Genomic DNA, 92,844 nt, shown 5'->3' with positions numbered 1-92,844 from the left:
ACGATGACGCGCAGGCCACGGCCGGTGAGGTCGCGTTCGAGGAGCCCGAGCTGACCTGGGCGGGGCCGTTGGAGGTCGATGAGGAGGTCACGTTGACCTACTCGGTGACCGTGACGGCCGAGGGTGATCGCCACCTGGTCAACGTGGTGACCACCGACGGGCAGTGTGTCCCGGCCCAGGGTCAGGACGAGGCGTGCACCACCGAGCACCTCAACGGTGCCTACGTGTACTCCAAGACCTCCGACCCGGAGTCCGGGTCGCAGGTCGGTCAGGGTGACGTGGTCACCTACACGGTGGTCGTGGAGCAGGTCGGTACCGCCGGGGTCGAGGACGCCATCGTGGTCGATGACCTCTCCGGGGTGTTCTCGGTGGCGGACTGGAACGGTGACGCGTCCGCGTCCTCCGGCACGCTCGAGCGGGCCGGGGACCAGCTGACCTGGACCGGTGACCTCGAGGTCGACCAGGTCGTGACCCTCACGTACTCGGTGACCGTGGGTGATGAGCCCGACGCCACCATGGACAACGTGGTGACCAGCCCGGACGAGCGTGGCAGCTGTGTCCCGGCCGCGGACGGCAACCCCGGCTGCGCGACCGAGCACCACACGGCCTCCGCCCCGTTGATCCCGGGCCTGCCGAACACCGGTGCCCCGGTCTCGCTGGCCACCGTCCTGGGCGCGATGCTCCTCGTCGGTGTCGGCGGAGGATTCATGGGCCTCAGCCGGCGGCGCCGGCTGGCCGCTGGGACCACCACACCGGGGATGAGGCTCGAGGACCTGCTCTAACCCCACCCCGCACACGGCCCCTCGAGTCCTGACCGGTTCCCCCAGACCGACCAAGACTCGAGGGGCCGACCCACGCCCACGCCCCGGACACCAGGCCCGAGACACCGACGCCCGCGGCACCGACGCCCACAACACCGACGCCGACCGACGGTGACGAGCCGAATAGTCATTGCCGCACCACCGAACGGCTGCCGCACTACACTCCCGGCAGGGGGGAACCTGGATGACGTTGGCGTCAACACGGCAATCGATAGCGCGTCGGCTCGGCGCGCCCACATCCGCTCGGATTCCTCGAACACCAGCACGGGTCGTGGATCGCGAGTGGCTCCTGCGCCGGCTGGACCGGCTGGCGCCGCTCACGGTGATTCGTGGCCTCCCCGGCATGGGCAAGACCACCCTTGCCGCGACCTGGGCGGCACGCCAGCGCGCGCAAGGCGCGCATGTGGTGTGGCTGAATGCCCGATCGGCGCGCGCCTCCAGGGGCGATGTCTTCGCCGAGCTTCTGCGCAACGCGCTGGTCGAGGGCGGCCTGGTCACTGCCGCGGCGCTGCGCCTGGAATCGACCGGTTCCGGCGAATGGGGAGCCCAGCTCGCCGAGGACCTGTCCGACCACGTCCAGCAACTCGTGCTGGTTATCGACGACGCCGACCCCCTCACCGATCCCGCGACCGCCGCCGGGCTGTGCCTTCTGCTGTCCCAGCTGCCCACGGTGCACATCCTGGTGTGCGCACGCACGTTCCACCCGATCGAGGAAGAGGCCGAGGTCCACGAGCTGCCCATGACGGTGCTGACGGGGCGGGACCTGAGCGTCACCGTGGGCGAGCTGCCCACGTTCGCCGCTTCCTGGGGGCACGAGCTCAGCCACGCCCGGGCCCTCGAGCTGCACGGCGCCGTCGGCGGCTGGCTCGCCGCCGCCAAGTTGGTCCTCGATCGCACCCCGCCGACCGCGGCGTCGTTCGCCAGCGACGTCGCGCTGCACCTCTTGCGCGAGGCGGTACTGCCGCAGATCGTCGACGACGGCGTCGCGGAGGTCGCGATGTGTCTGGCAGTCGCCGAGGAGATCACCGAGGACCTCGTTCGCACGTTGTTGGTCGACGATCCCTACACCCAGGGCCTGCTGGGGAACCACACGCCGGCTTCCCTGCTCGTCCGGCTCGAGCGGCACGGTCTGCTCGAGGAGGCCCCGATGCGGCCGGATGCCCGGGCCTGGCGGTTTCCGGTTCTCGTGGGTCGCCTCCTGGCCGACACCCTCGCCGGTCGGCACCCGGAGAGGGTCGCCCACGTGCACCGCGCGATCGCGCGCATGCTCGTGACCGACGCTCGGGCGGGTGCCCAGAAAGCCGTGCTCCGGCACGCCCGGGCGGGCGAGGACTGGCCGCTCCTGGCGCGTCAGTGGACGGCACGAAGCCTCCAGCTGGTCGTCGCCCATCCTGACGCGGCGGTCGCCGCCTACGCCGATCCACCCCGGACCGCCGTCGAGGAGCATCCGATACTCGGCCTGGCCGCCGCCACGATGACAGGCTTACGCCCCCATGTCGACGACAGGACTCGTGCGGGCCACCTCGGGGCCCAGCTGCGCCACCTGGGCGCGATGCACGCGGTGCGGCGGTTCCGGACACATGACGAACAGTCGCTGGCGGTCGCGGCGGCGATGGCCGCGCACCGCGTCGACGGCGATCCGTTCGCTGCGCTGAGGCTCGCGCAGGATTTCACGAACCGCGTCGACGCCGAGGGTTCGATCCTCCCGACGATCAGTGCAGGCAACGCCGCGTTGCTCGACGCGCAGTGGGCGCTCACCGCCTTGCTGGCTGACGACACGCCTACCGCCCTGGAACGAGCGACGCGCAGCTACCACGCCGCCACGGGCGAGGGGATGGACCTCGTGGCCGGCATGGCGACAGCGCACCTGTCTCTGATACACGCCACCTTGGGCAGCACCGGTGACGCGCGGTTCTGGCTCGGTGTGCACGAGGGCCTCGCCACGCAACCCGTGTGGCTCGACCATCTCGTGTCGGTGCCCGCGCACATCGCCCGGGCGTTGCTACACCTCGACGAGCTCGATGACGCGGCAGCTGGTCGCGAGCTCGCCTTGGCCGGGGACGGCACCGACGCCGTCGAGGTGTGGCCCTTCATCGCCTACGCGAGTGCGCGCGAGGCGCTCGTTCTCGACGACCCGGTCCCGGCCCTCGCACGGCTCGAGCACCTCGGCACCGTCCATCCCCGCATCGAGCCGCGAGGGACGGCACGATGGATCCTGGACCGGTGCTCCGCGGAGCTCATGCTCGCGCAAGGCGAGCTCAACAGGGCGCAGCGGCTCATCGCCGGCGCCGTCACCGGTCCCGGCGCGGTGGCATCAGCGGTCCCCCGTGCCCGGCTCGCCCTGATCGCCGGAGAGTACGCCCTCTCGCACAGCATCGTCTCCCAGAACCTGTGGGACCGGCGTTGCGTCCCGCGTGACCGGGCCGAGCTGCTCATGATCCAAGCAGCCGCCGCGGTGGCGATGGACGACAGGTCCGCCGCGGCTGAGGCGTTCACCCGAGGGCACAGGCTCGCCAGGCACATCGGCACACTGGTTCCGTTGACGACCCTCCCGCGCCGTACCCGCGACCGGCTCCTCCAGCTCACCGATATCGACCTGGACGCCGACGTGCGCCGCCGCATCGACGCACGCCCGGACGTATATCCGGAGTCGGGCAAGCTTGTGACGCTCTCCCCGCGCGAGGCGGTCGTGCTCGATCAGATGGTCCACCACGACACCGTCGCCGAGATCGCCAGGGCCCTGACGGTGTCGGTCAACACTGTGAAGAAGCAGACCATCGCGATCTACGCCAAGCTCGGTGTCCACGACCGCGCCTCGGCGCTGCTTCAGGCGTACGGGCTCGGGCTGCTACCCGGGCGCGCCGAGCCCGGCGTCCGCTCGCACGACGCGGTCTGACCCGTCCGCGCCCGCCTGCGGCTGCGCACCGTCCGGGTGTCTGCGGCCCGGCACGACGAAGGGCCCGGCGAGAAAACGCCAGGCCCTTGTCAGTGGAGGTGTCGCGTCAGCTGGTGCTGCCCGGGCCCTTCGTGTCGCTGGAGCCCGCCGTGCCGGTCGTGCCCGTCGTGCCGGTGGAACCCGTCGTGCCGGTGGAGCCGGAGGTGCCAGTACCCGCAGCACCGGGCGCCCTCCTGGCGGCGTCGCCCTCGGCCTCCTCGGCCTTCTCTGCCACCGTCTCGGCGGCATCGGCAGTGGTGTCCGCCGTCTTGGCGGTGGTCTCGGCGGCGTTGTCGCCGGCCTTCGCCTTCGCCTCGCTGGTCTTCTCCCTGACCGTCTCGCTCACCTTGCCGGCGACCTCGGAGGTCCTTTCCTTGGCGGTGGCAGCGGCGGCCGAGAGCTTCGCCGTCGGGCTCGAGCCGGACGTCCCCGGCGCGGGCGCCGTGGAGTCGTCCCAGTACTCCTCGGCCCACGGGTCGTCCACCGGCTGGCTGCGGCGCCACAGCAGGTAACCGGCGCCGGCCGCCACGGTCCCGACGACGACCCAGCCGAACGTCTTGGCGACCGGGCGGCCCTTCTTCGGCGGAGTGGCCAGCGCCTTCTTGGCGGCTGCGCCGGCCTTCCCGGCCTTGGCCCCGACGCCGCTCGCGCCGGACGAGGCCTCGGCGGCGTCCTGCATGGCCTTCTGGATGCGGGGGAGATAGTCGTCGACCAGGCGCTCGTACGCGTCGTCCACTGCCGGGCGAACCCTCTCGGTGGCCTCTTCGATCTTCGGCGCCGTGGCGGACACGGTCTTGCGCCATGCCTTGTCGACGCGGGGAGCAGCCCAGTCGACTGCCGCCTCGACCCGAGGGGTAGCCCAGTCCTTGCCGTGGTCGGCGAACTCGGAAGCCTGATGCCCGAGGTGGCTTGCCTGCTGCGCGGCGACGGCCGCCTGCTGCTGCGCGATCGCTCCGAGCTCGGCCGCTTGCTTGCGCACCCTCTCCGCCTCGATGATCTTGCGCTTGCGCGACATGTGCTCTCCCTGGTCGTCGAAGGACAGTCCGGCAGCGACCGGAGGTGGTACCGCCAGTGCTACAGGGTCCCATCTTGCACGGTTTGCGGCCCGATTGCTTGTGGGTGCCCGGATTTTCTGCCATGAGGATCGTCGTGCGGGGTCTGGGACTGGCTCGCGAGCGGTGCTCCGGGGCCCCGAGGGTCGCCCGGGTGCCACAGTCGTGGACCGTCGTGCGAGGATCGGTCTATGGAAGCCACGCTGCACACGACTGTCGGTGACATCACTGTCGAGCTGTATCCGAACCACGCGCCGAAGACGGTCGCGAACTTCACCGAGCTCGCCACGGGCGCGCGTACCTGGACGGACCCGGCCACCGGGGAGGAGACCGACAGGCCGCTCTACGACGGGGTGATCTTCCACCGCGTCATCCCGAACTTCATGATTCAGGGCGGCGACCCCCTCGGACAGGGCACCGGCGGACCCGGCTACCAGTTCGACGACGAGATCCACCCCGAGCTGGACTTCAGCGAGCCTTACGTGCTCGCCATGGCGAACGCCGGCAAGATCGCGGGCCGGGGCACCAACGGATCTCAGTTCTTCATCACCACGGGTGCCACCACCTGGCTCCAGGGCAAGCACACCATCTTCGGCAAGGTCACCAACCCGGCCTCTCGCGCCGTCGTCGACACGATCAACACCACGCCGACGGACCGACGAGACCGGCCCACCGAGGACATCACCATCACTTCGGTGTCCGTCACCGAGTAAGCGCGGATGACGTACCAGACCGGGGAGTCCGGGTCCCCGCAGATGCCCGTCTGCCCGCGCCACCCGGACCGTATCTCCTACGTCCGGTGCCAGCGCTGCGGGCGACCCGCCTGCCCCGAGTGCCAGCGGCCGGCGGCGGTCGGTGTGCAGTGCGTCGACTGTGTCCGGGAGGCCCAGGCGTCGGTGCGTCCGACCCAGACGGTTCTCGGCGGGCGGTACCGATCCGGCCGGCCAGTCGTGACGATCACGATCATCGCCCTCTGCGTGCTCGTCTACCTCACCCAGCGCTTCACGCCGGACGTGCTGCAGCAGCTGGCGTTCGCACCGAGCAGCGGTGACGAGGAACCGTGGCGGTTTCTCACCGCGGCGTTCCTGCACGCCGGCTGGCTCCACCTGGCGGTCAACATGTACGCCCTGTGGATCGTCGGAAGCGTCCTCGAGCCGGCGCTCGGGCGATGGCGCTTCGTGGCGATGTTTCTGCTGTCCGCCCTCGGCGGCTCGACGGCGGTGCTGCTGCTGGCGGACCCTGCCGGACTCTCGTGGGTAACGTCCGTGGTCGGCGCCTCCGGCGCCGTCTTCGGTCTCTTCGCCGCGATCTTCCTCGTGCTCCGACGCTTCGGTCGGGACGCCACGCAGATCCTGGTTTTGTTCGCCATCAACTTCGCCATCGGGTTCATCTATCCGGGCATCTCCTGGCAGGCACACCTCGGCGGTGCCGTGGTGGGCGCGTTGCTCGGGCTGGCGTACGTCTACGCGCCCAAGGAGCGACGTACCACCCTGAGCGTGGCGGGCACCGCCTCGATGGCAATGTTGCTGCTCGTGCTCGTCGCGCTCCGGTACGCAACCGTCTGACCGCCACTGCCACCGCCAGAAGGCATGGTCACAACGGTGTAACTTTCCACGGCTGTGTACACACCTGTGGAAAAGCCCGCGCGTGGACATCCACAGATGTGGGCAACCATGTGGAGAACTACAGCCTTGTCATTTAGCCCCGGACGACCGAGCGTCAGTTACGAAACCGCAGGTCAGCACGCTGGCCGACGCCGCTCGCGCCTGGCGGGACCGTCCGGCGGGCGCGCTGGCGCGGCGCGCAAAAACCTCTGTCCAGAGATGTGGAAACAGCGCTGCGGTGCCTTCAGCGCCAGCGGAGCGTCATGAAGAAACCGACGAGCATCACGCCGAACCCGATCGCGAGGTTCCAGTTGCCCAGGCCCGGGACCGGGGCGTCCCCCCGCATCAGGTAGGTCAGCACGACGCAGATCAGGCCGATCACCATGAGGGTGACCATCGTCGGGGCCCACCAACGCGGACTCGGCGGCGGGGGCGCGTCCGACCGCTCACGCCTGGCGGCCGGGTCGTCGTTGCCGGACTGGCCGGCCCGGGTCGCGGAAGGGCGGTCCTTGCCCTTCTGGGCCGCATTCTTACGCTTCTTGGACTCGGGCATCCACCTTCTCCTCACACGGGCTCGCGTGCCTGCCGGACCGCCCCGTCGCACACGGAACGGGTCTGACCGGCCGTGCGCTGACCTGCCGGTGACCTAGCGTAGTGTCGCACGCAGGCCGCCACGGCCGGGTCCACGGCCGCGAGCCGGGAGGAGAAACGTGAGCTCGACCGCTCCCGAGACCGGTGAGCGCCGTCGGATGCCGAGACGGATCTCGGTCGGCACCGGCGTGGTCGGACTGCTCGCAGGGCTCCTGTTCGCCACGAACGCCTCCGTCTTCGCGGGTGACAGCTTGCGCCAGCCCCAGAACCTCGAAGGCCTCGCGCGTGCCGAGACCGAACGGCTGGAGGAGATCGAGGCCGAGAACGCCGCGCTGCGCGAGCAGATCGCCGAGCTGACCGCCGGCGAGGAGCCGGTGAGCGACGGGCCGGCGGGTAGCGACGTGCCGGCGGCGGCCGTGGGGCTCGAGGCCGTTCACGGGCCGGGCCTCGAGGTCCAGCTCTGGGACGCCCCGCCCATCCCTGAAGACGACCAGGGTGCGTTCGCGCCCGACGCGCTCGTCGTGCACCAGCAGGACATCGAGGCGGTCATGAACGCGTTGTGGGCCGGCGGGGCCGAGGCCATGTCCATCCAGGGCCACCGGGTGGTGTCCACCACCGGTGTCCGGTGCGTCGGCAACGTGCTGCACATCGCCGGACGCACGTACTCCCCGCCGTACGTCATCCGGGCGATCGGGGACCAGGACTCCCTGCAACGTGGCCTGGATGCCGCCGCCGGTGTTCAGGTCTACCTGCAGTACGTCGAGGCAGTGGGCCTCGGATGGTCCGTGACCGAGGAGGAGGACATCGAGCTGCCCGCCTACACCGGACCGCTCGCCCTCCAGCACGCCGAGGTCCTCGCGGATCGCAACTGAGGGAAGTCCCCGCCGAGCGAGCCCGGCTGCTCGATGGTCCGGGGAGAGAAGGCTGCGACATCCCCGTCGTGCCCGGCGGTGCAAGAATGTCAGGACCGTCCGCCGTCGGCACACACCAGCACCGTGGGAGCACCCTCATGACCCGGATCCTCGTGGTCGACAACTACGACAGCTTCGTCTACACGATCGTCGGCTACCTCCAGCAGCTGGGGGCCGAGACGACCGTGGTGCGCAACGACGCCATCCCGCGCGACCTCGAAGGCTTCGACGGCGTCCTGGTCTCGCCCGGTCCCGGTACGCCGAAGGGTGCGGGCGGAACGATCCGGCTCATCGAGGCGTGTGCGGACCAGTCCAGGCCCATGCTCGGCGTGTGCCTCGGCCACCAGGCGCTCGGCGAGGTCTTCGGCGGTGTCGTCACGCACGCGCCGGAGCTCATGCATGGCAAGACGTCACAGGTCACCCATCGTGGCGCCGGTGTCCTCGCCGGCCTCGACACGCCCTTCACGGCCACCCGGTACCACTCCCTCGCCGTCGTGCGTGACACCGTCCCCGACGAGCTGGCGATCACCGCTGAGACCTCGGAGGGGATCGTCATGGGGCTGCAGCACCGGACCCTGCCGCTCCACGGCGTCCAGTTCCACCCGGAGGCGGTGCTCACCGAGGGCGGTCACCGTCTGCTTGCCAACTGGCTCGCCGCCACGGGCGACGGCGACGCCCTGGCCCGCTCGGAAGGTCTAGCGCCGCTGGTTCGGCGGTGAGCGGCTGAGGCCCGCCCCGCCCGCAGGGAGGGCTACTCGCAACACCGAGGGCTACAGCTCGGCCGGTAGCCCTCGGCGTTTCGAGTAGCCCTCGGTGGGATCTACCGGAAGCGTGGGCGGTCAGCCGCCACCGCCACCGCCACCATCGCCGGTGTTGTCACCGCCTCCATTGTTGTTACCGCCTCCATTGTTGCCACCGCCGCCGTCGTCGGTGGTCTCCGTGTCCGTCGGCTCGTCGGTCGGTTCGTCGGTGGGCTCGTCTGTCGGTTCGTCGGTCGGGTCCTCCGGCGGCGCGACGGCGATGGTGAGCGTGACGGTCGTACCGCGTTCGATGATGCCCGGCGGGTGGGACTGCTCGAGCACCGTCCCGGGCTCGAAGTCGCCCGACTCCTGCTCCTGCGTGCTGGAGTTCAGGTCGAGGCTCTCGAGCTGCGCGAGCGCCTCTTCCTCGGGCATACCGGTGAGGTCGGGAAGCTGGACGGTCTCGCCCACGATCGTCAGGGTGACGTCGGTGCCCGGCTCGACCGCCTCACCGACCGGTGGGCTGGCCGCCATCACCGTTCCCGGCTCGAGGTCGGGGGCCTCGCCCGTCTCCTCACCGCCGAAGTTCAGCCCGGCCTCGTCGAGTGCGGCTCGGGCCTGCTCCTGGCTCATGCCGATCATGTCCGGGACCTGGACGGTCTCGGGACCCGAGGAGAACACGAGCTGCACCGTCGTGCCTTCCTCCACGCGCTGCCCGACCGGCGGGTCGGAGGAGAGGAACAGGCCCTCCTCGACCTCGTCGGAGGGCCGTGGATCCTGGATCGAGGCCTGCAGACCCGCTGAATCGAGTTCCTGGCGGGCGTCCACCTGGTCCATCCCGGTCATGTCCGGGACGGTGACCATCGCGGGCTCGGTCGGCGGCTCCTCCGTCTGGTTGAGCACGAGGTAGGTGATGCCCGCGGCCGCCGCCAGCCCGAGCAGCGCCAGCAGCCAGATCCACCACCGAGAGCGCCGGTCCTCCTCCGCGGGCGCTTCCGCGGCAGCGGCAGCACCCGAGGCGGGCATCGTGCCGGTGGCGGTGGCGCCCTGCCCGCCGGAGAGCACGGTCGTCGGCGCCGCCGCGGCGGCGACCCAGGCCGCGGCGGCCGGGGCCTCGACCTGCCCGCCTCGGACGGCGGCGAGCAGGTCGCTGCGCATGTGGGCGGCGTCGGTGTAGCGGTCGTCGCGGTCCTTGGCGAGCGATTTGAGGACCACCCGGTCGAGGACCTCCGGTACATCGGGGGTGATCATCGACGGCGTCCGCGGCGTCTCGCGCACGTGCTGATAGGCGACGGCGACGGCGGAGTCGCCCGAGAACGGGGGCTGGCCGGTCAACAGCTCGAACAGCAGGCAGCCGGTCGAGTAGAGGTCCGATCGGGCGTCGACCACCTCGCCGCGCGCCTGCTCGGGGGACAGGTACTGCGCGGTGCCGATGACGGCGTGGGTCTGCGTCATCGTCGCCGCCGAGTCGGCCATCGCGCGGGCGATGCCGAAGTCCATCACCTTCACCTGGCCGGTGGGGCTCAGCATGATGTTGCCCGGCTTGATGTCCCGGTGGACGATGCCCTCGCGGTGGGAGTACTCCAGCGCCGAGAGCACGCCGACGACGATCTCCGCCGCCTCGTCGATCGGTACGGGGTCGCCGCCGGCGAGCAGGTCGCGCACCGTGTGGCCCTCGACGTACTCCATGACGATGAAGGGCACGGCGATCTTGTTCCCGTGCGGGTCGGCGACGGCCTCCTCGCCGGTGTCGTACACCGCGACGATCGAGGGGTGGTTCAGGGCTGCCGACGACTGCGCCTCGCGGCGGAACCGGGCCTGGAAGGTGGCGTCGCGCGCGAGGTCCGAACGGAGCACCTTGATGGCGACGGTCCGCGACAGGCGGCTGTCGTAGCCGATGTGCACCTCGGCCATGCCGCCGCGGCCGATGAGCTCGCCGACCTCGTAGCGCCCCCCAAGAACACGGGGTATCTCGTCAGCCACTACTTGTCCTAACGGTGCTGGGAATCATGGGCGAGCTGTGCGCGGGCGGTGGAGGAGGGCTCGCGCTCCGGGCGGCGCTGTCCAGGTTACCCAGGCCCGCTCCGGCGAGGACGGCCGTCAGCACCAGGAGGACGGTGAGGACGACCGCCATCGAGACCAGCCAGACGCGGTCCGCGGACAGCTCCCGCCAGGTGGGGACGCGCCAGCCGGTCACCGATTCCCTGGCCCGCTGAAGGGCGACCGCGGTCGTCGACGGGCCGACGTGCGCCCGGACCGGTCGTGCCGGCCGGACCCGCGCGGGCGTTCGAGCCCCAGCGACGGAGGTGCGCACCGATGCTGGGGTCCTCCGCCGGCCGCTGCTGTGCCGCGAGGTCGTGGTGGGAAGGGCGAGGTGCTGGACCACCGAGCCGGTGCGCTCGATCACTGAACCGGTGAGCCTGGGCGTCGGGCGGGTGGCCAGGTGGCGTCGTCCCGGTGCGGCCGACCGCCGTGTCGTCGTCACGAGTGCCGGCCGGGACGTGCCCGCGGCCTGCGACTCGCCCGCCGACTCGAGCTCGTCCGCCGGCTGGTGCTCGGGTGTGAACTCTTGCTCGGTTCCGGCCAGCGAGTTCTCCAGCTCCCGTGCGCAGGCGAGTGCCGAGGCGGGGCGGTCAGCCGGGTGCTTCTCGAGCATGCGGGTAACGACGGCCGCGAGCCCGGGCGGGACGGCGTCGGGCAGTGCCGGGACCGGCTGGTTGACGTGCGCGACGGCGACATCGACCTGCGTCCGGCCGGTGAAAGGCCGTTCGCCCACCAGGCACTCGTAGGCGAGCACACCGAGGGCGTACACGTCGCCGACGGCGGTGGCCGGGTGGCCCGTGGCCTGCTCCGGCGGCAGGTAGTGCGCGGTCCCCATCACCATGCCGGCCGAGGTCATCGGAGCCTGGTTCGCGGCAAGGGAGATGCCGAAGTCGGTGAGCTTGACCTCGCCGTCGCCGGTGATGATGACGTTGGCCGGCTTGACGTCCCGGTGGACGATCCCGGCCGTGTGGGCAGCGTGGAGCCCGCGGCATGCCTGCACCAGGATCGGCACGAGATCCTCCGCCGGCACGGTCCCCGCGCAGCGCAGACGGTCGGCGAGCGTCTCGCCGCAGACGAGCTCCATCACGAGGTACCCCGAGCCACGCTCCTCACCGTGGTCGAGCAGCCTGGCCAGGTTGGGATGCTGCAGGCCGGCCGTGTTGCGGGCCTCGGTGCGCAACCGTGCGAGGAAGAGCTCGTCGCCGGTCAGCTCGGGACGCAGCACCTTCACCGCCACGGTGCGGCCGAGCCGCCGGTCCAGCGCCTGCCAGACCTCTCCCATTCCTCCGACGGCGATGCGGTCGGTGAGCTCGTAGCGGCTGCCGAGGACCACGCCGGCGCGTGGCCTCGGCGCCGCACCGGCGCCGGTACGAGACCGCCGCGCGGGCCGCGTGGAGGATGGAACGGTCACTGCAGCACCGCCTCCATGACCTCACGGGCGATCGGGCCGGCCGTGGCCCCGCCGTCGCCGCCGTTCTCCACAAGCACCGCGACGGCGACCTCCGGCGTCGACCCCTCGGCGGCATCGGCGAAGCCGAGGAACCACGAGTGCGGCTCCACCTCGGCGGAGATCTCGGCCGTGCCCGTCTTCCCGGCCACCTCTACCCCGGGGATCTGAGCCTCGGTTCCGGTGCCGTTCGCGACCACCTCGCGCATCATCCCGGTCAGCGCGTCAGCGGTCTCGGAGGAGACCGACTGCCGCAGCGCGCGCGGCTGGGTGACCGAGACCTCCTCCAGGTCGGCAGTGAGCTCGCGCGCCACGAGGTGCGGATGCATCTGGACGCCGTCGTTGGCGACGGCGGCGGCGACCATGGCCATCTGCAGCGGCGTGACACGGACGCTCGCCTGGCCGATGCCGCTCATCGCGAGCTCCGGGGGTGTGGGTTCCTCGGGGAACCGCGACGGAGTGACCTCCATCGGGATCTCCAGCTCCTCGCCGAAGCCGAACGCCTGCGCCTGGGCGCGCAGCGCGTCGTCGCCGAGGTCCATGGAGAGCTGGCCGAACGTGGTGTTGCAGGACTGTCGGAAGGCCTGGAGCAGGGTGACCTCGCCGGATCCGTCGCCGCAGGGCAGCTGCCCGGGGTTCTGGATGATGTGGTCGGTCTGCGGCAGGTCGAGCTCTGTGGGGCCCGGCACCATCGTGTCGGGCGAGTAGTCACCGTTCTCGAGGGCCGCCGCCGCAGTGATGACCTTGAACGTCGAGCCCGGCGCGTACTGGTCGCCGGCGATGGCGCGGTTCACCAGCGGTTCTCCGGAGTCCGGGCCGGTGTATGCCTCCCAGGCCTCGTCGGCCTCCTCCCGGCTGTGCGAAGCCAGGGCGTTCGGGTCGAAGCTGGGGCTGGACACCATGCCGAGAATGGCACCGGTGCTGGGGTCGAGCGCGACGACGGCGCCGGACCGGTCGCCCAGCCCCTCGGCGGCGGCCTGCTGCGCCGCCGGGTCGATCGTCAGCTGGACGGCACCGCCCTGTGGCTGCCGGCCGGTCACGAGCGTCTGGATGCGCTCGAGCAGCAGCGAGCTCGAGGTCCCGTTGAGCACGTCGTTCTTGGCCCGTTCCAGACCCGTCAGCCGGTTGTGGGCGGTGGAGAAGTAGCCGGTGACGTGAGCGTAGAGCTCACCTTCGGGGTAGACGCGCTGATAGCCGTAGTTGTCGTCGACCGGGACGGAGCTCGCGACGGCCTCACCGGCCACGATGATGGGTCCCCGGTCGCGGCCGTACTCGCGGTAGATGGTGCGGACATTGCGGGGGTGGGCGTTCAGCGTGTCGGCCTGGAAGAACTGCACGGACGTCGCGGCGATCATGAGCGCGAGGAACATGGCGACGACGACGACGGCGAGGCGGCGGATCGGTGGGTTCACAGCGTCACCACCTGCGTCTCGTCGTCGCTGCCGGCTGCGGGTCCGCGGCCGGGCGGACCGGCCGGGCGGTCGTCCGGCGCACCGTCGTCCACGAGCGGCGGAGCCGGCCGCCGCGCCGAGTCCGAGATACGCAGCAGCAGGGCCACGATGATCCAGTTCGACACCAGCGACGACCCGCCCAGGGCGAGGAACGGCGTCGTCAGGCCCGTGACGGGGATCAGCCGGGTGATGCCGCCGACGACGACGAAGACCTGGAACGCCATCACGAACGCCATCCCGCAGGCGAAGAGCTTGCCGAAGCCGTCACGGACGCCGATGGCCGCCCGCAGGCCGCGCTGAGCCAGGATGAGGTACAGGATCAAGATGGCGAGCAGACCGGTCAGGCCGAGCTCCTCGCCGAGCGCGGCGACGATGAAGTCCGAGTTCGCGTACGGGATCGTCGTCGGGTAGCCGTAGCCCCAGCCCGTACCCGTCAGGCCGCCGGAGGCCAGGCCGAAGAGGCCGCTGACGAGCTGTCCCGAGCCGCCCGGGTCGCGGCCCAGGATCTCGGGGTCGAACGGGGTCAGCCAGGCGTCGAAGCGCGCCGCGACGTGGCCGAACAGAGACGCCGCCAGCACCGCTCCGCCGGCGAAGAGGCCGAGGCCGATGAGGATCCAGCTGAGCCGCTCGGTGGCGACGTAGAGCATGGCCACGAACATGCCGAAGAACAGCAAAGAGGTCCCGAGGTCCCGCTCCCCGACCAGGATCACGATCGAGGCGCCCCAGGCGAGCAGGATCGGGCCGAGGTCACGCACCCTCGGCAGCTGCAGACCGAGGACCTTTCGGCCGGCGAGGGCCAGGGTGTCGCGCTCGGTGACGAGGTAGCCGGCGAAGAAGACCGCCAGGACGATCTTGGCCAGCTCGGCCGGCTGGAAGGACATCGGCCCGATGCTGATCCAGATCCGGGCGCCGTTGACGGACACCCCCAGGAACGGCACCAGCGGCAGCGCGACGAGGGCGAGTCCGGCCACCATGGCCGTGTACGTGTAGCGGCGCAGCACCCGGTGGTCGCTGATCAACCATAGGGTCGCGACGGCGGCCGCCACCCCGACGAAGGTCCACATCAGCTGCTGGTCGGCCTGCCCGGTGTCCCCGCTCGACCCGGTGGCCAGGTCGATGCGGTAGATCATCGTCAGCCCGATGCCGTTGAGCGCGACGACGATCGGCAGGATGGCCGGGTCCGCGTACGGCGCCTTCCACCGCACCAGCAGGTGCGCCACCAGGGCGAGCGCGGCCAGCCCGCCGGCGCGCGTGGCCAGGTTGGCGGGCAGCTCGCCGGTGACGGCCAGGGAGACCTCGGCGTACGCCCCGACGGCGATGAGGAGCGCCAGGGCGAGCAGGCCGAGCTCGGCCGCCCGGCCGGTCCGGGCGCGTGCCTGGGTGACGATGGCCATCAGCTCGGCTCCGTCGTCGGCTCGGCTCCGTCGTCGGCGGGGCCGGTGGTCGCCGTGCCCGAGGGCGCGTCAGGAGTCCGGGTGGGCGTCGGTGTCGGTTCCGGCTCGACGGTCGCGTCGCGCAGCGTGTCCACGACGTCCTCGGCGCCGGCGAGGGAGCGGCGGGTGATGGGGCTCTCCAGCCGGTCCTGGGCGACGGGCGTGAGCGCGTCGACCCGCAGATCGCTCCGCTCGTGCAGCTCGGCGAGCCGGACCGGCCCGAGCTCCTGCGGGATCCCGCGGTAGACGGCGACGTAGTCCCCGTACGGGGCGACGAAGTACTGAGTCTGGGTCCAGCTGTACCCGGCGTACCCGAGTCCGGTCAGCGCACCGAGGACGAGCAGCGCGGCGACCAGGCGACCGATCCACCGCCGCGCCGCGGAGGGCCGCGGCCTGTCGACCTCGTCCTCCTCCGTGCCGCCGGCGGTGGGCGGAGAGGTGGTCAGCGCGGCGGCGCGTGCGGCGGCACTGTTGCCGCCCCGAGACGCCCGGAGACGCGCGTCGGCCGCGGCGCCCACCACCTGAGGCGTGGTGTCGGCGGCGATGGGTCCGTCCTCGTCGTCGACCACGTCGGTGACGACGCAGGTGACGTTGTCGGGTGCGCCGGCCCGCAGGGACAGCTCGATGAGCTCCTCCGCGCACGCGGCGGGGTCCTCGACGGCGGTCAGCGTCTCGGTGATGGTCTCGTGCGAGACGAAGCCGAAGAGACCGTCGGAGGCAAGGAGCCAGCGGTCTCCAGGGACGGCCTCGCGCAGCGACTCGTCGAGCTGCACGTCGCCCTCGTTGTCACCGAGCGCCCGCAGGATGACGTTGCGCTGCGGGTGCCGCTCGGCCTCCTCGGCGGTGAGGCGCCCGGTGGAGACCAGGTACTGCACGAAGGTGTGGTCCTCGGTGACCTGGGTGAGGTCGCCGTCACGCAGCAGGTAGGCGCGGGAGTCGCCGATGTGGACCATGGCGAGCTTGTTGCCGGCCCGCAGGATCGCGATGCAGGTGGTGCCGAGTCCCGCGAGGTCGGGATCGGCGTCGGACCGTGCGACGAGCTCGGCGTGGGCGGCCTCGATGGCGGAGCGCAGGAGGTCCAGCAGGTCGTCGGCGCCATGGGCGTCGTCGAGCTCGGCCAGGTGGGCGACGGCGACGGAGGAGGCGATGTCGCCGCCCGCGGGTCCGCCCATGCCGTCGGCGAGTACGAGGAGGTGCGGACCGGCGTACCCGGAGTCCTGGTTGACCGATCGCACGAGGCCGACGTCGGAGCGGGCCGCGAAGCGCAGCTGGACCGTCACGGGGTCACCGCCGGAGCTCGATGACGGTCTGCCCGATGCGTACCGGTGTGCCGGGCGGGACCTGGACCGGTCCGGCGATACGTTCGGGGCCGACCACGGTGCCGTTCGTCGATCCGAGGTCCTCGACCCACCAGCCGTCGTCCTTGGGGAAGAAGCGGGCGTGCCGGTTCGAGGAGTAGTCGTCGTCGAGGACGAGCGTGCAGCCGGGCGATCGCCCGACCAGCACCGCGGAGGGGCCGAGCGGAATGGTCGTGCCGGCCAGCGGTCCCTGGGTGACGACGAGCCTGGTCGGTTCGTTCCGCGCCGGGCGGGCGTTCTGCGGGGCCCGATTGCCGCGGTTGCGCCGGCCGCGGCCGCGCGCGGTGACTCGTGTCCCGAAGAGATCCTTGCGGAGCACGTTGAGCGCGGCAAGGACGAACAGCCAGAGCAGGACCAGGAATCCGACGCGCAGCAGGGTGACGACGAGCTCGCTCAACGGCTCACCTGCTTCTCGCCTCGTCGCCGGAGGGATCGGTGCCCGTCCAGAACTTGATGCGGGTGCGTCCGAGCGTGATGGTGTTGCCGTCCACGAGGGTCGCGGCGTCGATGCGGTGGCCCTCGACGAACGTGCCGTTCGTGGAGCCGAGGTCGGTGGCGATGACGCCGGCCGGCGTCACCTTGATCTCCAGGTGGCGGCGCGAGACACCAGTGTCGTCGACGACGACGTCCGCCTCGCTGCCGCGGCCGACCACGGTGACGGGCCCGGTGAGGAGATAGCGCTCGCCGTCGATGTCGATGATGGGATGACGGCTGGAGGGATCGGTCGAGGTCGCCGGGGCGACCGCGCCGCGGCGGGTGGCGGATCGGACGTTGAACCGGCCCGTGGACAGGTCCTCGTGCTCGACGAAGCTGACCTCGACACGTCCGACGAAGGAGTAGCGCTGCGAGGAGGCGTGTTCGGTGGCGGCGTCGGACATCTCGTCCGCGAGGGCATCGGCGCCGAACGCGTTGATCTGCTCCAGATCGGCGGTGGAGAGCTCGACGACGAACTCGTTCGGGACGACGGTGCGCTCGCGGGAGACCGCAGCGGCACGGTCATCAATCTCCCGCCGGATGGCGGAGGCGATCTCGACGGGCTTGACCTCGCTGCGGAAGGCTTTGGCGAACGCCGCACTGACGAAGCGCTCCACCCCCTTCTCGAAGCGGTCGAGGACACCCATCGAGTACTCCTTCCCGGGCCGGTGCCCGGATCGTGTCCGACTTGTGCCGGCTCGTGCGCCGGGTGTGCAGTCCGGCCGTCAGCTCCGGACTCGGGGCGTCCGGTCTCGCCACCGGCGTGGGCGTGCCACGGCCCGGCCCCTCGATCGTAACGAGACAGGACCTGTTCGTCCGGATGTACACCCTGATGAGCGCGGCGGAGACCAAGAAATGACGGGATTGTTGCGGGGCGGGGACGGCTCGGTCTCCGCAGCGCGCGCAGTCCGCGCCCTGCTGAGGGTCGACGAGCAACGCATGCCGCGGCGATCGCGCACGCCCATCCCACCGTGGCGCTCGCGCCTGCGGCCGGCCGACCGGACGTCCAGATCACAGTTCGACGTCTCCAGATACTGGACGCGGAGACGTCGTTCACGATACATATTGGCCCGTTAGCGTCATCGCCCCGCCGGACAGCGTGGGCCGAGCAGGGGGTTGTCGTGACGGAAGACGTTCGAAGCACTGCACGCCGCGGTCAGCGCGGAACGTCGAAGCGGCAGGTGGCCCGGTGGCGGCGGGGCGGTACGACAGCACATGGCGCGCGCCGCGGCGTGGCGTCGTTAATGCTGTTCTCGTTGGTCGCGTCCCTGCTCGCGGCCGTCGCCACCGTGGCCGCGCCGGCCCCGGCGGCGGCGGAGGAGACGCCGGGCACGAGCCTCGTGCGCTCGCCGAACACCTTCTACGCCTACGTCGGTGCGGGAGAGAACCTCGACCTGTTGTTCACCAAGGTCATGCGTCCCTCGATCGGTGATCAGGATGTCCTCGTCAGCTACAACGGACCCGGCGGCGAAAGCGACAGCTGCACGATCGCGATGAACACCCTCTTGAGCTGCGGCTTCACCGATCTGACCTCGACCGTCCCGGGCGTGTGGACGATCGACTTCCAGGTGGTGGGTGCGGCAGCGTCGACCAGCTACTTCGACTGGGACATCAGCGTCCAGAACGGCACCGCCGATGTCCCCGGTCGGGTGTGGTCGTCGAACTATCAGATGGCTCAGATGGGCGCGAGGGACGGCGAAAGCACCGACTTCGATCTCTTCTACCTGAGCCGTGAAGGTTTCCTCTACCAGGCCAGCTACACCGAGTACAACGGCGTGGACTCCAGCTTCAACTCCGACGCCGCCGGCAACACCCTCGCCGGCACGTGCACCTCGGCCTACCTGAGCTACCAGGACGGCGGCGACTACGGCCAGGGTGACCAGTACGACACCCCCGGCAACTGCGGCGATCCCTACAAGATCTTCTTCGAGCGGCCGGCGGCGGACATGCCGCCGACCGCAACCTGGCCCGACGGCACGACCCGCTGGCTCAACCCGCCGGTGACGGAGCCGAGCCTGAACGACCTCACCTTCGCGCAGCCCTCGCCGACCGACCGCAGCGGCACCTTCACCGTCGACGTCGCCAACTTCAGCGGTCAGATGGAGGTCCAGATCGACGTCGACGGCAACGGCAGCTATGGCGACCCGGTGGACGTCACGCTCCCGCTCGGCGTCGTCAACGGGGACGGCACCGTCAACTGGAACGGCCTCGACGGCGAGGGCAATCCCGTGCCGTACAGCACCGACCTGACCGCCCGGGCAGTGATCGATCAGGTGGGCGAGATCCACTTCGTCGGCTTCGACGTGGAACGCCGCGGCGGGCTCGAGGTCACCGCTCTCAACGGCCCAGAGACGGGCTCGCAGACCATCTACTGGGACGACACCGAGCTGCGGACCGAGGACCGGGCCTGCGTCACCCCGGACCTCGACGGCACCATGGGCGTGTCCAGCACCGGCGGTGTCCACGGCTGGGACTGCAGCGACAACACCAACGACGGCGTCGGCGGCAGCTGGGGCGACACCCGCCGCATCGACGACTGGACGTACCACGCCATCGACGAGACGCTCGCGCTCGACCTGCCCGGCCTGCCGGAGCTGGAGATCGAGAAGTCGTCGACGGCGACTGCTGAGTCGCGGATCGGTGACACGGTGGAGTACACGGTCGAGGTGACGAACAACGGGCCGGGTGACTACACGGCCGAGGAGCCGGCGCGGATCCAGGACGATCTCTCCGGTGTGCTGGACGACGCGACCTATGGCGGTGACGTGCGGGCCTCGAGCGGGACCGTGGCGTTCGATGAGCCGCGGTTGATGTGGGAGGGCCCGCTGGCCTCGGGTGATTCGGTCACGATCACGTACAGCGTGGAGCTGACCGGTGCCGGGGATCTGGAGGTCGACAACGTGGCCTTCCAGACGTTCTGTGCGGTGGATGACCCGGAGTGCGTGCCGCCGGTTCCGCAGGATTGTGTGGACGGCACGGATCCGGCGACGGGTCTGCCGTGTGACGTGGTGGGCTATGAGCTGCCGCGGCTCGCGGTGACGAAGTCGGCGGATGCGACCGAGATCCCCGCCGTGGGTGAGACGGTGAGTTACACGGTCACGGCGGAGAACACGGGTACGGCTGCCTTCACGGCCACCCGGCCGGCCGTGGTGATTGATGACCTGTCCGAGGTTCTGGACGACGCCACGGTCGACACCGACACGTTGGCCGCGGACCTGGGCGCGGACCCCTCGTTCGCGGAGCCGTTGATCTCCTGGGCCGGAGAGCTCGCCCCTGGTGAGGTGGTCACCATCAGCTATGACGTGACCTACACCGGGGAGGGTGACACGGAGCTGATCAACGTGGCGTTCGGGCCGCAGTGCGGGGTCGATGATCCGGAGTGCACGACGCCTCCGCCGGCTCCGGACTGTGACCCGGCCGACGAGAACGGCGTGGACCCGGTCACGGGTGAGCCGTGCGGGCGGGTGAGCATCCCGGGTGCGCTGCTGGACGTGACCAAGGACGCCGAGCCGGACAAGGGCACCACCGTGCTCGCGGGTGAGGAGGTCACGTACACGCTGACCTTCACCAACTCCGGCACCGCGACGGCTGCGGTCGAGGGTTGGACCGACGACCTCACCGGCGTGGTGGACGACGCCAGAGTCGTCGGCGGGCCGACCGTCTCGGACCCGGCCCTGTCGGTCACGACCGGCGATGGTGGTCTCGGTATCGACGGGACCGTCCCGGCTGGGGAGAGCTACACCGTGACCTACACGGTGCAGGTCCGGCCGGACGGGGAGCGTGGGGATGACATGCTCGCCAACTTCGTCCTGCCTCCGGGGGTGACCGATCCGCCGGCCGAGTGCGCCGACGAGGACCCGCTGTGCACGTACCACCCGGTGCCGGTGATGTCGGACTCGAAGGCGGTCGACCCGGTCACGGGGACCACGGTCCAGGCGGGTCAGGAGCTGACCTACACGCTGTCCTTCACCAACGAGGGCAACGGGCAGGGCCCGGTGGACCGGGTCGATGACCTGACCCACATCCTGGACGACGCCCAGATCGTCGCCGAACCGACCGCCTCGGACGACTCGTTGACGGCCTCGGAGGTCGCGGACGGCAGGTTCTCCATCACCGGCACCGTCGGTGGTGGGGAGACGGTCACGGTCACCTACACCGTGCGGGTCAACGACCCGGGCGAGCTCGGTGATGCGGTCCTGGCGAACTTCCTGCTCGACCCCGAGGAGGAGACTCCCGAGGAGCCGGTCTGTGACGCGGAGCCCGGCCAGGACGCGGACTGCACCGCGAACCCGGTCAGCGACATCGCCGTGGTCAAGTCGGCCGACCCCGAGTCGGGCACCGAGCTCGAGGACGGTCAGGAGGTGACCTACACCGTCTCCTTCACCAACACCGGTGCCGGTGACGGCGAGATCGACTACACCGACCACATGGCCGGAGTCCTCGACGACGCCCGCGTCGTCGAGGAGCCGCAGGCCTCGGACGAGGCCCTGAGCGTCGAGTCCGGTGACGACAGCTACACCGTCACCGGCGCCCTCGCCGGTGGCGCGGCCGTCACGGTGACCTACACCGTCGAGGTTCTCGACTGGGCCGACCAGGGCGACCACCACCTGGGCAACTTCATCACCGTCACCGGTGACGAGGCGCCCGAGGAGTGTGCCGAGGACAGCCCGCTGTGCACCGCGCACCCCGTGGTCGAGCCGCCCGCGGCCGGTGGCGACGACGGCACCGACGACGAGGACGAGGGGCTCGGTCGACTGCCCGACACCGGTACCACCGTCGCGGGCTTGGCCCTGATCGCAGCCCTGCTGATCACCGGCGGCGCGGCGCTGACCGCACGACGCGGCACAGCCCGCCCGCAGCACTGACCCGTGGGCGCACCCGGGACCGGCTCACAGCCGGTCCCGGGAGCGGGTCGGCAACACGCCACAACCACAGTCGGGCTGCGTGTCCGGGATCACGTCCATTCCGCACGACGCCCGTCGATCGGTACGGGGGTGCGTGGTAGCGTTTCATCTGCTGTTTCGGCAGCATGCGCGAGTGGCGGAATAGGCAGACGCGCACGGTTCAGGTCCGTGTGCCCGAAAGGGCGTGGGGGTTCAACTCCCCCCTCGCGCACCACTGAAGAACGGGCGTCATCCTCCGGGATGGCGCCCGTTCTGCGCTCACCCGAGGGCGAAGGCGACCACATCCCAGGGAGACTCGTAAGTTTGGCACGGGTGAGGGAAGCGCGACGTTCGCATGCATGGCAGCCGATCAGCGTGGTGCAGACCATCGCGCATCGGGTGGCGCGCCGTCGGGTCTTCTCGTATGCGTCGGTGTCTGGGCACTCTGGGCGAGAATCCCAATCGGAAGGCCTCGACCCCTATCTGACGACCGACGCGCCGACCGCAACTGTCAGCGACCACACCATGGATTGTGAAGAGCCACATTCCTAGACTGACCGCGTGACGGATCCCGCCGTGGTGTGCGCAGCGCGACGCGTCTCGGGGGTAACCGAAGGGTGCTGTACGACGCGATGACCGGGCACCAGGAGTGGCCGATCCTAGCGCGGCCTGAAGTGGGCGAACGCATGATCGCGACGTTACGCGCGGGCGTCAACGCGCTGATCGTCGGCGACCCTGGCGTTGGCAAGTCCGTCCTCGCCGCCTCCGCGCGTGATGACCTCGACGAGGCACACGAAACGACGGTGGTCCTGCGCACGCCGTCCCCGACCGTGGCGACGCCCTGGCAGGTGTTCGCGCCCCTGATTGGAACTCCCGCCGACCCCGGCGGTGACGCGGTGGGGCGTATCTCTGCGCTCGCCAAGGTAGCCCTGGCCGAGCTCGAGGGTGACCCGACCATTCACATCGAGGACGTGCACGACCTCGACGACCCCAGTGCGGTGATCCTCGCCGAGCTCGTGCAGAACGGTGATGCTCGGCTGATCGCCACCTGCCGTCGGCTTCCCGGCCCGCCAGTGGCCTTCCATGCGCTGTTCCGCGATGACCTGCTCGCCCAGATCGACGTGCGTGGGCTCGACGTGGAGGACGTCGAGAAGCTGCTGATCCGGGTGCTCGGGGGGCCGGTGTCACGCGACACCTCGCAGCACTTGGCGAGCATCACCCAAGGGAACCCCCTTTACCTGCGTGAGTTGGTGCGCTCACTGCGCGATACCGACGCGCTCGCCTTCGTTGACGGCGCGTGGCTGTGGCGGGACCCCGGAATCGTCGGCACACGCATCGGGGACCTGATCCGTGCCGAGCTCTCCGCTCTGGGGGAAGCCGAGCGGGACGTGGTCGATCTACTGGCCTTGGCCGGGCCGACGACGCTCGATGTGCTCGGTGACGTCGTGACCGATGACGCCATCGAAGCGACGAGGCTGCGGGGTCTGGTCGTCATCGAGCCGTCGTTCCGTCAGGGAACACCGGAGGCCCGGCTCGTCCACCCGATCCACACCGAGATGATCCGCGGAACGCTGCTGCCCGGGCGGCGTCGGGAGTTGTTCCATCGTCTTCCCGCGGCCGCTCAGGGCTCCCGGGCCACGGCGCATCCTGCGGCGTTGTTCTCGACGGTGGACTGGGCGCTCACCTGCGGCGTGGAGCCCGCGCGGAGCCACCTCCTGGAGGCGGTGCACGCGGCGACGATGTTGGCCGATCCGAAGTTGGTCGCGCGGCTCGCCGAGGCTGCGCTCGACCAGTTGCCCTGCGACGACCCACGGGTGATCGACGTGTTGCTTGCCAGGGCGGCGTCGCGGCGCTATGCGGGTGACGCCGCGGGTGCGCGTGACGACCTCGATCGAGCCGACGACCTACTCGACCCGCGGGTCGGCGATGATGCCCGTCGGTCGGCGCATGCGCGGATCCGAGCGGACCTCGCGCAGTACGGCGATGACGACCTGGACGGCGCGTTGGAGACCCTCGCGTCCGCGGAGTTCTCGGATCCGGCGTGGGACGAGACCCGTCGGGTGGACGCCCTCACCCGGCTCGCCTACGCAGGGAGGTACGCCGACTGTCTCGATGAGCTCGACGAGCGGGAGCGCACGACTACGGATCCGACGATGCGTGCGGTCATGATGGGTTCGCTGGTCCTCGGGCTCGGTCAGTCCGGACGCCTGGAGCGCGCGGTGGCACTGGCGGACGAGTCATTACGAACCTGGCGGGTGGATGCGCTGACGGCGCCGTGGCTGTTGGGTGAGGTGACGGCGGCCCGCTTCTTCGCGGGGATCTGGTCCGGCGAGGTCGAGCCACCGCGACGTCGACGTATCGCCGAAGTCGATCCGTACGCGCAACTCGACCCGTCGGTCGCTCAACTCGGTGAGGGGCGTTACAGCCTCGCGCGCGGCGAGTGGTCGAATGCCGCCGCCCATTTTCGCGGAGCGCTCGCACGGTACGCGGTGCGAGATCCCTCGGGTTTTACGGCGACGGCATGGGCGGGGCTGGCGGTCGCTGCGGCGGCACTCGGCGAGGTCTCGGACGCGCGCGAAGCCATCGGGCACTTCGAACGCACCCACTCACGGGCGTCGAAGGTGATCGCAACCGACAACGACGTGAACATCGCCCTTGCGACGCTCGCTCTGGGGGAGTCGGACGCCGCCGAACGAGCCGGCGATCTCGCGGCGCGCAGTGAGAAGGAAGGGCTCTGGTGGGGCGTTGCGCGGGCTCGGCACCTGCGGCTCGTGGCGCTCACGCGCCACGGTGCGGACGCCGACGCCCAGGTCGAGTTGGACGGTCTGGAGGCCTCCGTCGGTCACGTGGACGGGCCGGTTCCTGGGTTGCTGGTCGATCACGCGAGGGCGCTCCTCGATGGTGATGCGCTACTCGCTGCGCGGCTGTCCGGACGGCTGATGGAACGCGGTGTGTGGGTGCCTGCCGAAGTGGCCGCTCCGATCGAACTCACCGGCCGTCAACGCGAGATCGTCGGATTGGTCGCGTCCGGTCTGACCAATCGCGAGATCGCTGAGCGTTTGACGGTGTCGCCGCGCACAGTCGATGCGCACGTGCGGCAGATCTTCGAGCGGGTCAGCGTGAACTCGCGGTCTGCGTTGTCGGCGTGGTGGTCCGGCGCCGGGTCTTGACCTCGTTCGACCGCGGGGCACGGCCGCGGATGGGGGTGGATTCCGCGACCGTGCCCCGTGGTTGGTCCTCGTGCTGCTCGCTGGTGCTACTCGGTGGGCTGTCGTTGACGGCGGGCTGCGAGAGTGAGTCCGGTCCCGAGGAGGGTGAGGAGGAGCGCCCCGACGACGAATGTCGTGGTGAGTCCGGTGCCAGTGAGGGGGAGGACTGAAACATGGGCGCCCCCGTTCGAGGCGCCCCCGTTCGAGGCGCCCCCGTTCGAGGCGCCCCCGTTGGCGCCGCCTGACGCGTTCGTCCCGTTCGTGCCGTTCGTCCCGTTCGTCCCGTTCGTGCTGTTCGTGCCGGAGGGGTCGGCGGCGGTTGGTTCGGTCACGGTGATGGTGAGGACCTCCGACTCCGATGCTGTGGTGTTTGGGCCGCCTTGGTAGCGCGCCCGTACCTGGTGGGTGCCAACCTCAAGCTCGGTCGTCGACAAGGTGGCGGTGCCGGAGTCGAGCTCGGTGGGCGACCCGACGTCCTGGCCGTCGAGGACGAACTGAACGTCGCCGGCAGGGTGGAGACGGCTGGTGGGGTCCAGCGCGACCGCCGCTGCGAGTTCGACTTCCTCACCGTGTTCGATGACGTGGGGCGCGGTCAGTGTGGTGGTGGATGCGGCCGGCGTTACCTCGAAGGCGACGGGCGCGGTTTCGCCGCCGTGGATGGTCGGGTCGAGACCGGTGTAGACGGCGCGCAGTTCGTGGGGTCCGGTCTCAAGGTCCTCGACCGTGAGGGTGGCGGTGCCGCTGTCGGCGCCGGCGTTGTCCTGGTTGTTCTCGTCACTCGCGTCGCCGCTGTCGGCGTCACCGCGCGCCGCCTCGGGCGTCGGTTCGACGGCGGCGGTGCCGAGGAGTTCATCGTCGTCGTAGTACTCGACCTCGCCGCCGATCTGGGTGCGAGCGGGACCTTCGATCGACACATCGGTAGTGAGCGTGACGGGTTGGCCGTATGTGCTGCGCCCGTTCTCGGGTGCGACGGTGAAGTCCAGCGTCGCGTCGGCGGGCAGCACCGAGAGAGGGAACTCGTTGCTGGTTGACCCGGTCTGGAACTCGTTCCCGGAGTACTCGGCCGTGAGGACATGGTCGCCGACGTCGAGGTCGGGGAGGGTGAACTCGATGGTTCCGCCGTCGGTGGCGGTGACCGGGTCGCCGCTTTCGACGCCGTCGACGAAGAACTGCACGGTCCCCTCGTCGGGCGCGTCACCGGGCGCGAGGGTGGAAACAGCCGCGGTGATGGTGGCGTCCTGGCCGATCCGGATCGACTGGTCGCCATCGAGCGCCGTCGCGGACGCGGCCTGGGAGACGTTCACCTCGACGATACTGCTCCGCGACGTGAGGAAGTCGATGGTTTCTCTGCGACCATCGCATGTAGGACCACGCTCTCCGGCGCACCGTTCCAGGTCTGAGTACCAGGTCAAGTACGACCAGGTGCCGAGCCGGTCCGCAACAGCGGTTGTCTCCGCAGCACCGCCGGCCAGGGGTAGTTTCGATATCTCATCCACCTCGAAGCCCGACCACCGCATGAACGCGAGGTACCCGTCCACGGTTCCTGCTGCTGGGGCGACGGGCAGCACCGTGCTGGTCAGGGCGAGTTCCTGGCCGTAGACGACTTCCGTCTGATCACTCTCGAGGGCCGGCTCTGTAACGCCCGGATCGATCGTGATCTCCCCCGTGGCCCTCGCCCACGTGTACCTGCTGTCGCCCGGGTAGAACATCATGGTGTACGAGAACTCGGTGCTGCCCATGCCGGACAGATCCTCGAACGTCGCGGTCCCGTCCACCACGGGTTCGGTATAGGTCACTCCGTGACCGCCGGTGTGGGCTTCGAGTTGGACCACGCCGTTGCCACCAGCTGGCGCGACCTGGGCGGCCAGAGAGAACGTCTGGCCCGTCCTCAGTCTGGTGGAGGGCTCGATCACTTCGAGCTCCGTGATGTACGTCGTGTACCGGATCGAGACGTAGCCGTCGCCGCCCGCGGAATTGAAGCTTTTGGCGAACTCGTTCGCGTCGTAGTAGGAGCCTCCGCCTCCGCCGCCTTGCCCGGAGGCGTAGTTCAGGTCGTAGCCGTCTTGGCCTCCGCCGCCGTAGTCACGGTAACCGCCTCCGCCTCCGCCTCCGGCCCCTGCCTCGTAGTTGGAGTTGGGCGACAAGCCTCCCCCTCCCTGGCCGCGGTCCTGCGGCTCTTCGGGCGTGGCGTCGGTGACGTCGTGGCCACGGCCCCCGTGCTCGTCGCCGCCGCCGGAGCCGCTGCCGCCGCGCCCGGGCCAGCCGGCGGGGCCTCCGTGGCCACCGCCCTCGCCAAAGCTGTCTTTGGACCCTTGGCCGCCGCCTCCTCCACCGCCACCCGCGGCGAGGACGACCTTGCCGTTGATGAGGATGGCGCTGGCGCCACCGCCCCCGCCCCCGCCGAAGCCACCGTCTCCTTCCTCGCCGCAGAACTCCATTCCGTAGTCGCTATAGCATTCGTCGCGGAGGCCACCGCTGGTACCGCCCCGGCCGCCAGAACGGAACCCGCCGCCGGCGCTTCCACCGACGGCGCCTTGGGCTGCCTCGCCGGCCTCGCCCGCATAGATCGTCAGCGTGTCACCGGCTTCGACCGGGATGGTGCCGGTGAGTTTCGCGCCGGCGCCGCCCAGTCCGTTGTTGATCTGCGAGACGGAGTCATCCGTCACGTCGTTCACGAGGCCGTACCAGTGCTGTGCATAGCCCCCACCGGCCCCGCCGGCGACCGTCACCTGGATCTCCGTCACTCGTTCGGGAACCGTCCACGTCGCACCGCTGAGTGCCTGGGCGGGGCCGTACCGGAGGCTCTCTTCGACTTCCGCCGCCTGCGCTGGCGACCCGAGCGCGACGGACGAGGCGACCAAGCCGGCGGCTGCGAGGGCGCATGCCGTTGCGGTAGCAGCGACCTTGCCGCCGAACGAGCGCAGGGAACGGGGGGCGTGCGACATCGTGTGATCTCCGGTGGACGCGTGGCGGGCGTGGCGCGGGCGCGCCACATCTGGTCACGCTAGCGAGACGGCGCACTCCCGGCATCGGCAATCGCTACCTACACGGGTCGTTCTTGCAGGCGTGGAGGTAGTGGATCGAGCAGAGAAGACCGCCCGGCCATCGTGCCGGCTTCGTCGGATCGGATGGGAACTGGCTCGCCGCCATGGTCTTTCCAGATCTTCGCGGCGAAGGTATCTTCTCAACCATGTCGCGACGTCTGCAGGAGCCCGCCTTTCTGATCATGTCGGCGCTCACCCGCGAGCCGCTGCACGGATACGGCATCGTCCGAGCGGTCGGCGAGCTGTCCGGCGGCGAGGTCACCCTGCGAATCGGGACGCTCTACGGAGCGTTGGACCGGCTTACCGAACGTGGATGGATCGAGGTCGACCACGAGGAGGTCGTCGACTCTCGACTTCGCCGGTACTACCGACTGACCGATGCGGGAGCTCAGGTCCTCGCCCACGAGGCGCGCGTGCTGGAGCGCCGCGCCGAGCGGGCGCTGGACCTTCTTGGGCGCCACCGGCCGGGAGTTGCGAGGGGGATCGCATGAGCACGGACCGGCTACTGCTCGAATATCGCTACCGACGCCTGGTCCGCACTTTCCCGCCGTCCTATCGCGCGGCGAAGGGCGAGGAGATCGTCTCGGCCCTCATGGACGGGGCCGACCGTGGGCAGCAACGTCCAAGGGTGCGGGACTCGGCCAACATCCTCGCGGCCGCTGCGGGGCGGTGGTCGCGTGACCTCCTCCGCTCGCCGGCAGACGCACGGGCGGACACCGGTGGAGTGCTGGTCTGGATCCTGCCGTTCCTCCTGCTGTATCCCGCCACGAAGGCGGTTGTCCATGCCGTGCTGACTGCTGTCTACGGCGGTTCATTCCCGGCTGAGCAGGTGCTCGTCACGATCGTGTGGGGACTGTGGGCCTTCGGACTGGCCGCGCTGGTCCTCAATCGCCGGCGCGCTGCACTCACCGTCCTCGGCTCCTCGGCCGTGGCGATGGCAGTCGTGCTGGCGAGCCTCGTCGCCTACGGAAGCAGTCTCGACCTGATACAAGAGGCCGGGTGGTTCGTCTGCCAGCTGGTGTCGCTGAGATCGATCGCTGCGCGGCAGGACGAGCCGACTCGCGGATGGCGGTTGCTGGCGTCGGGCGTCGGGACCGTGGCGATGACGGCCTCGTTGGTGTCGATCACAGTCTGGTACAAGGACAATCTGTCGCTCCTATGGAGCGTCGGCGGACTTCTGCTCGTCGTGATCGCCGTCTCTCTTCTTCGTGGCAGGTACCGGTACGCCGTCCCGCCGGTGGCCGCTGTCGTCGCGGCGATCTGGGTGGGGCGGTTCGGAGTCGGCACGGCGCCGAGTCGCTCGCATCTGATGCACACGGCCTTCCCGGAGCTCATCCTCCCGTTCGTCATCGCTCCGCTCGCGGTGTATCTCGGCGCTGCCGTGCTGGCGTCCGTCGGCCGCGAGGACGGACCGTGGGTGCGGGCCAGGTCGTGAGGGGAAGCTGGACCGGTGACAGTCTTCAGGTATGACGTGGAGGTTCTGCACCTGCTCGTCTCGCCCGAGCACGCCTACTTCGGCAGGCCCCGCGACGGTGCCGCCGACGTGCCCACGACGGACGCCGACCACGTCGAGCTGGTCGCCGGCAAGGGGATCGTCGGGGACCGCTTCTTCGGCAAGGCCGCACACTTGGACGCCGCGGTGACCCTGTTCGCCGTGGAGGCCCTCGAGGCCATCGCCGCTGACCTCGGCGCAGGTCCCTTCGACCCGCTCCGCACACGGCGCAACGTGACCCTCAGAGGCGCCCACCTGGCTCCGCTGCTGGGTCACGAGCTCGAGCTGGAGTCGGGCGGCGGTTCCGTACGGCTGCGTGCCGGGCGGCCCGCCAATCCCTGTGCCTGGATGGACCGAGTCCTCGCTCCGGGCGCCCACGTCGCGATGCGGGGGCGAGGGGGCGTGCGATGCCAGGTGCTGTCCGACGGCCTGCTCCATCGCGGCCTGGCTGTGCTGGTCAGCCCGGTGCCGCTCGAGCCCGAGCGTGCCGGTGAGGCCGCGGTGCGACCGCCGTCGCGGCTTCCGTAGCGCCGCTCGGGGGATCCCCAGTCCGTGACGACTCAGTCCGTGACGACGTCGACCGGGTGCCCCTGCTCTGCCGAGGCGTAGGCGGCCGCCACGAGCTTGGTGGTCCGTACGCCCACGGCGCCGTCCGGCTGCGGCGCGCGGCCGGTCCGCAAGGCGTCGACGAACTCGGCGAGGAGCTTGCCGTCCAGGTCCGTGCCGTACGGAAGCCAGAGCGGGGCGCTGCGCGGCTGGGAGAAGCCGTCGACGCGCTGGGCGAAGGCGTCCATGTCCGCGACGCCGTCGGAGCCGACCACCTGGATCGTCAGGCCGCCCCAGGTGGGGAAGTCGTCCGGCTTGGACCAGCTGCAGTCGATGGTCACGACGACTCCGCCGGCGTACTCGATGGAGACGAGTCCGCCGGTCTCGGCGCCGGCACGGTCGGCGTGCAGGATGTGGTTCGTCTGCGCGTAGACGCTGCGGGCCGGGGCGCCGTCGAGCAGGGCATCCATCAGGTCGGCGACGTGCACCGTGTGGTCCGTCATCGCCCCGCCGCCGGCAAGCCCGGGGTCGGCGAACCACGCGCGCCCGCCCGGCAGCTTGCCGTTGTTGGTGCCGGTCACCGCGCACACGGTGCCGAGCGTCCCGCCGTCGACCGCCTCGCGCAGCGCCGCGAACGCGGGGGAGAACCGCACCGGGAACGCCACCATGAGATGGACGCCGGCCGCCTCGCACGCCGCCACCAGCGCCTCGGCGTCGGGCACCGAGGTGGCGAGCGGCTTCTCGCACAGCACATGCGCCCCGGCGGCGGCCACCTGCTCGACGTAGCCGCGGTGCCGAGCGTTCTCCGAGCAGACGACGACACCGTCCGGATGCCAGGTGAGGAGCTCCTCCAATGTCTCGACGTAGTCGGCGCCGAGCTCGCCGGCCAGCGAGGCGCCGCCGCTCTCGCCGGGACGGTCGCCGTGGTCCGGATCCGTGGTGAGCACCTCGATGCCGGGCATGGCGAGGAGGTTGGTGACGTACCCGACCGCGTGCGTGTGCGCGAACGAGGCGACGCCGATCCGCAGCGGCCGGCCGCTCACCGGCGTACCGCGCGGGATGGTGCTCCGGGGCGAAGTGGTCACGAGGCGTGCTCCAGGATCGTTGCCAGCTCGACGGCGTCACCGGTGCCCAGCGACACGTTCGCCGCCTCCGCGATGCGCACCGCCTCGAGGCCGTCGCGTGCACTCACGCGCGAGGTCTGCTCGCCACGCACGGCGGCGAGCAGCTCCCGCAGCTGGGTCAGGTACGGGCTCTCGTCGAACGACGTCCCGGGCAGCAGCCCGCGGCCCTCGCCGGCGGCGCCGCCGTCGAGCCGGAGCGGGGCGTGCTCGGCCGAGTCGTGTCGGACGAACCCGTCGGAGCCGGCGACCTCGAACGTGGTGCGGAACGCGGTGCCCGGCGCCGCCCACGTGCCGGTCACGTAGCTCAGCGCCCCGGAGGCATGCGTGAGCGCGACCTGTGCACTGATCACACCGAGCCGGTCGGCCTGGTCCGGCGTCGAAGCCTGCCGCGCGAAGACCCGCACGACCTCACCGGCGGTCCACCGGGCGAAGTCCAGGTCGTGGATCATCTGGTCCATCACGATCCCGCCGGACAGGTGCGGGTCGGCGAACCACGGCTTGACCGGCCGAGACCCGATCCTGGTGAACCGCTGCACCGCCACGTCACCGACACCGCCGGCCGCCACGTGGTCGCGCATCGCGGCATAAGCGGGGAAGAACCGCACTACGTGGGCGGGATAGAACCCGACGGCGGCCGTCGCGGCCTGGTCCACCAGCTCGGCCGCCTCGGCGGCGGTGACCGCCAGCGGCTTCTCGCAGATGACGTCCAGGCCTGCGGCGAACGCGGCACCCGCCACCTCGCCGTGGGTGTACGTCGGGGTGGTGATGTCGACCAGGTCGGCGCCGTCGAACGCCTCCTCGCGGGTGGTGACCGGGGTGCCGCCGCCGTGCGCGGACACCAGGTTCTCGGCGTCGCCGTGCGAGTACACCCGCACGTCGGCGCCGAGCGCCAGCCACGCGTCGATGTGGACGCTCGCGATCCCACCCGCGCCGATCAACGCGACGCGGGGGACGTCGTCTGTGCTCACTGAGCCGCTCGCTTCCTGGTCGAGGTCCGGCCGGTGGGGGGTGTCGCCGGTCGGAGTCAGGTCGTCCGCTCCGAGCCTCGGCTCCGGGATGCGGACCGGCACGCTGCCCGAGCGGATCGACTCCGTGCCGCACACCCCGGTGGCGACGGCGGCCCGGGCATCCAGGGCCGAGGTGCGTGGCGTCGCCTCACCGCGGAGCGCCGCGCAGAACTCGGCGACGATCAACGCGTCCGCGCCGCCGTGGCCGTCGATGCCGGCGGAGACCGGCACGGTCAGGTGACCGGCGCCGTCATAGTCCGTGCGGCGGTTCCAGACCCGGATCTCGCCACCGTCGAGATCGCCGAAGTTCTCCAGCCGGCCCGCGGTGCCGATCACCGTGTAGTTGCGCCAGTAGTCGGGCGTGAAGTGGCACTGCGTGTAGCTGGCGAGCACCCCGTTGCCCAGGTGCATCTGCAGCATCGAGGTGTCCTCGACGTCGACCACCGGGTTGAGGTCGCGCTGCGAGGTCGGGGGCCAGTTGTCGTAGGAGAACCAGTCGCGCATGCGCCGGTCGGAGTTGTCGCGGCGATCGGTGATGTCGCCGTAGACCTGGAGCGCACCCATGCCGGTGACGAGGTCGGTGTGCCCGCCGCCCAGCCAGTGGATGACGTCGATGTCGTGGGCGCCCTTCTGGAGCAGGAGGCCCGTGGCGCGGGAGGCGTCGGCGTGCCAGTCCTTGAAGTAGTAGTCGCCCCCGTGGCCGACGAAGTGCCGGCACCAGACGGTCTTGACCGTGCCGATCGCGCCGTCGTCGATCAGCCGCTTCATCTCGGTCACGATCGGCATGTGTCGCATGTTGTGGCCCGGGACCAGCAGCGTGCCGGAGCGTGCCTGGGCGGCCAGGATGGCGTCGCAGTCGTTCAGCGTCGTCGCCATCGGCTTCTCGAGGTAGACCGGCACACCGGCCTCGAGGAACGGGACGGCGACGGACGCGTGGGCGTCGTCGGGCGTGAGCACGAAGACCCCGTCCAGGCCGGCATCCAGCAGCTCGCGGTGGTCGGCCACGACGGCGACGCCGTCGCCGTACAGCTCGTGGGCCTGCTCCCGCGCCCGCTCGGCCGGGTCGGCCGCGGCGACGATCCGTGCCCCGGCCGCCGGTGCGTACGTGGCCAGCTGCGCCCGGGCGCCCACGCCGACGACGCCGAGGCGCAGCTCGTCCGCCCTCATCCCGTCACCTCCGGGGACCCGGACGAGCAGGGCGTGGACCACCAGCGGCCACAGCAGTCAGGTGCGCCGGTCAGCAGCGCGCTGAGGGCGGGCGCCGTGCGCAGGAGGGGCAACATGATGGTCCAGTAGATCCGGAAGAGGCCCGTGCCGTCCACCGGCGCTGCGAGCCCTGACCCCCGACGGCGCCACGGGCTCGCCGGGTCGGTGGAAGGATTGTGCGCACTCGCGAGTGTGGCGAGGAGGGAGTGGCGCGTGGACACGGAGGTCGACATCGGCGCCGCCCGGGCGGCTTTCGCCCAGCGCCGGTGGACGGAGGCTCGGGCCGGGTTCCGCCAAGGTGGCGACCTCGGACCCGACGACGCGGCAGCCCTCGCCGAGGCGTCGTGGTGGCTGGGCCTGATGGACGAGAGCCTGCGCCTCCAGGAGGAGCTCCACCGGCGGCATCTCTCGGCGGGCGAGGCCACGTCTGCGGCCTTGGACGCGGTCTTGCTCGGCTTCCACGAGGCGCTGCGCGGTGACGCCGTCGTCGGGTCGGCGTGGTTGGCGCGGGCACGTCGCCTGCTGGCGGACCATCCGCGCGCCCGCGAGCGCGGATACCTGTGCGTGGTCGAGGCCGATGCGTCCCTCGGCGAGGGCGACCTGCAGACGGCAGCCACCCTCGCGACGGAGGCGCAGCAGATCGCCCAGCTCCACGACGACACGACCCTGAGCGCGCTCGGCCGGTTCGCCGAGGGACTGGTCACGGTGCACCGGGGGGACCGCGGACCGGGACTCGCGCTCCTCGACGAGGCGATGCTGCCGGTCATCTCCGGGGACGTCGACGACGGCTGGGCGGGCAAGCTCTACTGCCAGATGATGGACGTCTGCCACGACCTCGCCGACGTGCGGCGGGCACGACGGTGGAGCGACACCACTGAGCGGTGGTGCCGTGAGTTCGACAAGGCCGTGATGTTCTCCGGCATCTGCAGGATCCACCGCGTGCAGCTGCTCGGTGCCCAGGGCCGCTGGGAGGCGGCGCTGGCCCAGGCGAAGCGCGCGTGCGGCGAGCTCACCGGCATCAACGTGGCCGTCGTCGCCGAGGCGCACTACCTCCTCGGCGAGCTGCACCGGCTCCGGGACGAGCATTCCGCAGCGGCCGCGGCCTACGCCGCCGCCCTCGACCTCGGACGCAGCCCGCAGCCCGGCCTGGCTCTGCTGCAGCTGCGGACGGACCGTGCCTCCGTGGCTCGCAAGGGGCTGGACACCGCCCTGTACGCGGCGGCCGGGCAACCGCTGCGGCGGGCTCCGCTCCTGGCCGCGGGCATCGAGGTCGCGCTGACCCGTGCCGACGTGGCGGCCGCGAGCACGTTCGCGGACGAGCTGGAGCAGATCGCGACGACCTACGCCGGCCCGGGTTGGCTGGCCGCTTCCGCGCACTGGCGTGGAGCTGTGCTGCTGGCTCGGGACCGGCCGAGGGAGGCGCTGGTCCTGCTCGACGAGGCCGAGCACCGCTGGCGGGACCTCGAGACACCGCACGAGGTGGCTCGGGCGCGGATCTGCACCGCGCGGGCCTTGGCCACCCTCGGTGACCACGACGGCGCCACGCGGCTCCTCGACCTGGCCGAGGAGACGCTCACGGGTCTGGGTGCACGCGCCGCGCTCGACGACGTCGCCCGCCTGCGGGGCCGGCACCGGGACGTCCTCACCTCCCGGGAGACCGAGGTCCTGGCGGCCGTCGCCACGGGCGCCACCAACCGTGAGATCGCCGACCGGCTCGTCATCAGCGAGCGGACCGTCGGCCGGCATCTCGCGAACATCTACACGAAGACGGACACGGCCACCCGGACCGCCGCGTTGGCCTGGGCGCGTGACCGGGGCCTGCTCTGAGCTGCCGCGCAGGACGGCCCGGGCGAGCGAGGCCGGGACAGGACGGCCTTGCCCGGACGAGATGCATGATTCGGCCCATGTGGGAGGCGCCTTCTCGCTCCTAGCGTCACAGGGGTCCGGCGACCTCCGGACCGACGCGAGAAGATCGGAGATCTTGCCATGACCACCACGACCCCTTCCGCGGCGCCGGCGTCAGCCCCGGATGGCCGCCACGCGAGCCCGCAGGCCCCTCCCGAGGAGATCGAGGCCTTCGCCGGCCGGATGTTCGATGTCCTCAGCCAGGCGTCGACGGCGTTGATGATCAGCATCGGCCACCGGACCGGACTGTTCGACACGCTGACCAGCCTCCCGCCCTCCACCAGCACGCAGATCGCTGAGGCGGCCGGGCTGCAGGAGCGCTACGTGCGCGAGTGGCTGGGTGCGATGACGGTGGCGCGGATCGTCACGCACGAGCACGGCACCGACCGGTTCAGCCTGCCGGACGCGCACGCCGCCGTCCTTGCCCGGGCCGCCGGGCCGGACAACCTCTCGGCGATCATGCAGTTCATCCCGTTGCTCTCCCAGGTCGAGGACGCGGTGATCCACAGCTTTCGCCAGGGCGGGGGAGTGCCGTACTCGGCGTACACGAGGTTCCACGAGCTGATGTCCGAGCTGAGCAGCGCCTCACACGACGCGGCGCTGGTCGAGGCCATCGTGCCCCTGGAGCCCGGGCTGACGCGCCGGCTCACCGATGGGATTCGCGTGGCGGACATCGGGTGCGGTCGCGGTCACTCTCTCAACCTCCTCGCCAGCGCCTTCCCGGGCAGCGCGTTCATCGGCTACGACTTCGCCGACGAGGCGATCGATGCCGCCCGCGCGGAGGCGGCCGAGTGGGGCCTGGAGAACGCGTCCTTCGAGGTGCGGGACGTCACGGACCTGACGGGCACCGGCGCATTCGACCTGATCACCGCCTTCGACGCCATCCACGACCAGGCGCACCCGGCGACGGTGCTCGGTCAGGTCGCGGCGCACCTGGCGCCGGACGGCATCTTCCTCATGGGCGACATGCGAGCTTCCAGCAATCTGGAGGACAACCTGGCGATCCCGTGGTCCCCGTTCCTCTACACCGTCTCGACGATGCATTGCATGACCGTGTCGCTCGGGCTCGACGGCGCCGGGCTGGGAACGGTGTGGGGCGAGCAGCTCGCGCTGCGGATGCTGGCGGATGTCGGCCTCACGGACGTGCGCGTGGAGCAGGTGGAAGGCGACTTCATCAACAGCTACTACGTCGCCCGTCGCTGAGTCGCCGGCACGACACGTGCGGGTCAGCGGAGCAGGCAGAACTCGTTGCCCTCCGGGTCGCCGAGCACGACGAGCTCGCCCCGGTCCGCCTGAACCTGGGCCCCCAGGCTCAGGAGACGTGCCAGCTCGGCGTCGGCGTCATCGGCGGCAAGGTCGAGGTGGACGCGGTTCTTCACGGTCTTCGGCTCCGGCACGCGCTGGAACCACAGGCACGGGCGGCCGCCGTCTACCCGCTCCAGCAGCACCGTCGGGTCGTCCTCGACGTCGGTGACGCCCATGGCCGCGAGGCGCGCGACCTCTTCGTCGTCGTACGGCGCGATGCGGTACCCCTCGAGGACCTCGGTCCAGAAGCGCGCCAGCGCTGCGGGGTGGTGGCAGTCGACGACGATGTCCCTCAGCTGTGCCATGGGACGATCGTGCCGGGACCCGTCCGGAGCGGCACCACCTTTGTGCATTGGCCGCCACGGGCGCCGGCGCGAGAGGCTGTGACCGTGGCGATGAACGAGAGCGGTCCGGGGACCGTCAGGCACTCCCGGCCGGTCCACACCGGCGTCATCCTGCTGCTCGCAGCCACGTTCCTGTCGATCGGGAACTTCGCGTCCCTGATGTCGGTGATCCCGCTGTGGGCCTCGCACGGTGGCGCCGGCAGCAGCGGCGTCGGCGCCACGACCGGCGTCATGCTCGCCGCCACCGTCGTCACCCAGCTCAACATGGTGTGGCTCTTCCGGCTGCTCAGCCTGCGGCAGATGCTGGCGGTCGGTGCCCTTGTCCTCGCCGTCGCCACGCCCGCCTACGTCCTCACGGACGCCCTGGCGCCCCTCGTGGCGATCTCGGCCGTCCGCGGCATCGGTTTCGCCTTCGTCGTGGTCGCCGGGGTGGCGCTGGCCGCCGAGCTCGCCCCGGCGGGCAAGGTCGCCACGGCCGCCGGCTGGTACGGCGTGGCCGCCGGCCTGCCGAACGTGTTCCTGATGCCAGCGGGCGTGTGGCTCGCCCAGACCTGGGGGTTCGCGCCGGTGTTCCTGTGCGCGGCCGGCATGGCACTGCTGGCCGTGCCGCTGCTGCTGTCGCTCCCCGAGCACGGTCGGCAAGCACGCCGGACGGGTCCCCGTGGGTGGGTCGACCGGCGGGCGTTCACCGCCGCCGGCGTCTTCCTCGTCACGGCCGCCACCCTCGGCACCGTGGCGACTTTCCTGCCCGTCGCGCTTCCCGAGTCGCCGATGCCGTCCATCGCCCTGTTCGTGCTGTCGGTCGTCATGGTGGCCACGCGGCTCGGTGCCGGAGCCCTGGCCGACCGGCACGGTCCCGGGAGGCTCGTCGCGCCGTCGGCGATCGTCTGCGCCGTCGGCGCGGCCGGCATGGCGGCCACGGTGTCCGACGGCGGACCGGCGCTGCTTGTCGCCGCGGCCGTCTTCGGGGCCGGTTTCGGCGCCGCGCAGAACGACTCGTTCGTCGTCGTCCTGCGCCACCTCGGGCCCGGGCGCTCCGGCACGGCCAGCACCATCTGGAACATCGCCTACGACGGCGGCATGGGGGTGGGCCCCTTCGCCGTCGGCCTGGCTCTGACCCTCACCGGGTACCCCGGCGCGTTCCTGGCCCTCGCGGTCGCCCTGGCACTCGCGGCCGCCGTCGGGTATGCCGTCGGCGGACCCCGCATGGGCATGGGTGTCCGCGAAACGCCACAGCTGTGACCGGTGTGGGCCTCTTACGTGCCCTTCGCAGCCGATCGATCCTGGCGCGAGCAATCGCTGGCTCCGTTGACGACTCTCCGCGCCTCGACGACCACTGAGCGACGCCAGTACTACCGCTTGCCGTCCTCGTAGCCCTTCAGTGCGAGTCCGAGCCCGAAGAAGGTCGGTGCCCACTGCCCCACAAAGATTCCCCACCGGTCCGCGCGGGCCAACGATGCGTCCTCCTTCTTCCTGCTCGTAACCCATGACAGGAACGACAGACCGATAGAGGCCACAGCGGCGGTGTAGGCGTGCTCACTGCGCACACCCATGTCTGACATCTTCTTGACGAGCATGATGATCCCTTCTCAGTCGGGTCCGGACATCTGATTGTCACCGCGTACGCCCCGAGGCGCATCACGGGCGGTACCAGGTGTCGAGCGGTCCGAGTCGGGCCTACCTTGCGAGATGCTCGCCCGAGCAGCCGTTGCACGAGTCACTTGCGGTGCGGCCGGCTCTGGCGTTGCCCTGGTTCCCGTTGAGTGACTACTCAGGCCACCTCCGTTCACTGGGCCGGTCATCCCGATCGGCTCAGTTCCGGCGCGCGTACCGCCACATCGTCAGGGGCCCGAACACGGCCACGAGCACGGCGGCGGCGATCAGCGCCGTCACGGTCGCGCCGGCGTCCGGGGTGCCCGCCATGAGCCCGCGCACGGCGGTGACGAGGTCCGAGACGGGGTTGACGTCGACGAACGTCTGCAGCCAGGACGGCATCGTGGTGGGGTCCACGAAGATGTTGCTGCCGAACGTCACCGGCATGAGGATCATCATGCTGGCGCCCATCAGGGCGTTGGCCGTGCGCACCAGCAGGCTGAGGAAGGTCCAGATCCAGCCGAGCGCGAAGGCGAAGACCAGCACCAGCGCCACGCCCGCGACCACACCGCTGACGCCGCCGGCCGGACGGAAGCCCAGGACCAGGCCCAGGGTGATCATGATCGTGGCCGCGATGGTGAAGCGGACGGCGTCCCCGAGCAGCATGCCGACCAGCGCCGACGGCTTCCAGATCGGCAGGGAGCGGAAGCGGTCGAACACGCCCTTCTCGATGTCGGTGTTGAGCGTGATGCCCGTGTACATCGTGATCATCAGCAGGCTCTGCACGAGGATCCCCGGCAGCAGGAACTGGATGTAGTCCTCCACCGAGCCGGCCAGCGCGCCCCCGAAGAGGAAGGTGAACAGCAGCGTCATCATGATCGGGAAGATCGTGACGTCGAAGAGCTGCTCGGGCACGTGCTTGATCTTCAGCATCGCCCGCCACCCGAACGTCAGCGAGGTCCGTAGGCCGCTGGGACGCGTGAGATCCGGACGCCTGCCCAGCGCGGACTCCACCGCGCTCCCCGGGACGCTCGCGGCCCGACCGTTGCCCTCGGCGGCGGTCGTGACGGCCGTGTCGCCTGCCGTCTCCGGCGGTGTCTCCGTCGGTGTCCTCCCGAACTCGTCGACGCTCATGCCGCCTCTCCATCCGCTGGGTCGTCCGTGCTCTCCGGGTCCTCGGTCGCCGGCCGGCCCGTCAGCGCGAGGAAGACCTCGTCGAGGCTTGGCTGACCGAGCGAGAACTTCTCCACCTCGATCCCCGCGGCGCCGATCGCCTCGAGCGCCTTCGCGCCCTCTGCCGCGCCGGTGACCCTGGCCGCCAGCGCGAACGGGTCGCTGCCGGTCTCCACCTCGGCGTCCAGCACCCGGGTGAGCAGCTCGCTCGCGCGTCCCACGTCGGCCCGCTCGATGAACCGGACGTGCAGCGTGCCGCTCCCGACCTCGGACTTCAGGCGTCCTGGCGCGCCCTCGGCCACGATGCGCCCGTGGTCGATGACGGAGATCCGGTCCGCGAGCTGGTCCGCCTCCTCGAGGTACTGGGTCGTCAGCATCACGGTGGTGCCGGCGTCGACCATCGCGCGCACGATGTCCCACACCTGGTTCCGGCTGCGCGGGTCCAGCCCGGTCGTCGGTTCGTCGAGGAAGATCAGCTCGGGCGGGTTGAGGATGCTGGCCGCGATGTCGATCCGGCGCCGCATGCCGCCCGAGTACTTCTTCACCTGACGGTCGGCGGCGTCCGATAGCTCGAACGCGGCGAGCAGCTCCTCGGCCCGGCCTCGGGCGCCCGAGCGGGAGAAGCCCAGCAGCCGGGAGAGGAGCACCAGGTTCTCCTCGCCGGTGAGGTCCTCGTCCACGGAGGCGAACTGCCCCGTCAGGGACACCTTGCCGCGGACCTCGTCCGCCTCGCTCACCACGTCGTGCCCGAGCACCCGGGCGGATCCGCCGTCGGGCCGTAGCAGCGTGGCGAGCACCCGGATGGTGGTGGTCTTGCCCGCCCCGTTGGGGCCGAGGAAGCCGTGCACGCCGCCGGGCTCGACCACCAGGTCGATGCCGTCGACGGCGCGGGTACTGCCGAACTTCTTGACGAGACCCGAGGTCTCGATGGCCGGCACAGTCATGCGACGAGCCCTTCCTTCCGTTATGTTCCTAGATGGAACACCGCTGCCGCGGGCGAGTCAAGAGATTTGCCGGCCGGGCCGGAGCGCGGACGGCAGGAAGGAGCGGCCGTGACGAAGGCGCGGCTGACGCCGACCTCGTACGCCCTGCTGGGGCTCATGACCTTCAAGGAGGCCGCGGACGGCGTCACCGGTTACGAGCTCAAGCAGCTCGCCGACCTCACGCTCCGCTTCTACTGGGTGGCGCCCGCCATGAGCCAGGTCTACAGCGAGCTGGACAGGCTGGCCGACGCCGCACTGGTCGCCGCCCGCCCGAACGGCACCGCGACCCGGCGCAGCACCCGCTACGTCATCACGCCCGACGGCGAGCAGGCCCTGCGCAGCTGGCTCGCCGACGAGCCGGCCGGATTCCCGGTCCTCAAGCATCCCGTGGCGCTGCGTCTCCTCATGGGTGACCTCAGCAGTGCCGAGGACCTGCGCGCGATGCTCGTCGAGCACCTCGAGGCGCTCGCCACCCGCCGTGCCGAGCTCCAGGCAGTGCGGCACTCCCTGGAGGGCCGCGAGGACATGACCTACCCCGCGATGGTCGCCGACTGGGGGCTGGCCTACTTCGACTCCGAGGTCCAGATCGTCCAGGACCTGGAGCGGCGGATCGCCGACGAGGGCTGACGTCCTCGGAGGACGACCGCCACGTCGGTGCACGAACCGGGGGACGACGGCGTCGCCCGTGAGTATCGTCGATGCTGACCTGAGCAGCAGGGGGGCGACAGGACGAAGGAGTCCACCCGATGACGCAGTCAGCGGCACTGGCACAGCAGGAGCCCACGGCCGACCCGCGCCGCGGGCCCGGGCGCCCGCGGCACACGGACACCGAGCCGCGTGCCTACCGTGCGGCACTGGATCTGTTCGGGCGTCGCGGCTGGTCCGGCCTGACGCTCGACGGGGTGGCGACCCACGCGGGAATCGGCAAGTCCTCGATCTACCTGCGCTGGAAGGACAAGCGCCAGCTCCTCCTCGAGGCGGTCCGTGACCTTCAGACCCACCTCGACCGCCCCGAGACGGATGGCCTCGGCATCCGCGACTACCTGATCGCGCACGCCCGAGCTCGCGCGGACCTCTTCCTGGGCGAGCACGGTCCTGCGCTGGCGAACCTGTACTCCGCCGTCGTGGCAGACCGGGAGGACTTCGCGGAGGTGTGCGAGGAGGACATCACCCGCGGCATGCGCGCCCTCGCGCCACGGGTCGAGCGGGCGGTCACGGACGGCGAGCTGGCGGAGGGCACCCCCGTGGTGGCCCTGCTGGACGCAATCGAGGGGGCGATCTTCTTCCACGTGGTGCTGATGCCGGACGCCAGGAGCCCGGACGAGGTCAAGGCCGGCCTGGGCCAGTACGTCGCGACCGTCGTCGACGTCCAACTCCGAGGCGTGCCCCGCTAGTCTCGGCCTGTGCGTGAAGCCTTCGGCGCCTCCTTCGACGTCCCTCCCGGATACCTGAACACCCCGAGCATCGGCGTCCCGCCCGCCCCCGGCGCCGACGCCGTCGAGGCCGCCGTGCAGCGCTGGCGTGCCGGCGCGGACGTCCCATCGGACTTCGACGACGGCGTACGGCGCTCCCGCGACGCGTTCGCCCGGATCGTCGGGGTACCCGGCGACCGCGTCGCGATCGGCGCGAGCGCGTCGCAGGTGATCGCCATGGTTGCCGCCGGTGTGCCCGACGGCGCCACCGTCCTCGCCCCGGAGGGTGAGTTCACGTCGGTCACGTTCCCGTTCGCCGCGCAGTCTCGGCGCGGTGTCACCGTCCGCGAGGTGCCGCTGGCCGAGCTTCCCGCGGCGGTGGCCGGCCACGACCTGGTCGCAACGAGCGTGGCGCAGTCCGCGGACGGCTCCCTGCTCGACCTGGGCGCCCTGCGTCAGGCTGCCGACTCCGCCGGTGTCCCAGTGCTGCTCGATGTGACCCAGGCCGCGGGTTGGCTACCGCTGGAGCTGGAATGGGCGGACTGGGTGGTCTGCGCCGGGTACAAGTGGCTGCTTGCCCCGCGCGGTGCCACCTGGCTCGCCGTCCATCCCCGCGCTCGCCGCCGCACGATCCCCGTGGCGGCCAACTGGTACGCGGGCGAGGATCCGTGGCAGTCCGTCTACGGCCTGCCGCTGCGTCTGGCCGAGGGTCCGCGCGCGTTCGACCTGTCACCCGCATGGCTGTCCTTCGTCGGCGCCGCAGCATCGCTGGAGTACCTGGCGGACCTGGACATGCGCGCCGTCCATGCGCACTGCACCGGCCTGGCGGACCTGCTCCTGGAGCGGCTCGGCCTGCCGCCGCGGCGCAGCGCCATCGTTGCCCTGACCGCGGACCGCGCTGCAGAGCGGCTGGCGGACGCCGGGGTCACCGCGAGCGTCCGGGCCGGCAAGGCGCGCATCGGCTTCCACCTCTACAACACGACCGACGACGTCGACCGCGTGGTGGCCGCGCTGGGATGACTCGCCGGGCTCTCAGTCGCGAGTGCGGGAATCGATGAGCGCCGCGACGCCGTCCAGGACGAGCTCGAGACCGAAGGCGAAGTCGTCCTCGAGGCCCGCGTCGCCCGGGACGGACGGCATGGTGAAGACACCGGAGTCGAGGACCCGGGTGAGGTACGGGAAGGTCTCCGGGTCGGTGACGGAGCGAAGGGCCTCGTCGTAGCGCGGGGACTCGCTGGCGCCGGCCCGCTGTGCCCCCATGCGCATCCCGGCGGTGAACGAGACCGTGCTCCTGGCGAAGTTGGTCAGCACGAGCGCGACGCCCACCTTCTCACCCTCGGCGAGCGGGGTGCCGTGCAGGGAGCGCAGAGCCTGCTCGAGCCACCTGAGCGACTGCGGGTCTCGTGGTGGCCCGTAGATCGGCACGTCGACCACCCACGGGTGCTCGAGCGCACGGTCGACGTACTCGACCGTCCAGGCGCGCAGACCAGCACGCCAGCCTGGGGGAACGTCGCGCGCAGGGGGGCCGATCGCGGCCTGCTGCATGCGCTCGACGAGCTCGTCCTTGCTACCGACGTGCCGGTAGAGCGACATCGGGGTGAAGCCGAGGCGCGTGGACACACTGGCCATCGAGACCGCGTTCAGGCCCTCGGAGTCCGCGATCTCGATCGCCGCCCCGACGATCTTGTCGACGTCGAGGCCCGCACGCGGTCCGGGCCGGCGGCGCTCCACAGCACGGCGCTCTACGAGCCGCGACTCTCCTGCGTGACCGTCCGCCGCGGCGTGGCTGTCACCGGCGTCCGTGCCGGCCGTCTGTCGAACCATCTGGTGCTCCCCCTCGAAGTCCCAACCATCGTAAGGGTGTGTACGGCATACACAATTACCGCTACGCTGAGGTATACGGCATACACAGATAGGAGCGTTTCATGGTGGCACCATCACCGCGACTGGCCGACGTGGGCCCACGCCCGGGTTCCCCGGCCGTCGAGGTCCACGAGCTACGGCGGTCCTTCGGTGGGCGCGAAGTCCTCAAGGACGTCTCGGTCTCCGTCGAGCCGGGCACGTTGCTCGCCCTCCTCGGCCCGAACGGGTCCGGCAAGACGACGACGGTGCGGATCCTGACCACGCTGCTCCGCCCGCACGGCGGCAGCGTCCACATCGGTGGGTACGACGTCGTCCGTCAGGCCGCTCACGTGCGCGGCATCGTCGGCCTCACCGCGCAGCAGGCCACCGTGGACGACATCCTCACCGGCCGGGAGAATCTGGAGCTCCTCGGCCAGCTGCACCGGCTCGGCCGCGGCGGCGCCCGCCGCCGCGCCGGCGAGCTGTTGGGGCGGTTCGGCCTCGCGGAGGCGGCCGACCGGCGGGTGGCGACCTACTCGGGCGGAATGCGCCGCCGTATCGATCTCGCGGCCTCCCTCGTCGCCGCGCCGTCCGTCCTCTTCCTCGACGAGCCCACCACCGGACTCGACCCTCGCAGCAGGCACGGGATGTGGGAGGTCATCCGCGGTCTCCTCGGCGACGGCACGACCGTCCTGCTCACCACCCAGTACCTCGAGGAGGCGGACCAGCTGGCGGACGACGTCGCCGTGCTGCGGGAAGGTCGCATCGTGGCCGCCGGCTCGCCGCAGCAGCTCAAGCGGCGGGTCGGGGAGGAGCGGCTCACGCTGCGCGTCTCCGCCGGGGCCGCGGAACGGGCTCGACGGCTTCTCGGTGCGCTCACCGATCCGGCCGGCACGCGCGACGACAGCGCGACGACGGAGGTCACCCTCGCCCTGAGGGACCCGGACCACCTGCGCCGCTGCCTGGACGACCTGGCGAGCGCAGGCATCGAGGTACTCGACGTCGACCTGCGGCGCCCGACTCTGGACGACGTCTTCTTCTCGCTGACGGATCAGGAGGTCGCAGCATGAGTGCCACCGCGCTCGCCGCGCCGGCGCCCGTCGCGCCCGTCCGGCGCCGACCGGGCGACGCGATCGCCGACGTCGCCCTGTTCACCCGTCGTGGCATCCGGCACCAGCTCCGGAGCCTCGACGCCCTGCTGCTGAACGTCCTGCTGCCCGTGTTGCTCATGACCATGTTCGTCTACGTCTTCGGTGGCGCGCTGTCCACGGGTGGCTCCGGCCTGGACTACGTCGACTACGTGGTCCCGGGTGTCGTCCTGCTCACCGCCGGTTACGGTGCCGCCAACACGGCGCAGTCGGTCGCCGGGGACATGGTCACCGGCATCGTCGACAGGTTCCGCTCACTGCCCGTGGCGGACTGGGCCGTGCCCGCCGGGCACGTCGTCGCCTCCGTCGCCAAGAACCTCGTGACGACGGCGATCGTCCTGGCCGTCGCCTTCGCCGTCGGGTTCCGCCCGGACGCGGGCCTCGTCGACTGGCTCGGCGTGGTCGCCCTGGTCGTCCTCTACGTCCTGGCGATGACCTGGTTGGCGACTGTCGTCGGCCTGGTCGCCGGCTCGGTCGAGTCGGCAAGCGCGTTCTCGTTCTTCGTCCTCTTCCTGCCCTACCTGTCCAGCGCGTTCGTCCCGGTCGAGACGATGCCCACGGTGCTGCGGGCCTTCGCCGAGCACCAGCCGATCACGCCGTTGACGGACTCGTTGCGGGGCCTGCTGCTGGACATGCCGATCGGCGACAACGGGTGGATCGCCGTCCTGTGGTGCGTCGGGATCATGCTGGTGGCGGCACCACTCTCGGCGATGCTGTTCCGCCGTCGCGCGGGGCGGTGACGGCCGGGGAGCCGGTCACGCCGGCGGCCGGCCGCCCGGGTCGCGCGTGTGCCGGCCGTGCTCCGCGTCGTCGGTGGTGAAGTCGTCGGAGTCCGGGTCGAGGGCCGAGGCCTCGCGCCTGTTCGTCTCCGCCTCGTCCCGGACCCGCTCCGCCTGTTCGGCGCGCACCTGCGCCTCGTGCTCGAGGCGGTCGGCCTCGACCCGGGCGCGCTGCGCGTCGGCGTCCACGGCGGCGGCCTCGGCACCACGCTCACGTGCGGCGATGTCCTTCTCTCGCTCGACGTCCCGCAGCTCGGCGGCCTGCTGGCGCCGCTGCTCGGCGGCGACCCGTTCGCGCTCTGCGCGCTTGCGGCGCCAGGCCAGCACGGCGACGACGATGATCGCGACGACGACCACCGCGATGACGATCCAGATCCAGGTGTCCATTGGATGGTCCTCTCTCCTCGGCCCCTGCCCGCACCATGGAACCTGACGTGGCGCAGGTCGGCCACCCGAGCGCTATCCGCGCAGCGTGGTCAGGACCACGCGGGCCGCCCGTTCTGCGGCGTCCTCGAGCCCGATGCTGAAGTCGTCACCGGCCTCGGGGCCGCACAGGTCCGAGATCCCCCGCACGGACAGGAACGGCAGCTCGTAGGAGTACGCGACCTGCGCGAGCGCCGTCGTCTCCATGTCCGTGCTCAGCGCGTCCGGGAAGTTCTCGCGGACCTCTCCGCAGTTCACCTCGGTGACGAACGAGTCGCCGGAGACCATCTGACCGACGCGCAGCGTGCCCACGGGTAGCTCGATACGACGAGCTGCCGCGAGCCGGTCCGGGTCGGCGTCGTACTCGACGGGCATGCCGGGCACCTGACCACGCACGTAGTCGAAGGCGGTCGCATCCGCGCCGGCGTAGGTGTACGTCTCGCCCACGACGACGTCCCCGACGTCGACGGACCGGGCCAGCCCGCCCGCGGATCCGGTGGAGATGAGCGCCCGCGGCCGGCACTCCGACAGCGCGGCGACGGCCGCCGCGGCGGCGTTGACCAGCCCGATCCCGCTGCGCACCAGCAGGATCTTGACCTTACCGATCTGGATCACCTGGCCGCGGGCCCGCCCGCGCTCGCGGACCGGTCCCGCGGCCGACGCGAGCCGCGAGTACGGGCGCGTCTCCTCGTCCATGGCGCCGACGACGATGGCGTCGACCAGGGGTCCCCGGCCCTGCGACGTGGCTCTGCCCGACGGGTCGGCCATGGAGGCGTGCACCTCCGGGGTGTCGGTCATGGTGCCTCCTCGAATGTGCGCTGCGGTGCCTCACTCCGGCACACCTCGTTCCTCGGCGTCCCTCCGCGGGGGCTCCTCGCGCTCATTCAGTCACCGTGGCCCACTCGTCCCGGCGGGCGAGCATGGCGCGGGCGGCCTCCCGGGTGCCGTCGAGGGTGTGGCTGGCCGCCCACCCGCACTGCGTCTCGTTGGCCGCCGGCACCTCGGTGGCGTCGGCGACGTCGCGCAGCGCCCGCTCGACGAGGTCGAGGACCTCCTCCTGGGGGTGCTGACCGGCCAGCAGCAGGTAGAAGCCGGTCTGGCAGCCCATCGGGGAGAAGTCGACGACGTCGTCGGAGTGGTTGCGCACGTGCTCGGCGAAGGTGTGCTCGAGGGAGTGCACCACCGGCATCTCGAGGTGGTCGACGTTCGGCTGGCAGAACCGGACGTCGTACTTGGTCAGGACGTCACCGCCCGGCAGGTGTTTGGTGTCCGCCACCCGCACGTAGGGGGCGGCGACGGTGCGGTGGTCGAGGTTGAAGCTCTCGACGTTCATCGGCATGGGTTCACTCCTTGTCGGCAGGAACCCATCATCGCGCGCAGGTCGGGGGCCGGGCACGTCGCACCGGTGCGCCGGAGTCAACTAGGTGGCGGTCAGCGCGCGGCGGACCTCCTCGACGTCGACCGCCTCGATCGTGGCGGGCGACCAGGTGGGGGAGCGGTCCTTGTCGACCAGGACGGCGCGGACCCCCTCGGCGAAGTCCGGCCGTGCGACGAGCCACGCCGCGGCCCGGCGCTCGTTGCCGAGGCAGGTGCGCAGGTCCGAGTCCCGGCCGGCCGCCAGCAGCTCGAGCGCGACGACGAGCGAGGTGGGTGACATCGTCCGAAGCGCCGTCGCGGTGCTGGCGGCCCACGTGTCAGTGGCGGTCCCGCCCGCCTCGGCGGCCATGGTGTCCAGCCGGGCGAGGATCTCGCCGGCCGTGGTGACCCCGAAGGCGGAGTCGACGGCGTCACGGACCTCCGCGAGGGTCCCCGGCTCACCCGGCCTGGCCACGTGGTCGTCGAGGACGGCGAAGCCGTCGCGAGCGAGGCCCGCGAGCAGCCGGTCGACGGCGGACGAGGGGACGTAGTGGGTCGCGAGCCCGACGGCGAGGGCGTCGGCCGGGCCGAGCCGGGCACCGGTCATCGCCAGGTACCTGCCGACGGAGACCGAGCGGTCACCGTCGAGGTGCGAGAGGACATGGCTCGTTCCGACGTCGGGCGCGAAGCCGATCGCCGTCTCCGGCATGGCGAGCACGGCGTTCTCCGTGACCACCCGAGCATCGCCATGGACACTGACGCCGATGCCGCCACCCAGCGCGGCGCCGTCGATCACGGCGACGTAGGGCTTGGGGTACTCGGCGATGGTGCGGTTGAGCGCGTACTCCTCGCGGAAGAACGTCGCGGCGTCGTCGTGACGGCCGTCGAGCACCGCCTCGCGGGCGCTGCGCACGTCGCCGCCGGCGCAGAAAGCACGCCCGGCGCCCGTGACGACGACGGACCCGACCGTGTCGTCATCGCGCCAGGCGTCGAGGACCTGGTGCAGGGACCGGATCATGTCCAGGTCGAGGGCGTTGAGGGCCTGCGGCCGGTCCAGCTCGATCCGACCGGTCCGACCGTCCACCCAGGAGCGCACCGACATGAGCGTCACTCTCTCACGGCCGATTCGTGCGGCTCACGGCCGCGACGGTCGGGGCCGTCCGGATCCACCGGATCCACCGGGTCAGCCGGTCGCTCTCGAGACCAGACCCTCGGAGACCAGCCAGTCCATGGCGACGTCGGCGGGCTGCTCGCCGTCGACGTCGACCCGGGCGTTGAGATCGATGAGGACCTCGTCCGTCAGCAACGGCGTGATCTCAGCGAAGAGCTCGTCGAGCTGCGGATGCTCCTCGAGGGTCTCGGTCCGAACGACCGGAGCGACGTTGTAGGACGGGAAGTAGTTCTTGTCGTCCTCGAGCACCTGAAGGTCCAGCGCCACGATCCGTCCGTCGGTCGTGAAGATCTCGCCGAAGTTGCACGCGCCGTCGGCGGTGGCCTGGTAGATCGCGCCGGTGTCCATGATCTTCACGTTGCCGTTGGGCACGCCCTGCGGATCACCGAGGGGAATGCCGTAGTGCTCGAGCATCGGTTCGAGGCCGTCGTCCCGGCTCCGGAACTCGCTCTCCACGCAAAAGGTGCGCTCCTCGACGGGGATCTCCGCGATCTCCGACATCGACGAGATACCGAGCTCCCCGGCGGCGTCCGGGCCCATGGCGAAGCCGTAGGTGTTGTTCACCGGAGCCGGCTGGAGCCAGGTCAGACCGTTCTCGAGGTCGGCGTCGTGCACGGCCTGCCACTGCTCGTCCTTGTCGGGGATGCCCGTCTCGCCCATGTACGAGACCCACGCGGTGCCCGTGTACTCCCACTGCATGTCGGTGTCCCCGTTGACCATGGCCGCGCGGGCGGGGTTCGAGCCGGGGATGTTGGTGGCGTCGGTGACCGTGTATCCCGCCGCGCGCAGGGCGAGCACGGCGATCTTGCCGAGGATGATCTGCTCGGTGAAGTTCTTCGACCCCACCGAGATGGGGCCGGCGTTCTCGTGCGGCTGGATGCCGGCCGGCTCGACGGGCGGGGCGTACCCGGTGGCTGGCTGGAGGCCGCAGGCGGCCAGCGGTGCCGTGACGACCAGTGCCGCCAGAGCGGCCGTGAGGCGGGTGCGGCGAGTCATCACAGTCCTCGGGGTCGGGCGACGTGCTCGACGACGCGGCCGAGCCAGTCCACGAGCAGGGCGAGCAGGGCGATCAGCAGGGCGCCGGCGACGAGCACCCTCGGCAGGAACAGGTTGACCCCGGTCCCGATGAGCACGCCCAGACCACCGCCGTTGATGAAGTAGGCGAGTGCGGCGGTACCGACCAGGAGGACGAGCGCGGTGCGCACGCCGGCGACGATCACCGGCACGGCGAGCGGGAGCTCCACCCGCCAGAGCACGGCCGGTGCGGACATGCCCATCCCGCGGCCGGACTCGACCAGGCGCGGGTCGACACCGCTGAGGCCGACCATCGTGTTCCGCAGCACCGGCAGCACGGTGTAGGCCACGAGCGCGACGACTGCGGTCCGCCAGCCGAATCCGAGCCACATGGCCAGCAGCACGATGAGACCGATGGACGGCGCGGCCTGGCCGATGTTGGCGACGGCCACCACCGGCCCGGCGAGGCGCTTGAGCCGGCCTCGGGTCAGCACGATGCCCAGCGGCACGGCGATCCCGACGACGATCGCCGCGGGGACGAAGGTCAGGCGCATGTGCTCGTAGAACCGGGGTTGCAGGTAGTCCCAGGACAGGGTCCTGCTCTCGGTGGAGGTCAGCTCGGCGGTGCTCAGCCAGACCAGGAAGCCGGCGAGCACCAGGACGACGAGTGCCGGCTGGACGAGCAGGCTGCGCCACGAGCGCTCGCTCTCGCCCGCGTCGATGGTCGCTTCGGTCCGGGTCGTGCTCATGCGGAACCCTCCGCGCCGTCTGCTGTGGCGTTCGGCTCCTCCGGGCTCATGAACGACATCACGGTGTCCACCGTGAGGTACCCGACGTAGGTGTCCCGGCGCCCGGTGACGATGACGCCGTTCTGCGAGGCGGTGAGCATGGTGTCGAGGGCCTCGTTGAGGGTGGCCCGGCGTGCCAGGGTGGGCAGGTCCTCGTCGGCCTCGGGGCCGATCGTCGTGGTCTTCTCGAGCTCGTCGAGCTGGTGCCAGCGCAGGGGCCGGTCGCGCTCGTCCAGGACGACGACGTACTTGTGACCGGCGGCCCGGGCTCGCGCGACCGCCTCGGCCGAGGAGCTGCCCGCTCGCGCCGTCGTCCCCGCCTTCAGCGGCGCGTCGGAGATGCGGGTGAGACTCAGTGTCTTCAGCGCCGCGCCCTTGCCGATGAAGTCGACGACGAAGTCCTCGGTGGGGTTGGTGAGGATCTCCTCGGGGGTGTCGAGCTGGGCCACCCGGGCACCGACGTCGAGGATCGCGATCCGGTCCCCGAGCTTCACGGCCTCGTCGAAGTCGTGGGTGACCATGACGATCGTCTTGCCGAGCTCCTCCTGGATGTTCAGCAGCTCGTCCTGGAGACGTTGGCGGGTGATGGGGTCGACGGCACCGAAGGGCTCGTCCATGAGCAGCACGGGCGGGTCGGCGGCGAGGGCCCGGGCGACGCCGACGCGCTGCTGCTGGCCGCCGGAGAGCTCGCGCGGGTAGCGATCCCGGTAGACGGCTGGATCGAGGTCCACGAGCTCGAGCAGCTCGTCGATGCGGCTGGCGATGCGCGACTTGTCCCAGCCGAGCATCCCGGGGACGAGACCGATGTTCGTGCCGACGGTCATGTGGGGAAAGAGGCCGCCCGCCTGGATCACGTAGCCGATGTGGCGCCGCAGCTCGTCGGCGTCCCGGTTGGTGACGTCCTCGCCGTCCAGGACGATGCGTCCGGACGTCGGCTCGATGAGCCGGTTGATCATCTTCAGGGTGGTCGTCTTGCCGCAACCGGAGGGACCGACCAGGACGAGGATCTCGCCGGCCCGGATCTCGATGTCGACGTGGTCCACCGCGGGACGCTCCTGACCGCGGTACTCCTTGGTGACCTGCTGGAGGTGGATCGAGGCACCGGTGGTGCTCGTGGGCTCGTTCACGGTCGTCTCGTTGGTGGTCTCAGGCACGGATCCCCCTGGAGGTGGTCAGGCGGCCGAGCAGCACGAGCAGTACGTCGACCACGAGGGCGAGGAGGACGATGGCGATCGTCCCGGTGAGTGCGGAGTAGAAGGCGTTGGCGCCTCCGAGGCGGGAGAGGCCGGAGAAGATGAAGCTGCCGAGCCCCGGACCGAGCACGTACGCGGCGATGGCCGCGATGCCCATGATCATCTGCGTCGAGACCCGCACGCCGGCAAGGATCACCGGCCAGGCGAGCGGAAGCTCGATGCGCGCCAGCGTGTTGAGACGGCTCATACCGATGCCTCGCGCCGACTCCACAGCGGTCCGGTCGACGCCCGAGAGGCCGACGACGGCATTCCGCAGGATCGGTAGCATGCCGTAAAAGGTCAGGGCGATCACGGCCGTGACGACGCCGAAGCCGGACCAGGTGAGCAGCAGTCCGAGGAGGGCGAAGGACGGGATCGTCAGCCCGATGGCGGACGTGGAGTTGGCCAGGGCGGTCATGCGTGGGCTGCGGTACACCAGCACGGCGACGACCAGGGCGACAACTGTCGCGAGGACGATGCACTGCAGCACCAGGCTGACGTGCTGGTACGAGAGAAAGAGGATCTCGTCGCGCCGTTCGACGACGTAGTCCCACATGCGGTGGTCTCCTCCGGTGGCGGTCGCTGGACGACGCCGCACACGGGGCCGTTCTCCTGACCTGCTCATGGTCTGCTCGGACAGGCCATGACCTGCACGGACAGTGGTGCGGCGGCCTGTGACGTTATAGGGAAACGCATGATTTGGCGAGCGCCAGAACCAAGAACCAGGCACCTTGAGGTCAAGGCGTCACCAAATGCTGTGGTTGCAGGCCGCGCCGGGTCAGGACGCCTCGGGGCGGTCGCTCCGGCTGTCCGACGAGCTCGCGCCGGTGCCGGCACACCCCACGGGCCCTTCGGAGCGACACGCCGATGGGGGACGACACGCCCAAATCTCCGAACCCGTCCGAGGCGCCGCGACCGGCTCGCCGGTGCGCTGTACCCACAGGCTGTGGACCGAGCCACGTCCACAAGCGGTCGCACGGGTCGGAGGCCCCCCTCGTGAGGGCAGGAGAAGCACCCGTGTCAGTGGGTCGCGGGAGACTTCGGCGATCACCCCCTGGCGGGTGGTCCGAGGCGGTCGCTCGGGGCGGTCCACAGACTTGCCCCCAGGCGGCTGCCGGCAGTCCACAGACGGGAGGCTGCGAATGGCGAACCAACTCGAGGCGACACGCCGTGCCCCAGCATCTTGGGGTACCACCGGCGAGGCACCCCTAGGTGTAGTGTTGAGGAACCGCGGAGAGGCATACACCGCGTTAAATCACATCGTTGTTGTTACACCCACGTTGGAGCAATCTCCGGCCTGTGAAGACGCACCGAGACAAGGAGTTCGGCCCGGATGAGCATCACCGTCTACAGCAAGCCGTCCTGCGTCCAGTGCGACGCCACCTACCGGGCGCTGAGCAAGCAGGGGCTGGAGTACGAGGTTGTGGATATCACGACCGACCCCGAGGCGCTCGAGAGCGTCAAGGCGCTGGGCTACCAGCAGGCGCCGGTCGTGTTCGCGGACGGTGACCACTGGTCCGGCTTCCGACCGGACAAGATCAAGGCGCTCGCGGCCCATCAGGCCGCGGTCAGCGCCTGACGGTCCTCGGACCGACGACGACTTCGGCCGGGCCACCGCGACCCGGTGGCCCGGCCGAACACCAACGGTCATGGACCGGTGACAGCACCTACGTGACCACGCAGGGGCCACCGGCATCGCTGAAGGAGGGCAGTGATGGGCACCATCGTCTACTTCTCCTCCGTCACGAACAACACGCACCGTTTCGTGGAGAAGCTGGACCTGCCCGCGCACCGCATCCCGCTCCGCTCCGGGGAGCCCTCGGTCCGGGTGGATGAGGAGTACGTCCTCGTGCTGCCGACCTACGGTGGTGGCGACGGTAAGGGCGCGGTGCCCAAGCAGGTCATCCGGTTCCTCAACGACGAGCACAACCGGTCACTGATCCGTGGCGTCATCGCCGCGGGGAACGTGAACTTCGGTACGGGGTACTGCCTCGCCGGCGACATCGTCTCGGCGAAGTGCGAGGTGCCGTTCCTGTACCGCTTCGAACTCATGGGAACCACTGAGGACGTGAACCGCGTCCGAGAGGGATTGGGGCAGTTTTGGCAGCAACGCTCACGGATACCGGCGTAGGGATCGCCGGCGCGCCTCAGCTCGACTACCACGCGCTGAACGCGATGCTCAACCTGTACGACGCGGACGGGAAGATCCAGTTCGACGCCGACCGGGAGGCCGCGCGCCAGTACTTCCTCCAGCACGTCAACCAGAACACGGTCTTCTTCCACACCCTGAAGGAGAAGCTCGACTACCTGGTGGAGGAGGGGTACTACGAGGGCAGCGTGCTCGAGAAGTACTCCTTCGACTTCCTCACCGACCTGTGGGACCTGGCATGGTCCAAGAAGTTCCGGTTCGAGACGTTCCTCGGTGCGTTCAAGTACTACACGTCGTACACGCTGAAGACGTTCGACGGGAAGCGGTACCTGGAGCGCTTCGAGGATCGAGTGGTCATGGTCTCCCTCGGCCTGGCCGACGGCGACGAGGCGCTCGCTCGGAGCATGGTCGAGGAGATCCTCGCCGGCCGGTTCCAGCCGGCGACCCCGACCTTCCTGAATGCCGGCAAGGCCCAGCGCGGCGAGCTCGTCAGCTGCTTCCTGCTGCGCATCGAGGACAACATGGAGTCCATCGCCCGCGGCATCAACTCGGCCCTGCAGCTGTCCAAGCGTGGCGGCGGCGTGGCGCTGTCGCTGTCGAACGTCCGTGAGGCCGGGGCGCCGATCAAGAAGATCCAGAACCAGTCCTCGGGTGTCATCCCGGTGATGAAGCTGCTCGAGGACTCCTTCTCGTACGCCAACCAGCTCGGCGCACGCCAGGGCGCGGGAGCGGTGTACCTCAACGCCCACCACCCCGACATCATGCGGTTCCTCGACACCAAGCGGGAGAACGCGGACGAGAAGATCCGGATCAAGACGCTCTCCCTCGGCGTCGTCATCCCGGACATCACGTTCGAGCTGGCGAAGAAGAACGAGGACATGTACCTCTTCTCGCCCTACGACGTCGAGCGTGTCTACGGGAAGCCGTTCTCCGAGATCAACGTCTCCGAGCACTACCACGAGATGGTGGACGACGCCCGGATCAAGAAGACCAAGCTCGACGCGCGCGGCTTCTTCCAGACCCTCGCCGAGCTGCAGTTCGAGTCGGGCTACCCCTACATCGTGTTCGAGGACACCGTGAACCGGGCGAACCCGATCAAGGGCAAGATCACGATGTCGAACCTGTGCTCGGAGATCCTGCAGGTCTCGACGCCGTCGACCCTGAACGAGGATCTGTCCTACTCGGAGATCGGCCGGGACATCTCCTGCAATCTCGGGTCGCTGAACATCGCCAAGACGATGGACTCGCCCGATTTCGGGCGCACGGTGGGCACGGCGATCCGGTCCCTGACCGCGGTGGCCGACCAGACTCACATCTGGTCGGTGCCCTCGATCGAGAAGGGCAACAACGACTCCCACGCCATCGGCCTCGGACAGATGAACCTGCACGGCTACCTGGCCCGCGAGCGGATCCACTACGGCTCCGAAGAGGGCCTCGACTTCACCAACATGTACTTCTACACGGTGGCGTTCCACGCCATCACGGAGTCGAACAAGCTGGCGATCGAGAAGGGCCGGGCGTTCACGGGCTTCGAGGACTCGAAGTACGCCACCGGCGAGTACTTCACGAAGTACATCGAGGGCATCTGGGAGCCGCGCACCGAACGCGTGCGCCAGATCTTCGACGAGGCCGGCGTCCACCTCCCGACCCAGGAGGACTGGAAGTCCCTGGCCCAGTCCGTCAGGGAGCACGGGATCTACAACCAGAACCTGCAGGCCGTGCCGCCGACGGGGTCCATCTCGTACATCAACAACTCGACCTCCTCGATCCACCCGATCGTCTCCAAGGTGGAGATCCGCAAGGAGGGCAAGCTCGGGCGCGTGTACTACCCCGCGCCGTTCATGACGAACGACAACCTCGAGTATTACGAGGACGCCTACGAGATCGGGCCCGAGAGGATCATCGACACGTACGCCGAGGCCACGCAGCACGTGGACCAGGGACTGTCGCTGACGTTGTTCTTCAAGGACACCGCCACCACGCGAGACGTCAACCGCGCGCAGATCTACGCCTGGCGCAAGGGCATCAAGACCCTCTACTACATCCGGGTCCGCCAGCTCGCTCTCGAAGGGACCGAGGTGGAGGGTTGCGTCAGCTGCATGCTGTGACGAGAGACCTGGGGGCGGGCCGGAACCAGCCCGGCTCTCAGTGGTCCGCGACATTCGCCCCGCCAAGGCACCTACTTACGAACAAGGACTGAACGTGTCGGAGAAGCTCAAGCTGGTCAGCAGCGTCCAGGCGATCAACTGGAACCGGGTCCAGGACGACAAGGACGTCGAGGTCTGGGACCGCCTGGTCGGGAACTTCTGGCTGCCCGAGAAGGTCCCGCTGTCCAACGACATCCAGTCCTGGGCGACCCTCAGCGACGACCAGCGGCTCATGACGACCCGCGTCTTCACCGGCCTGACGCTGCTGGACACGATCCAGGGCACGGTCGGTGCCGTCTCACTGATCCCGGACGCGGTCACCCCGCACGAGGAGGCCGTCTACACGAACATCGCGTTCATGGAATCGGTGCACGCGAAGTCCTACTCGTCGATCTTCTCGACGCTGATCTCCACCAAGGAGATCGACGCCGCCTTCCGCTGGTCGGAGGAGAACGAGAACCTCCAGCGCAAAGCGGAGATCGTCATGGACTACTACCGCGGCGAGGACCCCGAGAAGCGCAAGGTCGCCTCCACGATGCTGGAGTCGTTCCTGTTCTACTCGGGCTTCTACGCGCCGATGTACTGGTCAAGCCACGCCCAGCTGACCAACACCGCCGACCTCATCCGGCTGATCATCCGGGACGAGGCCGTGCACGGCTACTACATCGGCTACAAGTACCAGAAGGCGCTGGAGAAGGCCGACAGCGCCCGCAGGCAGGAGCTCAAGGACTACACCTTCGAGCTGCTCTTCGAGCTGTACGAGAACGAGGAGCAGTACACCGAGGACCTCTACGACCCGCTGGGCCTGACCGAGGACGTCAAGGCGTTCCTGCGCTACAACGCCAACAAGGCGCTGAACAACCTCGGGTACGAGGCACTCTTCCCGTCGGACCAGACGGCGGTCAATCCTGCGATTCTCTCGGCGCTGAGTCCGAACGCGGACGAGAACCACGACTTCTTCTCGGGCTCGGGCTCGTCGTACGTAATGGGCAAGGCCGTCAACACCGAGGACGAGGACTGGAACTTCTGACTAACCGCTGATCGACGGCGGAACTTCAGCAGGACTTTCCTGCGGGAGTCCCGCCGTCGTCGTCACGCCGGCGCTTCCGCGGAAGCGCCGCCCGTGTCGTCTCGAGCAGTCGCAACGCCTCGTCGATCTTCGGCAGTCGCGGCACGGGCGACCACAGCTGGTCGGCGTCCCGGACGGGTTCCGCGCCGTCGATGATCCGGTCGAGGTCGGTCACGAGCGCACCGCGTGAGGAGTCGTCCGCCAGTGCGGCGCGTATGCCGTCGGTGCTCAGCGGTGCGGCCGAGCCGATCAGGGTGGCGTTGCCGAAGCGCACACCGTGGAGCGCGGAGCCCTGCACGATCATGGCCACGTGCTCAAACACGGCCCGGACCGTCGCGAGCTCCCGCCGGGTGAACTCCAGCTCGGGCCCGGCGACCGAGTTCACGATCAACAGCCCGGTGTCCGACAGCGCCGCCCGCGCCGCGGCGAAGCACTCCATCGACGTGAAGGCGGGCGGGATCCGGCCGCCCGCGAACACGTCGATCAGCACGGCGTCCAGCTCGTTGGCGGTGCCGGCGTCCAGCCAGGCACGCGCGTCCCCGATCTGGACGTCGATCCCTAGGTGCAGATCGAACCGGGTGCGGGCGAGCTCCGCGAGTGCCGGCTCGAGCTCGATGACGACCTGCCGGGAGTCCGGTCGCCGCTCGGCGATCGCACGCGGCACGGTCAGCATGCCGCCACCCAGGTGAGCGCACGTCTGCGGGCCGTCGTTGCCGAGGGCGGCAAGCATCCACCGTGCCGCCGCGAGGGTCGGCGGGGCGCCCGGCCGGCCGATGTGCGACTGGCGGACGCCGTCGATCTCCAGCGACCAACCGTCGTCATGCGTCACGAGATGGGCGACAATGCCGTCCGAGAGCTCGATGACCTCGCGCGCCGGTACCGGCTCGTCGGAAGCGGCCGCGGGCGTTGACATGCGGTGATCCTGACAGACGACAGCGCCGGCGTTCGCGGTCGGTACGGTTGTCGTCGGTATCGCCAACGAGTACCTGTGGGGCGGGAGGAGTCCGAAGGTGGTGATCTGGGAGGTCGACGACGGCGATCAGCAGAAGATCGAGGGACTGGACGAGGACGGCAGACCCGACCCCGCGTACGCCGCCGCGCTCGGCCTCGTCCCCGCGCCCCTGGGTCGGCGTTCGGTGGCCTTCCTCATCGACTTCGCCGTATACCTGGTGCTCCAGGCTCCCTACCTGATCTTCGCGGCACCACTGCTGCTCATGCTCTTCACGGCGCGCATCAGCTGGTACGGGTTCCTGAACCATCCCCAGTTCATCCTGGCCGTCGTGATGGCCGGCGTCACGACGCTCCTGACGCTCGCCTTCTGCATCGTCCAGCTCGCCCTGCACGGTCGAAAGGGCACCACGCTCGGCAAGGCCGTGATGGGGATCCGCTCGGTGAACGTGAGGACCCTCGAGAAGCCGGGCATCCGGCGGGTACTGCTGCGGTCGCTGGTGCTGTGGGGCTCGGCCGTGGTCGTCGTCGGCCCGATCCTGTTCCTCATCTCCCCGCTGTTCGACCCGCAGCAGCGTGGTCGGGGATGGCTCGACATGGTCGGCCGGACCTGGTTCGTGGACATTCGCGAGGGCCTCCAGCCGTACGACGACAAGCGCATGCGCATCGCACGCAAGACGGTGAAGGCCGAGCCGGTGGCGCGGCCCAGGGCGATGCCGTCGCTCGCCACGTCCAACGACGGCGGTGGCCAGGAGCCGTACCGACCCGGCGCGCGCGTCAGCGCCGGCGTGCTCGGCGTCGCGCGGCCGCACGGTGCCGGACCGCGCCCCGTCGTGGGGCTCGGGCAGGAGACCGTCGACGACGCACCGGAGGCCCCGCCGACGCCGGGCCGTCCCGCGGCGGGCGCGTACCGCCCTGCGGACCAGGCAAGGAAGGACGCGCGGACCGCCAGGCCGTCGACCACGGCGTCCGCCCCCTCACCGGGCTCGGCGGCGATCGCCGGGGCACCGCCGCCGTCGCCTCCCTCGGCCGGCGTGGGTGCCCCTGCCGGCAGTCACACCCTGGTCACCGGACTCCCGGGGGCGCCATCGCCGTCGGCCCCGCCGTCCGGCGCCTCGGCGGAGCCCGTCGGGGCGAGCCGGCACGGGGACCCGGACGACGTCGAGCAGACAAGCCTGCGCGGTCCTGACGGGTTCGTGCTGCAGCTGGACTCGGGGGAGCGCGTCGCGATCACCGAGACGCACGTGCTCGGCCGGAACCCCGCGGTCCCCGACAGCGTCCGCGGCGCGCGCCGGATGCCCGTGGCCGACGACACCCGTTCGGTGTCGAAGACGCACCTGGCTGTGCGTCCTGTCGAGCGGGGCATCGAGGTCATCGACCAGCACTCGACGAACGGCACGTCCGTCGTCCACGACGGCGCCGAGCGCCCGCTCGCTGCGGGCCAGCCCGGCCTCGCGCTGCCGGGGGACACGATCCGCTTCGGCGACCGCACAGCGGTGGTGGCGCGCGCATGACACATGCCGGCGACTTTCGCATCGATACCGACAAGACAGATGGGCGTGAGCTGTGAAGGTCAAGCTTACTCTGCACCGTGACGGCGCGGCGCCGGCCGACATCGTGGTCACGGCCGACTCCACGGCCACGGCGGCCGACGTCGCGCGGCACATCGCCGACGCGGATCCGGCGCGCACGGTGCTGGCCGGGCAAGGTGATGTGCTGACCCTCGCGGTCGCACCACCCACGGCCGAACGCTTCGAACCGCTGCATCCCGACGTTCCGATCGGTGAGGCACCGATCGGTTCCGGTTTCGCGGCCGCCCTGCTGAACCTGGGCCACCAGAGCTCGCCTGCCGTACCGGCAGGGTCGCGCGACGCCGTCGGCGTGCTGGTGGCGACGGAGGGGCCGCTCCGCGGGCAGGAGTTCCCGCTGACCATGGGCCACGCGTCCATCGGCCGGAACTCGGACAACGACATCGTCCTCGCCGACCCGATGGTGTCCAAGCGGCACGCGCGCATCGAGCTGGGCGGCTACGTCGAGCTGGTCGACCTGAACTCCGCCAACGGAGTGCTCGTCGACGGCACACCGGTGCAGCGCGTCCGGATCGTGCCGGGGGAGCCGTTCGTCATCGGCGGGACCACGCTGGTGCTGTACCTCGCGAGCGACTTCGACGGCTCGGCCGAGGACCCGGTGCTGGAGCGCGGCGGCGGCCTGCTCTTCAACCGTAGCCCTCGGGTCGAGGTGCGCTACCCCGGCGTGGAGCACCCGCCGCCGCGGATGCCGACCGAGATGCTCAACAAGCTGTTCCCCTGGACCATGATGGTCTCGCCCATCATCATGGCCGGCGCCATCTTCGCGATCACCGGCCGCGAGCGCGCCCTGCTGCTCATCATCATGACGCCGATGATGGCGCTCGCCAACTTCGTCAACCAGCGCCGGCAGGCCGGCAACAAGCAGAACCACGAGGTCCAGCTCTTCGAGCGTCAGTTCGAGAACCTCGAGGAGACGTTCTTCCGTGCCAAACCCGAGGAGGAGCAGGCTCGGAACGAGGAGGTGCCGCCCGTCGCCGAGGTTTTCGAGCACGCCATGCGGCTGGGGCCCATGCTCTGGACGCGACGACCCGAGCACTGGAACTTCCTTGCCGTGCGGCTGGGTACCAGCAGAGCCGAGTCGCGCAACTCGATCCGGGAGCAGGACTCGCAGGACGGACTGCCCGAGTACATCGAGCGCGTGCAACGTCTCCAGGAACGGTACCGCTACGTGGACGACGTGCCGGTGCTGGAGTCGCTGCCCGCGGCCGGCTCCCTAGGGGTGGCCGGCCCGACCGGCCCCGCGGCAGACGCCATGCGCGGACTGGCCGTGCAGCTGTTCGGTCTCCACGCGCCGAACGAGGTCGTCACCGTGGCGTTCGCCGACGCCGACTGGACCAGCGAGCTCGAGTGGATCAAGTGGCTGCCGCACACCACGAGCGAGACGAGCATGTTCAAGGACCTGCCCCTCGCCGACTCCGCGCCGACGGCGAACGCGCTGCTCAGCTCGCTCGAGGAGTATGTGCTCCGGGCCGGGTCCTCGCCGCAGCATCGCGGTCCGCTCGGCGAGGAGTGGAACCCGATGCGCTATGGCACCAACGTGCGGCGGGCGGGGGAGGAGACCAGCTCCAAGGTGCGGATCTCCGTCGTCGTGTTCATCACGAACGATGCCCCGGTGGATCGCGCGCGCCTGACCCAGGTCCTCGAACGCGGGGCCGACGTCGGTGTGCACGCCGTCTTCGTCTCCCCCACGATCGAGTCCCTCCCGGCGGCGTGCCGGAGCTTCGTCGACGTCACCGGAGGGCTTGACGATGCGCAGGTGGGGATCGTCCGCACCGGCGACCGCTACGAGAACGTCCGCGTCGAGGGCGTCTCGAACGCCTACATGCACACGTTCGCCAAACGACTGGCGCCGGTGGTCGACGCCAGCACGGTCGTGCACGACGCCTCCGACATCCCGAACGCCGTCATGTTCCTCTCGTTGGTCGGGCGCGAGGTCGCCGAGGACCCGAACGCCGTCGTCGACCGCTGGCGGCAGAACAACACCATCATCGACCGCTCCGACGCACCCCGCCCGCGGCTGAAGAAGGCGGGGAACCTGCGTGCCATCGTCGGCCAGGGAGCGAGCGACGCGATGACGCTGGACCTGCGTACGCAGGGCCCGCACGCCCTCGTCGGTGGTACCACCGGTGCCGGCAAGTCGGAGTTCCTGCAGGCATGGGTGCTCGGCATCGCCTCCGCCCACAGCCCCGACCGTGTCACGTTCCTGTTCGTCGACTACAAGGGTGGATCGGCCTTCGCCGACTGTGTGGAGCTGCCGCACTGCGTGGGCCTGGTCACCGACCTGAGCCAGCACCTCGTGCGCCGTGCCCTGACCAGCCTCCGCGCCGAGCTGCACTACCGCGAGCACCTCTTCAACCGGAAGAAGGCCAAGGACCTGCTCGAGCTGGAGAAACGTCAGGACCCCGAGTGCCCGCCCGCGCTCGTGCTCGTGATCGACGAGTTCGCCGCACTCGCCGGTGAGGTGCCGGAGTTCGTCGACGGCGTCGTGGACATCGCGCAGCGTGGCCGTTCGCTGGGCATTCATCTCATCATGGCGACGCAGCGGCCCGCGGGCGTCATCAAGGACAACCTGCGCGCGAACACGAACCTGCGCGTCGCACTGCGCATGGCCGACGAGTCCGACTCCAAGGACGTCGTCGACGACCCGGTGGCCGCGACCTTCCCGCCGTCCATCCCCGGGCGCGCCATCGCCAAGACCGGGCCGGGCCGTCTGGTGCCGTTCCAGTCGGCGTTCGCGGGCGGGTGGACCCGCGAGGCAGTGGTCACGGCGGACGTGAAGGCGGCCGAGCTGCGGTTCGGCTCGACCGTGGAGTGGGAGCCAGACCGACCGCCGGAGGCGGACTCCGAGGACGACGATCTCGGGCCGAACGACCAGAAGCGCGTGGTGAACACCCTCATCCGCGCGGCCGACGTCGCGGACCTGCCGGTGCCGCGACGGCCCTGGCTCGATGATCTGCCGGACGTCGTGGACCTGCGCGACCTGCGGGGCGAGGGCGACGGGCGGATCCTCCTCGGACTTGCCGACCTGCCCGAGCGGCAGCGCCAGGACCCGGCATACTTCCTGCCCGACCGCGACGGCTCGCTGGTCGTGTTCGGTACGTCCGGGTCCGGGAAGTCCACCCTCCTCAAGACCATCGCGACGGCGGCCGGGATGCGTCCCGACCTCGGCACGGCCGAGGTGTACGGCCTCGATTTCGCTTCTGGTGCACTGGGTGTCATCACGCGGCTGCCGCAGGTGGGATCGATCATCGACGGCGACGACGCGGAACGGATCCAGCGACTGCTGCGCACCCTCGGCAGGGAGCTGGACCGCCGCTCCGAAGCCTTCTCCGCGGCCAATGCCGCCAACCTCACGGAGTATCGCGAGCTGATCGACCCGAACCTGCCACGCATCATCCTGCTGATCGACAACTACCCGGAGTTCAAGAAGGAGTGGGAGATCAGCTCTGCGCGGGCGCCCTTCTACCAGGTGTTCATGCGCATCCTGGGTGAGGGACGGCCGCTCGGGGTCCACGCCGTGATCACCGCCGACCGGGGCGGGGCCGTGCCCACGGCGGTTGCCGCCAACATCTCGCGGCGGATCGTGCTGCGGTTGTCCGACCCGAACCAGTACACGCTGCTCGGGGCGCCGAAGGACGTCCTCGACGAGCAGTCGGTACCCGGACGCGCCGTCGTGGACAAGAACGAGGTCCAGACCGCCGTGCTGGGCGGGACCACGAACGTGGCCGAGCAGTCGAAGGCTCTCGACGAGCTCGCCGGCAAGCTCCGTGCCGGCGGCGTCCCCGAGGTGCCCGAGGTCGGGGCGCTGCCCACCCGCATCGAGTGTGCCGAGCTACCCGACAGCGTCGACGGCCAGCCGGTCTTCGGCATCGCCGACGACACGCTCGCTCCCAGGGGATTCGACCCGGTGGGCTCGTTCACCATCACCGGGCCACCGCAGTCGGGCACGACCAACGCGCTCAAGGCGCTCGTCACGGCGATGGAGCGGTTCGATCCCGACATCAAGCTGTTCCACTTCGGCAGCCGCCGAGCCCAGCTCAAGGACTTCCGCGAGTGGGTGCGCAGCGCCGTACGGCCCGACGACGAGAAGGCCTTGGCGACGGAGCTCGCGGAGATCGTGGCGGACGAATCGGTCCCCGGCCGGATCATGATCGTCGTCGAGGACGTGCCGCACCTCGCCGACGGTGCCGCGGACCGTCCGATGCGCGCGTTGCTGCAGGCGGTGAACAACAGTGACCACCTGCTCGTCGGCGAGTCCGACATCAGCCGGGCAGGAGGTGGGTCCGGCGTGCTGGGCGAGTGGAAGGCGGGCCGTCAGGGCATCGCGCTCAAGCCGGACACCTACGACGGCGACTCCTTGTTCAAGGTGCCGTTCGGCCGGGTGAAGCGTACGGACTTCCCCGACGGGCGAGGCATCTTCGTGCAGGCCGGGCGGTCCGTCACCATGCAGGTGCCGCTGGCGGCGGACGGACCGCCGATCCGGCGGAGGCAGGAAAGGAGCGTGGCCGACGGCCGGCCCGACGAGATTGTCGCCCCTGCAGGTCACGGTGGGTAGTACTCCCCATTGAGCGAATTCACCGGGTACTTCTAGAGTCATGGCAGGTGGTCCAGCAGGGCCCCGAATCCGATACGTGGGAAGGTCAGGATCGATGAGCGACTTCGGCGCAACGTACGACGAGATGGAGTCGACGGCCACCAAGCTGGACGACGGCAAGGACGCCATCAACGACCTGCTCGGCGAGCTCCAGGGCCACGTCGACGGTCTCGTCGAGGACGGCTTCAAGACCGAGCAGGCCTCGGGAAAGTACCGCGACGGCTACGAGGAGCTGACCACCGGCCTCAGGGATGCCTCCGAGGGAGTCGCCGACATGGCGCAGGCCCTGCGCGACATGGCCAGCGCCATCCGCGACCTCGACAGCCAGCTCGCCGGCGGCTGAACGACGAACGTTCGGCTGTGGGGCCGGCCCCGAGGGTCGGCCCCTCAGTTGTTCTGCAAGGACGCCGCGATCGCGGTGACCAGACCGTCAGCGAAGTCCGCCGCACGAGAACCAGGAATTCGAAGCCATGTCCGACATCTACATCGATCTTGGTGAGCTCGAGACCGTGAAGTCACAGCTGGACGCGATCGTCACCGAGTTCAAGAAGGCGACCGACCGCTCCGAAGCGCTCGAGGCAGCCATCGGAAGGCCGTTCTTCCGGAGTGAGCTGCAGGACAAGGCACGAGAGTTCGAAGAGCGCTGGGACGACAAGCGCACGGTTCTCGAGGGCCAGCTCAGTGACGTGCGCGATCACGTCAAGGGCGTCATCGACGGCGTCGAGAAATGGGACGCCGAGGCGGCGGTCTCGCTCACGCCGGAAAAGTAGAGCAGCCCGACGACGCGACAGGTGAAGGAGCTCCAGCGCGATGGTATACATGCCCCCCTCCCCGCGGGGAAGGAACATTGAGCAGGTCGAAGGGTCGGCGGACGAGATCGTCGAGCGAGGCGACGCCATAGCGACCCTCGGTCAGCAGATGCTGGACAGCGCCGACACCCTCGAGACCATCGCGACGCGCGCCATCGGGGACGGCACCCAGAAGGGTCAGGCGATCGAGAAGCTGAAGGAATCGGTCGGCGACTCGTACAACACGCTCCGTGAAGCAGGCCAGCTCTACGAGCCGGTCGGCCCCGTCATCAAGAAGTACGGCGAGGAGCTCGCAGCCGTTCAGCCCTCCATCAAGACCCACGTCGAGAACTGCGAGAGCCTGTGGTCCACCTACGTTGGCCTGCCCGGCGAGGTCGAACCGCGCGGGACCGGCGGCCTGTTCGAGCCTGACGAGGACAGCCCGGAAGCCGAGAAGCAGGCCGAGGAGGATGCGGCGAAGAAGCAGGCGTACGAGGAGTGGGAGGGCGAGGCTCAGCTCTTCGACAGCTCTTACGACACCTGGGAGACGGCGTTCGAGGACGCCGCCAGCAGCATCACCGACGAGATGGCCGGCACGATCGAGGACAGCTTCTGGGACACGATCGGCGACTTCCTTGGCGTGGCCGCACTGATCCTCGGCGTCGCTGCGATGTTCATCGGTGGATGGGTGATCGCCGCGATCGCCGTCGCAGTCGGAGCAGCCTTCTTGTTCGTCACGTACATGCAGTACACCAAGGGCGAGAAAACCCTGATGGATATCGGTCTCGCCGGCCTCGCGATCCTGCCCGTGGGGAAAATCGCGAACCTGACAAAACTTGCGCACGGCGGCCGGGGCCTCAAGGCTTTCGGTGAGGGGGCCCTCGGCAATATCGCGAAACTCAAGCCCGCCAACGGGCTGCAGAGACTGAGCGGGAAGATATTCAAGGAGAAGCCGTTCGTGTTCAACGGCTGGGGCGGCGGCCTCAAGAATGCGACACTCGGGTCCCTCGGACGCAGCAGCGTCCGTGCGGATCACATGAGGCTCTACACGGGGCAGGCCGGCCGCCAGGCGTTCCTGGGTGGTGGTCGAGAGATCGTCAAGATCGCCTCGACGGCCGACCTCTCGCTCCGGTTCATGGGCAACCTCGCTGGGTGGTCAGGCCGAGTTGCGGGGCTGCCGGACTCCGACTGGAAGGACCCGTTTCCTAAATGGACGGGTGCGCTGCTCTGATGAGTTCGCCCGCGGAATGGGTGGTCGATCTTGCCGAGGACATCGAGATCCCGGGGTGGTTCTTCGTCCCGGAAGCCCCGGAGGACGAGCAGCAGCGACGGTGGGTCGAGGAGTGCGCCGAGGCGCTGAGCTCCGTGGTCGGCTCCGAGCGCTGGGACGGCGGGGTCGCGTCAGAGCTCGACATTCACGAGGTGCTTCGCCAGGCACTCGACGAGAGAGCGGCGACGGACTCCGACGCCGTCTTCCAGGTGTGGCCCCTGGACTTCATGGCGGCCGTCATGTGCCACGTGAACCTGGTGACGAGCGCGTCCCTCCCCTCGTGGACAGATACGGGAGCGATCGTTCACCGGGTCGAGGCACCTCACCTCGGCGCCGGACTCCAATGCTCGACCAGGCGCACGGATGATGACAGTGGGATGGACGTCGTGTCCGTCCACCTGATCTTCGACAACGGCGACGTGGCGCTCATGCTGAGTCTTGGCGAGGCGCCCGCACCACTGATCACGCGGGTACTCCCCGAGTTCATGATGCTGACGGAGGCGCTGCGGATCGACCGGGCCGACGGCGCACCGTTCATAGCCGTCGCGCCCGAGGGTCAGTTCGACGAACCTCCCTGGCCGTTCGAGGAGGCCGGATGACCACGACGCGCCTGCGGCAGGAGATCGGCATGCAGCCGGACCCGGACTTCGACCTCGAGCTACCGCCCGGGTGGACCCGCCGCGAGGTCGATCCCGCGGTCCTGGACACGATGCTCGCGGGAGTCAAGCGCCGGTTCATGGCGGAGCATCGCCCTGATCTCTACGTGGAGGTCAAGGTGATGCTGCAGAACTCGTTCAAAGACATGGACCGGAACGGGGTGTTCGCATTCTTCTCCCCGACCGAGGCCGGAGATGGCACGCTGGCCATCCCGGCGTCGATCCATGCCTCGATCAGGCGTGCCGGGGCCGGGGAGAATCTCGACGACCTCGCACGTTCGTTGATTCGGAGCCACGGAGCGACCCCGCTGCTCGGGGATCCAGGAACGTTGCGTTTCGAGCTGGAGAAGTCGGTCCGGTTGGGGACGGAGACGATCATGAATCATGCGATCATCTACCTGACGCCGATACCGGGAGCGAAGCGTCGGCGAGCGCTGCAACTCGTCGCCGGATTCGGGAGGACGATGGACACTCCGTCGACTCACCCGTCCCTCGATGCGATGAGGCTACTCTTCGACTCGTGCGTCTCGACCCTGCGTTGGCGGCAACCCGCGCATTCGTGACGGCTCGAGGTAGGCCACCGGGGCAACGAGGGAGACGTGAGTGCGACGTAGTAGTCAGCCGCTGGAGGACTGGGCGCGTAACGCGCGCCTCTCGCGACCGATTCGCTGGGGCGAGGTGGAGGCGGAGGTTTTCGCCAGACGTCCGCCACGGGCTCCGGACGAGACCACTGCCGACAGGGTGATCCGCGCCATCGGCCTCGTGCTGACGGCGATCGTGGCGATCCCCCTGATCGGGGCGTCGGTCGTCGGTCTCGTGCTCGTCCTGGCCGGTGCGGACCCGGTGCTTCTGCGGATCGTGTTCGTGATGGCCGCCGGCGTTCCTGTGGCCATGCTGCTGGCCTGGTGGGAAGACCGCGATCGCGGCCTCGTGAAGCTGCTCGTCGCCGGCGGGTCGGGTCTGGTGTCCCTTGTTGCCTACCTGGTCATGAGGAGCGCGCCGGGGGACCAGGGTGATGTCGCGGCGGCGCTGCTGATGATCCTTGCGGCCGTGACCGGGGCGGCGGCCGCGGCGGTGATGCTGGTGGCGTCCAAACCACCAGAGCGCGAGCTGCGTCGACCCCGGACCGTCAACCCATGGATCGGTATGCGCTACTACGCCGCTCGCAAGAAGGTGATGGCCATCCTTGTCGAGCGACGACTGACCGACCTCGACGAGGACGAGCAGCAGAGGGTCCTCGAGATGCCGTTGGGCTCCTGGCACGAGCTGGATCGGTCCGCCTAGGCGACCGGTTGTCCTCGCCGGACGTACGCGCGCACGGCTGAGCACCACGTACGGTCGAGTCCGTGTTCGTCGACCGAGAATCGGCGCGGCCGCGCCACGGGAAGCGAGGAGTGAACGTGCCGCGAAGGTGGCGTCGGCAGGCAGCGCTCGTCGTGGTGGGCGCACTCGCCCTGGTGCTGGCGGCCTGCGGCCCGTCCCTGCCGAACTCTGTCGTCCCCGGGTCGGCCGCCACGGTGGGCTGGTCGCACACCCTGACCAGCACGAACACCGCGAGCGCGGCAGGTGCCACGGCCGGCAACAAGGACGTGGCGGCCCTGACACGCGGGCGCTTCGCCGAGAAGGTGGGCGGCGTTCTCGAGATCGACGAGAGCTTCGGCAGCGTCGAGGTCGTCGATCGGGAACCGTTCACCGTCCGCTATGACCTGACCGACCCGCACTGGTCGGACGGGATCCCGGTCGATGCGGCCGACCTGATGCTCGCATGGGCCGCTGGCTCCGACGCGTTCGCTCCCGCAGCGGCCGATGCCGCGAAGGCCCCCACGGCGAACGAAGCAGTCGAGGCTCCCGAGGCCGCCATCTCGTTCGACTCCGCCCGCAGCGGCCTTGCGCAGAGCAACGAGATCCCGCGCTACGACGAGTTCGGTCGCTGGATCGACGTGCGCTTCTTCCAGCCCGTCGCCGACTGGCGCACGGCGCTCGACGTCGCGGTTCCCGCGCACGTGGTCGGTGCACGCGCGTTCGACCTGTCGGACCCGATGGAGGCGAAGCAGGCGGTGCTCACGGCGATCGAGGAGCGAGATGGCGAAGCCCTCGCCGCGATCGCACAGGTATGGAACACCGGGTTCGACCTGCGCGGCGGTGACGGCAACGGCATCGCGCCCGAGCTGCTGCTCTCCAGCGGCCCGTACCAAGTGGCGCAGGTGGACCAGAGCCGTCCCGGGGCGCAGCGCGTGAACCTCGTGGTCAACCCGGAGTACACGGGTAGCCCGACGCCGGAGTACGAGCGCATCGAGCTGGTGCAGTCCCCGGCGGCAGAGCAGCTTGAGAACCTCGGCGACACTCTGGACGTGGTGCAGGTCGCGCCGACCGACGACAACAGGGAGCGCATCCGCGACCTGGAGCGGCGGGACTACGGTGTTTCCTACTCGCACGACGGAACCCTCTGGGTCCTCCTCCTGGCCTCGGGCCGCGGGGAGCTTGCGTCGCAGGAGGCCCGGGTCGCTTTCCTCCGGGCCGTGCCCAGGCAGGAGGTCGCCGCCGCCGGCGCGGGCCCATGGGCGACGCAGCTCGAGGAGACGAATGCCTTGCTGTTCGCCCCGGGCACGGAGGCGTACGACATCGCGATGGAGGACGCCGGCTTCCGTGAGCGGTTCGCTCGATCGGTGGGTGAGGCTTCCCAGGCGCGAGAGGCCGCCGGGGTCGTCAGGGGCGCCGCGGTGTGCGTGCTCTACGACACGGACGTCCCGTTCGCCCGCGCCGCGTTCGATGCGCTCAGGAAGGGCGTGGCCGAGGCCGGCTGGGACGTGCGCGACTGCGGTGACCGCGACGTCCGGACCACTGCCGAGCACAGCAATGCCTGGCACGCCGTCCTCACACGGGTTCCGTTGCCGGTGGGTCCGGCCGGGATCGCCGCACAGTGGGGGACCGAGGGCCGTTCCTCGCTCAGCGGCGGCGGCAACCAGGCGCGGGACCGCCTCATCGAAGAGCTCGCGCGCACGGACGACCAGTACGTGGCCCGTGACCTTCGGGTCCAGATCGAGGCGGACATCGTGAAGGAGGCGGTGGCCCTGCCGCTGGCCATGAACCAGCTGGTGACCATCGCCGACCGTGATGTCGAAGGGGTGCAGCCGCGCCCGGGACCGGTGGCCTCGCTGACCTCCGGCGTCGTCGACTGGAGTCCCGTCCAGAACTGATCGCCGGACGGGCGCCCCACGCCTACCGTGTCCGGGAGCCCGGCACCCCGCGAGTCGGCCGGCGGCTCCCGCCGTCCTGTTGTCGACCTGCCGAGGCAGACCTAGCCTGGTCGGCATCCACAGACAGGGCGCGGGCCGGGCGGGATCCAGACCCGCACGGGCCACGCACTTGAGGTGATCGCGGTGAGCGCCCAGCCCTACGCCGACCGGGACGAGGCCGGACGGATGCTCGCACCGCACCTCGAGGACTACGCGGGCCGTGACGACGTCGTCGTCCTCGGTCTGCCCAGGGGCGGCGTGCCGGTCGCCGCCCGGGTCGCGGAAGCCCTGCGTGCGCCGCTCGACGTGCTCCTGGTCCGCAAGCTCGGCACTCCCGGGCAACCCGAGCTGGCGATGGGCGCCGTCGCACGGGTAGCCGGACGGCTAGCGGTCGTCCGGCACCAGGCCGTGCTGGACCTCGGCATCGGCGACGAGGAGTTCGACCGCGTGCTCGAGCGAGAGACCCCCGAGCTCGAGCGCCGCGAGGCGATCTACCGGGACGACCGCCCGTCACCCGACGTAACCGGGCGCGTCGTCATCGTCGTCGACGACGGCCTCGCCACCGGATCGACGGTGCGGGCGGCCCTGGCGGCGCTGCGCTCGGGCGAACCGGCCCGCCGGGTCGTCGCCGTGCCGCTCGGCTCCGCGGAGGCCTGCCGGACCGTCGCCGCGGAGGCCGACGAGGTGGTCTGTCCCTGGGTACCCGAGCAGTTCGGCGGCGTGGGGCAGGGGTACCAGGACTTCTCACCCACCACCGACGAGGAGGTTCGCGGCTTGCTGGACCGGTCACGATCGTCGCGCGAAGGTGCCTGAGAGGGCCGGGTCCACTGCCTCCGCGCCACCCTGCCGTGCGGTGCAGGCCCTCAGCCAGGAGCATGTGGACATGGCACATCGACTCGACGAGGTCGTGCTGCTCACGGACGACGGACGGCCGGCGGGTACGGCGCCGCGGGCGACCGTGCATGACACCGGGACCCCCCTGCACCTGGCCTTCTCGTGCTACATCCTGGATGGGGACGGTCGCGTCCTCCTCACCCGGCGGTCGCTCGGGAAGCGGACCTGGCCCGGAGTCTGGACCAACTCCTTCTGCGGGCACCCGCGTCCCGGCGAGCCGGTCGGGGAGGCCGTGCACCGGTACGCCCGTCACGAGCTCGGTCTGGCGATCGGTGAGGCCACGTGTCTGCTCCCGTCGTTCCGCTACCGCGCCGTCGATGCCTCCGGCGTGATGGAGAACGAGATCTGCCCCGTCTACGCCGCCCGCGCCGACGGCCCGATCGCCGCGAACCCGGAGGAGGTCATGGACCACCGGTGGGCCCGCGCCGAGGACGTCGAGCAAGCCGTCCGGAGCGCGCCCTGGGCACTGAGCCCTTGGATGGTCGAGCAGGTCCACCGGCTCTCGGACCCCGGGCTCGGCACGTTTCCGACCGTCCACGAGGCGCTCGGCGGGTCCTAGGGTGAGAGGAGGCCGCGGATGCGGCTGTGGTCGCTGCACCCCCAGTACCTCGACCGGCAAGGCCTGACGGCCTGCTGGCGGGAGGCCCTGCTGGCCCAGGCGGTGCTCGCCGGACGCACCCGCGGCTACCGTCACCACAGCCAGCTCCACCGGTTCCGGGCCCAGCACGACCCACTCGCCGCCGTCGGCGCCTACCTCGTGGGCACCGCCGAGGAGGCGGCGGCCCGGGGCTACCGGTTCGACACCACCCGGATCGAACGGCCGACCACTCCACAAGACCGTGGGGCATCGACGCAGGGCAGCCGGGCGGGCGTCCAGCGCATACCCGTCACCGAGGGCCAGCTCGCCCACGAATGGGGGCACCTCATGGTGAAGCTGGCCGGCCGCAGCCCCGAGCTGGCTGCCGTGCAGGCCGGGGTAGCCCTCCCTGCCGCACATCCCCTCTTCGTCGTCGTCCCCGGACCGGTGGAGACCTGGGAGCGCGGACCCACCGGGCCGAACAGCACCGAATCTTCCCTTTTCCCGCCCTGAGGCGCACCGAACGGTGTGGAAGGGTCGCACCACCCGGACCACGCCCGGACGATCGCCCCGCCGTTGCCCGGTGTCCCCGGCCGGGCCTAGCGTGGCGGTCAGGACGACCCGAGGAGAGGGGAACGTCGTGACGCAGCGGCGCACCGTCGAGGTGCTCCTCGACCGGCACGGCAAGACCTACGCCGAGCAGGCCGAGGTGAAGCTCCGGGACACCCCGTCGCCGCTGTACCGCCTCCTCGTGCTCAGCCTGCTGCTGTCCGCGCGGATCAGTGCGGAGATCGCCGTCGCGGCCGCCCGCGAGCTGTCCACCGCCGGGTTCCGCACGCCACGCCGCATGGCCGACGCGACGTGGCAGCAACGCGTGGACGCGCTGGGCCGTGGTGGCTACCGCCGGTACGACGAACGCACCGCCACCATGCTGGGTGACGGTGCCGACCTCCTCCTCGAGCGTTACGGCGGTGACCTGCGCCGCCTGCGCGACGAGGCGGGGTCGACCCGGAAGATCCACTCCGCGCTGCAGGCGTTCCCCGGCATCGGGCCGGTCGGTGCGAGCATCTTTTGCCGCGAGGTCCAGGGTGTGTGGCCGTCCCTGGCGCCCTTTCTCGACGACAAGGTGCTCGACGGCGCCGAGAAGGTCGGCCTGCCCACCTCGCCTTCGCGGCTCGCGCACCTGGTCGAGGCCGGCGAACTTCCCCGGCTCACGGCCGGCCTTGTCCGGGCCGCGCTCGACGGCGACGTCGTCAGGGACGTGAAGGAGAGCGCGGGCTGAGCGGCCCGACAGGTCTGGGGTGAGGCGGCCGTGACGGAAGCAGCAGCGACGGAACGAGCGGTGCGCATCGACGCCGGCGACGCCACGCTCGACGCGGACCTGACCACTCCGGACGTGGCGCGCGCCGTCGTCGTCTTCGCGCACGGGTCGGGCAGTAGCCGGCACAGTCCCCGCAACCGGCACGTGGCAGGGGCGCTCCAGCAGGCAGGGTGCGCGACGCTGCTGATGGACCTGCTCACGGCGGAGGAGGAGCACGTCGATCTCGCCACGGGTGAGCTGCGCTTCGACATCGGCCTGCTCGCCGGGCGCCTGGTCGCGGCCGTCGACTGGTGGACCGCCGACGCGGACGAGCTTCCCGTGGTGACCTTCGGCGCCAGCACGGGTGCCGCGGCGGCACTGATCACGGCGGCCGACCGGCCCGAGCAGATCGTCGGCGTCGTGTCGCGGGGAGGCCGGGTCGACCTCGCCGGGGCGGCCCTGGGGCGGGTCGTTGCGCCGACGCTGCTGGTCGTCGGCGAGGCGGACCCGCAGGTGCTCGAGCTCAACCGCCGGGCGGCGGAACGGCTGCGCGGGCCGGTGGACGTCGAGGTCGTGGCGGGTGCCACGCACCTGTTCGAGGAGCCCGGCGCGCTCGACGCCGTCGTCGAGCTGACGATCGCGGCGGTGGACCGCTGGGTGGCACCCGGCGGCCGGCGCCCCACCTGATCGGCGCCGGGCCGGTTCAGGACTTCAGCGCGGCCACGACGTCCGGCAGGGCACGCGCGTCCGTCTGGATCACCAGCGTGGTCACGACGCTGCGCTCCCAGGCCGAGAGCTGCTCGCGCAGCTGTGCCGGGTTGCCGGCCAGCGCGATATCGAGCACCAGCTCCGTCGGCACGGCGGCCGCCGCCCCGGCACGGTCGCCCTCGGCCCACCGGCGCGCCACCTCGGCGCACGCGGCGTCGTGGCCGAGCCGCTCGATCGCCTCCCGGTGGAAGTTCGTCGACGCGGAGCCCATGCCGCCGACGTAGAGGGCGACCTGGGGCTTCAGGCCATCGGCGGCCGCCTCGACGTCGGGCCCCGGGGCGACGGGTACGGCCGCGGAGACCTCGAACTCGGTGGCCGGTGCCAGATCGAAGGACCGGCGGGAGAACCCGGCCAGGAGGTGCTCGGCGTAGACGTCCGAGAGGCGCGGCGAGAACAGGAAGGGCAACCACCCGTCGGCGATCTCCCCGGCGAGCGCCGTGTTCTTCGGCCCCTGGGCGGCGAGGTGGATCGGTAGGTCCGGGCGCAGCGGGTGAATGGTGGTGCGCAGCGCCTTGCCCTGGCCGGTGCCGCCGGGGAAGGGCAGCTGGATGTGCTTGCCGTCGAGCCGGACCGGCTCCTCGCGGCGCAGCGCCTGCCGGACGACGTCGATGTACTCGCGGGTCCGCTCCAGCGGGCGCGGGTAGGGCTGTCCGTACCAGCCCTCCACCACCTGCGGTCCGGACGCCCCCAGGCCGAGCGTGAACCGGCCGCCCGAGAGGTGGTCGAGCGTCATGGCCGCCATCGCCGTCGCGGTCGGTGTACGCGCGGGCATCTGGGCGATGCCGGTGCCCAGCCGCACGCGCTCGGTCCGCGCGCCCCACCAGGCGAGCGGGGTGAACGCGTCGGAGCCGTACGCCTCGGCCGTCCACAGCGAGTCCAGGCCCAGGTCGTCGGCGGCCGCGACCGCCTCCGCGGCCCCCGGCGGGGGACCGGCCGACCAGTAGCCGGTGGAGAAACCGAGGCGGAGCTGAGCGGCGTTGTCGTCCATCACAGCATCCTGCCTGACTGGCGAGGTCCGCCGGTTACGCATCCCCCACGTGGGTCCGCCCACCCGCCGAGAGCTGACGCCTACACCGATAGCGGACGTTCAGACCTCCGCTTGTGGTGCAAGCGTCCGCTCTCGGCGGATTCACAGCTTGGCCATGACCTCGGAGGCGATGAGATCGAGGTGCCCCAGGTCCCTCATGTCCAGGCACTGCAGGTAGACCCGCGTCACCCCGGCCGCGGCGAGCGCGCCGAGTCCGTCGACCACCTCCGCGGGCGTGCCCGCGAGACCCTTCTCGCGCAGCTCGGCCGGCTCACGGCCGATGACGGCAGCACGTCTGGCGACCTCTGCCTCGTCGGCGCCGACGCACGCCACCAGCGCGACCGACTGGACGAGGTCGTCCGGGGACCGGCCGGCCTCCTCGCAGGCGGCACGGACCCGGCCGATCTGGGCGGGGATGGCGCTCTTGTCGGGGAAGGACTGGTTGTACTCGGTCGCGAACCGGGCAGCCACGCGCGGGGTCCGGCGGGGACCGTTGCCGCCGACGATGAACGGGAACGGGGACTGGACGGGCTTGGGCAGGGCCGGGTTGTCGGTGAGCAGGTAGTGCTGCCCGGAGAAGCTGTACGTCTCCCCGGTCGGCGTGGACCACAGGCCGGTGAGGATCTCCAGCTGCTCCTCGAGGAGGCCGAACCGCTTGTCCGGGAACGGGATGCCCAGGGCGGCGTGCTCGGCGCCGAACCAGCCGGTGCCCAGGCCGAGCTCGACCCGGCCGCCGGACATGGCGTCCACCTGGGCCACCTGGACGGCGAGGACACCGGGGAAGCGGAACGTCGCCGAGGTGACGAGCGTGCCGAGCCGGATGCTGGTGGTCTCGCGGGCGAGGCCGGCGAGCGTGGTCCAGGAGTCGGTCGGGCCGGGGCTCGGGTCACCGTCGCCCATCCGCAGGTAGTGGTCGGAACGGAAGAACGCGTCGAAGCCGAGCTGCTCAGCGCGCTGGGCCATTGCGAGGTGGTCGTCGTAGGAGGCGCCCTGCTGGGGCTCGGTGAAGATGCGAAGGTCCATGCCGCCAACGATGCCAGGTCGCGTTCGAGGCGGCTCGGTGCGTCAGCCGGGGGTCGCCGGGCTCCGGGCCGGTTCCAGCCAGGTGGGTCCGTTCGATTATGCGGGCGTCCTCAGACGCGGGGCGTCTCGTCGGTGGCCGGCGCGGGTATCGGCGGGAGCGCGGACCGAGACACGGTCTCCGCGGGCGCGTTGGCGGCACCCGCCGCCCGTGCAGCGGCCGGGCGCGCCGCCCCACCGCGTACCAGGGTGAGGACCCGGTCCACCGCCAGGCCGATCACGACGCCCAGGGCGGTGGTCGCCACGATGCCGAGCAGTGGATTCGCGGACACCCAGGCGCCGCCGATGGTGCCGAGTATCAGCATGTATACGCTCCACAGGCTCGCCGAGAGCATCGTCAACGGCCGGTAGACCCGTCGCGGGACTCCGGTCGCTCCCGCCACGAGGCTGACTCCCACCCGAGCCCCGGGGACGAAGCGCCCGGCGAGCACCGCCGTCGACACCCGCCGTCCCAGGGCCGCGGCCGCACGATCCATCGCCCTGGTGAACGACCGATTGCGCATCCACCGGAAACGGTCCAGACCGACGGCCCGCCCGATCTCGTAGCTGAGGTTGTCGCCGAGGAACGCCGCCACCGCGGCGGTCACCCCGAGGAACACCAGCGGCTGACCGGTCGTCGAGCTGATGGCGGCGAGCCCGATCACCACGCTCTCCGAGGGCAGAGCCGGCAGCAGCCCGTCGATGACGGTCAGGACGAAGACCGCCAGCAGCGCCACGGGCGACCCGGCCGCCTCGAGCACGAACTGGCTGATCGCGTCCACGTGTCCAGTCCACCAGAACCGACGCGCGAAAACGATAGGGATAACCAGAAAGACAGACCGAACTCACGAGCTGCACACCTTTTGGCCCGTGCGCCGCAAGCCCGCGCACGCGGCCGCCGGCAGGACCGGGATCGTTGTCGGTGGCACGGCCTACGCTGAGGGAGGTGGTGACCACGAAGGACATCGGGCTGCTGCGCCTGGTGGCGCAGCGGGTGGTCGGACCGGGACTGCCCGGCGCGGTCGACGTGGTCCGGCACATGACGGCGATGCAGGCACAGGCCTTCGCCGCGTCCGTCGAGGCGGTAGCCGTCCGTAGCACCGACCGTGATCCGCACGAGGTCGTCGCGGCGCTGAACCGTGGCGAAATCGTCCGGTCCTGGCCGATGCGCGGCACGTTGCACCTGACGCCGGCCGAAGACCTGTCGTGGATGCTGACCGTCACCGCCGACCGGATGCTGGCCGCGGCCGCGCGCCGGCGTGCCGAGCTCGGCATCGACGACGCCATGATCGAGCGTGCCCGTGCGCTCGCGGTCGATGCCCTCGCCGGCGGCCGATCCCTCTCCCGGGACGAGCTCATGGGCGTCTGGTACTACGCCGGCATGCTGGAGGTCAAGCAGCGGGGCTACCACCTGCTCTGGCACCTCGCCCAGCACGGGCACCTCGTGCTCGGGCCGGTGGAGGACCGCAAGCAGCGCATCGTCCTGCTGGACGAGTGGGTCCCCCGGCCACGGCTGCTCGACCGGGAGCAGGCCCTCGGCGAGTGGGCGCTGCGCTACTTCCGCAGCCACGGCCCGGCCACCCTCAAGGACTTCGCCTGGTGGACGAAGGTGACGATGGCGGACGCGCGGACCGGGTTGGCGATCGCCCGGCCCGAGCTGGCGACCCTCGACGTCGACGGCGCGGAGCACCTGATGGACCCGGCCGCACCGGCGCTGCTCGGCGACCTCGGGCGCAAGGCCCGCGCCACCGTGCTGCTACCGGCCTTCGACGAGATGATCCTGGGTTACCAGGACCGGACGGCCACGCTCCCGGCCGAGCACGCCGGCCGGGTGGTGCCCGGCGCGAATGGTGTGTTCAAGCCGGTAGTGGTCTCCGGCGGGCGAGCGGTGGGGACGTGGCGGCGCGTCGGGCGCGGCCGAGTCGGCGAGAAGGGCCGCCCGGTGGACGTCGAGCCGTTCACCAGCCTGACGACGACGACGCAGCGAACCGTTCCCCGTGTCGCAGACTCGTACCCCGTGGCGCCGGTGGCCGGCTGACACGCGGCTGCGAGACGTAGTGCGGCGCGCCGTGCCGCCGGGAGCTGGCGGCACGGCGACCGACCGTTCACCCTCAGGCGACCTCGCGGTGGGCGGTGCGCCACAGTCCGAAGCCGAGCGGCAGCAGGATCCACACGGCGGCCGATGTGGCCAGGCGCGCCAGCGAGCCACCGTCGAGGTTCCACTCGATGAGCGGAAGCATCGTGGTGTTCAGGTCCAGCCACTCGCCGACGCCCGCCAGGCTGGGGAACGCCGCCAGGATCGTGAACAGCGTCGGCAGGACCAGGTAGGCGACGATCGCGACCGGCGTGTTCAGCAGCGCCAGACCGAAACCGACGCCCTGGATCACCAGGAGCAGCACCCCCAGCAGCATGCCGAGCAGTGCGCCCCCGGAGAGCGACCAGGAGCCGTCGCCGTCGAACGCGACCATTCCCACGACGTTCAGCACGGCGCTGATCGCGTACGTGGCGACCATGACGATGACACCCAGCCACACGGCCGAGGTGAGCTTGGCGAGGTTCACCAGCGTGCGGCGTGGCTCCAGGGTGAAGGTCACCAGAGCGGTGCGCTGCGACCACTCGCTCGTCGCGGCCATGATGCCGATCAGGGGCAACAGCAGCGCCTGACCGAGGGAGGCGCCGTCGCTCAGGCTGGCCCAGGTGAGGTTCTCGGGCTGGTTGAACCACAGCTGCAGCGCGACGACGGCGGCGCTGACGACCACGATCGCGATCAGCAGGCCCTTGCCGGCGCGGGTGTCGAGCTGCTTGCGCAGCTCCATGCGCACCAGTCGGATGAAGGGCGTGCGGCGCTCGGACGTCGTCGGCATCGCGGGTGCGGCCGCTGCGGGGTCGGTGGCGGTCAGGGTGGTCATGCGGCGATCTCCTCTCGCCCGGTCTGGGCGGTGGTACCGAAGAACAGGCCCTCGAGGCCGGTCGAGGTGCTGGGCTGGAGCCGGACGAGGACGACGGCGGCCTGGAGCGCCGCCCGGCCCACCTCCTCGGAGCCGGCGGAGGTGGTCAGGCCGGCATCGGTCCGGCTGACGTCGTAGCCGGCGTTCTCGAGGGCCGTCGCCAGCCGGGTGTCGTCGAGGCTGGTGAACTCGGTGCCCGGCACCGCGAGCAGCTCCTCCGTGCTGCCCTGGGCGAGGACGCGGCCCTGCCCCATGATCACCAGGTCGTCCGCGACGGCCTCGACCTCGCGGAGCAGGTGCGAGGAGAGCAGGACGGTTCCGCCGTCGTCCGCGTAGGAGCGGAGCAGGTCGCGCATCCAGCGGATGCCGGTCGGGTCCAGGCCGTTCACCGGCTCGTCCAGGATCAGGACCTCGGGCTCGCCGAGCAGGGCCAGGGCGATCCCCAGCCGCTGCCGCATGCCGAGCGAGTACGTCCCCGTCCGGCCGGCCGCCTCCTTCGGGGTGAGGCTGACGAGGTCGAGCACCTCGTCCACCCGGCCCGGCGGCAGGCCCATGAGGCCGCACGCGAGCCGGAGAGTCTCCCGGCCGGTGCGGCCCTTGTGCTGCGCGGATGCGTCGAGGAGCACGCCGACGTGCCGGCCGGGGTTCGGCAGGTCGCGGAAGGACTGTCCGAGGACGGTGGCGGAGCCCGACGTCGGGAGCGTCAGCCCGCAGATCATGCGCATCGTGGTGGACTTGCCGGCCCCGTTGGGGCCGAGGAAGCCGGTGACCCGCCCGGGGCGGGCGGTGAAGGAAACCTGGTCGACGGCCCTGTGGCGGCCGTAGACCTTCGTCAGGTCGGTTGCTTGAATCATGACCACCACGTTCCCCGCGCACCCGTGGCGAGCGCGTCCGCAGAACGGCTCGATCGACGTACACCTTTCGACGGACGCCGACCGAGCCCTCCGGCGGACGCAGGCCGGGTGGCGGCGAACCTAGGCTCGTCGTCATGACAGCTTCCGGGACGGTCGGGACGCACCGCTCGACCGTCCCGGTCGATCAGGCGACCGGGGTCCGGTTGCGACCGTGGTCGCGGTTCTGGCGCTACCTCGTCGCCCTGGTCATCGGTCTCGCCGCCATGCTGGCCGTCATCGCCGAAGCGGCACCCGGCGACGAGCCGTTGCCCGACCCGGTCGGCATGCGCATGGTGCTCGACCTCATCGCCGGGATCGTCGCCCTCGCCGTGCTGCCGTGGCGGCGGCGACACCCCGTCGCGATCGCCGCCCTCACCTCGGCGCTGATGGCGATCTCCGCCGTCGCGACCGGGCCGGCTGCCCTCGCCGTCGTGTCGATGGCGACCGGACGCCGGGCGTGGCGCATCGCGCCCGTCGGCGTGGTCTGGATGGTCGCCACGATCTATTTCGACATCGGCTGGTGGCAGAACGGCACCGACTGGCGGCTGGTCACCGTCCTGACGCTGGCGGCCTACGCCGTCTGCGTGGTGATCGGCATGTACGTCGGCGCCCGCCGCGAGCTGGTCCGCAACCTCCACGAACGGGCGGTGACGGCGGAGCGGGAGCGGGCCCTGGAGTCGGAGACGGCGCGCGCGGCCGAACGGACGCGGATCGCCCGGGAGATGCACGACGTGCTCGCCCACCGCATCTCGCTCGTGGCCATGCACGCCGGGGCGCTCACGTACCGGCAGGACCTCGACCGCGAGCAGACCGTCGAGACGGCCGAGGTGGTCCAGCACAACGCGCGGCTCGCGCTGACCGAGCTCCGGCAGATCCTCGGCGTGCTGCGCTCGGTCGGCGACGGCGAGGAGGGCGCCGTGGAACCGCCGCAGCCGACGCTCGCGGATCTGCCCGCACTCCTGGCGGAGGCCCGCGGCGGCGGGGCACAGGTCCGCCTGGAGGCGGCACGGCTGCCCGCCGATCAGGACGTGCTGCGGGCGGACCCGAACGCGCTCGAGCTGCCGTCCGCCACCTCACGCACCGCGTACCGCATCCTGCAGGAGGCGCTCACCAACGCCCGCAAGCACGCCCCCGGCGCACCGGTCGACGTCACGCTGGGCGGTGCACCGGGCGGCCTGCTCACCATCGACGTGCGCAACGCTCGCGGCGGGCGGCCCGACGGGCGGCCCGACGGGCGGGGCGCCGGCATGGGACTGGCCGGGCTGGTGGAGCGGGCCGAGCTGGTCGGCGGCATGCTCGAGCACGGCTTCGAGCCGGACGGCACGTTCGTCGTGAAAGCCTGGCTGCCGTGGGAGGAGGAGGCGTGAGCGTTGAGGAGGTGGTCCGCGTCGTCGTGGTCGACGACGACCCGCTCGTGCGCGCCGGGCTGCGGATGATCGTCGGTGGTGACACGGGCATCAGCCTCGTCGGTGAGGCCGCCGACGGGCACGAGGCCGTCGACGTGGTCACCCGAGAGCGGCCCGACGTGGTGCTGATGGACATCCGGATGCCGGGCCTCGACGGCCTGGCCGCCGCACGGCGGCTGGCGGAGCGGGGAAGCACCGCCAGGATCATCGTGCTGACCACGTTCGACACCGACGAACTCGTGCTGACCGCCCTGCGCGACGGCGCCGCCGGGTTCCTCCTCAAGGACACCCCGCCGGGCGACCTGGTCCACGCCGTGCGGCGCGTGGCCCGCGGCGAGCCGATGCTGTCCCCGAGCGTCACCACCCAGCTCATCGCCGCCGTCGCGGCGCCCGGCGGCGACGGAGGCACCGCCCGCGGCAAGATCGACCGGCTCACCGAGCGCGAGCGTGAGGTCGCGATCGCGGTGGCCCGCGGGATGTCGAACGCCGAGATCGCGCGGGAGCTCTACATGGGGTTGGCGACGGTCAAGACGCACGTCGGCCGGCTGTTCACCAAGCTCGAGGCGACCAACCGCGTGCAGGTCGCCCGGTGCGTCCACGACGCCGGGCTCGCCTAGCGGCACGGGTCGGTAGCTGTCCGGCGGCCGGTGCGTCGCTACACGGGTCGGCCTTGCCCCTCACCACGACACCGACGTGCCGTAGCGCTGGTCCGGCACCTGGTCGAGGGCGATCCCGAAGTGGGTGGCGTAGGCGTCGAGGATCTCGGCGTCGCCGGTGAGGGTCCGCTGCTCGCGGCGGCCGTCGACGGTCCGGACGAGGTGACGGCCGCTGAGGGTGGTCCGGCCGTCCTCGGTCAGGATCGAGCAGACCAGCGACTGCGTGAAACGTGACCGGGAGGATGTCTGGGTCCACCAGCAGGTGGGCTCGAAGTCGGTGAGGGGGCGTGCCCGGGACTCGAGGCGGTACTTCGGTACGCCGTCGCAGGTGACGAGGACGTCGCCGTCGTCCAGCTCGACGAGCCGGAAGACGCCCTCCCGGTCGGGCTGGTCGCCGCGCGCGTCCAGCCGGAGCGGGTGGAGCGCGAAGCCGCGGCCGAAGCCGACGTCGACCAGCCACGGCTCCTCGAGGTCGACCCGAAGCGCCATGTGTGCGAGCGGCGGTCCGGCGACGCCGTCCTCGGCGTAGACGGCGGCGCCGTGCAGGGACACGGGGAAACCGAGCGCAGCGAGAAGGTGGCCGAACGCGGCGTTGAGCTCGTAGCAGAAGCCGCCGCGACGGCGGGTGACGACCTTGTCCACGAGGGCGTCGGCGTCGAGCACGACGGGTTCGCCCAGGTGCACGTCGAGGTTCTCGAACGGCACGGTCATCGCGTGCCGGACCTGCAGGTCGCGCAGCGAACCGGCGTCGGGCCGGGCGGGGCGGTCGGCGCCGATCCGCGTCAGGTAGGCGGTCACCAGCTCGGGTCTCATGGGGCCACAGTGCTGGGAAAGTGTTCATGGCGGCAAGCGCCGGCTCGGCCGGGGGGCCGCCGCCGGGCAGGGGAGAGCCCGCGGGTTCCTGGCCGAACGGCCAGGGTCCGTGGTGGACGAATCACGGCCCCGCGGGCTCCGGTGACCACCTGGTACTCGCCGCCCGTGGCGGGGAGGACCTGTTGGTCCGTCCGTCGACGGGCTAGCGGGTAGCCACCTCACGCGTCCGAAGAATCTTCACCTCTGGACCACCTCCCTTCTCGTGTACAGATCACGTTAGGAGCGCAGTCGTGGGGTTGTCACGCATTTTTCCGACGGCGGAACGTGGCACGCTGCCGCCATGGAATGGTTGATCGACTCTCCGGACCACCATCGCCGGCTGTCCGAGGAGACCGAACGCCTGCTGCGGTTCGGGCGCGCCAGCCGGCACGGGACCGCCTTCGGGTGGCTCGACGACGAGGGCCGGCCGACGCCGGACGTGCCCGACTACCTGTACGTCACCTGCCGCATGACCCACACCTACGCGATGGGCGACCTGCTCGGCTCTCCCGGTGCGGCGAAGCTGGTGGATCACGGGCTGGCCTCCCTGCGCGGCACCTTCCGCGACCGGGAGAACGGCGGATGGTTCACCGCCATGGACGGCTCAGCGGTCCACGACGCACGAAAGTGGGCATACCCGCACGCGTTCGTCGTGCTCGCCGCCGCCAGTGCCGCCGTCGCCGGCCGTCCCGGGGCGAGCGAGCTTCTTGCCGAGGCGACCGACCTCCTGGAGGGCCGGTTCTGGGACGACGACGCCGGCATGCTCGTCGAGGAGTGGGACGCCACCTTCGTCACGCTGAGTGGCTACCGCGGCGCCAACGCCAACATGCACGGCGTCGAGGCGATGCTGGCGGCCTACGGTGCGACCGGCGCGTCCTGGTGGCTGGACCGGGCCGAGCGGGTCTGCCGGCGCATGGTCGACGAGGCGCGGCACGCGAGCTGGCGCCTTCCCGAGCACTACGACAGCTCGTGGCAGCCGGATCCGGAGCACAACCGGGACCACCCCGACGACCCCTTCAAGCCGTACGGCACGACGCCGGGGCACAGCTTCGAGTGGGCCCGGCTGCTCGTGCAGCTGCGGGCCGGTCTGGAGCAGGAGAACCGGGACGTGCCCACCTGGCTGCTCGAGGGTGCCCGCGCGCTGACCGGCCGGGCGGTCGAGGACGCCTGGGCGGTCGACGGCGCACCGGGGTTCGTCTACACGGTCGACTGGTCCGGGCGCCCGGTCATCCACCAGCGACTGCACTGGGTGCTGTGCGAGGCGCTGGGTGCGGCCGCCAGCCTCTGGGCCGCGACGGGGGAGGAGCGCTACGCCCGGTGGTACGAGGACTGGTGGTCCTACGCGGAGCGGGCTTTCGTCGACCCGGTGGGGTCGTGGCACCACGAGCTGGACCGGGAGAACCGGCCGGCGGCGACCATCCGGCCCGGAAAGGCGGATCTGTACCACGCCGCCCAGGCGACCGTGCTGCCCAGGGTGCCGCTCGCGCCGTCGCTCGCGGTCGCGCTACGGCGAGCCGCTTCGTGCCGGCCTGGCACGATGGAGACATGACAGGCACCACCGACACGGCAGCAGGCCGTTCCGCACACCGTCCGTTCCGGGTGCTAGTGGTGTGCACCGGCAACATCTGCCGCTCACCCATGGGCGCGGTCGTGCTGCGTGAGCGCTTGCGCGAGGCGGGCCTGGCCGAAGCCGTCGAGGTGGAGTCGGCCGGGATCAGCGACGACGAGCACGGCAACCCGATCGATCCGCGCGCCCGGACGGTCCTGGCCGAGCACGACTACCCGGTCCCGGAGCACAGCGCGCACCAGGTGGCGCCGCACGAGCTGGCGGATTTCGACCTGGCGCTCGCGATGACTGGCCAGCACGAGCGAGTGCTGCGACGCCGGGCCGAGCGGGACGGCGACGAGCGCACGGCGGAGATCCGGCTGTGGCGCGAGTTCGACGCCTCGGCACCGGAGCGGGGCACCGTCCGCGACTACGACCTCGACGTCCCCGACCCCTGGTACGGCACCCAGGACGGGTTCTACGGCACCCTCGACGCGGTCGAGCGCGGCGCGGAGGGGCTGGTCTCCTACATCAAGGAACAGCTGGGTGCGGGCGACGTGCCGGGTTCGTCCGCCACGGGGCGCTGACCACGGCGACCTCTCAGTCGTCGCGTGAACCACCCAGGGCGTTGCGCAGCAGCACGAACACGACCACTGCCACGAGGGCGACGACGAGCAGCTTCGCCAGGAGCCACACGAGCGAGAACACGACGTCCACGAGCAACCAGGCGACGACGACGGCACCGATGACGCCGAGGACTGTCCAGATGCCGTTCTTCACGCCTCCAGCCTAATCATGCGGACGCTCCGGCGGTGCGGGTCGTTCTCAACTAACCGGCGCTAGCAATTGTTCGAAGCGGTCGAAATGTCCATGCTGATGAGGTGCGCCAGGCCGTCTCGCGTAGTCGGATGGGCAGTAGCTAGCGCTGAAGTGTGGACGTATGGACTGACGAGCCGGGTGTGGTGGAGCTGCCTGATGGGCGACGCATCCGCGGCACTGGGGCGCGCAAGCCGCGTGGGGATGTGCGCGCCCCGGACTTCGCGGTCTATCTCCTTGGCCGCGACCCCGCGACCGGGCCTTGGCCTCATCGCTGGGTCCGCTGGCGCGACTTCCGGTTGCCCGACTCGACCGAGGACGCGACGGCGGCACTGCGAGAGGCGTGGGAGCGTGCCGGTCAGGAGCGTGTCGAGATCGCCTGCCGTGGTGACATCGGGCAGACCGGGACCGGTTCTTGCGCTGCTGGCGACGATCTCTGGCGGCATGTACGCGCATGACGGCGAAGAGGTCGGCTACATCAGTGAGGGTCGTCTCGAACTCGCGATCGAGGACGACGTGCATGTGCTGGAGACCGCGGACAGCTTTCACTTCGACTGCAACCGCTCCCACAGCCACCGGAACCCGGCAACGGACCGGCGCACCGTCGTGGTGTGGTGCGTGACCCCTCCTCCCCACTGACGTCGAAACGCGGTCGGGAGTCTCCATCCAGATGGTGGCCCTACATACTGGAACGCGGTCGAGTGGAGATTTTCGCTCTAACGTATGCGCTTTGCTGACGGGACGTCGCCAGCGGAACTGCCAGCGGAGCAGTGTGAGTGCCGGACACCGCCTCCGTCCGCGGGGTGTGGTTCTCGCCGCGTCATGGCGTGAGAGTCGCTTGCTTGCTGCGACTGATCATTGAGGAATGCTGGCGTGCTTCCGCCCTGTGACTGACCTCCCGACAACTCTAGAGTCACGCGGCGTGAAGGCGGGGTGGGCAGTCGACGCGAGCAACGGCTCGAACGTGTCCCGCAGCCGGGGTGTCCAGATCAGGGCGAAGATGCTGACGGTTCCCACCGCGCCCAGCGCTGCGAACACGGCGGGAACCAGACCGGTGGTGTTCCCTGCCCAGCCGACCGTCAGCACCGTCGCGGCGGAGACGGTGTAGGTGACGGCGGCGTAGAGCGAGGCGAGCGAGCCTTGCCGTGACGGTGACGCGCCGCGCGCCAGGGCGATGAGGCCGGCCCGGAAGGAGACTCCGACGCCGGCCCCTAGGACCGCGAACCCCGCGATGGCGAGGGCATCGAGGGCGAGCCACGCACCCGAGAGCATTCCCGCGATGCCCAGTCCCATCGCCAAGGCTCCGCTGATCCATGGCGCGATGCGGGTGATGGCAGGGCTGGCCAGCTGCGCGGACGCGCTGGTGCCGAGCAGCAGCGTGGGCCCGATCGCCTGCACGAGGGGCTGCCCGAGGTCTGCGAACACGGTCGCGCCGAACACGACGGCCACGCTCGTGGCCGTCCAGGCGATCGTCCCGGTCGCGAACATGCGCACTGCTCGCCGGTCGATGCGCGCGGGGGCCGGTGTCCCTGGCGCTTCGGTGAGGTCCGCATGATTGGCGTCGCGGCGCGCTCTCAGCACCACGATGGCGGCGAGGAGCAGCGCGGCGACGATGGCGGCGTGCCCGAGGAACACCGCCTGCGGGGCGGCTTCTCCGATGAGGGACACCACGAGCTGCGACGCTCCGGCCCCGAGCACGCCGCCGACGAAGTTTCCGGTCGCCGTGACGGCCCGGCCCTTCGCCCCGATGGCGGCGACGACGAGCGCGGACGCGGCACCAGTGCCCAGGCCGCCGGAGAGCCCGGCGCAGACGCGGCCGGCGAGGATCGACCACTCCTGGGCGTGCGCGAGCAGCAGGTCGGATGCGATGAGCAGGGCCAGGCTTGCGAGGAGGAAGGGGGTGGCGTGGTGGGCACGGCCGGGCCGGGCGAGGAAGAACAGCGCGCAGACCAGCACTGCGACGTAGAGCACGAACGTCAGCGACAGGACCAGCGGGTCGAGACCGAGCTGCTCGCGATAGATCGGCAGCAGAGGGTTCACCGCGTTGGATCCGGCGAGCAGCATCGCGAATGACGATCCGACGACGATCGACTGGGCGACGGCGACCCGGCCTGAACTGCGCTGCGCTCTGGTGGTCTCGGCCATGCGGGCCACGCTAGGCGAGGCGACGCCAAACACCTAGTGCATGTCTCGCCGCTGCCATACGCTTGGGTTATGGATTGGACCCTCCGGGAGCTCAGGGTGCTCGTCACCGCGGTGGAGACGAGCTCGTTCACGGACGCGGCAGCCGAGCTGCACGTCTCGCAGGCGGCGGTCTCGCGCACCATCGCCTCGTTGGAGCGCAGCGTCGGCGCGCAGCTCCTGCGCCGAGTGCCCCGAGGGTGCGAGTTGACGAGCGCCGGACGGCAGGTTCTGCCGGAGGTGCGGCGCGTGCTCGCTGAGGCGGACAGGTTCGACGAGTTCCTCAGGACCCGGCATGCTCGGCTCCGGCTTGGGTACGCCTGGGCCGCGCTCGGGCACCACACGGCGTCGTTCCAGCGGCGATGGGCGGTGGAGCACGAGGAGGTCGAGCTGGAACTCGTGCGCCACAACTCGCCGACGGCGGGCTTGGTGGAGGGCATCTGCGATGTGGCGATCGTTCGTCGTTCCGTCGATGAGAGACGGTTCGAGTCCGTGGTCGTCGGACTCGAACGAAGGCTCGTGGCCTTCGCATCCGACGACCCGCGATGGGCGCGACGGCGACAGCTGGGCATGGCCGAGATCGCCGAGCGCACCGTCGTGATCGACCCCCGCGTCGGAGCGACGAGCGAAGAGCTCTGGCGAGGCACCGAACGACCACCGCAGTTCATCGAGTCGACCGACGTGGACGGCTGGCTCGACACCATCGCCGCCGGCCGCGGAGTCGGCACCACTTCCGAGGCGACCGCGCATCACCACTCGCGAACCGGGGTCAGCTACCGTCCCATCAAGGATGGCCCCCGCGTCCCGGTGCGGCTCGCGTGGTGGCGCGACTCCCACCCGACCGGGCTCCCCGACCTCGTCGACGCGGTGACTAGGCTTTACGTACCCGACAGCAACGAGCGCTCATGACCACGGATCCGTCGCGCAAGGGGGGCGATGGAGTCAGCCGTGAGCCATCGTCGCGCGATGCCGCAGCAGGAATCGCACGAAGAGGTCGGTCGCGGCAGCGTCGTCGAGGTAGTGGCCGTGCCGTGCGCGGGGCGGAGCTCCGGCTCGGCACCGGGGATGCGCGCGGCCAAGAGGCGCGCTCTCCGGCGGGGTTAGCTCGTCGTCCATGCCATGGATGACGAGCGTGGGGGCCGTGATCCGTTCGAGCTCGTCCCAGGCGTGGTGCGTGCGGCTGGCGTGGCGATGGAGACGCCTGATGCGGCGGCTGGCTGACGCGTCGAAGAACGCGGCGGCGTCCGCGCGGCGAGACGCAGCGGGTCACCGCTGGCCAGGTCGGCGGTGGCCTGCGCCGTGCGGGGAGCGTCGCGTTCGTCGCCGGCCGTGGTCGCACCGAGCACGAGCGCGCCGACGCGGTCGGCGTGGTCGATGGCGAGCCACTGGGCGACGCGTCCGCCCATGGAGTCTCGGTAGATGTGTGCGCGCTCTGCACCGGCGGCATCGAGCACCGCCACGGCGTCCTGCGCGAACGACCGGGTCGTGTAGGCGTCGTCAAAGCCGGGTTCGCTGCGCCCGATGCCGCGGTGGTCGAACCTGATCTCGCGGAAGTGCCGTGCGAAGGCGGGCACGACGAGCTCCCAGGCGGTGGAGTCCACGGACTGCCCGGCGATGAGCAGCAGCGGCTCCGCCCGCGCCCTTCGACCGCCACACGATCTTCGCCGCGTCCGCGGCGTGTGCGATCGTGGACGCGCTTAGGTCTTCGGCCGTCATGGCTTGAGGAGCTTCATCGTCTGGTGCGAGTCGACGCGGAAGACCGCCGGCAGCGCCGTGAGCTTGTGCATCTGGAACTGCTCGTACTCCTCCACGTCCCGCACGACGATCCGCAGCAAGTAGTCGGGGTTGCCGAAGACCTTCCTCGCCTCGACCACCTCGTCGAAGCCCACGACGGCACGCTCGAACTCCGCGATCGTCTGTGTATCGGTGCTCCTGACCTCGACGGCCGCGGTGACCTCCAGACGACGCCCCAGCTTCTCGTGGTCGATGACGGCCCGGTAGCCCGCGATCACACCGTCGGCCTCGAGTCGCCGCACCCGGCGCAGGCAGGGTGCGGGAGTCAGGCCGACCCGCTCGGCCAGGTCGAGGTTGCTCAGCCGGCCGTTCGCTACCAACTGCTCAAGGATTGCGTAGTCAAGTGCATCAGGTGCCTTCATGTTGCTAATCGTGCTCCTCCTTGCGGCAGATTGGCAACCATAGTTTGTGCTGTGTTCCCTACTATTGCGGTATGGAAGAATCCGGCGCCAGTATCGATGCGCGTGCGGCCCCGAGCGTTGCCAAGGAGGCCCTCGCGGGCGTCGGCATCGCGCTGCCCGCCGGGGTCGCGATGGCACCGCTGGGCATGGCGCTGGGCGTGCTCATCTCGCAGTCGGGCCTGCCATGGTGGACAGCTCCTCTCTTCACTGGCGTGATCTTCGCCGGGTCGCTGGAGTTCCTCCTCGTCGGCATGATCCTGGCGGCCGCGCCACTGGCCTCCGTGGCGCTGACAGCGCTGCTGGTGAACTTCCGCCACGTCTTCTACGCGCTCTCGTTCCCGCTGCATCAGATCCGGTCCCGAGGCCTCCGGGTCCTGAGCACGTACATCCTCTGCGACGAGGCGTGGGCGCTGACCGCGCACCCCGAGGCCCGCACCTGGACTGGCGCGCGAATCCTCGGCATCCAGTCGGTGTTCTACGTGAATTGGGTCGTCAGCTCTACCGTCGGCGTGCTCACTGGCTCCCTCATCCCACCGAGTGTTGTGGGGCTGGACTTCGCGATCACCGCGTTCTTCGTCGTCCTCGGCATCGATGCCTACCGCGCCCGTCGCTCCGTGCCGATCCCGCTAGTCGCTCTCGCCTGTGCGCTGTTCTTCGCCGTGTGCGCCGGCGACGCCATGATCCTGCCCGCGATGGGAGCCTTCGTCGCGGTGGTGCTCATCTCCTACGTCTGGAAGCGCTGGAGGGTCTGCCGTGGATGACGCCCAATACCTTCTCGCCGTCACGCTCGTCGCAGCCGCGGTGACGTGGGGGCTGCGCGCCCTGCCGTTCGCGATCCTCGCCCCGCTGCGTCACAGCGAGCTTCTGCCGTACCTCGCGGAGCGGAGCCCGGTCGGCGTGATGGTGATCCTCACCGTCTACACGCTCCGTCACGTCGAGATCGTCGACGCTTCGAGCGTGATTCCGACAATGATCGGAGTGTTCGTCACCGCGGCGCTGCACCTCTGGAAGGGGAGTATGCTCCTGAGCATCGCTGGCGGCACGGCCAGTTACGCGGTCATCGTCTCCACGGTGTTCAGCGCGACCTGACGAGCGCATGGTGCTGTCCGAGCATCGCAGACTGCCCTATGTGTGGGCATGCCGTCGAGTGGAGATTCAACCTATAGTCTTCATTAGCCGGCTCCGCCGAATGCGTTAACCCACCAGATGCAGAATTCATGCACCTAGCGCAATCCGAGGCGCGAAAGGCCAGGTCAGGGGACGAGGTCGACTGCTAGAATCGATCACGTCCCGTTTACCCAGATCAGCGCGATTCCGCCATGTCGGTGGTGCAGAATTCATGCATTAGATGCAAATTTCCGAGACATTAAACCGGCGCTAGCAATTATTCGAAGCGGTCGAAATGTTCATGCTGATGAGGTGCGCCAGGCCGTCTCGCGTAGTCGGCTGGGCAGTGGTTAGCGTTGAAGTGTGGACGTATGGACTGACGAGCCGGGTGTGGTGGAGCTGCCTGATGGGCGACGCATCCGCGGCACTGGGGCGCGCAAGCCGCGTGGGGATGTGCGCGCCCCGGACTTCGCGGTCTATCTCCTTGGCCGCGACCCCGCGCTCGGGCCCTGGCCTCATCGCTGGGTTCGCTGGCGAGACTTCCGGTTGCCCGACTCGGCAGAGGATGCGACGGCGGCCCTGCGTGAGGCGTGGGAACGTGCCGGTGAGGAGCGCGTCGAGATCGCCTGTGGTGGTGGCATCGGGCGGACCGGGACGGCTCTTGCTCTGCTGGCGACGATGAGCGGTGTCGCGCCGGAGGACGCGGTGACGTGGGTCCGTGCTCACTATCACCGGCGTGCTGTCGAGACTCGCAGGCAACGACACTGGGTTGAGTCGACCGCTGAATCACTTCGTTCGGGCCTCGCGTAAGCGCTGGCAGGTCAGCGGCGCGCGCCGGCGTAGTTGTTCCAGGCCGAGCCGGTGAGTTCGGCCCAGCGGGTGGCGGTGTTGGCGTGGATGCCGATGAGGGAGGCGAACACGGCGGGCGGGGTCGTGGAGGCCAGGTGCAGCAGCGCGGTGTTCCGGCTGGCGCGGGTGATGATCTCGAGCCGGTTCATCCGCCGCATGAGCGAGGCGGGATGGAGATGGGTGCCGGAGTTCTTGCCGGTGAACAGCCACTGGGTGTCGGCAAGGGTGCTCGCGGTGCCGAACGGCTTGGCGACCGGCAGCGCGGTGACCAGCGCGTCCAGGGGCGGGATCAGGAGCAGGGGTTCGCGACCGAGCCGCAGGTAGGTGTCGCCGTCGCGGACCTCGACGTCATCGATGGTCAGAGCGACGATCTTCGCGGCGGGCTGGGCGTAGAGCAGAATCAGGCAGGCCGCGGCGCGGTCCTCGACGCTGGCGGCATCGGGGCCGTGCAGAAGTCGGCGGGCGAGAGCGAGCTGATCCTCGGGGTCGATGTCGTGGCTGGGATCCTTCTGCGCAACGGGAACGGGTAGCCGCGCCTGGGGAAGGTAGCCGCCTCGTTTGAGCCACCGGATGAAGCCCAAACGGACGCTGCGGCCCGTGCAGAGCCAGGCATCGACACAGGCCTGCGGACAGTCATCGAGGTCATGGCCACCAGCATTGAGATGGTTGAAGAAGGCGCGGGCAGCCTGGATGTCGCCGCGGCAGCGTGCTGCGACAGGGGCGGTGGTGTAGCCGTGGCGGTCGGTCTTGGCGCGGCCAATGACGTGCCAGCGGGCGTAGCGGGACAGCACGCCGCGTAGCTCGGGATCGGTGATGTCGGTGACGGCCTCGGCAGCGTAGCGGTGCAGCCGGGCGGCGTTCTCGTCGCGCGGTGGAAGCGCTCCGGCGGCGACGAGCATGGCCCGCAGGTAGGTCACCGAAAACGCCTGCGGTCGGGCGTCGAGGGCATCGTGTGAAAGGTCGAACCGGCCTTGGGCGATGTCAGTCAGCAGGCGCAGGCTGGCGAGGCTATGCCAGTTGCTCAGCAGCGAGCGAGGTCGGCGCAGCTGGGTCAGTGCATCGCGGACAGGTTTGAGCTCGGGGCGGATCGTGCCGTCCGGGCCGGTGAGGGCAGCGTCGATCTGCTGTGCGGCTTGGCAGGCGAAGCAGCGTGGCCGGCCGTGGTTGGTGGTGCGGCGGCCAAGGGATTGCTGGCCACAGATCGAGCAGTCGATGACTGGCGCTTGATAGCAGGTCGGGCAGACATCCGGCGTCGTGGCGGTGGCTTTCAACGCGACCCGTTTGAGCCGCCCGCAGATGCCGCATTCCCGGCGCGGGTTCCGGTAGCAGCGGACGCAGAGATTCCGCGAGCCATCGGACTTGCCACCGACGCGGGTGGTCAGCGGGCCGATGCTGCTGCACTCGTCGCAGGCATCCTCGGCGGTGCGGGTGCGGGCGTAGCAGGTCACACAGAGCGCGCCACCATCGTCGGTGCGGGCATTGACC

At 70.5% G+C, this 92,844-nt stretch carries 84 protein-coding genes and 1 tRNA gene (1 of these 85 running past the window's edge); 48 read left to right on the top strand and 37 right to left on the bottom strand.

The window, feature by feature from the left end:
• Positions 1-782, top strand: a 782-nt coding sequence (locus tag ABD907_RS16090; protein WP_345217284.1) for a DUF7927 domain-containing protein, incomplete at its 5' end; no start/stop codon positions are given.
• A 310-nt stretch (positions 783-1,092) separates the two neighbouring features.
• On the top strand, positions 1,093-3,717 hold the full coding sequence (locus ABD907_RS16085) for a LuxR C-terminal-related transcriptional regulator (protein WP_345217283.1): 2,625 nt from the start codon (positions 1,093-1,095) through the stop codon (positions 3,715-3,717).
• A 106-nt stretch (positions 3,718-3,823) separates the two neighbouring features.
• On the opposite strand, the gene ABD907_RS16080 is transcribed toward ABD907_RS16085, so the two are convergent.
• Positions 3,824-4,771 carry a hypothetical protein gene (locus ABD907_RS16080; protein ID WP_345217282.1) on the bottom strand — a complete coding sequence of 316 codons (948 nt, stop codon included), beginning with the start codon at positions 4,769-4,771 and terminating at the stop codon, positions 3,824-3,826.
• Positions 4,772-4,999: 228 nt separating this feature from the next.
• Here ABD907_RS16080 and ABD907_RS16075 point away from each other — a divergent pair, with 228 nt between their 5' ends.
• Together ABD907_RS16075 and ABD907_RS16070 are read left to right on the top strand one after the other, a co-directional pair.
• On the top strand, positions 5,000-5,521 hold the full coding sequence (locus ABD907_RS16075) for a peptidylprolyl isomerase (RefSeq protein ID WP_345217281.1): 522 nt from the start codon (positions 5,000-5,002) through the stop codon (positions 5,519-5,521).
• Between the two features lie 237 nt (positions 5,522-5,758).
• Positions 5,759-6,373 carry a rhomboid family intramembrane serine protease gene (locus ABD907_RS16070; RefSeq protein WP_345217280.1) on the top strand — a complete coding sequence of 205 codons (615 nt, stop codon included), beginning with the start codon at positions 5,759-5,761 and terminating at the stop codon, positions 6,371-6,373.
• A 283-nt stretch (positions 6,374-6,656) separates the two neighbouring features.
• Here the strand turns inward: ABD907_RS16070 and ABD907_RS16065 are convergent, their stop codons facing one another.
• Complete coding sequence (locus ABD907_RS16065) at positions 6,657-6,965, bottom strand: cell division protein CrgA (protein WP_345217279.1); 309 nt, start codon at positions 6,963-6,965, stop codon at positions 6,657-6,659.
• A gap of 157 nt (positions 6,966-7,122) precedes the next feature.
• Between ABD907_RS16065 and ABD907_RS16060 the strand changes: the two genes are divergently transcribed.
• Positions 7,123-7,875, top strand: a complete 753-nt coding sequence (locus ABD907_RS16060) for a DUF881 domain-containing protein (protein ID WP_345217278.1) — start codon at positions 7,123-7,125, stop codon at positions 7,873-7,875.
• A 137-nt stretch (positions 7,876-8,012) separates the two neighbouring features.
• Positions 8,013-8,633: an aminodeoxychorismate/anthranilate synthase component II gene (locus tag ABD907_RS16055; RefSeq protein ID WP_345217277.1), complete on the top strand. Its 621-nt coding sequence runs from the start codon at positions 8,013-8,015 to the stop codon at positions 8,631-8,633.
• A 120-nt stretch (positions 8,634-8,753) separates the two neighbouring features.
• Here ABD907_RS16055 and pknB read toward each other — a convergent pair whose 3' ends face one another.
• From pknB to ABD907_RS16020, 7 genes are read right to left on the bottom strand one after another with little or no spacing between them, the layout of a single operon-like run.
• Positions 8,754-10,637, bottom strand: coding sequence for a Stk1 family PASTA domain-containing Ser/Thr kinase (gene pknB, locus ABD907_RS16050; RefSeq protein WP_345217276.1), 1,884 nt, complete (start codon positions 10,635-10,637; stop codon positions 8,754-8,756).
• Complete coding sequence (locus ABD907_RS16045) at positions 10,630-12,108, bottom strand: serine/threonine-protein kinase (RefSeq protein WP_345217275.1); 1,479 nt, start codon at positions 12,106-12,108, stop codon at positions 10,630-10,632. The genes pknB and ABD907_RS16045 overlap by 8 nt, the downstream gene beginning before the upstream one ends.
• Positions 12,105-13,556 (bottom strand): peptidoglycan D,D-transpeptidase FtsI family protein, encoded by a 1,452-nt coding sequence (locus ABD907_RS16040; RefSeq protein WP_345217274.1) that lies wholly within the window; start codon positions 13,554-13,556, stop codon positions 12,105-12,107. Before ABD907_RS16040 ends, ABD907_RS16045 begins: the two co-directional genes overlap by 4 nt.
• Entirely contained in the window at positions 13,553-14,989 is a 1,437-nt protein-coding gene (locus ABD907_RS16035; RefSeq protein ID WP_345217273.1) for an FtsW/RodA/SpoVE family cell cycle protein, read from the bottom strand. The genes ABD907_RS16040 and ABD907_RS16035 overlap by 4 nt, the downstream gene beginning before the upstream one ends.
• On the bottom strand, positions 14,989-16,308 hold the full coding sequence (locus ABD907_RS16030) for a PP2C family protein-serine/threonine phosphatase (protein ID WP_345217272.1): 1,320 nt from the start codon (positions 16,306-16,308) through the stop codon (positions 14,989-14,991). The genes ABD907_RS16035 and ABD907_RS16030 overlap by 1 nt, the downstream gene beginning before the upstream one ends.
• 4 nt (positions 16,309-16,312) lie before the next feature.
• On the bottom strand, positions 16,313-16,783 hold the full coding sequence (locus ABD907_RS16025) for an FHA domain-containing protein FhaB/FipA (RefSeq protein WP_345217271.1): 471 nt from the start codon (positions 16,781-16,783) through the stop codon (positions 16,313-16,315).
• A 4-nt stretch (positions 16,784-16,787) separates the two neighbouring features.
• Complete coding sequence (locus ABD907_RS16020; RefSeq protein ID WP_345217270.1) at positions 16,788-17,507, bottom strand: FHA domain-containing protein; 720 nt, start codon at positions 17,505-17,507, stop codon at positions 16,788-16,790.
• A gap of 597 nt (positions 17,508-18,104) precedes the next feature.
• On the opposite strand from ABD907_RS16020, the gene ABD907_RS16015 reads away from it, so the two are divergent.
• From ABD907_RS16015 to ABD907_RS16005, 3 genes are all read left to right on the top strand, one after another.
• Positions 18,105-21,725 (top strand): DUF7927 domain-containing protein, encoded by a 3,621-nt coding sequence (locus ABD907_RS16015; protein ID WP_345217269.1) that lies wholly within the window; start codon positions 18,105-18,107, stop codon positions 21,723-21,725.
• A 166-nt stretch (positions 21,726-21,891) separates the two neighbouring features.
• A tRNA-Leu gene (locus tag ABD907_RS16010) sits at positions 21,892-21,978 on the top strand.
• Positions 21,979-22,360: 382 nt separating this feature from the next.
• Positions 22,361-24,913 carry a LuxR C-terminal-related transcriptional regulator gene (locus tag ABD907_RS16005; protein WP_345217268.1) on the top strand — a complete coding sequence of 851 codons (2,553 nt, stop codon included), beginning with the start codon at positions 22,361-22,363 and terminating at the stop codon, positions 24,911-24,913.
• Positions 24,914-24,999: 86 nt separating this feature from the next.
• Here ABD907_RS16005 and ABD907_RS16000 read toward each other — a convergent pair whose 3' ends face one another.
• On the bottom strand, positions 25,000-27,696 hold the full coding sequence (locus tag ABD907_RS16000; RefSeq protein WP_345217267.1) for an Ig-like domain-containing protein: 2,697 nt from the start codon (positions 27,694-27,696) through the stop codon (positions 25,000-25,002).
• Between the two features lie 446 nt (positions 27,697-28,142).
• Here ABD907_RS16000 and ABD907_RS15995 point away from each other — a divergent pair, with 446 nt between their 5' ends.
• Genes ABD907_RS15995 through ABD907_RS15985 form a run of 3 tightly spaced genes read left to right on the top strand, consistent with a single transcriptional unit; the run spans position 28,143 to position 30,016 of the window.
• Positions 28,143-28,487, top strand: a complete 345-nt coding sequence (locus ABD907_RS15995; RefSeq protein WP_345217266.1) for a PadR family transcriptional regulator — start codon at positions 28,143-28,145, stop codon at positions 28,485-28,487.
• Positions 28,484-29,431 carry a hypothetical protein gene (locus tag ABD907_RS15990; RefSeq protein WP_345217265.1) on the top strand — a complete coding sequence of 316 codons (948 nt, stop codon included), beginning with the start codon at positions 28,484-28,486 and terminating at the stop codon, positions 29,429-29,431. Before ABD907_RS15995 ends, ABD907_RS15990 begins: the two co-directional genes overlap by 4 nt.
• A gap of 15 nt (positions 29,432-29,446) precedes the next feature.
• Positions 29,447-30,016: an MOSC domain-containing protein gene (locus tag ABD907_RS15985; protein WP_345217264.1), complete on the top strand. Its 570-nt coding sequence runs from the start codon at positions 29,447-29,449 to the stop codon at positions 30,014-30,016.
• A gap of 32 nt (positions 30,017-30,048) precedes the next feature.
• Here the strand turns inward: ABD907_RS15985 and ABD907_RS15980 are convergent, their stop codons facing one another.
• Entirely contained in the window at positions 30,049-31,119 is a 1,071-nt protein-coding gene (locus ABD907_RS15980; RefSeq protein ID WP_345217263.1) for a Gfo/Idh/MocA family protein, read from the bottom strand.
• Entirely contained in the window at positions 31,116-33,332 is a 2,217-nt protein-coding gene (locus ABD907_RS15975; protein ID WP_345217262.1) for a Gfo/Idh/MocA family protein, read from the bottom strand. Before ABD907_RS15975 ends, ABD907_RS15980 begins: the two co-directional genes overlap by 4 nt.
• A 252-nt stretch (positions 33,333-33,584) precedes the next feature.
• Between ABD907_RS15975 and ABD907_RS15970 the strand changes: the two genes are divergently transcribed.
• Both ABD907_RS15970 and ABD907_RS15965 read left to right on the top strand, forming a co-directional pair.
• Positions 33,585-35,198, top strand: coding sequence for a LuxR C-terminal-related transcriptional regulator (locus ABD907_RS15970; protein WP_345217261.1), 1,614 nt, complete (start codon positions 33,585-33,587; stop codon positions 35,196-35,198).
• A gap of 159 nt (positions 35,199-35,357) precedes the next feature.
• Entirely contained in the window at positions 35,358-36,479 is a 1,122-nt protein-coding gene (locus ABD907_RS15965; RefSeq protein ID WP_345217260.1) for a class I SAM-dependent methyltransferase, read from the top strand.
• Between the two features lie 23 nt (positions 36,480-36,502).
• On the opposite strand, the gene ABD907_RS15960 is transcribed toward ABD907_RS15965, so the two are convergent.
• Complete coding sequence (locus tag ABD907_RS15960; RefSeq protein ID WP_345217259.1) at positions 36,503-36,886, bottom strand: VOC family protein; 384 nt, start codon at positions 36,884-36,886, stop codon at positions 36,503-36,505.
• A gap of 90 nt (positions 36,887-36,976) precedes the next feature.
• Between ABD907_RS15960 and ABD907_RS15955 the strand changes: the two genes are divergently transcribed.
• Positions 36,977-38,167: an MFS transporter gene (locus ABD907_RS15955; RefSeq protein ID WP_345217301.1), complete on the top strand. Its 1,191-nt coding sequence runs from the start codon at positions 36,977-36,979 to the stop codon at positions 38,165-38,167.
• Between the two features lie 110 nt (positions 38,168-38,277).
• Here ABD907_RS15955 and ABD907_RS15950 read toward each other — a convergent pair whose 3' ends face one another.
• From ABD907_RS15950 to ABD907_RS15940, 3 genes are all read right to left on the bottom strand, one after another.
• Positions 38,278-38,502, bottom strand: a complete 225-nt coding sequence (locus ABD907_RS15950; protein WP_486334109.1) for a hypothetical protein — start codon at positions 38,500-38,502, stop codon at positions 38,278-38,280.
• Positions 38,503-38,737: 235 nt separating this feature from the next.
• Positions 38,738-39,652: an ABC transporter permease gene (locus ABD907_RS15945; protein WP_345217257.1), complete on the bottom strand. Its 915-nt coding sequence runs from the start codon at positions 39,650-39,652 to the stop codon at positions 38,738-38,740.
• Positions 39,649-40,635, bottom strand: coding sequence for an ATP-binding cassette domain-containing protein (locus tag ABD907_RS15940; RefSeq protein WP_345217256.1), 987 nt, complete (start codon positions 40,633-40,635; stop codon positions 39,649-39,651). Before ABD907_RS15940 ends, ABD907_RS15945 begins: the two co-directional genes overlap by 4 nt.
• 108 nt (positions 40,636-40,743) lie before the next feature.
• On the opposite strand from ABD907_RS15940, the gene ABD907_RS15935 reads away from it, so the two are divergent.
• The 3 genes from ABD907_RS15935 to ABD907_RS15925 all read left to right on the top strand — a co-directional run bounded on the left by ABD907_RS15935 (position 40,744) and on the right by ABD907_RS15925 (position 43,106).
• The gene (locus ABD907_RS15935) at positions 40,744-41,301 is read left to right on the top strand and encodes a PadR family transcriptional regulator (protein WP_345217255.1); all 558 of its coding nucleotides are present in this window, start codon (positions 40,744-40,746) and stop codon (positions 41,299-41,301) included.
• A gap of 119 nt (positions 41,302-41,420) precedes the next feature.
• Positions 41,421-42,068 (top strand): TetR/AcrR family transcriptional regulator, encoded by a 648-nt coding sequence (locus ABD907_RS15930; protein WP_345217254.1) that lies wholly within the window; start codon positions 41,421-41,423, stop codon positions 42,066-42,068.
• Positions 42,069-42,077: 9 nt separating this feature from the next.
• Positions 42,078-43,106: an aminotransferase class V-fold PLP-dependent enzyme gene (locus ABD907_RS15925; protein ID WP_345217253.1), complete on the top strand. Its 1,029-nt coding sequence runs from the start codon at positions 42,078-42,080 to the stop codon at positions 43,104-43,106.
• A 12-nt stretch (positions 43,107-43,118) separates the two neighbouring features.
• On the opposite strand, the gene ABD907_RS15920 is transcribed toward ABD907_RS15925, so the two are convergent.
• Complete coding sequence (locus ABD907_RS15920; RefSeq protein ID WP_345217252.1) at positions 43,119-43,910, bottom strand: TetR/AcrR family transcriptional regulator; 792 nt, start codon at positions 43,908-43,910, stop codon at positions 43,119-43,121.
• A gap of 101 nt (positions 43,911-44,011) precedes the next feature.
• On the opposite strand from ABD907_RS15920, the gene ABD907_RS15915 reads away from it, so the two are divergent.
• Both ABD907_RS15915 and ABD907_RS15910 read left to right on the top strand, forming a co-directional pair.
• Entirely contained in the window at positions 44,012-44,998 is a 987-nt protein-coding gene (locus ABD907_RS15915; RefSeq protein WP_345217251.1) for an ATP-binding cassette domain-containing protein, read from the top strand.
• Complete coding sequence (locus ABD907_RS15910) at positions 44,995-45,816, top strand: ABC transporter permease (protein WP_345217250.1); 822 nt, start codon at positions 44,995-44,997, stop codon at positions 45,814-45,816. Before ABD907_RS15915 ends, ABD907_RS15910 begins: the two co-directional genes overlap by 4 nt.
• Before the next feature lie 15 nt (positions 45,817-45,831).
• On the opposite strand, the gene ABD907_RS15905 is transcribed toward ABD907_RS15910, so the two are convergent.
• From ABD907_RS15905 to ABD907_RS15870, 8 genes are all read right to left on the bottom strand, one after another.
• Complete coding sequence (locus ABD907_RS15905; RefSeq protein ID WP_345217249.1) at positions 45,832-46,242, bottom strand: hypothetical protein; 411 nt, start codon at positions 46,240-46,242, stop codon at positions 45,832-45,834.
• A gap of 72 nt (positions 46,243-46,314) precedes the next feature.
• On the bottom strand, positions 46,315-47,076 hold the full coding sequence (gene mtnN, locus ABD907_RS15900) for a 5'-methylthioadenosine/S-adenosylhomocysteine nucleosidase (protein ID WP_345217248.1): 762 nt from the start codon (positions 47,074-47,076) through the stop codon (positions 46,315-46,317).
• 82 nt (positions 47,077-47,158) lie between these two features.
• Positions 47,159-47,617, bottom strand: coding sequence for an S-ribosylhomocysteine lyase (locus ABD907_RS15895; RefSeq protein ID WP_486334108.1), 459 nt, complete (start codon positions 47,615-47,617; stop codon positions 47,159-47,161).
• 81 nt (positions 47,618-47,698) lie between these two features.
• Positions 47,699-48,736 (bottom strand): enoyl-CoA hydratase/isomerase family protein, encoded by a 1,038-nt coding sequence (locus tag ABD907_RS15890; protein WP_345217247.1) that lies wholly within the window; start codon positions 48,734-48,736, stop codon positions 47,699-47,701.
• Between the two features lie 81 nt (positions 48,737-48,817).
• Positions 48,818-49,801 (bottom strand): glycine betaine ABC transporter substrate-binding protein, encoded by a 984-nt coding sequence (locus ABD907_RS15885; protein WP_345217246.1) that lies wholly within the window; start codon positions 49,799-49,801, stop codon positions 48,818-48,820.
• Positions 49,801-50,568, bottom strand: coding sequence for an ABC transporter permease (locus ABD907_RS15880; protein ID WP_345217245.1), 768 nt, complete (start codon positions 50,566-50,568; stop codon positions 49,801-49,803). The genes ABD907_RS15885 and ABD907_RS15880 overlap by 1 nt, the downstream gene beginning before the upstream one ends.
• Positions 50,565-51,761 (bottom strand): ABC transporter ATP-binding protein, encoded by a 1,197-nt coding sequence (locus tag ABD907_RS15875; RefSeq protein WP_345217244.1) that lies wholly within the window; start codon positions 51,759-51,761, stop codon positions 50,565-50,567. Before ABD907_RS15875 ends, ABD907_RS15880 begins: the two co-directional genes overlap by 4 nt.
• Positions 51,754-52,395, bottom strand: a complete 642-nt coding sequence (locus ABD907_RS15870; protein WP_345217243.1) for an ABC transporter permease — start codon at positions 52,393-52,395, stop codon at positions 51,754-51,756. Before ABD907_RS15870 ends, ABD907_RS15875 begins: the two co-directional genes overlap by 8 nt.
• 777 nt (positions 52,396-53,172) lie before the next feature.
• Between ABD907_RS15870 and ABD907_RS15865 the strand changes: the two genes are divergently transcribed.
• The 4 genes from ABD907_RS15865 to nrdF all read left to right on the top strand — a co-directional run bounded on the left by ABD907_RS15865 (position 53,173) and on the right by nrdF (position 57,165).
• Positions 53,173-53,418 (top strand): redoxin NrdH, encoded by a 246-nt coding sequence (locus ABD907_RS15865; protein ID WP_345217242.1) that lies wholly within the window; start codon positions 53,173-53,175, stop codon positions 53,416-53,418.
• Positions 53,419-53,553: 135 nt separating this feature from the next.
• Positions 53,554-53,970, top strand: coding sequence for a class Ib ribonucleoside-diphosphate reductase assembly flavoprotein NrdI (gene nrdI / locus ABD907_RS15860; RefSeq protein WP_345217241.1), 417 nt, complete (start codon positions 53,554-53,556; stop codon positions 53,968-53,970).
• Complete coding sequence (gene nrdE, locus ABD907_RS15855) at positions 53,940-56,096, top strand: class 1b ribonucleoside-diphosphate reductase subunit alpha (RefSeq protein ID WP_345217240.1); 2,157 nt, start codon at positions 53,940-53,942, stop codon at positions 56,094-56,096. The genes nrdI and nrdE overlap by 31 nt, the downstream gene beginning before the upstream one ends.
• A gap of 94 nt (positions 56,097-56,190) precedes the next feature.
• Complete coding sequence (nrdF, locus tag ABD907_RS15850) at positions 56,191-57,165, top strand: class 1b ribonucleoside-diphosphate reductase subunit beta (protein ID WP_345217239.1); 975 nt, start codon at positions 56,191-56,193, stop codon at positions 57,163-57,165.
• A gap of 25 nt (positions 57,166-57,190) precedes the next feature.
• Here nrdF and ABD907_RS15845 read toward each other — a convergent pair whose 3' ends face one another.
• Positions 57,191-58,117, bottom strand: a complete 927-nt coding sequence (locus tag ABD907_RS15845) for a spermidine synthase (protein WP_345217238.1) — start codon at positions 58,115-58,117, stop codon at positions 57,191-57,193.
• A 97-nt stretch (positions 58,118-58,214) separates the two neighbouring features.
• On the opposite strand from ABD907_RS15845, the gene ABD907_RS15840 reads away from it, so the two are divergent.
• From ABD907_RS15840 to ABD907_RS15775, 14 genes are all read left to right on the top strand, one after another.
• Entirely contained in the window at positions 58,215-59,666 is a 1,452-nt protein-coding gene (locus ABD907_RS15840; RefSeq protein WP_345217237.1) for an RDD family protein, read from the top strand.
• Positions 59,667-59,718: 52 nt separating this feature from the next.
• Positions 59,719-64,296, top strand: coding sequence for a type VII secretion EssC family protein (locus ABD907_RS15835; protein ID WP_345217236.1), 4,578 nt, complete (start codon positions 59,719-59,721; stop codon positions 64,294-64,296).
• 94 nt (positions 64,297-64,390) lie between these two features.
• On the top strand, positions 64,391-64,678 hold the full coding sequence (locus ABD907_RS15830; RefSeq protein WP_345217235.1) for a WXG100 family type VII secretion target: 288 nt from the start codon (positions 64,391-64,393) through the stop codon (positions 64,676-64,678).
• 127 nt (positions 64,679-64,805) lie between these two features.
• On the top strand, positions 64,806-65,105 hold the full coding sequence (locus tag ABD907_RS15825) for a hypothetical protein (RefSeq protein WP_345217234.1): 300 nt from the start codon (positions 64,806-64,808) through the stop codon (positions 65,103-65,105).
• Between the two features lie 40 nt (positions 65,106-65,145).
• Positions 65,146-66,354: a hypothetical protein gene (locus ABD907_RS15820; RefSeq protein ID WP_345217233.1), complete on the top strand. Its 1,209-nt coding sequence runs from the start codon at positions 65,146-65,148 to the stop codon at positions 66,352-66,354.
• Positions 66,354-66,992: a hypothetical protein gene (locus ABD907_RS15815; RefSeq protein WP_345217232.1), complete on the top strand. Its 639-nt coding sequence runs from the start codon at positions 66,354-66,356 to the stop codon at positions 66,990-66,992. Before ABD907_RS15820 ends, ABD907_RS15815 begins: the two co-directional genes overlap by 1 nt.
• The gene (locus ABD907_RS15810) at positions 66,989-67,612 is read left to right on the top strand and encodes a hypothetical protein (protein WP_345217231.1); all 624 of its coding nucleotides are present in this window, start codon (positions 66,989-66,991) and stop codon (positions 67,610-67,612) included. Before ABD907_RS15815 ends, ABD907_RS15810 begins: the two co-directional genes overlap by 4 nt.
• A gap of 40 nt (positions 67,613-67,652) precedes the next feature.
• The gene (locus tag ABD907_RS15805; RefSeq protein ID WP_345217230.1) at positions 67,653-68,333 is read left to right on the top strand and encodes a hypothetical protein; all 681 of its coding nucleotides are present in this window, start codon (positions 67,653-67,655) and stop codon (positions 68,331-68,333) included.
• Between the two features lie 116 nt (positions 68,334-68,449).
• Positions 68,450-70,246, top strand: a complete 1,797-nt coding sequence (locus tag ABD907_RS15800) for a periplasmic substrate-binding domain-containing protein (RefSeq protein ID WP_345217229.1) — start codon at positions 68,450-68,452, stop codon at positions 70,244-70,246.
• Between the two features lie 225 nt (positions 70,247-70,471).
• Positions 70,472-71,098, top strand: a complete 627-nt coding sequence (locus ABD907_RS15795) for a phosphoribosyltransferase (RefSeq protein WP_486334114.1) — start codon at positions 70,472-70,474, stop codon at positions 71,096-71,098.
• Positions 71,099-71,168: 70 nt separating this feature from the next.
• Entirely contained in the window at positions 71,169-71,738 is a 570-nt protein-coding gene (idi, locus tag ABD907_RS15790) for an isopentenyl-diphosphate Delta-isomerase (protein ID WP_345217227.1), read from the top strand.
• 18 nt (positions 71,739-71,756) lie between these two features.
• The gene (locus tag ABD907_RS15785) at positions 71,757-72,269 is read left to right on the top strand and encodes a pyrimidine dimer DNA glycosylase/endonuclease V (RefSeq protein WP_345217226.1); all 513 of its coding nucleotides are present in this window, start codon (positions 71,757-71,759) and stop codon (positions 72,267-72,269) included.
• A 127-nt stretch (positions 72,270-72,396) separates the two neighbouring features.
• Positions 72,397-73,038: an HhH-GDP family DNA glycosylase gene (locus ABD907_RS15780; protein ID WP_345217225.1), complete on the top strand. Its 642-nt coding sequence runs from the start codon at positions 72,397-72,399 to the stop codon at positions 73,036-73,038.
• A 30-nt stretch (positions 73,039-73,068) separates the two neighbouring features.
• A complete protein-coding gene (locus ABD907_RS15775; protein WP_345217224.1) occupies positions 73,069-73,743 on the top strand; it encodes a dienelactone hydrolase family protein in 675 nt (224 codons plus the stop codon).
• Between the two features lie 16 nt (positions 73,744-73,759).
• Here the strand turns inward: ABD907_RS15775 and ABD907_RS15770 are convergent, their stop codons facing one another.
• The 3 genes from ABD907_RS15770 to ABD907_RS15760 all read right to left on the bottom strand — a co-directional run bounded on the left by ABD907_RS15770 (position 73,760) and on the right by ABD907_RS15760 (position 76,692).
• Positions 73,760-74,812, bottom strand: coding sequence for an LLM class F420-dependent oxidoreductase (locus tag ABD907_RS15770; protein ID WP_345217223.1), 1,053 nt, complete (start codon positions 74,810-74,812; stop codon positions 73,760-73,762).
• 141 nt (positions 74,813-74,953) lie between these two features.
• Positions 74,954-75,874: an LLM class F420-dependent oxidoreductase gene (locus tag ABD907_RS15765; RefSeq protein WP_345217222.1), complete on the bottom strand. Its 921-nt coding sequence runs from the start codon at positions 75,872-75,874 to the stop codon at positions 74,954-74,956.
• A 110-nt stretch (positions 75,875-75,984) separates the two neighbouring features.
• Positions 75,985-76,692 (bottom strand): DedA family protein, encoded by a 708-nt coding sequence (locus ABD907_RS15760; protein WP_345217221.1) that lies wholly within the window; start codon positions 76,690-76,692, stop codon positions 75,985-75,987.
• Between the two features lie 164 nt (positions 76,693-76,856).
• Between ABD907_RS15760 and ABD907_RS15755 the strand changes: the two genes are divergently transcribed.
• Complete coding sequence (locus ABD907_RS15755) at positions 76,857-77,948, top strand: winged helix DNA-binding domain-containing protein (RefSeq protein ID WP_345217220.1); 1,092 nt, start codon at positions 76,857-76,859, stop codon at positions 77,946-77,948.
• Between the two features lie 73 nt (positions 77,949-78,021).
• Here ABD907_RS15755 and ABD907_RS15750 read toward each other — a convergent pair whose 3' ends face one another.
• Both ABD907_RS15750 and ABD907_RS15745 read right to left on the bottom strand, forming a co-directional pair.
• Entirely contained in the window at positions 78,022-78,819 is a 798-nt protein-coding gene (locus ABD907_RS15750; protein WP_345217219.1) for an ABC transporter permease, read from the bottom strand.
• Positions 78,816-79,712: an ABC transporter ATP-binding protein gene (locus tag ABD907_RS15745; protein ID WP_345217218.1), complete on the bottom strand. Its 897-nt coding sequence runs from the start codon at positions 79,710-79,712 to the stop codon at positions 78,816-78,818. Before ABD907_RS15745 ends, ABD907_RS15750 begins: the two co-directional genes overlap by 4 nt.
• Positions 79,713-79,846: 134 nt before the next feature.
• Between ABD907_RS15745 and ABD907_RS15740 the strand changes: the two genes are divergently transcribed.
• On the top strand, positions 79,847-81,118 hold the full coding sequence (locus ABD907_RS15740; RefSeq protein WP_345217217.1) for a sensor histidine kinase: 1,272 nt from the start codon (positions 79,847-79,849) through the stop codon (positions 81,116-81,118).
• Positions 81,115-81,774, top strand: coding sequence for a response regulator (locus ABD907_RS15735; RefSeq protein ID WP_345217216.1), 660 nt, complete (start codon positions 81,115-81,117; stop codon positions 81,772-81,774). Before ABD907_RS15740 ends, ABD907_RS15735 begins: the two co-directional genes overlap by 4 nt.
• Before the next feature lie 60 nt (positions 81,775-81,834).
• On the opposite strand, the gene ABD907_RS15730 is transcribed toward ABD907_RS15735, so the two are convergent.
• Positions 81,835-82,626 (bottom strand): arylamine N-acetyltransferase family protein, encoded by a 792-nt coding sequence (locus ABD907_RS15730; RefSeq protein ID WP_345217215.1) that lies wholly within the window; start codon positions 82,624-82,626, stop codon positions 81,835-81,837.
• Positions 82,627-82,966: 340 nt separating this feature from the next.
• Between ABD907_RS15730 and ABD907_RS15725 the strand changes: the two genes are divergently transcribed.
• Positions 82,967-84,214, top strand: a complete 1,248-nt coding sequence (locus ABD907_RS15725; RefSeq protein WP_345217214.1) for an AGE family epimerase/isomerase — start codon at positions 82,967-82,969, stop codon at positions 84,212-84,214.
• Positions 84,211-84,798, top strand: coding sequence for a low molecular weight protein-tyrosine-phosphatase (locus ABD907_RS15720; RefSeq protein WP_345217213.1), 588 nt, complete (start codon positions 84,211-84,213; stop codon positions 84,796-84,798). The genes ABD907_RS15725 and ABD907_RS15720 overlap by 4 nt, the downstream gene beginning before the upstream one ends.
• A gap of 13 nt (positions 84,799-84,811) precedes the next feature.
• On the opposite strand, the gene ABD907_RS15715 is transcribed toward ABD907_RS15720, so the two are convergent.
• Positions 84,812-84,991: a hypothetical protein gene (locus ABD907_RS15715; RefSeq protein WP_345217212.1), complete on the bottom strand. Its 180-nt coding sequence runs from the start codon at positions 84,989-84,991 to the stop codon at positions 84,812-84,814.
• A 387-nt stretch (positions 84,992-85,378) separates the two neighbouring features.
• Between ABD907_RS15715 and ABD907_RS15710 the strand changes: the two genes are divergently transcribed.
• On the top strand, positions 85,379-85,666 hold the full coding sequence (locus tag ABD907_RS15710; RefSeq protein ID WP_345217211.1) for a cupin domain-containing protein: 288 nt from the start codon (positions 85,379-85,381) through the stop codon (positions 85,664-85,666).
• Positions 85,667-85,882: 216 nt separating this feature from the next.
• Here ABD907_RS15710 and ABD907_RS15705 read toward each other — a convergent pair whose 3' ends face one another.
• A complete protein-coding gene (locus ABD907_RS15705; protein ID WP_345217210.1) occupies positions 85,883-87,172 on the bottom strand; it encodes an MFS transporter in 1,290 nt (429 codons plus the stop codon).
• 69 nt (positions 87,173-87,241) lie between these two features.
• On the opposite strand from ABD907_RS15705, the gene ABD907_RS15700 reads away from it, so the two are divergent.
• Positions 87,242-88,117 carry a LysR family transcriptional regulator gene (locus tag ABD907_RS15700; RefSeq protein WP_345217209.1) on the top strand — a complete coding sequence of 292 codons (876 nt, stop codon included), beginning with the start codon at positions 87,242-87,244 and terminating at the stop codon, positions 88,115-88,117.
• Between the two features lie 191 nt (positions 88,118-88,308).
• Here the strand turns inward: ABD907_RS15700 and ABD907_RS15695 are convergent, their stop codons facing one another.
• Together ABD907_RS15695 and ABD907_RS15690 are read right to left on the bottom strand one after the other, a co-directional pair.
• On the bottom strand, positions 88,309-88,782 hold the full coding sequence (locus ABD907_RS15695) for an alpha/beta fold hydrolase (RefSeq protein WP_425555777.1): 474 nt from the start codon (positions 88,780-88,782) through the stop codon (positions 88,309-88,311).
• A 138-nt stretch (positions 88,783-88,920) separates the two neighbouring features.
• Positions 88,921-89,364, bottom strand: a complete 444-nt coding sequence (locus ABD907_RS15690) for an Lrp/AsnC family transcriptional regulator (RefSeq protein WP_345217208.1) — start codon at positions 89,362-89,364, stop codon at positions 88,921-88,923.
• A 71-nt stretch (positions 89,365-89,435) separates the two neighbouring features.
• On the opposite strand from ABD907_RS15690, the gene ABD907_RS15685 reads away from it, so the two are divergent.
• The 3 genes from ABD907_RS15685 to ABD907_RS15675 all read left to right on the top strand — a co-directional run bounded on the left by ABD907_RS15685 (position 89,436) and on the right by ABD907_RS15675 (position 91,320).
• Positions 89,436-90,164 carry an AzlC family ABC transporter permease gene (locus ABD907_RS15685; RefSeq protein ID WP_345217207.1) on the top strand — a complete coding sequence of 243 codons (729 nt, stop codon included), beginning with the start codon at positions 89,436-89,438 and terminating at the stop codon, positions 90,162-90,164.
• A complete protein-coding gene (locus ABD907_RS15680; RefSeq protein ID WP_345217206.1) occupies positions 90,157-90,492 on the top strand; it encodes a branched-chain amino acid transporter permease in 336 nt (111 codons plus the stop codon). The genes ABD907_RS15685 and ABD907_RS15680 overlap by 8 nt, the downstream gene beginning before the upstream one ends.
• A gap of 381 nt (positions 90,493-90,873) precedes the next feature.
• On the top strand, positions 90,874-91,320 hold the full coding sequence (locus tag ABD907_RS15675) for a protein-tyrosine phosphatase family protein (RefSeq protein ID WP_345217205.1): 447 nt from the start codon (positions 90,874-90,876) through the stop codon (positions 91,318-91,320).
• Positions 91,321-91,331: 11 nt separating this feature from the next.
• Here the strand turns inward: ABD907_RS15675 and ABD907_RS15670 are convergent, their stop codons facing one another.
• On the bottom strand, positions 91,332-92,844 hold the 3' portion of the coding sequence (locus ABD907_RS15670; protein WP_345217204.1) for a hypothetical protein. The gene runs 152 nt beyond the window's last position; 1,513 of the gene's 1,665 nt are visible here — the last part of the coding sequence; the start codon falls outside the window, past its right edge; the stop codon is at positions 91,332-91,334.

It is taken from the genome of Georgenia halophila (assembly GCF_039541595.1).
This window is presented reverse-complemented; position numbering and strand designations above follow the sequence as displayed.

Coding starts and splice junctions, on each gene's coding strand:
- ABD907_RS16080 (WP_345217282.1), bottom strand. CDS start 4,771: ATGTCGCGCAAGCGCAAGATCATCGAGGCGGAGAGGGTGCGCAAGCAA.
- ABD907_RS16075 (WP_345217281.1), top strand. CDS start 5,000: ATGGAAGCCACGCTGCACACGACTGTCGGTGACATCACTGTCGAGCTG.
- ABD907_RS16065 (WP_345217279.1), bottom strand. CDS start 6,965: ATGCCCGAGTCCAAGAAGCGTAAGAATGCGGCCCAGAAGGGCAAGGAC.
- ABD907_RS16055 (WP_345217277.1), top strand. CDS start 8,013: ATGACCCGGATCCTCGTGGTCGACAACTACGACAGCTTCGTCTACACG.
- ABD907_RS16035 (WP_345217273.1), bottom strand. CDS start 14,989: ATGGCCATCGTCACCCAGGCACGCGCCCGGACCGGCCGGGCGGCCGAG.
- ABD907_RS16020 (WP_345217270.1), bottom strand. CDS start 17,507: ATGGGTGTCCTCGACCGCTTCGAGAAGGGGGTGGAGCGCTTCGTCAGT.
- ABD907_RS16015 (WP_345217269.1), top strand. CDS start 18,105: ATGCTGTTCTCGTTGGTCGCGTCCCTGCTCGCGGCCGTCGCCACCGTG.
- ABD907_RS15995 (WP_345217266.1), top strand. CDS start 28,143: ATGTCGCGACGTCTGCAGGAGCCCGCCTTTCTGATCATGTCGGCGCTC.
- ABD907_RS15990 (WP_345217265.1), top strand. CDS start 28,484: ATGAGCACGGACCGGCTACTGCTCGAATATCGCTACCGACGCCTGGTC.
- ABD907_RS15975 (WP_345217262.1), bottom strand. CDS start 33,332: ATGAGGGCGGACGAGCTGCGCCTCGGCGTCGTCGGCGTGGGCGCCCGG.
- ABD907_RS15965 (WP_345217260.1), top strand. CDS start 35,358: ATGACCACCACGACCCCTTCCGCGGCGCCGGCGTCAGCCCCGGATGGC.
- ABD907_RS15960 (WP_345217259.1), bottom strand. CDS start 36,886: ATGGCACAGCTGAGGGACATCGTCGTCGACTGCCACCACCCCGCAGCG.
- ABD907_RS15955 (WP_345217301.1), top strand. CDS start 36,977: ATGAACGAGAGCGGTCCGGGGACCGTCAGGCACTCCCGGCCGGTCCAC.
- ABD907_RS15950 (WP_486334109.1), bottom strand. CDS start 38,502: ATGCTCGTCAAGAAGATGTCAGACATGGGTGTGCGCAGTGAGCACGCC.
- ABD907_RS15945 (WP_345217257.1), bottom strand. CDS start 39,652: ATGAGCGTCGACGAGTTCGGGAGGACACCGACGGAGACACCGCCGGAG.
- ABD907_RS15940 (WP_345217256.1), bottom strand. CDS start 40,635: ATGACTGTGCCGGCCATCGAGACCTCGGGTCTCGTCAAGAAGTTCGGC.
- ABD907_RS15930 (WP_345217254.1), top strand. CDS start 41,421: ATGACGCAGTCAGCGGCACTGGCACAGCAGGAGCCCACGGCCGACCCG.
- ABD907_RS15920 (WP_345217252.1), bottom strand. CDS start 43,910: ATGGTTCGACAGACGGCCGGCACGGACGCCGGTGACAGCCACGCCGCG.
- ABD907_RS15915 (WP_345217251.1), top strand. CDS start 44,012: ATGGTGGCACCATCACCGCGACTGGCCGACGTGGGCCCACGCCCGGGT.
- ABD907_RS15910 (WP_345217250.1), top strand. CDS start 44,995: ATGAGTGCCACCGCGCTCGCCGCGCCGGCGCCCGTCGCGCCCGTCCGG.
- ABD907_RS15905 (WP_345217249.1), bottom strand. CDS start 46,242: ATGGACACCTGGATCTGGATCGTCATCGCGGTGGTCGTCGTCGCGATC.
- mtnN (WP_345217248.1), bottom strand. CDS start 47,076: ATGACCGACACCCCGGAGGTGCACGCCTCCATGGCCGACCCGTCGGGC.
- ABD907_RS15895 (WP_486334108.1), bottom strand. CDS start 47,617: ATGCCGATGAACGTCGAGAGCTTCAACCTCGACCACCGCACCGTCGCC.
- ABD907_RS15890 (WP_345217247.1), bottom strand. CDS start 48,736: ATGTCGGTGCGCTCCTGGGTGGACGGTCGGACCGGTCGGATCGAGCTG.
- ABD907_RS15885 (WP_345217246.1), bottom strand. CDS start 49,801: ATGACTCGCCGCACCCGCCTCACGGCCGCTCTGGCGGCACTGGTCGTC.
- ABD907_RS15880 (WP_345217245.1), bottom strand. CDS start 50,568: ATGAGCACGACCCGGACCGAAGCGACCATCGACGCGGGCGAGAGCGAG.
- ABD907_RS15870 (WP_345217243.1), bottom strand. CDS start 52,395: ATGTGGGACTACGTCGTCGAACGGCGCGACGAGATCCTCTTTCTCTCG.
- ABD907_RS15865 (WP_345217242.1), top strand. CDS start 53,173: ATGAGCATCACCGTCTACAGCAAGCCGTCCTGCGTCCAGTGCGACGCC.
- nrdI (WP_345217241.1), top strand. CDS start 53,554: ATGGGCACCATCGTCTACTTCTCCTCCGTCACGAACAACACGCACCGT.
- ABD907_RS15845 (WP_345217238.1), bottom strand. CDS start 58,117: ATGTCAACGCCCGCGGCCGCTTCCGACGAGCCGGTACCGGCGCGCGAG.
- ABD907_RS15830 (WP_345217235.1), top strand. CDS start 64,391: ATGAGCGACTTCGGCGCAACGTACGACGAGATGGAGTCGACGGCCACC.
- ABD907_RS15825 (WP_345217234.1), top strand. CDS start 64,806: ATGTCCGACATCTACATCGATCTTGGTGAGCTCGAGACCGTGAAGTCA.
- ABD907_RS15820 (WP_345217233.1), top strand. CDS start 65,146: ATGGTATACATGCCCCCCTCCCCGCGGGGAAGGAACATTGAGCAGGTC.
- ABD907_RS15815 (WP_345217232.1), top strand. CDS start 66,354: ATGAGTTCGCCCGCGGAATGGGTGGTCGATCTTGCCGAGGACATCGAG.
- ABD907_RS15810 (WP_345217231.1), top strand. CDS start 66,989: ATGACCACGACGCGCCTGCGGCAGGAGATCGGCATGCAGCCGGACCCG.
- ABD907_RS15795 (WP_486334114.1), top strand. CDS start 70,472: ATGCTCGCACCGCACCTCGAGGACTACGCGGGCCGTGACGACGTCGTC.
- idi (WP_345217227.1), top strand. CDS start 71,169: ATGGCACATCGACTCGACGAGGTCGTGCTGCTCACGGACGACGGACGG.
- ABD907_RS15785 (WP_345217226.1), top strand. CDS start 71,757: ATGCGGCTGTGGTCGCTGCACCCCCAGTACCTCGACCGGCAAGGCCTG.
- ABD907_RS15770 (WP_345217223.1), bottom strand. CDS start 74,812: ATGGACGACAACGCCGCTCAGCTCCGCCTCGGTTTCTCCACCGGCTAC.
- ABD907_RS15765 (WP_345217222.1), bottom strand. CDS start 75,874: ATGGACCTTCGCATCTTCACCGAGCCCCAGCAGGGCGCCTCCTACGAC.
- ABD907_RS15750 (WP_345217219.1), bottom strand. CDS start 78,819: ATGACCACCCTGACCGCCACCGACCCCGCAGCGGCCGCACCCGCGATG.
- ABD907_RS15745 (WP_345217218.1), bottom strand. CDS start 79,712: ATGATTCAAGCAACCGACCTGACGAAGGTCTACGGCCGCCACAGGGCC.
- ABD907_RS15740 (WP_345217217.1), top strand. CDS start 79,847: ATGACAGCTTCCGGGACGGTCGGGACGCACCGCTCGACCGTCCCGGTC.
- ABD907_RS15730 (WP_345217215.1), bottom strand. CDS start 82,626: ATGAGACCCGAGCTGGTGACCGCCTACCTGACGCGGATCGGCGCCGAC.
- ABD907_RS15725 (WP_345217214.1), top strand. CDS start 82,967: ATGGAATGGTTGATCGACTCTCCGGACCACCATCGCCGGCTGTCCGAG.
- ABD907_RS15720 (WP_345217213.1), top strand. CDS start 84,211: ATGACAGGCACCACCGACACGGCAGCAGGCCGTTCCGCACACCGTCCG.
- ABD907_RS15705 (WP_345217210.1), bottom strand. CDS start 87,172: ATGGCCGAGACCACCAGAGCGCAGCGCAGTTCAGGCCGGGTCGCCGTC.
- ABD907_RS15700 (WP_345217209.1), top strand. CDS start 87,242: ATGGATTGGACCCTCCGGGAGCTCAGGGTGCTCGTCACCGCGGTGGAG.
- ABD907_RS15690 (WP_345217208.1), bottom strand. CDS start 89,364: ATGAAGGCACCTGATGCACTTGACTACGCAATCCTTGAGCAGTTGGTA.
- ABD907_RS15685 (WP_345217207.1), top strand. CDS start 89,436: ATGGAAGAATCCGGCGCCAGTATCGATGCGCGTGCGGCCCCGAGCGTT.